General features: G+C 67.2%; 101 protein-coding genes (1 of these 101 running past the window's edge). 28 read left to right on the forward strand and 73 right to left on the reverse strand.

The features are described from left to right. Positions 1-55: 55 nt before the first annotated feature. On the forward strand, positions 56-1,672 hold the full coding sequence (locus tag ATO11_RS13945; protein ID WP_050531515.1) for a hypothetical protein: 1,617 nt from the start codon (positions 56-58) through the stop codon (positions 1,670-1,672). A gap of 6 nt (positions 1,673-1,678) precedes the next feature. On the opposite strand, the gene ATO11_RS13950 is transcribed toward ATO11_RS13945, so the two are convergent. Beyond that, positions 1,679-2,278, reverse strand: a complete 600-nt coding sequence (locus tag ATO11_RS13950; RefSeq protein ID WP_050531516.1) for a lytic transglycosylase domain-containing protein — start codon at positions 2,276-2,278, stop codon at positions 1,679-1,681. A 198-nt stretch (positions 2,279-2,476) separates the two neighbouring features. Between ATO11_RS13950 and ssb the strand changes: the two genes are divergently transcribed. Then, a complete protein-coding gene (gene ssb / locus ATO11_RS13955; protein ID WP_050531517.1) occupies positions 2,477-2,965 on the forward strand; it encodes a single-stranded DNA-binding protein in 489 nt (162 codons plus the stop codon). Positions 2,966-3,077: 112 nt separating this feature from the next. On the opposite strand, the gene aroB is transcribed toward ssb, so the two are convergent. Together aroB and ATO11_RS13965 are read right to left on the reverse strand one after the other, a co-directional pair. Then, positions 3,078-4,190 carry a 3-dehydroquinate synthase gene (gene aroB, locus ATO11_RS13960; RefSeq protein ID WP_050531518.1) on the reverse strand — a complete coding sequence of 371 codons (1,113 nt, stop codon included), beginning with the start codon at positions 4,188-4,190 and terminating at the stop codon, positions 3,078-3,080. Beyond that, positions 4,190-4,762, reverse strand: a complete 573-nt coding sequence (locus tag ATO11_RS13965) for a shikimate kinase (protein ID WP_050531519.1) — start codon at positions 4,760-4,762, stop codon at positions 4,190-4,192. Before ATO11_RS13965 ends, aroB begins: the two co-directional genes overlap by 1 nt. A 100-nt stretch (positions 4,763-4,862) precedes the next feature. Here ATO11_RS13965 and ATO11_RS22175 point away from each other — a divergent pair, with 100 nt between their 5' ends. Genes ATO11_RS22175 through ATO11_RS13975 form a run of 3 tightly spaced genes read left to right on the forward strand, consistent with a single transcriptional unit; the run spans position 4,863 to position 7,505 of the window. After that, a complete protein-coding gene (locus tag ATO11_RS22175; protein ID WP_165586979.1) occupies positions 4,863-5,012 on the forward strand; it encodes a hypothetical protein in 150 nt (49 codons plus the stop codon). After that, on the forward strand, positions 4,984-6,564 hold the full coding sequence (locus ATO11_RS13970; RefSeq protein WP_050531520.1) for a hypothetical protein: 1,581 nt from the start codon (positions 4,984-4,986) through the stop codon (positions 6,562-6,564). Before ATO11_RS22175 ends, ATO11_RS13970 begins: the two co-directional genes overlap by 29 nt. Beyond that, positions 6,564-7,505 (forward strand): site-specific tyrosine recombinase XerD, encoded by a 942-nt coding sequence (locus ATO11_RS13975; RefSeq protein WP_050531655.1) that lies wholly within the window; start codon positions 6,564-6,566, stop codon positions 7,503-7,505. Before ATO11_RS13970 ends, ATO11_RS13975 begins: the two co-directional genes overlap by 1 nt. 1 nt (position 7,506) lies before the next feature. On the opposite strand, the gene ATO11_RS13980 is transcribed toward ATO11_RS13975, so the two are convergent. After that, positions 7,507-8,325 (reverse strand): metallophosphoesterase family protein, encoded by an 819-nt coding sequence (locus tag ATO11_RS13980; protein WP_050531521.1) that lies wholly within the window; start codon positions 8,323-8,325, stop codon positions 7,507-7,509. Between the two features lie 77 nt (positions 8,326-8,402). Between ATO11_RS13980 and ATO11_RS13985 the strand changes: the two genes are divergently transcribed. Next, positions 8,403-9,710 carry an HlyC/CorC family transporter gene (locus ATO11_RS13985; protein WP_050531522.1) on the forward strand — a complete coding sequence of 436 codons (1,308 nt, stop codon included), beginning with the start codon at positions 8,403-8,405 and terminating at the stop codon, positions 9,708-9,710. Positions 9,711-9,868: 158 nt separating this feature from the next. Here the strand turns inward: ATO11_RS13985 and hflX are convergent, their stop codons facing one another. The 4 genes from hflX to trkA all read right to left on the reverse strand — a co-directional run bounded on the left by hflX (position 9,869) and on the right by trkA (position 14,425). Continuing rightward, positions 9,869-11,158 carry a GTPase HflX gene (gene hflX / locus ATO11_RS13990; protein WP_050531523.1) on the reverse strand — a complete coding sequence of 430 codons (1,290 nt, stop codon included), beginning with the start codon at positions 11,156-11,158 and terminating at the stop codon, positions 9,869-9,871. Next, complete coding sequence (gene hfq, locus ATO11_RS13995) at positions 11,155-11,394, reverse strand: RNA chaperone Hfq (RefSeq protein ID WP_050531524.1); 240 nt, start codon at positions 11,392-11,394, stop codon at positions 11,155-11,157. The genes hflX and hfq overlap by 4 nt, the downstream gene beginning before the upstream one ends. Positions 11,395-11,522: 128 nt before the next feature. Next, on the reverse strand, positions 11,523-13,049 hold the full coding sequence (locus tag ATO11_RS14000; RefSeq protein ID WP_050531525.1) for a TrkH family potassium uptake protein: 1,527 nt from the start codon (positions 13,047-13,049) through the stop codon (positions 11,523-11,525). Then, complete coding sequence (trkA, locus tag ATO11_RS14005; RefSeq protein WP_050531526.1) at positions 13,049-14,425, reverse strand: Trk system potassium transporter TrkA; 1,377 nt, start codon at positions 14,423-14,425, stop codon at positions 13,049-13,051. The genes ATO11_RS14000 and trkA overlap by 1 nt, the downstream gene beginning before the upstream one ends. Before the next feature lie 131 nt (positions 14,426-14,556). Between trkA and ATO11_RS14010 the strand changes: the two genes are divergently transcribed. Continuing rightward, positions 14,557-15,303: a hypothetical protein gene (locus ATO11_RS14010; protein WP_134643125.1), complete on the forward strand. Its 747-nt coding sequence runs from the start codon at positions 14,557-14,559 to the stop codon at positions 15,301-15,303. Then, entirely contained in the window at positions 15,300-16,403 is a 1,104-nt protein-coding gene (locus ATO11_RS14015) for a GSCFA domain-containing protein (RefSeq protein WP_050531528.1), read from the forward strand. Before ATO11_RS14010 ends, ATO11_RS14015 begins: the two co-directional genes overlap by 4 nt. A gap of 85 nt (positions 16,404-16,488) precedes the next feature. Here the strand turns inward: ATO11_RS14015 and ntrX are convergent, their stop codons facing one another. The 5 genes from ntrX to dusB all read right to left on the reverse strand — a co-directional run bounded on the left by ntrX (position 16,489) and on the right by dusB (position 23,785). Continuing rightward, the gene (gene ntrX / locus ATO11_RS14020) at positions 16,489-17,901 is read right to left on the reverse strand and encodes a nitrogen assimilation response regulator NtrX (protein WP_050531529.1); all 1,413 of its coding nucleotides are present in this window, start codon (positions 17,899-17,901) and stop codon (positions 16,489-16,491) included. Between the two features lie 10 nt (positions 17,902-17,911). Further along, positions 17,912-20,137, reverse strand: a complete 2,226-nt coding sequence (locus tag ATO11_RS14025) for a sensor histidine kinase NtrY-like (RefSeq protein WP_242601429.1) — start codon at positions 20,135-20,137, stop codon at positions 17,912-17,914. 220 nt (positions 20,138-20,357) lie between these two features. Next, positions 20,358-21,731 (reverse strand): sigma-54-dependent Fis family transcriptional regulator, encoded by a 1,374-nt coding sequence (locus ATO11_RS14030; protein WP_050531530.1) that lies wholly within the window; start codon positions 21,729-21,731, stop codon positions 20,358-20,360. Positions 21,732-21,734: 3 nt separating this feature from the next. Beyond that, positions 21,735-22,811, reverse strand: a complete 1,077-nt coding sequence (locus tag ATO11_RS14035) for a two-component system sensor histidine kinase NtrB (protein WP_050531531.1) — start codon at positions 22,809-22,811, stop codon at positions 21,735-21,737. Beyond that, the gene (gene dusB / locus ATO11_RS14040; protein ID WP_050531532.1) at positions 22,808-23,785 is read right to left on the reverse strand and encodes a tRNA dihydrouridine synthase DusB; all 978 of its coding nucleotides are present in this window, start codon (positions 23,783-23,785) and stop codon (positions 22,808-22,810) included. Before dusB ends, ATO11_RS14035 begins: the two co-directional genes overlap by 4 nt. A gap of 159 nt (positions 23,786-23,944) precedes the next feature. On the opposite strand from dusB, the gene ATO11_RS14045 reads away from it, so the two are divergent. The 3 genes from ATO11_RS14045 to ATO11_RS14055 are packed head-to-tail and all read left to right on the forward strand — an operon-like array spanning position 23,945 to position 26,051. After that, positions 23,945-25,087 carry a bifunctional 2-C-methyl-D-erythritol 4-phosphate cytidylyltransferase/2-C-methyl-D-erythritol 2,4-cyclodiphosphate synthase gene (locus ATO11_RS14045; protein ID WP_050531533.1) on the forward strand — a complete coding sequence of 381 codons (1,143 nt, stop codon included), beginning with the start codon at positions 23,945-23,947 and terminating at the stop codon, positions 25,085-25,087. Beyond that, positions 25,084-25,572 carry a phosphatidylglycerophosphatase A family protein gene (locus ATO11_RS14050; RefSeq protein ID WP_050531534.1) on the forward strand — a complete coding sequence of 163 codons (489 nt, stop codon included), beginning with the start codon at positions 25,084-25,086 and terminating at the stop codon, positions 25,570-25,572. The genes ATO11_RS14045 and ATO11_RS14050 overlap by 4 nt, the downstream gene beginning before the upstream one ends. After that, positions 25,569-26,051 (forward strand): CinA family protein, encoded by a 483-nt coding sequence (locus ATO11_RS14055; RefSeq protein ID WP_050531535.1) that lies wholly within the window; start codon positions 25,569-25,571, stop codon positions 26,049-26,051. The genes ATO11_RS14050 and ATO11_RS14055 overlap by 4 nt, the downstream gene beginning before the upstream one ends. Here the strand turns inward: ATO11_RS14055 and ATO11_RS14060 are convergent. Both ATO11_RS14060 and ATO11_RS14065 read right to left on the reverse strand, forming a co-directional pair. Then, positions 26,048-27,391 carry an MmgE/PrpD family protein gene (locus ATO11_RS14060; RefSeq protein ID WP_050531536.1) on the reverse strand — a complete coding sequence of 448 codons (1,344 nt, stop codon included), beginning with the start codon at positions 27,389-27,391 and terminating at the stop codon, positions 26,048-26,050. The genes ATO11_RS14055 and ATO11_RS14060 overlap by 4 nt on opposite strands. 101 nt (positions 27,392-27,492) lie before the next feature. After that, entirely contained in the window at positions 27,493-27,939 is a 447-nt protein-coding gene (locus ATO11_RS14065) for a type II toxin-antitoxin system RatA family toxin (RefSeq protein WP_050531537.1), read from the reverse strand. 73 nt (positions 27,940-28,012) lie between these two features. On the opposite strand from ATO11_RS14065, the gene hpt reads away from it, so the two are divergent. The 3 genes from hpt to ATO11_RS14080 all read left to right on the forward strand — a co-directional run bounded on the left by hpt (position 28,013) and on the right by ATO11_RS14080 (position 30,018). After that, the gene (hpt, locus tag ATO11_RS14070; protein ID WP_050531538.1) at positions 28,013-28,549 is read left to right on the forward strand and encodes a hypoxanthine phosphoribosyltransferase; all 537 of its coding nucleotides are present in this window, start codon (positions 28,013-28,015) and stop codon (positions 28,547-28,549) included. An 89-nt stretch (positions 28,550-28,638) separates the two neighbouring features. Then, positions 28,639-29,118: a c-type cytochrome gene (locus tag ATO11_RS14075; RefSeq protein WP_050531539.1), complete on the forward strand. Its 480-nt coding sequence runs from the start codon at positions 28,639-28,641 to the stop codon at positions 29,116-29,118. Positions 29,119-29,130: 12 nt separating this feature from the next. Then, entirely contained in the window at positions 29,131-30,018 is an 888-nt protein-coding gene (locus ATO11_RS14080; RefSeq protein ID WP_050531540.1) for a cytochrome c, read from the forward strand. Here ATO11_RS14080 and ATO11_RS14085 read toward each other — a convergent pair. The 3 genes from ATO11_RS14085 to ATO11_RS14095 all read right to left on the reverse strand — a co-directional run bounded on the left by ATO11_RS14085 (position 30,012) and on the right by ATO11_RS14095 (position 34,297). Then, on the reverse strand, positions 30,012-31,892 hold the full coding sequence (locus ATO11_RS14085; RefSeq protein ID WP_050531541.1) for an SEL1-like repeat protein: 1,881 nt from the start codon (positions 31,890-31,892) through the stop codon (positions 30,012-30,014). The genes ATO11_RS14080 and ATO11_RS14085 overlap by 7 nt on opposite strands. 83 nt (positions 31,893-31,975) lie before the next feature. Continuing rightward, on the reverse strand, positions 31,976-32,926 hold the full coding sequence (gene lipA, locus ATO11_RS14090) for a lipoyl synthase (protein WP_050531542.1): 951 nt from the start codon (positions 32,924-32,926) through the stop codon (positions 31,976-31,978). Positions 32,927-33,148: 222 nt separating this feature from the next. After that, positions 33,149-34,297 carry a DUF6456 domain-containing protein gene (locus ATO11_RS14095; protein ID WP_242601424.1) on the reverse strand — a complete coding sequence of 383 codons (1,149 nt, stop codon included), beginning with the start codon at positions 34,295-34,297 and terminating at the stop codon, positions 33,149-33,151. A gap of 230 nt (positions 34,298-34,527) precedes the next feature. Between ATO11_RS14095 and ATO11_RS14100 the strand changes: the two genes are divergently transcribed. Then, the gene (locus tag ATO11_RS14100) at positions 34,528-34,809 is read left to right on the forward strand and encodes a DUF6477 family protein (protein ID WP_050531543.1); all 282 of its coding nucleotides are present in this window, start codon (positions 34,528-34,530) and stop codon (positions 34,807-34,809) included. 5 nt (positions 34,810-34,814) lie between these two features. Here ATO11_RS14100 and ATO11_RS14105 read toward each other — a convergent pair whose 3' ends face one another. Continuing rightward, positions 34,815-37,235 carry a GcvT family protein gene (locus ATO11_RS14105; protein ID WP_050531544.1) on the reverse strand — a complete coding sequence of 807 codons (2,421 nt, stop codon included), beginning with the start codon at positions 37,233-37,235 and terminating at the stop codon, positions 34,815-34,817. A 120-nt stretch (positions 37,236-37,355) separates the two neighbouring features. On the opposite strand from ATO11_RS14105, the gene ATO11_RS14110 reads away from it, so the two are divergent. Then, a complete protein-coding gene (locus tag ATO11_RS14110) occupies positions 37,356-38,888 on the forward strand; it encodes a trimethylamine methyltransferase family protein (protein ID WP_050531545.1) in 1,533 nt (510 codons plus the stop codon). Here ATO11_RS14110 and ATO11_RS14115 read toward each other — a convergent pair. The 25 genes from ATO11_RS14115 to ATO11_RS14230 form a co-directional block, all read right to left on the reverse strand. Continuing rightward, positions 38,885-39,637: an SDR family oxidoreductase gene (locus ATO11_RS14115; protein ID WP_050531546.1), complete on the reverse strand. Its 753-nt coding sequence runs from the start codon at positions 39,635-39,637 to the stop codon at positions 38,885-38,887. The two genes, ATO11_RS14110 and ATO11_RS14115, sit on opposite strands and share 4 nt — an antisense overlap. Positions 39,638-39,641: 4 nt before the next feature. After that, positions 39,642-40,673, reverse strand: a complete 1,032-nt coding sequence (locus ATO11_RS14120; protein WP_050531547.1) for a (R,R)-butanediol dehydrogenase — start codon at positions 40,671-40,673, stop codon at positions 39,642-39,644. A gap of 3 nt (positions 40,674-40,676) precedes the next feature. Further along, the gene (locus ATO11_RS14125; protein WP_278044298.1) at positions 40,677-41,819 is read right to left on the reverse strand and encodes a mandelate racemase/muconate lactonizing enzyme family protein; all 1,143 of its coding nucleotides are present in this window, start codon (positions 41,817-41,819) and stop codon (positions 40,677-40,679) included. Between the two features lie 47 nt (positions 41,820-41,866). Further along, entirely contained in the window at positions 41,867-42,628 is a 762-nt protein-coding gene (locus ATO11_RS14130) for an ABC transporter permease (RefSeq protein ID WP_050531549.1), read from the reverse strand. After that, complete coding sequence (locus ATO11_RS14135; protein WP_050531550.1) at positions 42,625-43,416, reverse strand: ABC transporter ATP-binding protein; 792 nt, start codon at positions 43,414-43,416, stop codon at positions 42,625-42,627. Before ATO11_RS14135 ends, ATO11_RS14130 begins: the two co-directional genes overlap by 4 nt. A gap of 112 nt (positions 43,417-43,528) precedes the next feature. Further along, positions 43,529-44,536, reverse strand: coding sequence for an ABC transporter substrate-binding protein (locus tag ATO11_RS14140; RefSeq protein ID WP_050531551.1), 1,008 nt, complete (start codon positions 44,534-44,536; stop codon positions 43,529-43,531). A gap of 160 nt (positions 44,537-44,696) precedes the next feature. Further along, positions 44,697-45,707 carry a hypothetical protein gene (locus tag ATO11_RS14145; RefSeq protein ID WP_050531552.1) on the reverse strand — a complete coding sequence of 337 codons (1,011 nt, stop codon included), beginning with the start codon at positions 45,705-45,707 and terminating at the stop codon, positions 44,697-44,699. A 3-nt stretch (positions 45,708-45,710) separates the two neighbouring features. Then, entirely contained in the window at positions 45,711-46,259 is a 549-nt protein-coding gene (locus ATO11_RS14150) for a Pvc16 family protein (protein WP_050531553.1), read from the reverse strand. Beyond that, the gene (locus ATO11_RS14155) at positions 46,256-47,587 is read right to left on the reverse strand and encodes an ATP-binding protein (RefSeq protein WP_165586980.1); all 1,332 of its coding nucleotides are present in this window, start codon (positions 47,585-47,587) and stop codon (positions 46,256-46,258) included. Before ATO11_RS14155 ends, ATO11_RS14150 begins: the two co-directional genes overlap by 4 nt. After that, positions 47,584-49,854 carry a contractile injection system tape measure protein gene (locus ATO11_RS14160; RefSeq protein WP_050531555.1) on the reverse strand — a complete coding sequence of 757 codons (2,271 nt, stop codon included), beginning with the start codon at positions 49,852-49,854 and terminating at the stop codon, positions 47,584-47,586. Before ATO11_RS14160 ends, ATO11_RS14155 begins: the two co-directional genes overlap by 4 nt. After that, positions 49,851-52,358: a hypothetical protein gene (locus ATO11_RS14165; RefSeq protein ID WP_050531556.1), complete on the reverse strand. Its 2,508-nt coding sequence runs from the start codon at positions 52,356-52,358 to the stop codon at positions 49,851-49,853. Before ATO11_RS14165 ends, ATO11_RS14160 begins: the two co-directional genes overlap by 4 nt. A gap of 21 nt (positions 52,359-52,379) precedes the next feature. Next, positions 52,380-53,336: a hypothetical protein gene (locus tag ATO11_RS14170; protein WP_050531557.1), complete on the reverse strand. Its 957-nt coding sequence runs from the start codon at positions 53,334-53,336 to the stop codon at positions 52,380-52,382. Next, complete coding sequence (locus ATO11_RS14175; protein ID WP_050531558.1) at positions 53,333-57,016, reverse strand: baseplate J/gp47 family protein; 3,684 nt, start codon at positions 57,014-57,016, stop codon at positions 53,333-53,335. The genes ATO11_RS14170 and ATO11_RS14175 overlap by 4 nt, the downstream gene beginning before the upstream one ends. A 62-nt stretch (positions 57,017-57,078) precedes the next feature. After that, entirely contained in the window at positions 57,079-57,534 is a 456-nt protein-coding gene (locus ATO11_RS14180; protein WP_050531559.1) for a GPW/gp25 family protein, read from the reverse strand. A 2-nt stretch (positions 57,535-57,536) separates the two neighbouring features. Next, entirely contained in the window at positions 57,537-57,836 is a 300-nt protein-coding gene (locus tag ATO11_RS14185) for a PAAR domain-containing protein (RefSeq protein WP_050531560.1), read from the reverse strand. Positions 57,837-57,855: 19 nt separating this feature from the next. After that, positions 57,856-59,646: a type VI secretion system tip protein VgrG gene (gene vgrG, locus ATO11_RS14190; protein ID WP_050531561.1), complete on the reverse strand. Its 1,791-nt coding sequence runs from the start codon at positions 59,644-59,646 to the stop codon at positions 57,856-57,858. 1 nt (position 59,647) lies between these two features. Further along, on the reverse strand, positions 59,648-60,298 hold the full coding sequence (locus ATO11_RS14195) for a CIS tube protein (protein ID WP_050531562.1): 651 nt from the start codon (positions 60,296-60,298) through the stop codon (positions 59,648-59,650). A 9-nt stretch (positions 60,299-60,307) separates the two neighbouring features. After that, positions 60,308-60,472: a DUF5908 family protein gene (locus tag ATO11_RS22180; protein ID WP_165586981.1), complete on the reverse strand. Its 165-nt coding sequence runs from the start codon at positions 60,470-60,472 to the stop codon at positions 60,308-60,310. 16 nt (positions 60,473-60,488) lie between these two features. After that, positions 60,489-60,956 (reverse strand): phage tail protein, encoded by a 468-nt coding sequence (locus tag ATO11_RS14200; protein ID WP_242601425.1) that lies wholly within the window; start codon positions 60,954-60,956, stop codon positions 60,489-60,491. Positions 60,957-60,960: 4 nt separating this feature from the next. Beyond that, on the reverse strand, positions 60,961-61,416 hold the full coding sequence (locus ATO11_RS14205; protein ID WP_050531563.1) for a phage tail protein: 456 nt from the start codon (positions 61,414-61,416) through the stop codon (positions 60,961-60,963). Between the two features lie 24 nt (positions 61,417-61,440). Beyond that, the gene (locus ATO11_RS14210) at positions 61,441-62,925 is read right to left on the reverse strand and encodes a phage tail sheath family protein (RefSeq protein WP_050531564.1); all 1,485 of its coding nucleotides are present in this window, start codon (positions 62,923-62,925) and stop codon (positions 61,441-61,443) included. A 43-nt stretch (positions 62,926-62,968) separates the two neighbouring features. Next, complete coding sequence (locus ATO11_RS14215) at positions 62,969-63,679, reverse strand: hypothetical protein (RefSeq protein ID WP_134643126.1); 711 nt, start codon at positions 63,677-63,679, stop codon at positions 62,969-62,971. Between the two features lie 232 nt (positions 63,680-63,911). Further along, a complete protein-coding gene (locus ATO11_RS14220) occupies positions 63,912-64,694 on the reverse strand; it encodes an ATP-binding cassette domain-containing protein (RefSeq protein WP_050531566.1) in 783 nt (260 codons plus the stop codon). A gap of 223 nt (positions 64,695-64,917) precedes the next feature. Continuing rightward, positions 64,918-66,084, reverse strand: a complete 1,167-nt coding sequence (locus tag ATO11_RS14225; protein WP_050531567.1) for an ABC transporter permease — start codon at positions 66,082-66,084, stop codon at positions 64,918-64,920. 86 nt (positions 66,085-66,170) lie between these two features. After that, complete coding sequence (locus ATO11_RS14230) at positions 66,171-67,103, reverse strand: substrate-binding domain-containing protein (RefSeq protein WP_082176336.1); 933 nt, start codon at positions 67,101-67,103, stop codon at positions 66,171-66,173. Between the two features lie 306 nt (positions 67,104-67,409). Here ATO11_RS14230 and ATO11_RS14235 point away from each other — a divergent pair, with 306 nt between their 5' ends. Then, positions 67,410-68,162, forward strand: coding sequence for an SDR family NAD(P)-dependent oxidoreductase (locus ATO11_RS14235; RefSeq protein ID WP_050531568.1), 753 nt, complete (start codon positions 67,410-67,412; stop codon positions 68,160-68,162). Between the two features lies 1 nt (position 68,163). Here ATO11_RS14235 and ATO11_RS14240 read toward each other — a convergent pair whose 3' ends face one another. From ATO11_RS14240 to ATO11_RS14255, 4 genes are all read right to left on the reverse strand, one after another. Then, positions 68,164-69,066, reverse strand: coding sequence for a ribokinase (locus ATO11_RS14240; RefSeq protein WP_050531569.1), 903 nt, complete (start codon positions 69,064-69,066; stop codon positions 68,164-68,166). Between the two features lie 3 nt (positions 69,067-69,069). After that, positions 69,070-69,516, reverse strand: coding sequence for an RbsD/FucU family protein (locus ATO11_RS14245; RefSeq protein WP_050531570.1), 447 nt, complete (start codon positions 69,514-69,516; stop codon positions 69,070-69,072). A 66-nt stretch (positions 69,517-69,582) separates the two neighbouring features. After that, the gene (locus ATO11_RS14250; RefSeq protein WP_050531571.1) at positions 69,583-70,083 is read right to left on the reverse strand and encodes a P-loop nucleotide/nucleoside kinase family protein; all 501 of its coding nucleotides are present in this window, start codon (positions 70,081-70,083) and stop codon (positions 69,583-69,585) included. After that, entirely contained in the window at positions 70,073-71,143 is a 1,071-nt protein-coding gene (locus ATO11_RS14255) for a fatty acid desaturase (protein WP_050531572.1), read from the reverse strand. Before ATO11_RS14255 ends, ATO11_RS14250 begins: the two co-directional genes overlap by 11 nt. A 110-nt stretch (positions 71,144-71,253) precedes the next feature. Here ATO11_RS14255 and ATO11_RS14260 point away from each other — a divergent pair, with 110 nt between their 5' ends. From ATO11_RS14260 to ATO11_RS14280, 5 genes are all read left to right on the forward strand, one after another. Next, positions 71,254-72,282 carry an aldo/keto reductase gene (locus ATO11_RS14260; RefSeq protein WP_110553710.1) on the forward strand — a complete coding sequence of 343 codons (1,029 nt, stop codon included), beginning with the start codon at positions 71,254-71,256 and terminating at the stop codon, positions 72,280-72,282. 91 nt (positions 72,283-72,373) lie between these two features. Continuing rightward, a complete protein-coding gene (locus ATO11_RS14265) occupies positions 72,374-72,781 on the forward strand; it encodes a globin domain-containing protein (RefSeq protein WP_050531573.1) in 408 nt (135 codons plus the stop codon). A gap of 34 nt (positions 72,782-72,815) precedes the next feature. Beyond that, positions 72,816-74,069 carry an FIST signal transduction protein gene (locus ATO11_RS14270; RefSeq protein WP_082176337.1) on the forward strand — a complete coding sequence of 418 codons (1,254 nt, stop codon included), beginning with the start codon at positions 72,816-72,818 and terminating at the stop codon, positions 74,067-74,069. 19 nt (positions 74,070-74,088) lie between these two features. Beyond that, positions 74,089-76,869 carry a PAS domain-containing protein gene (locus tag ATO11_RS14275; protein ID WP_050531575.1) on the forward strand — a complete coding sequence of 927 codons (2,781 nt, stop codon included), beginning with the start codon at positions 74,089-74,091 and terminating at the stop codon, positions 76,867-76,869. Between the two features lie 19 nt (positions 76,870-76,888). Beyond that, complete coding sequence (locus ATO11_RS14280; RefSeq protein ID WP_050531576.1) at positions 76,889-77,503, forward strand: response regulator transcription factor; 615 nt, start codon at positions 76,889-76,891, stop codon at positions 77,501-77,503. Between the two features lie 27 nt (positions 77,504-77,530). Here the strand turns inward: ATO11_RS14280 and ATO11_RS14285 are convergent, their stop codons facing one another. The 8 genes from ATO11_RS14285 to ATO11_RS14320 form a co-directional block, all read right to left on the reverse strand. Continuing rightward, positions 77,531-79,990: a calcium-binding protein gene (locus tag ATO11_RS14285; RefSeq protein ID WP_082176338.1), complete on the reverse strand. Its 2,460-nt coding sequence runs from the start codon at positions 79,988-79,990 to the stop codon at positions 77,531-77,533. 45 nt (positions 79,991-80,035) lie between these two features. After that, on the reverse strand, positions 80,036-81,433 hold the full coding sequence (locus tag ATO11_RS14290; protein WP_242601426.1) for a nucleotide sugar dehydrogenase: 1,398 nt from the start codon (positions 81,431-81,433) through the stop codon (positions 80,036-80,038). A gap of 247 nt (positions 81,434-81,680) precedes the next feature. Next, positions 81,681-82,271: a (R)-1-hydroxy-2-trimethylaminoethylphosphonate oxygenase gene (gene tmpB / locus ATO11_RS14295; protein WP_050531578.1), complete on the reverse strand. Its 591-nt coding sequence runs from the start codon at positions 82,269-82,271 to the stop codon at positions 81,681-81,683. Beyond that, a complete protein-coding gene (tmpA, locus tag ATO11_RS14300; RefSeq protein ID WP_050531579.1) occupies positions 82,268-83,407 on the reverse strand; it encodes a 2-trimethylaminoethylphosphonate dioxygenase in 1,140 nt (379 codons plus the stop codon). The genes tmpB and tmpA overlap by 4 nt, the downstream gene beginning before the upstream one ends. A 245-nt stretch (positions 83,408-83,652) precedes the next feature. Beyond that, on the reverse strand, positions 83,653-85,077 hold the full coding sequence (locus ATO11_RS14305) for a mannose-1-phosphate guanylyltransferase/mannose-6-phosphate isomerase (RefSeq protein ID WP_050531580.1): 1,425 nt from the start codon (positions 85,075-85,077) through the stop codon (positions 83,653-83,655). A 679-nt stretch (positions 85,078-85,756) separates the two neighbouring features. After that, entirely contained in the window at positions 85,757-86,476 is a 720-nt protein-coding gene (locus ATO11_RS14310; RefSeq protein ID WP_134643127.1) for a hypothetical protein, read from the reverse strand. 122 nt (positions 86,477-86,598) lie between these two features. Further along, a complete protein-coding gene (locus ATO11_RS14315; protein ID WP_050531582.1) occupies positions 86,599-88,173 on the reverse strand; it encodes a glycosyltransferase in 1,575 nt (524 codons plus the stop codon). 1 nt (position 88,174) lies between these two features. Next, positions 88,175-89,566 (reverse strand): HlyD family secretion protein, encoded by a 1,392-nt coding sequence (locus ATO11_RS14320; protein ID WP_050531583.1) that lies wholly within the window; start codon positions 89,564-89,566, stop codon positions 88,175-88,177. Between the two features lie 222 nt (positions 89,567-89,788). On the opposite strand from ATO11_RS14320, the gene ATO11_RS14325 reads away from it, so the two are divergent. Further along, the gene (locus ATO11_RS14325; RefSeq protein WP_050531584.1) at positions 89,789-90,811 is read left to right on the forward strand and encodes a Fe(3+) ABC transporter substrate-binding protein; all 1,023 of its coding nucleotides are present in this window, start codon (positions 89,789-89,791) and stop codon (positions 90,809-90,811) included. A gap of 52 nt (positions 90,812-90,863) precedes the next feature. Here ATO11_RS14325 and ATO11_RS14330 read toward each other — a convergent pair whose 3' ends face one another. Continuing rightward, positions 90,864-92,492 carry an ABC transporter permease gene (locus ATO11_RS14330; RefSeq protein WP_050531585.1) on the reverse strand — a complete coding sequence of 543 codons (1,629 nt, stop codon included), beginning with the start codon at positions 92,490-92,492 and terminating at the stop codon, positions 90,864-90,866. A gap of 99 nt (positions 92,493-92,591) precedes the next feature. After that, positions 92,592-93,461: a LysR family transcriptional regulator gene (locus tag ATO11_RS14335; RefSeq protein ID WP_165586982.1), complete on the reverse strand. Its 870-nt coding sequence runs from the start codon at positions 93,459-93,461 to the stop codon at positions 92,592-92,594. 139 nt (positions 93,462-93,600) lie between these two features. On the opposite strand from ATO11_RS14335, the gene acdA reads away from it, so the two are divergent. After that, complete coding sequence (gene acdA, locus ATO11_RS14340) at positions 93,601-94,827, forward strand: 3-sulfinopropanoyl-CoA desulfinase (RefSeq protein WP_082176339.1); 1,227 nt, start codon at positions 93,601-93,603, stop codon at positions 94,825-94,827. 24 nt (positions 94,828-94,851) lie between these two features. Next, positions 94,852-96,252, forward strand: a complete 1,401-nt coding sequence (locus tag ATO11_RS14345; protein WP_207382976.1) for a tetratricopeptide repeat protein — start codon at positions 94,852-94,854, stop codon at positions 96,250-96,252. A 79-nt stretch (positions 96,253-96,331) separates the two neighbouring features. Here ATO11_RS14345 and ATO11_RS14350 read toward each other — a convergent pair whose 3' ends face one another. The 12 genes from ATO11_RS14350 to ATO11_RS14405 form a co-directional block, all read right to left on the reverse strand. Next, positions 96,332-97,648: an alginate O-acetyltransferase AlgX-related protein gene (locus ATO11_RS14350; RefSeq protein ID WP_050531587.1), complete on the reverse strand. Its 1,317-nt coding sequence runs from the start codon at positions 97,646-97,648 to the stop codon at positions 96,332-96,334. Further along, positions 97,645-98,673 carry an alginate O-acetyltransferase AlgX-related protein gene (locus tag ATO11_RS14355; RefSeq protein WP_050531588.1) on the reverse strand — a complete coding sequence of 343 codons (1,029 nt, stop codon included), beginning with the start codon at positions 98,671-98,673 and terminating at the stop codon, positions 97,645-97,647. Before ATO11_RS14355 ends, ATO11_RS14350 begins: the two co-directional genes overlap by 4 nt. A gap of 13 nt (positions 98,674-98,686) precedes the next feature. Further along, on the reverse strand, positions 98,687-100,105 hold the full coding sequence (locus ATO11_RS14360; RefSeq protein ID WP_050531589.1) for an MBOAT family O-acyltransferase: 1,419 nt from the start codon (positions 100,103-100,105) through the stop codon (positions 98,687-98,689). A gap of 11 nt (positions 100,106-100,116) precedes the next feature. Further along, a complete protein-coding gene (locus ATO11_RS14365) occupies positions 100,117-100,728 on the reverse strand; it encodes an alginate O-acetyltransferase AlgF (protein WP_050531590.1) in 612 nt (203 codons plus the stop codon). A 180-nt stretch (positions 100,729-100,908) separates the two neighbouring features. Continuing rightward, a complete protein-coding gene (locus ATO11_RS14370) occupies positions 100,909-101,970 on the reverse strand; it encodes an SEL1-like repeat protein (protein ID WP_050531591.1) in 1,062 nt (353 codons plus the stop codon). A 109-nt stretch (positions 101,971-102,079) separates the two neighbouring features. Then, positions 102,080-102,724 carry a DUF1989 domain-containing protein gene (locus ATO11_RS14375; RefSeq protein ID WP_050531592.1) on the reverse strand — a complete coding sequence of 215 codons (645 nt, stop codon included), beginning with the start codon at positions 102,722-102,724 and terminating at the stop codon, positions 102,080-102,082. Positions 102,725-102,728: 4 nt separating this feature from the next. After that, positions 102,729-103,178 carry a nucleoside deaminase gene (locus ATO11_RS14380; RefSeq protein WP_050531593.1) on the reverse strand — a complete coding sequence of 150 codons (450 nt, stop codon included), beginning with the start codon at positions 103,176-103,178 and terminating at the stop codon, positions 102,729-102,731. Positions 103,179-103,205: 27 nt separating this feature from the next. Further along, a complete protein-coding gene (locus ATO11_RS14385) occupies positions 103,206-104,075 on the reverse strand; it encodes a polysaccharide deacetylase family protein (protein ID WP_050531594.1) in 870 nt (289 codons plus the stop codon). Further along, positions 104,072-105,142, reverse strand: a complete 1,071-nt coding sequence (locus ATO11_RS14390; RefSeq protein WP_050531595.1) for an ABC transporter ATP-binding protein — start codon at positions 105,140-105,142, stop codon at positions 104,072-104,074. Before ATO11_RS14390 ends, ATO11_RS14385 begins: the two co-directional genes overlap by 4 nt. After that, positions 105,139-105,918, reverse strand: coding sequence for an ABC transporter permease (locus ATO11_RS14395; RefSeq protein ID WP_050531596.1), 780 nt, complete (start codon positions 105,916-105,918; stop codon positions 105,139-105,141). Before ATO11_RS14395 ends, ATO11_RS14390 begins: the two co-directional genes overlap by 4 nt. Next, complete coding sequence (locus tag ATO11_RS14400; protein WP_050531597.1) at positions 105,915-106,760, reverse strand: ABC transporter permease; 846 nt, start codon at positions 106,758-106,760, stop codon at positions 105,915-105,917. The genes ATO11_RS14395 and ATO11_RS14400 overlap by 4 nt, the downstream gene beginning before the upstream one ends. Before the next feature lie 34 nt (positions 106,761-106,794). Further along, complete coding sequence (locus tag ATO11_RS14405) at positions 106,795-107,922, reverse strand: ABC transporter substrate-binding protein (protein WP_423212712.1); 1,128 nt, start codon at positions 107,920-107,922, stop codon at positions 106,795-106,797. Between the two features lie 147 nt (positions 107,923-108,069). On the opposite strand from ATO11_RS14405, the gene ATO11_RS14410 reads away from it, so the two are divergent. After that, positions 108,070-108,807 carry a BtpA/SgcQ family protein gene (locus ATO11_RS14410; RefSeq protein ID WP_050531599.1) on the forward strand — a complete coding sequence of 246 codons (738 nt, stop codon included), beginning with the start codon at positions 108,070-108,072 and terminating at the stop codon, positions 108,805-108,807. Further along, positions 108,804-109,430 (forward strand): phosphoribosyltransferase family protein, encoded by a 627-nt coding sequence (locus ATO11_RS14415; RefSeq protein WP_050531600.1) that lies wholly within the window; start codon positions 108,804-108,806, stop codon positions 109,428-109,430. Before ATO11_RS14410 ends, ATO11_RS14415 begins: the two co-directional genes overlap by 4 nt. Before the next feature lie 5 nt (positions 109,431-109,435). Here the strand turns inward: ATO11_RS14415 and ATO11_RS14420 are convergent, their stop codons facing one another. Genes ATO11_RS14420 through ATO11_RS14430 form a run of 3 tightly spaced genes read right to left on the reverse strand, consistent with a single transcriptional unit; the run spans position 109,436 to position 112,917 of the window. After that, positions 109,436-110,308, reverse strand: a complete 873-nt coding sequence (locus tag ATO11_RS14420; RefSeq protein ID WP_050531601.1) for an ABC transporter permease — start codon at positions 110,306-110,308, stop codon at positions 109,436-109,438. Further along, entirely contained in the window at positions 110,305-111,285 is a 981-nt protein-coding gene (locus ATO11_RS14425) for an ABC transporter permease (RefSeq protein ID WP_050531602.1), read from the reverse strand. The genes ATO11_RS14420 and ATO11_RS14425 overlap by 4 nt, the downstream gene beginning before the upstream one ends. Positions 111,286-111,342: 57 nt before the next feature. Then, on the reverse strand, positions 111,343-112,917 hold the full coding sequence (locus tag ATO11_RS14430) for an ABC transporter substrate-binding protein (RefSeq protein WP_050531603.1): 1,575 nt from the start codon (positions 112,915-112,917) through the stop codon (positions 111,343-111,345). Positions 112,918-113,056: 139 nt separating this feature from the next. Here ATO11_RS14430 and ATO11_RS14435 point away from each other — a divergent pair, with 139 nt between their 5' ends. Then, a protein-coding gene (locus ATO11_RS14435) for an amidohydrolase (RefSeq protein ID WP_050531604.1) crosses the window boundary here: on the forward strand, positions 113,057-114,282 show its 5' portion. It continues 418 nt past the right edge of the window; 1,226 of the gene's 1,644 nt are visible here — the first part of the coding sequence; its start codon is at positions 113,057-113,059; its stop codon lies beyond the right edge, outside the window.

A 114,282-nucleotide genomic window follows, 5' to 3' on the forward strand; every position in this document is an offset into this window, starting at 1 on the left:
GCGTGACCGATTAGGTACTACCGTGATAGCCTCCTGAAAGGGAACGGGGGCGCGCATGGATTATTTTGACTTGGGCACGCATGGCCGGGCGGTTTCCGACGTCCCGGAGGCGCAGACATGGTTCGACCGGGGCCTCGTCTGGACTTACGGGTACAACCACGAGGAAGCGATCGCCTGTTTCGAACGCGCGCTTGCCGCCGATCCGGGCTGCGCCATGTCGTTGTGGGGCATCGCCTATGCGGTCGGGCCCAACTACAACAAGGTGTGGGAAGATTTCGGGCCTGCCGAACGGCCCGCCATGCTGCAAACGGCGAACGACGCGCTCGACCGGGCCGAGGCGATGCAGGCCGATGCGCCTACCGCGGCCCTGATCGCCGCGCTCCGCCAGCGCTATCCGCGCGACGTCCCGGAGGATTACGCGCCCTTCCACGCCGCCTATGCACGCGCGATGGCGGGGTGCCTTGACGCCTATCCCCACGACCTCGACATCATCTGCCTCTATGCCGAGGCGGAAATGAACCGCGCGCCCTGGGCCTTGTGGGACTGGCGCACCGGCGCCCCCAGCGACGTGGCCGATACTCGGCGGGTTCAGGCAACGCTCGAGTCGGCGTTCGAACGTCCCGAGGCATGGGACCATCCCGGCCTTCTGCACATGTACGTGCACCTGATGGAGCAATCCGCCACGCCGGAACGGGCGCTGCGGCATGGCGACCGGTTGGCGACGGTTGTGCCGGCTTCGGGGCACCTGATCCACATGGGCACGCATATCGACGTGCAATGCGGCGATTACCACACCACCGTCGCGCGCAACCTTGCCGCCATCGTTCAGGACGACCTTTACCGCGACTACGCGGGCAGCGAGGGTTTCTACATGCTCTACTGCCTGCACAACATGAGCTTCACGCTTTACGGCGCTATGTTTCTTGGACAAAAACGGATCGCGCTTGAGATGGGAGACCGCCTGATCGGCGCCATGTCACGCTCGTTTCTCGACACCTATGCCGACTGGTTCGAAGCCTTTGCCGCGAAGAAACAGCACGCGATGGTGCGGTTCGGCATGTGGGAGGAGATACTGGAACAGCCGTTCCCCGAGGATATCGCGCTTTATGCCCAGACCCATGCAGCGCAGCGATATGCCCGCGCGGTGGCGCTTGCCAATACCGGCGCGGCGGCAGCAGCGCGTAATGAAGCCGCCGCGTTCGAAGCGGCGCGCGATGCCGTGCCCGAGGCGCGGGTGCTTTTCAACAACAGCTGCGCCGATCTGAACACCATCGCGACCGAGGTGATGTGGGGAGAAATCCTGTACCACGAAGGCGCTTACGACGCGGCCTTCACGCGGTTGCGGCGCGCGGTCGAGCTTGATGACGCGCTTCATTACGACGAGCCGTGGGGCTGGATGATGCCCACGCGCCATCCCCTTGGCGCCCTGCTTGCCGAACAGGGACACTGGGCCGAGGCAGAGGCTGTCTTCCGCGCCGACCTGGGGTTGGACGGCACCCTGCCCCGCGCCTGTCAGCATCCCGGAAACATATGGGCGCTCAAGGGGTTGGACGAATGTCTTGAAGCGCGGGGTGAAGAGGTTGAACGCCGTCATATCCGCGCGCAGCTGGCACAGGCCACCGCGCGCGCCGATGCCGGGATTGCCGCCGCCTGTTTCTGCCGGTCGCGCTGAAGCGGTTCAGCTGCCGTAGATGATGCGAACGTAATTGCGGGTTTCGCGGAACGGCGGAATGCCGCCGTGTTTCTCAACCGCGCCGGGCCCGGCATTGTAGGCCGCCAGCGCCAGGCGCCACGATTTGAACTTGCGGTACTGCTCTTTCAAATAGCGCGCCCCGCCGTCGAGGTTCTGCGCCGGGACCTTCGGATCAACGCCAAGGTACCGCGCCGTGCCGGGCATCAGCTGGGCAAGACCATAGGCGCCCTTGTGCGATTTCGCCGTCGGGTTCCAGCCGGATTCCTGCTGGATCAGGCGCAGGAACAGATCCTCGGGGATGCCGTGACGGCGCGCGGCCGACCGCGCCATGGGCAGGTATATGCCCTTGTATTTGCCGCGATACTTCTTGTTGAAGCCGGGATCGGTGTCCCATTTCGTGGGGGTGACGACCTTGGGCGGCTGCAAGCGAACCGAGTTGTTGTATTGCTGCTGTGCCCGGTTATCGAGGAGCTTTGTCTGGGATTTGAAGAGCAGGATTCGCGATTTCGACGACAGTGTTTCCGCATCCGAAACCGATGCCACACTCGCCAGAACACACCCCGCACAGAACGCAAGAAACCGCATGCCGTCCCCATACCGCTTATTGTTTTCAGAACTGTATACGCGATCCGGTGTCAAAGAACACCCTGCCGGTTGAAATTGAGGCGCGGGCCTCGTTTCCGGCGCCTTCAACGGTGGTTCATGGCCTATTAACCATCCTCCCGCCAGTGTAGAACGACACGACCCGGATTCGACCGGGAGCCACACAGACGGGGGAAAGACATGGCGGGTTCGGTCAACAAGGTGATCCTGATCGGCAATCTGGGGCGCGACCCCGAGGTGCGGACGTTCCAGAACGGCGGCAAGGTCTGCAACCTGCGCATCGCCACATCCGAGACCTGGAAGGACCGCAACACCGGCGAGCGCCGCGAACGGACCGAGTGGCATTCGGTCGCCATCTTCTCGGAACCGCTGGCCCGCGTGGCCGAGCAATACCTGCGCAAGGGTTCCAAAGTGTATATCGAGGGCCAGCTGGAAACCCGCAAATGGCAGGACCAGTCCGGCCAGGACCGGTATTCGACCGAGGTGGTGCTGCGCCCCTACAAGTCTGAACTGACGATGCTGGACGGACGCGATGGCGGCAGCGGCGGTGGCGGCAGCTATGGCGGTGGCGGCGGCCAGGTCGGCAACGATCCCTACGGCGACATGGATCGCGGCGGCGCGCCCTCGCCCGCACCGTCCCGCGACATGGACGACGAGATCCCGTTCTGAGGCAGATCGACACGCGTCCGCTGACCCCGGCGGACGCCGAAAAGGTGCTCGGGTTCTACGAAAAGGTCGGGTTCAACCGCGAAGACAAAGGCGGGCTGGTGATCCGCCGCCCCTAGGCCCGTGCCGCCAGCGCGTCCTGCAACACCGCGCGCACCGCGTCTCGCGGCACGTCGGTCGCCACGAAGGCGTCGCCGATGTCGCGGGCAAGGATATACCGCATCTGCCCGTCCACCACCTTCTTGTCCTGCGCCATGAGGTCGAGCAGCGCGTCGGCGCCCGGCAAGTCGCCGGGGATGTCGGCCAGCGTCGCCGCCATCCCCATCGCCGACAGGTGCGCGCCTACCCGGCTGGGCGCTTCCTGCGGGCAAAGACCCATCCGCGCCGACAGATCGAAGGCCAGCCCGCACCCGATCGCCACGCCTTCGCCGTGCAGGAGCCGGTCGGAATATCCCGTCGCGGCCTCCAGCGCGTGGCAGAAGGTATGGCCGAGGTTCAGAAGCGCGCGGTCGCCCTGCTCGGTCTCGTCTCGCGTGACGATCTCGGCCTTCATCTCGCAGGACCGGCGCACCGCGTATCCGCGCGCCGCCACGTCGCCCGCGGCCATGGCCGGGCCGTTCTGTTCCAGCCACTCGAAGAAGGCCGCGTCCCCCAGCAGCCCGTATTTCACGACCTCGCCATAGCCTGCGAGGAAATCGCGGGGCGCAAGCGTGTCCAGAACCGACAGGTCCGCCAGCACGCGCACCGGCTGGTGAAAGGCCCCGATCAGGTTCTTGCCGAAGGACGAGTTGATCGCCGTCTTGCCCCCGACCGAACTGTCCACCTGCGCCAGCAGCGTCGTCGGTACCTGCAGGCAGGCCACGCCGCGCCGAAGGATGGCGCAGGCGAACCCCACGAGGTCTCCGATCACGCCACCACCAAGTGCCACGACCACGTCGTTACGCTCGATCTTCTGTTCCAGAAGCCATTCGACCGTGCGCGTCAGGTGAGGCCAGCTTTTCGTCGCCTCGCCCGCCGGAAGCGTCAGCGCGACGCTGTCGATCCCGCCGCCGCGCAGACCGTCCTGCAGCGGGCCAAGATGCAGGGGCGCGACCGTCTCGTCGGTCACGATCGCGACCCGCGCGCGGCGCAGGAGCGGCGCGACATGCGTGCCCGCCTGTTCGATCAGGCCGGGACCGATCAGGATGTCATAGGCGCGCGCGCCCAGTGGCACGTGAACGATGTCCATCACAGGGTCTCCAGTACGTCGGGGCGGGCCTTCAGCGCGTCGATGACCTGGTCGACCATGTCCTCGATCGCGTATTCGGGCCGCGAGGTGACCGAGATGTCGGCCAGCGCATAGACCGGCACCCGCGCCTCGTAGATTTGCTTGAGCGTCGCGTAGGGGTCCGGCGTACGCAGCAGGGGCCGCGTGTCGCGGTGCTTCACCCGGTTCCACAACAGGTCGAGATCGGCGTTGAGCCACAGCGACACGCCCTTGTCCGAGATCACATTGCGCGTGGCCTCGGCAAGGAACGCGCCGCCGCCGGTCGACAGGATGCCGCGTTCTTCCTCCAGCAGGCGCGCGATCACCTCGTATTCCCGCTCGCGGAAGAAGGGCTCGCCATCGCGGGCGAAGATCTCGGCGATGGACATGGCGGCGGCCTGTTCGATCTCGGAATCGGAATCGAGGAACGGCACGCCAAGGCGCGCGGCCAGCGCGCGGCCCACCGCCGTCTTGCCCGCACCCATCATGCCGACCAGCGCCACCGTCTTCTTCAGGCGCAGTTTTCCGTCCCGCGTTGCCCCGTCTTCGGCCATGCCTTGCCCAATTTTCCGTATCCCGCCCTGAATGACGTGAACTTCACCCAAAGGCCATATATAAAACTTGCAAAAGACGGGCAGTCCAAGGCGCATCACCATGGGTCGGATACTGAAGTGGTTGATATATCTCGCAGTGTTGGGATTCGTGGCGCTTGTGGCCTATGCCTATGTCGGGCCGTTCCTGGGGGCCGACTTTTCGGCGGAAAAACGTGAAATCCGTGTACCGCTGTCGCTGGCCGTCGATTGATCGCGCCATTGCCCTGCTGGGCATCGCGCTGATCCCGTCCTTCGCCGCGGCGCAGGAGGAGGACCCGCTGGCCGTGATCGACTGGCTGACGCGCCCGCCGCTCGACATTCCCGTCATCCCGCCCGACGCCACGCCCGTCGCCAAGCCACCGGTGGACGAACCGCCCGTGACGGATGACGCCACCCGGCCCCGCGTGCAGGTGCAGCCCCTTGGCGCGGTGACGCCGGATGCGGCGGGCCTCCTGGCACCGGGCGTGACCGGCTTTCCCCTGACCCTCTGGCGCGGGACGGGGTTCGACACGCTGACCCCGCTTCTGCAAGCGCTCGATACCGGCGCGAGCCCGGTCATGCAGCGCCTGATGCTGCGGCTCCTGCTGGCCGAGGCCAACCCGCCCCTCGGCGTCCCGACCGCCGGTGCGTTCCTCGCCGCCCGCGCCGACAAGCTGAAGGCGATGGGCGCGGTTGACCAGGCGCTCGCCCTTGTCGAACGTGCAGGCATCGACGGGCCGGACCTGTTCGACGTCTATTTCGACCTTGCCCTGCTGACCGACCAGACCGATGCCGCCTGCACGCGCCTTGCCGCGGCACCGCACCTTGCGCGGGACTACGCGGCGCGCGTCTTCTGCCTTGCACGGGACGGCGACTGGCAGGCGGCGGCAACCGTGCTAAACACCGCGGCGCTGCTGGGTGCGATTTCCGATGACCGCGCGCAGCTTCTGGCGCTGTTCCTCGACCCCGAACTCGCCGAAGAGGTGGACCCGCCCGCCATTCCACGCCGTCCCACGCCGCTTGACGTGCGCCTGTACGAGGCGCTCGGCCTGCCCATCGCGCCCACCGACCTGCCGCCCGGCCATTCCGTGCGCGACCTTGGCGGGGATGCCGGGTGGAAGGCGCAGATCGACGCCGCCGAACGGCTGACCGCCGTGGGTGCGCTGCCACCCTCGCGGCTTTTCGGGTTCTACCTAGCGCGGCGGCCGTCGGCCTCGGGCGGGGTGTGGGACCGGGTGGCGGCGGTGCAGCGCTTGCAGACCGCGCTGGACGAGGGCCGGGACGCCGCCGCCGGGGCCGCGCTGTTGCGGGCATGGCCGATGATGCGCGATGCCCGGCTGGACGGCGCCTTTGCCCAGCACATGGCGCCCGCGCTGCTGAACGCCAACCTGTCCGGCGCCGCGCGCGAGGTCGCGCTGGACGTGACCCTGCTGTCGGACATGTACGAAACCGCCGCCGCCGGCCTTGCCACCGGGGAACGCGCCTTTGCCGCCGCCTTAGCCACGGGCGATAGTCCCGGCATGGACAAGGCGGCAGCCACCGCGACCGAGAAGGCCGTGGCGCGGGGCTTCGGCACGCTTCCCCTGCCCCCGGCGCTGGCCTCGCTGCGCGAGGAGGGCAAGCTGGGCGAGTTGATCCTGCGCGCCATGGCGCTCTACCTCGCGGGACAGACCGGCGATCCGCGCGAGGCGGGTGATGCCATCGCGACCTTCCGCGCCGTGGGCCTCGAAGACGTGGCGCGGCAGGCGGGGTTCGAGCTTTTGCTGCTGGACCGGGGCGCATGATGGCGGCCCCCGCGCAGGACCGCCAGTGGATCGCCTCCTTTGTCGAGGCGCAGGCGGCCGAACTGGGCGCGGCCACCAACACCCAACTCGCCTATGCCCGCGACCTGAAGGATTTCGGCGACTGGCTGGATGGGCGCGCGTCCTCTTTTGCAACCGCCGAACGCAGGGATGTCGAGGATTACCTCGTGCATTGCGACGCGCAGGGCCTTGCCAAATCCACCCGCGCGCGGCGGCTGTCGGCGATCAAGCAACTCTACCGCTTCGCCTTCGACGAGGGCTGGCGCGAGGTGAACCCCGCAGTCCAGATCTCGGGCCCCGGCCGCGACAAGCGCCTGCCCAAGACGCTCAGCGTCGACGAGGTCGACGCGCTGATGCGCGCGGCGGGCAGCGTGGGCCGGTCCCATGCCGACCGGGTGCGCAACACCTGCCTGATGCAGGTGCTTTACGCCACGGGCATGCGGGTGACCGAGCTTGTGTCCCTGCCCGTCTCTGCCGCGCGCGGCAATCCGCAGCTTCTGCTCATCCTCGGCAAGGGCGGCAAGGAGCGCATGGTGCCCCTGTCCCCCGATGCGCGACTGGCCCTGTCGGACTGGCTGGTGCTGCGCGACACGGCAGAGGAGAGCGGGCGCAAGGCGGGCAAACCATCCTCGCCCTACCTCTTTCCATCACGCGGCAAGGCCGGTCACCTGACGCGGCACCGGTTCTACCTGCTGATCAAGGACCTCGCCGTGTTTGCCGGGATCGCCCCCGACAAGGTCACGCCCCACACGCTGCGCCACGCCTTTGCCACGCACCTTCTGGCGGGCGGGGCCGACCTTCGGTCGATCCAGACGCTGCTGGGTCATGCCGACGTGTCCACGACCGAGATCTATACCCACGTGCTGGAAGACCGGCTGAAGGACCTCGTGCTCGATCATCACCCGCTGGCGAAAGACGACTGACCTAGGCCCGCATGCGCGTTGCGCGGCGCAAGTCCGGCGGCAGGACGTCCTCTGACGGCCACCAGCCGGTGCGGAGCGTCTCGTCATAGCCCTGCGTCAGCCCCGCCGCGTGCATGTCGGCAATGGCGGACGCGATGTCGTAGGCCAGCGGATGGATTGCGGCGCCACCATCGTCGAGGATGGCAAACGAGGTCACGGGCCGCCCGTCATGGGCCGGCAGGCCGATCGCGCCCGCGTTGACCCACGTGATGCCGCCGATCCGGCGCAGGAACGGCAGCCCGCTATGCCCCGCAACGACCATGTCGACCGCGCCAACAGCGCGATGCAGCGCGGCGATCTCTTCACGGAACGCGTCCTCGGGCGAGGTTTCGAACAGGAAGCGCGCAATGTCGGTCACCCCGCCATGCAGGACCGCGACGCGGCTCTGCCCGTGCCGGAACGTGACCAGATCGGGCAAGCCGCGCATCCAGCCCCGGATGTCGTCCCCGCAGGCCTCGTCGGCATGGGCATACCATGCCCCGGACAGCGCATCGCAGGTCGTACCCGGCGCAAATCCGCAGCCGCACCCGTCTGCGCCGGCGGCGAGTTGCTTCTCGACATTGCCGGCGACGACCGTGCCACCGCGTTGCCGGACAAGTCCGACCGTGCGGCGCGGCGCACCGCCATAGGCGACGACATCGCCGGTGCAGATCCGGTGCTTCACCGGGATGCCGCGGTGATCGGCCTCGTCCAGAACCGCGCGCGTCGCCGCCGCGTTGGAATAAGGCCCGCCATACAACAGAACCGGGCCGTCCAGCACTCCCAGGTCGCGCGTGATCATCAAGCCTCCCGCCCGCGCACTTGATCAGGCGCGGGACCATACCCATAAGACGGGGAGCAGCATGAAAGGCAAGCCGCATGGACCCCGTGTCACCAACACTTGATAGCGCGTTCTGGATACAGGTGGCGGCGATCCTGCTGTTGCTGGTCTGCTCGGGCTTCTTCTCCGGCTCGGAAACCGCGCTGACGGCGGCGTCGCGCGGCAAGCTGCGCGCGCGCGCCGACAAGGGCGATGCCGGCGCCGCCCGCGCGCTTGCGATCACCGAGGACAGCGAACGGCTGATCGGGTCGGTTCTCTTGGGCAACAACCTCGTCAACATCCTTGCCACGTCGCTGGCCACCACGCTGATCGCCAGCGTGCTGGCCGATAGCGGCGTCGTGGTGGCGACGCTGGTGATGACCGCGCTGATCCTGATCTTCGCCGAGGTGCTGCCCAAGACCTATGCCATCACCAACGCCGAAAGCGCGGCCTCTGCCGTGTCGCGCCCCATCGCCTTCGTCGTGACCATCTTTGCCCCGATCGTGAGCGCCGTGCGCCTGCTGGTGCGCGGCGTGCTGCGCGTCTTCGGCGTGCGCACCGATCCCGACAGCCACATCCTCGCCGTGCGCGAGGAGATCGAGGGCGCGCTGAACCTCGGCCATTCCGAGGGCGTGGTGGAAAAGGAGGACCGCGACCGCATCCTCGGCGCGCTGGACCTCGCCGAGCGGACGGTGGAGGAAATCATGCTTCACCGCTCGAAGATCGAGATGATCGATGCCGACAACCCGCCGCTCGACATCCTGACCCAGTGCCTTGAATCCTCGCATACCCGCCTGCCCGTCTTCCGCGACGACCCCGAGAACATCATCGGCCTCGTGCACGCGAAGGACCTGCTGCGCGGCATGTACAAGCTGATCCAGGGCAGCGTCCCGACCGAGGCCGCGCTGAAAGGGTTCGACCTGAAAGACGTGATGATGGCGCCCTATTTCGTGCCGGAAACCACGACGCTCGACGACCAGATGCGCCAGTTCCTGCGCCGCCACACGCACTTTGCGCTGGTGGTGGACGAATACGGCGCGCTTCAGGGGCTGATCACTCTGGAAGACATCCTCGAAGAGATCGTGGGCGAGATCACCGACGAGTTCGATTCCGGCACCGAAGAGGAGGTGGGCCGCACCGATGACGGCCACTTCCTTGTCGACGGCGCCATGACCATCCGCGACCTGAACCGCGCCTGCGACTGGTCGCTCCCCGATGACGAGGCCAACACGGTGGCGGGCCTTGTCATCCACGAAGCCCAGGCCATCCCCCAGGCCGGCCAGGTCTTTTCCTTCCACGGGTTCCGGTTCGAGGTCCTGTCGAAACAGGCCAACCGCATCACCCGCCTGAAAATCCGCCCGCTCTGAGATCGGAACGAATGCCTGCGGCATGCTCTTCCCGCGTGGGGGCAGGCCCCCACACCCCCGGACGAGGGGCGCGGCCCCTCGCGCTCCCCGAGGTATTTTTAAACCGAAGAAGTGCGGGTGGGGTGTTGGTGACCCTCGGGGTGAGGTGCGCGGGTGGGTCAGAGGGTGGCGAACCGGGCGGCTTGCCGGGGGGTCCAGCGCACGGTCAGGTCGAAGCCGTCCTCGGTCTGTATTTCCGATTGCACGATGCCCTGGTCGAAGAGCCAGGCGCGGGCGCGGCCCTGGTCGAAGGTGAGGTGCAGCTGTTCCTCGGTCATGTCGGCGGCGAGCGCGGCGTCGATGGCGGCGATGAGCGGCGCGATGCCGTCGCCGGTCAGCGCGGAGACGAGGCGGACGTCCGGGTCGCGGTCGGCGCGGGCGATGGCGGCGGCGCGGGCTTCCGGATCGAGGCGGTCGAGCTTGTTCCAGATTTCCAGCCGCGGGCGGGTGTCGTCGACGCCGAGGCTGGCGAGGATCGCGTCGACATCGGCGGCCTGTTCCTCGGTCTCGGGGTGGGAGATGTCGCGCACGTGGCAGATGAGGTCGGCGGCGCGGACCTCTTCGAGGGTGGCGCGGAAGGCGGCGACCAGTTCGGTGGGCAGATCGGAGATGAAGCCAACAGTGTCGCTGAGGATGACTTCGGGCCCGCCGGGAAGCTGCACCGCCCGCATGGTGGGGTCGAGCGTGGCGAAGAGCATGTCTTTCGCCATGACCTCGGCCCCGGTGAGGCGGTTGAAGAGCGTGGACTTGCCGGCGTTGGTGTAGCCCACCAGCGCCACGATCGGGTACGGCACCTTGGCGCGGGCCTTGCGGTGCAGGTCGCGGGTTTTCACCACCTTGTCGAGCTGGCGGCGCAGGCGCACCAGCTGGTCGTCGATGGCGCGGCGGTCGGCCTCGATCTGGGTCTCGCCGGGGCCGCCGACGAAGCCGAGCCCGCCGCGTTGCCGTTCGAGGTGGGTCCAGGCGCGCACCAGCCGGGTGCGCTGGTAGCTGAGCGCCGCCATGTCGACCTGCAGCACGCCTTCGCGGGTGGCGGCGCGGTCGGAGAAAATCTCGAGGATCAGGCCGGTGCGGTCGAGCAGTTTGACGCCCCATGCCTTTTCGAGGTTGCGTTGCTGGACCGGCGTGACGGGGCCGTCGACCAGCACGAGGTCGACCTCGTGCGCCTCGAACAGCGCCTTGAGCTCGTCGATCTTGCCGGAGCCGAAGAGCATGCCGGGATGGGCGCGGGCGAGCCGCACGATGGTGTCACCCGCCACGTCGAGATCGGGGAGTGCCGCGGCCAGCGACACGGCCTCTTCCAAGGCCAACGCCGCCTCGCGCGGGCGGCGTTCGGACGTGATGTCGGGGTGCAAGACCCAGGCGCGCGTGGGCGCGCGGCCGGTGCCGTGCGGGGGCGTCGAGCTCAACTCTCGCCTTCACCTTCGTAGAGGTTGATCGGCTGCGAGGGCATGATCGTGGAGATCGCGTGCTTGTAGACGAGCTGCGACTGTCCGTCGCGGCGCAGGAGCACGCAGAAATTGTCGAACCACGTGATGACGCCCTGCAGCTTGACGCCGTTGATCAGGAAGACGGTGACGGGCACCTTGGTTTTGCGGACATGATTGAGAAACGCGTCCTGCAGGTTCTGACGGTCCGAAGCCATTGGTTCTGTAGCCTTTATTTTTGTTGCGGCCCGGATGGGCACCCTCGTATCCGGGGCGCAGTATGTCGGCACCCCGAAAAAAGTGCCACCCCCCAAAAGCATGAAATCGCGCGGGAAACCGCGCGGTGTCAGTTGCGCCACAATTCCGGCGTCAAAAGCGCGATGATTGCCAAAGTTTCGAGCCGTCCGAGGATCATCGCGGCGGCGAAGACCAGCTTGGCCACGGCGCCGAGTTGCGCCAGCACGATGGGCGCTTCGGGGGCGGCGGTGGCGAGCGGGCCGGTGGTGCTGAGTGCCGCGACGCTGAGCACGAGGGCGTCGTCGAAGGTGAGGCCCGAAGCGGTGAGCGCCAGCGCGGACACCGCCAGCGACAGCGCGAAGAGCATGAAGAAGACGAAGGCGATGAAGGCGCCCTGCCGCCGGATACGGCGGGACTGGCCCATGGCGGCCCCGACCATCGAGGGGTGCACCAGCCGGGCGACCTCGCGCCGGCCGTGGCGGAAGAGGACGAAGACGCGCAGGAGCTTGACCCCGCCGGCGGTGGTGGCCACGCCGCCGCCGACCAGCGCGAGGCCCATGAGCAAAAGCCCCGTCGTGGGCAGGCCGGACCAGTTCTGCGCGGCAAACCAGTCACGGCTTTCGAAGCCCGTCGTCGTCAGGAAAGACAGCACCGTGAACGTAGCACCCCAGAGCGCGGTCACAGCGCCGCCGATATCGGTGTCGGAGACCTCGATCGCGCCGATCCAGTGGCGCAGGAACAGAAACAGCGTGACGCTGCCGATCAGGCTCAGCCCCAGCCGGAATTCGGGGTCGCGGAAGAGCGCCTCGCGCGCACCCACGACCGTGTCGGAGGAGAAGGTCAGGCGCGACAGGGCGAACAGCAGGAACAGCGCGATCACCAGTTCACCGGCCACGCCCGAGGCGGCCTCGCTCACGCCGCCGATGGCCGAGATGCCCGAGGTCGAAAGCGTGGAAGTGGCATGCACGAAGGCGACCAGCGGCGTGTCGCCAAGCGCCACGAGGCTGGCCCAGAGGCCCAGTGTCAGCCCGGCATAGACCGGGGCGAGCCGCGTGGTGACCCGCATCAGGCGCGTGGCGGTGGTCGCCCGGCGCTGGTACCCGGTGCCGACCAGCCCCTGCCCCGGTTCCGCCGAGGTCGTGACCTCGAACCCGCCGAGGTGGCGGGGCGCGAGGATCGCCGCAGCGGCGATCCAGATCAAAAGCCCGCCCATCCACGCCACCAGCGCCCGCCAGAGGTGCAGCGTGGGGCTGAGGCGTTCGGGGTCGAACATCTCGGCCCCGGTGGTGGTGAAGCAGGACACCATCTCGACATAGGCGCTGAGGAAGCTGGTGGTGCGCAGGGTCTCGTAGAACGGCACGGCCATGATTGCGGGCAGCAGCACGAAAGCGCCGAGCAGCGACAAAAGCTGGTCGAGCCCGCGCCGGGACCGCGGCCGCGCGGCGGTGGCGATGCCGATGAGCAGAACGGTCGTGCTGCCGAGGATGCTGGCATAGAGGAAGGTGCGCGCGGCGTGGAAATCCTCCACCCAGCTGGCATGGATCGCGGGGACCAGCATGGCGAGGCAGGTGATGCCGCTCAGCACGACGATGAAGGGCGTGCCGGCAAGCCATGTCGTGTCGCGCGACCGGGCCATCAGAAGAAGTCGATGGAGACCTGGAAGAGGCGTTCCACCTCGGGCACGTCGGCGGCCATGGCGAAGATGACGATCACGTCGCCTTCCTCGATCCGGGTGCCGCCGAGGGGTTTGACGATCTCGGACCCCTTGCGGATCGCGCCCACCAGCACGCCTTCGGGGAAGTTCACGTCGCGGATCGCGCTGCCGGCAATGGGCGAGGTCGACAGCACCTCTGCCTCGATCACCTCGGCCTCGGCATCGCCCACCGAGTAAAGCGCGCGGACACGGCCGTGCCGGATATGGCGCAGGATCGAGCTGACGGTGGTGGCGCGCGGGTTGATATAGGCGTCGATGCCCAGGGGCTCCATCATCGGCCCGAGGGTCGGGTCGTTGACCAGCGCGATGGCCATCTTGCAGCCGAGCGATTTCGCCCGGACCGACGTCAGAAGGTTGGTTTTGTCGTCATCGGTCACCGCCAGCACCGCGTCGGCGCGGGATATGTTGGCCTCTTGCAGAAGCGAGATGTCGAGCCCGTCACCGTTGAGCACGATGGTGCGTTCGAGGATGTCGGCGGCGTGTTCGGCACAGGCGCGGTTCTTCTCGATCACCTTGGCGCGGATGCGGTCCGAGCGGCTTTCAAGCTCGGTCGCGACGGCGAGGCCCACGTTGCCGCCACCGATCAGCACGACGCGTTCCTGCTTGTGGTGCGGCTTGCCGAAGATTTCCAGCGTGCGGGGCACGTCGTCCACATGCGCGATGATGTAGGTGCTGTCGCCGGGAAACAGCTGGTCGCGCGGTTCGGGCGCGAACAGGCGTCCGTCGCGCCGCACGCCGACGACGATGGCGCGCAGCGTGGTGAAGAGGTCGTTCAGCTGCCGCAAGGGCGTGTTGGCGATGGGGCAGTCATCGTCGATGGTCAGGCCCAGTAACTGCACCTTCCCGTCGAGGAATTGTTCGGTGTCAAAGGCGGCGGGCACGCTCAACCGCCGCAGGGCCGCCGCCGCGACCTCCCGCTCGGGGCTGATGACGACGTCGATCGGCATGTGCTCGCGCCGGTAGAGATCGGAGTAGATCGCGGTGAGGTAGCTTTGCGCCCTGAGCCGGGCGATCTTGCGCGGGATCTCGAAAATCGAATGGGCCACCTGGCAGGTGACCATGTTGACCTCGTCGGAATGGGTGGCGGCGATGATCATGTCGGCATCGCGCGCGCCGGCGCGCTGCAGGATGTCGGGGTAGCTGGCGAACCCGGTGATGCCCTGCACGTCGAGCGTGTCGGTGGCGCGGTGGACGAGATCGGGATTGTTGTCGACGACGGTGACGTCGTTGCGCTCTCCCGACAGGTGGCGGGCGATCTGCCAGCCCACCTGCCCCGCGCCGCATATAATGACCTTCATCCGTTCACATCGCTCCGGTGTCCGAACATGCAGCATATTGATGCCGTGCGACGTTGGCTATCGGGAATTGGCTTTAACTGTAACCTCGCGTTTGATACTTTCGCACAATCAAAAACTTGCGATTGCTGATAATGGACAAGAAAATTCTCATCCTCGGGCGCAGCCACACCATTGCGCTTATGCAGGCTGTCACTGACTCGGAAAAGGGAATGGTCGAGGTTGTCCCGCTGATGGACAGCCTTGCCGAGACAAAGGCCGACGCCGCCCGCAAGATCGATACCAAGACCGGGCTGGTGATGCGGTCGGAACTGGACAATCCCGATCCCGACGTCCTCGTGTTGATGATCAACGGCAACGAGCACAACACCTTCGCGCTGTTCAACCATCCGCAACCGTTCTGGACGGTGAACCCCCGGACGGGGGCGATCCCGGACGATGTGGCGGGCAAGACCTTCCTGCCCTACCAGGTCATCCTGTCATCGCTGCGGCAGCGGCGCGAGAATTCGCAGCCCTTGATCCGGGGCGCGGTAGAGATGTTTCCCGACGCGCGTGTCGTGATGGCCGCGACGCCGCCCCCGATCGAGGACAAGGGGCAACTGGCCGGGCATGTCCGGAAGAACATGGCCAACCTCGTCAAGAACGGCGTCGGCGATCCCGGCTCGCGGCTCGCGGCCTATGTCGCGCTGGTCGAGCTGATGCATGACGAGGCACGCCAGTACGGGGCAAGCTTCGTGACGGCACCCGAGGCCGCGCTCACCGCCGACGGGTTCCTGAAGGAAGAGTTGAGCAATGACATCACCCATGGCACCCGCGAATACGGCCGCATGATGCTGGACAAGATCATCGCCGCCGCGACCAGCGAAACGGAGGCCGCATGAGCCGCAAACATCCCTATATCGGCCTGCCCGACCGCCAGTTCTGGAAAAAAGACCCCGGCATCGAACGCCCCCGGCAGTTCGATCCGGTGCCCGACGCGCCCTACCGGCTGAGCCGGGACGCCAAGGTGGTCACGGCGGGCAGCTGTTTCGCGCAGCACCTCGCGCGGGTGCTGAACGATTCGGGCTACAACCACTACATCGCCGAACCGGCGCATCCGATCGTGCAGAAACCGGTCGCGAAGGCCAACAATTACGGCCTGTTCTCGGCCCGGTACGGCAACCTCTACACCACGCGGCAGCTGAAACAGCTGATCCAGCGCGCTTATGGCGACTTCGAGCCGATCGATCAGGCCTGGCCCGGGCGTGACGGGGTATCTGTCGTCGATCCGTTCCGCCCGCAGATCCAGCCCGGCGGCTATGCCAGCGAGGCCGAGCTTGCCGCCGACCGCGTGCAGCACCTTGCCGCCGTGCGCGACGCGCTGGAAAGCGCCGATGTGTTCGTCTTCACCCTTGGGCTGACCGAATGCTGGGCCGACCGGCGCGACGGCGCGGTCTACCCGCTGGCGCCGGGCGTGGCGGGCGGCACATACGATCCCGAGATCTATGAATTCCGCAACTTCGACGAGACCGAAACCTATGCCGACCTGAAAGAGGCGCTCGACATGATCCGGGAGAAGAACCCGGACGTGAAGTTCATCCTGACGGTGTCACCGGTGCCGCTGAACGCGACGATGGAGGACCGGCACGTGTTCGTGTCGACCACGTGGTCGAAGGCGGTGCTGCGGATCGCGGCGGAAAAGGCGGCCCGGACGGTCGAGGATTGCCTCTATTTCCCGTCGTTCGAGATCATCACCAGCCCGCATACGCGCGGACGCTACTATGCCGAGGACCGGCGCGAGGTGACGGAACAGGGTGTGCGGCACGTGATGTCGATGTTCTTCCGGCACTTCACCAACGACACCGCCGGAATTCCCGGCCTCGCCCGGCAGCAGGCGGCCGACCGCCCTGCCCCGGCGCCGGCCAGGCAGGACGAGCATGCCCGCGCGATGGAGGACTACATGCAGGTCCTGTGCGACGAGGAAGCGATTTCGAACAGTTGAGGTGACGCGGGAAAAGAGGTCTCTCGACCTCTTTTTGCAGTCTCATCCAGAGCGCAAAAAAGTTCGTACGAACTTTTTGCGCGGCTCAGCCCGCCTGTCGTTCGTCGTCGTCGACGCGGGCGATGCGCGCGCCGGCCTTGGACGTGGTCACCACGCCCAGTGACTTCAGCTTGCGGTGCAGGGCCGATCGCTCCATCCCGACGAAATTGGCGGTGCGGCTGATATTGCCGCCGAAGCGGTTGATCTGGGTCAGCAGGTATTCGCGTTCGAACGCCTCGCGGGCCTCGCGCAGGGGCAGCGTTGCCAAGGCGCCTGCCAGCACCACGCGGCCATCGTCATCCCCGCCCTCGGCTTCCTGCGGCAATTCCCGCGCCTCGATCGGGCCGGTGCCGTCGCCGAGGATCAGCACCCGTTCGACAAGGTTCTTCAGCTGGCGCACGTTGCCCGGCCAGATCATCGTCTGCATCAGGGCCACCGCGTCCTCGGCGAGGTCGCGTTGCGGCAGGCCCTGGCTCTTGTGGCAATGGTCGATGAAATACTTGGCCAGAAGCGGGATATCCTCGCGCCGGTCCTCGAGGCTGGGCACGGTGATCGGCACCACGTTCAGGCGGTGGTACAACTCGCGCCGCAGCGTGCCGTCGGCGATGGCCTGCGCGAGGTCGCGGTTGGTGGACGAGATCACCCGCAGGTCGACGCGTACCTTGTCGGTGCCGCCCACCCGCGTGAATTGCTGGTCGACCAGCACGCGCAGGATCTTGGACTGGGTGCCCAGCGGCATGTCCGCGACCTCGTCGAAATAGATCACGCCGCCATGCGCCTGTTCCAGAAGGCCGGGTTCGATCCCGCGTTCGCCGCCCTCGCGCCCGAACAGGACCTCTTCCATCGTGTCGGGCTCGATCGAAGCGCAGTTGACGGTCACGAAGGGCGCGTCCTTGCGGCCGGAATTGGCATGGATGTAGCGCGCGGCGATTTCCTTGCCCGACCCGGCGGGACCCGACAGCATCACCCGCCCGTTCGACTTGGTCACCTTGTCGAGATGGCTGATCAGCATGCGGAAGGCCGCGCTTTCGCCGATCATCTCGCTTGCGGCCACGTCGCGGCGTTTGAGTTGCTGGTTCTCGCGGCGCAGGCGCGAGGTTTCCATCGCGCGGCGGATCACCACCAGAAGCTGGTCGATGTTGAACGGTTTCTCGATGAAGTCGTAGGCGCCCTGCTTGATCGCGGCGACCGCGATCTCGATATTGCCGTGGCCCGAGATGATGACGACTGGCACGCCGGGATTGTCGCGCTTGACGGTCTTGAGGATGTCGATCCCGTCCATGCGGCTGTCCTTGAGCCAGATGTCGAGGATCAGCAGCGCCGGGGGTTCGGCGTTGATCGCGTTCATGCACTCGTCGGAATTGCCTGCCAGACGGGTCGTGAACCCCTCGTCCTTGAGGATGTCCGATATCAATTCCCGGATGTCCCGCTCGTCGTCGACGATAAGAATGTCGCTCATGTCCTGGTCCTCACACCTTTTGTTGTTGTTGTTGTTGTGCCGTCTCCGCCAAAGGCAGGCGGATGATGGCTTTGGCCCCTTGATGGGCCGTTCCGTCGAATTGTTCCGCATCTTCGAGCGTGAGCGTGCCGCCATGCTCTTCGATGATCTTCTTCACGATGGGCAGGCCCAGCCCCGTGCCCTTGTCGCGCGTCGTCACGTACGGCTCGAACAGCCGCGCGCGGTCTTCGGGCAGACCGATGCCGTTGTCCGAGATGGTGATCGTCACGCCGGTCTCGTCCGCCTCGCAGGAGACGCGCACCTCGGGGACGTAGCCTTCCTCGCCGGTCTTTTCGGCATAGGTTTCCGTGGCTTCGCCGGCGTTCTTCATCAGGTTCGTGAAGGCCTGGCTGATCATGGTGTCGTCCACGTCGGCAAGGATCGGGCCGCGGGCGATGTCGGCGACAAAGCGCACATCGGGTTGGCCCGCATCCTGCAGCATCACCGCGCCGTTCAGAAGCTCGGCGATGTCGTGCACCTTCAGCACCGGTTCGGGCATGCGCGCGAATTTCGAGAATTCGTCGACGATGCGGCGCAGGTCGTTGGTTTGCCGCACGATCACGTCGGTCATCTGTTCAAGCTGGTCACTCTCTTCGCCGACGCGGGAGGAGAACTTGCGCTTGATCCGCTCGGCCGACAGCTGGATGGGCGTCAGCGGGTTCTTGATTTCATGCGCGATGCGGCGGGCGACGTCGCCCCATGCCGCCATGCGCTGGGCGCTGACAAGGTCGGTCACGTCGTCGAAGGCGACCACGTAGCCTTCGATCTGGCCTTCCGACCCGATCCGCCGGGCCATGCGCACCAGCAGGTTTTCCATCTTGCCCGCGCGGCTGACCTTGATCTCGTCCTGCACGAAGGCAACCTGCCCGTCGAGCAGCTGGTCGAACAGCGCACCGAATTCGGGCACCGCCAGTGCCAGCGCGACCGATTGCTGGTCATCCTTCCAGTCGAGCAGACGCTGGGCGGAGCGGTTGACGAAGGTGACGCGGCCTTCGGGGTCGAGCCCGACCACGCCCGACGTCACCGAACTGAGCACCGAATCGAACAGGCGCCGGCGGCGTTCGATCTGTTCGGTATTGGTCAGGAGCGTTTCACGCTGACCTTTAAGTTGGCGCGTCATCTGGTTGAAATAGCGTGACAAAAGCGCGATCTCGTCGTCGGCTTCCTCTTCAAACACGCGCACGTCCAGATTGCCCGCACCCACCTGCTGCGCCGCCCCCGTCAGCCGCCCGACCGGGCGCGACAGGCGTTCGGCGAACCACAGGCCCAGCCAGACCGAGGCGAGGATCAGAAGGACCGCGAACCCGAGGTAGAGCAGCGCGAAGTCGAACAGGACGCGGCCGCGTTCGGTCTCTTTCTGCTGGTAGAACTGGGCGGTCTTCTCGGTCTCGTCGAGCAGTTGCAGGAGCGTGCCGTCGACGAGGCGGGTGACATACAGGAAATGCCCGGAATAGCCCCGGATCGGGACCAGCGCGCGAAACTCGTTGTTGTCCCAGTCGCGGATCAGGACGATCCCGCCGTCGCGCGCTTCGGCGATCTCGTCATCCGTGGGGCGTTCGTAATCGAACAGGTAGGAGCGTTCGCCGCGGGCCACGATCTCGCCGTTGGCGTCGATCAGGAATGCCTCGCGCAGGCCGCGCTGGATCTGCGCCTGGCCCTGGCTGAGGATCTGGCGGGCGCGGTCGTCGAACGCCGGGGCGCCCAGCACGTTGCGCTGGACGGAGATGTAGCCCGCCAGCGCCGTGGCATCGGCCTGCAGGCCCACGCGCTGGTCGGCCTCGTAGGATTCGGCGGCGGCGCGGGAGGCGGCGACCACGTCGCGCACCCGGTCGGAAAACCACGCCTCGAGCCCCATGTTCACGCTCAGCATGGCAAAGACGGCGACGGTGATGGTGGGGATCAGCGCCATGACGGCGAAGACGCCGGTCAGCCGCAGGTGCAGCCGGGAGCCCGCCGATTGTGCCCGTCGCGCCGCGACAAGCCGCGCCACGCGCTGAGATACCAGCGCGGCAATGACGAGGATGTAGACGAGGTCGGCCAAGAGCACGATCCGCAGCCCCGAGGACGAGGCGTTCTGATCGAGCGGCCCAAGCACCACGAAGGTGGCGAAGGCGAGGATCGGGCCAAGGAAGACGAGGCCGAGGGTGTAGAGGGTTTGCAGGCGGCGTGCGCGGCGCATGCGCGACAGACCGGCCATCCAGCCGCCAGCCAAAAGGGGCAGACGCCGCGACGCGCGCATCACGGAGCCGTCAATCGCTCCTGCCTCGGTGCTGGTGTCGGTCGCCAAGATGCGCCCTCATATCCCGGACGGTGCACCAAGGCATGTGGATAACCCTGTGAACAACCGCCGCAAACCGCCATTTTCCGTGATCTTTCGCCGGGGTGTGTCCCCCGCGCGCCACGGTTCTGTTGCGTTATTACATCAATTTGCGGCGGCGTGTCACGGAAATATCGAGGTCGTTGATCTTTTTTCTGAGCGTATTGCGGTTGATTCCCAGCAATTCGGCGCATTTGATCTGGTTCCCGCCGGTGGCGTCGAGCGAGATTTCGATCAGGGGCGCTTCGACCTCGCGCAGGATTCGCGCGTAAAGGCCCGGCGGCGGCATCATCGCGCCGTGCAGGTCGAAATAGCGCCGCAAATGCCGCGCGATGGAGGCCGACAGCTTCTCGGTATCGATCGAGGTGCCGGTCAGGACGGGTTCGGTTTCGGGCTGGTGTCCCAGCACCGCCTCCACCTCGGCCCGCGTGATTTCTTCGGACCGGGCGGTGAGGCCAAGGCGGCGGATGGCGTTTTCAAGCTGGCGCACGTTGCCGGGCCATGAATACTGGCGAACCAGTTCGCCCGCATCCTCGGACAGCCAGCGGCGCGGCATGCCCTCGCGTTCGGCGCGTGACAGGAAGTGTTCGGCCAGAAGTCCGATATCGTCGATCCGTTCGCGCAGCGCGGGCACGTGCAGCACCGCGCCGGACAGGCGGTAATAGAGGTCCTGCCGCATGCCGCCTTCCTCGATGGCGTTGTTCAGGTCGGCCTGCGAGGTCGCCATGAAACGCGGCACCTGTTCATCCAGCCCGTCCATCATGCGCACGATGCGCGCCTGCAGGTCGTCGCCGATATCGCCGATCTCCTCGATCAGGATGGTGCCGCCGCGGGCCTTGGCCAGCACCCGCGCGGGGCCTTCCAGTTCCTGCAGGTCGGCGCCGGTGACGGTGACGAAGGGCAGCGTGCGGCGGTCGGAGAAGTCGTGGATCGCCCGCGCGATCAGGGACTTGCCGGTGCCGGACTCGCCGGTGATCAGCACGGACATGTCGGTGTTCATCACCCGCGCGACAAGGCGGTAGAGCGCCTGCATCGCGGGCGTCTTGCCCACCAGCGGCAATTCGTCCGGTTCGGCGGGCACGTCGTCCACCGGCGTGGAAGCGCGCGTGTGGCGGTTCTCCAGCGCCTTCGAGGTGCGCTTCATCAGGTCCGGCAGGTCGAAGGGCTTGGGCAGGTAGTCATAGGCCTCGGCCTCGGCCGCCTGGATCGCCGTCATGATCGTGTTCTGGGCCGAGATGACGATCACCGGCAGTTGCGGGCGGTCCTGCTTGATCTTGGGCAGCATCTCCAGCCCGTTGCCGTCGGGCATCATCACGTCCGAGATGACGACATCGCCCTTCCCCTCGCTCACCCAGCGCATCAGCGTCGTCAGCGACGACGTGGCGTGGACCTTGCACCCGGCGCGGGTCAGCGCCTGGGTCAGAACTGTTCGGATCGTGCGGTCGTCATCGGCGACAAGTACGGTGCCGTCCATGGCTTAGCGCTCCTTGGGGTTGGGGCCCTTGGCCCGTGGGAGAGAGATGCGGAACACGGTGCGTCCCGGCACCGAGTCGACGGAAATCCATCCGTCGTGGTCCTCGATGATCTTCGACACCAGCGCGAGGCCCAGCCCGGTGCCGTTTTCGCGGCCCGACACGAAAGGGTCGAAGATGTCGTCGCGGATCGCGGGCGGCAGGCCCGGCCCGTCATCGATGATTTCCACCTGCAGCGGCAGCGACCGGCCGCGCCCGTCGGACCGGCGCAGGCGGAAGGAATGTTCGAAATAGGTGTGCAGGCGGATCGTGCCCTTGCCGCCGGGTGCGGCCTCGGACGCGTTTTTCAGGAGGTTCAGGACGACCTGCAACAGCTGGTCGGGATCGCCAAGGGCGGGCGGCAGCGAGGGGTCGTAATCCTCGACGATCTTCATGTTCGCACCAAAACCCAGCAGCGCCGAGCGCCGCGCGCGGTCGAGCACGTCGTGGATGTTCACGTCCTGCCGGTCGGGGGGCGAGAGGTTGCCGAACTGCTCCACCTGTTCCAGCAGCTTCAGGATGCGGCGGGTTTCGGCCACGATCAGGTCGGTCAGTTCGAGATCGCCGTTAGACAGGTTCATTGACAGAAGTTGCGCCGCGCCGGTGATCCCGGCGAGCGGGTTCTTGATTTCATGCGCCAGCATCTCGGCCATGCCGATGGCCGATTTCGCGGCCCCGCGCACCGTGTGGTTCTGGGTCATGCGGCCCGCAAGTTCGCGGGGCGAGATGATCAGCAGGATATGGTCGGGCGCACCAAGGACCGGTGCGATCTGCAACGTGCAATAGACCGGCGGGCGGTCGCCCGTGCCGATTTCCACGTCGTTCACGAAAAGCGGCGTCTCGTTCAGCCGCACCCGCGTCAGCGCCTCGTCAAGCGCGGCATCGACGGCCAGCCGGTCCCAGACGGGCTGGCCCTGCAGCGCCTTGGCCGAGGCGTTCAGGAAATCCTCGGCCGCGGGGTTGAGATCGGCGATGTTCTCGTCCGGGTCGACGATCAGCGCGGGCACGGGCAGCGATTGCCAGATATCTCCCAGCCGACTCATGCGGCGTGCCTCTGGCCGGTGAGCGCCGCGTCGAGGTTGGCAATCACGGCGGAGGGCTCGCGGGAGGTCAGGACCTCGCGCCGCAACCCGGCGGGCGTCCCTGCCCGGTCCATGTACCAGCCAAGATGCTTGCGCGCGACGCGCAGGCCAAGGTCGCGCCCGTAGAAGTCGAGCATCGCCTCGTAATGGCCCGCCACCATGTCCACCAGCGCCGCACCTTCCGGGATCGCGGGCGCGGGCGTGCCATGCAGCGCGTGCGAGACCTCGGCCACCGTCCAGGGCGCGCCCTGCGCCCCCCGCCCGATCATCACGCCCGCCGCGCTCGAGGCGGCAAGCGCGGCGCGGGCGCTGGCGGTGTCGGTGATGTCGCCGTTGGCGATGACCGGGATCGACACGGCCTCCGTCACGGCAGAGATCGCGGCCCAGTCGGCGCGGCCCTTGTAGAACTGGCAGCGGGTGCGCCCGTGGATCACCAGCATGCGGATGCCCGCCGCCTCGGCCCGGCGGGCGATGTCGGGGGCATTGAGGCTGTCGTCGTCCCAACCCAGTCGCATCTTGAGCGTCACCGGCACGTCCACCGCGCCCACCACGGCCTCGATCAGCGTCAGCGCGTGGTCGGGATCGCGCATCAGGGCCGACCCGGAATAGCCGCCCACCACCTTCTTTGCGGGGCAGCCCATGTTGATGTCGATCACCGCCGCGCCCATGTCGGCGACCAGCCGCGCGGCCTCGGCCATCCAGTGGGCCTCGCGCCCGGCCAGCTGGACCGAGGTCAGGCCCGTGCCGCCCAGTTCTGCCCGTTCGCGGGTGCCGCGCCGGGCCTGAACCATCTCCTGGCTGGCCACCATCTCGGACACGGTCAGGCCCGCACCGAAGGACGCGACCAGTTGCCGGAACGGCAAGTCGGTGATCCCCGAAAGCGGTGCCAGAACAACCGGCGGGTCAACAAGATGTGGGCCGAGCGCCAGGCTCAAATGCTTATTCCTTGTGCAATTTGCCCCAGAGGTAGGGGTCATTTGACATAGTAGCAATGCAACGGGTGCGGAGCTTACGGGTTTATCGGGGGACTTGCTCAAAAATTGTGCAGCGCCCTTCGGATTGCGTGAATGATGGGAATATCCTACCAACGCGCCATGACCGACACGCCACGGACCGCCGCCCTGATCGTCGCCGCCGGGCGCGGGCGCCGCGCCGGTGGCCCCGTGCCGAAACAGTGGCAGGATATCGCGGGCGCGCGGGTGGCGGACTGGACGGTGGCGCGGTTCCGGGCGCATCCCCGGATCGGGCGCATCGTGCTGGTCATCCATCCCGACGACGAGGCCGAGGCCGCCGCGATCCCCGGCATCCTGACGGTGCATGGCGGGGAGACGCGGGACGCCTCGGTCCGCGCCGGGCTGGAGGCGTTGCGCGAAGGGCCGGAGACGCAGGTGCTGATCCACGACGTGGCGCGCTGCACGGTGCCGGACGCGGTGATCGACGCGGTGATCGACGCGCTGGACACCCATGTCGGTGCCGCCCCCGGCCTGCCGGTGAGCGACGCGCTGTGGGCGGTCGCCGACGGGCGGATCGAGGGCACGCGCGACCGCACGGGACTCTACCGCGCGCAGACGCCGCAAGGCTTTCACCTTGATGCGATCCTTGCCGCACATGCCGCGCATCCCGGCGGCGCGGCGGATGACGTCGAGGTCGCCCGCGCGGCAGGTCTGGACGTGGCGGCGGTTCCGGGCGATGAAGCGAACCTGAAGATCACGGCCCCCGGCGATTTCGCCCGCGCGGCAGAGATACTGGGAGACAGGATGGACATCCGGCTGGGCAACGGGTTCGACGTGCACCGCTTCGGTCCAGGGGATCGCGTGACGCTGTGCGGCGTGGACGTGCCGCATGATCGCGGGCTTCAGGGCCATTCCGACGCCGATGTGGGCCTGCACACGATCACCGACGCGATCTATGGCGCGCTGGCCGAAGGTGACATCGGGCGCCATTTCCCGCCCTCCGATCCGCAATGGAAGGGCGCCGACAGCACCGTTTTCCTGCGCCATGCCGGGGAGTTGGCGGCAAGCCGCGGCTATCGCATCGCCAATGTCGACCTGACGCTGATCTGCGAGCGACCCAAGATCGGGCCGCATGCCGGTGCGATGCAGGCGCGCGTAGCCGAGGTGCTGGGGATCGAGCCGGGCCGCGTGTCGGTCAAGGCCACCACCTCTGAACGGCTGGGATTTACCGGACGCGAGGAAGGCATCGCCGCCATGGGCACCGTCGCGCTGGTGGCGGCATGATCGCGCAGGTGATCTGCACCTTCGGCGGCGTCGGCCACCTGCGCCCCGCATCCGGCACGTGGGGATCGCTGGCCGCGCTGGCCGCGGCATGGGTGATCGCGACGCTGACGGGGTTCTGGGGGCTGGTCTTCTGGACCGTCGTGGTCGTCTTCGCGGGTCTGGGCGCGATCCTGTCCTATGCCGAACCGGGCGCGGACGTGGACCGCTCCGAGATCGTGATCGACGAGGTGGCGGGCCAGTGGATCGCGCTGTTGCCTGTGGTCTACGGGGCGAACGCGGCGGGCGCGCCGCTGCTGGCGCTCTGGCCCGGCTGGGTGGCGGCCTTCGTGCTGTTCAGGCTGTTCGACATCGTCAAGATCGGGCCGGTCGGCTGGGCGGACCGGCGCAAGGACGCCGTGGGCGTGATGCTCGACGACGTGATCGCGGGCCTCTTCGCGGCGATCGGCGTGCTGGCCCTCGCCGCGCTGGCGCACGGGCTGGCATGAGCACCCGCGCGCTGGCCTCCCGCATCCTCGACGCCGCGCGGGCGCAGGGCGTGACGGTGACCGCCGCCGAAAGCTGCACCGCGGGCATGGTGGCGGCGGCGCTGACCGATCCCGCGGGCGCCTCGGCCATGTTCGAGCGCGGGTTCGTCACCTACAGCAACGTCGCCAAGGTCGAGATGGTGGGCGTGTCGCCCGCCACGCTCGACGCGCATGGCGCGGTGTCCGAAGAGGTCGCGGCCGAGATGGCCCAAGGCGCGCGTGACCGCGCGGGCGCGGCATGGGCGGTCGCGATCAGCGGGATCGCCGGGCCCGGCGGGTCGGATTTCAAACCCGAGGGGCGCGTCTGTTTTGCGCTGGCGGGCGCAGGTGGCACATCGACACGCACCATCGATTACGGCGCGCTGGGCCGCGACGGCGTGCGCCGCGCGGCGACGGATCACGCGCTGCGCCTGCTTCTGGGCGCGCTCGAAGGGCGCTAGGCCGCCTTCCCGTCCCCATTCTCGCCCTTGGTCAGCAGGGTCGCGAACTGCGTCGGCGACACCGCCGCCACGACGCGGCGGCGCAGGGTGTTGGACTTGTCGGTCCCGATGAGGCTCGCGGATTTCGACTGGATGCGGCGGGTGCGCTGCGCCAGCGTCATCGGCTTTTCAAGGTCGCCGAACGCGGTCTCCTGCGTTCCGCCCTGCCGGGTCAGGATCACGCGGGCCTGCATCTCGGTCAGGGTGTCGTCGGCGGTGACGTGCACGCGGTCGTAGAACGCCATGACCCGCGGATCCTGCGCCATGGCGGTCGAGAACGTGTCCAGCCGCGCGGTGCCATGTCCCAGCAGCGCCAGCGCCGTGACGCCCGCGTAGCTGAATTTCAGCTCCAGCCCGGTGCGCGGCGCGGGCTTGGCGCACACGCTCAGCCAGCGGGGATGCACGGCGATGTCGATACGCGCGACCTCGGACGGGTCGGGGTTGGGCAGTTCGGCAAGCGCTTCGAGCGTGGCGTGCAGACCGTGGCAGCAGGCGTGGAACTTGTGCTGGACGCGCGGCAGGCGCCAGTCGGTGCCAAGCCCGTCGAACGCCGTCATGTCGGCCGCGCCGTGATGCGTTGCCCCGAACCCCAGCGGACCGTCGAGCCCGGCGGGATCGGGTTGCAGGCCGTGGGCGACCAGCAGCGCCGCCTCTACCCCGTTCGACGCCGCGTTCCCGGCATTCAGCGGTTTGCCCATGGTGCCGAACTGCGATTTCAGCCCCGAGGCGCGGGTGGCGACCAGCCCGAAACAGCAGGCCATCTGGTCGGCGTCGAACTTGAGGAGCCGTCCTGCCGCCGCCGCCGCGCCGAAGGCCCCGGCGGTGGCCGTCTGGTGAAAGCCAACCTGGTAATGCGCCCGCCCGAGCCACAGGCCGACCGCGATGGAGGCCTCCATCCCCACCAGCGCCGCTTCCTGGAAGGCGTGGCCCGACACCGCCGAGCGTTGCGCCATGGCAAGTGCCGCCGGGATCACCGCGACCGACGGGTGGCCGATGTGGTCGAAATGGGTGTCGTCGTAATCCAGCGCGTGGCTGATCGTGCCGTTGGCAAGGGCCGCGGCGCGCGCCGGAAGGCGCGGTCCATGGATCACCTGTGCCTGCGGTGCGCCGCCTTCCTCGACCACCATGGCGCGCACGCGGCGCGACACGGGTTCATCGGTCCCGGCCAGCGCCACGCTGACCCAATCCTGCAGCGACAGTTGAAAGACGGCACGCACGGCATGGGGTATGTCGCGCCCCGACTGGTTCGCGACGAAACGCGCCAAGAGCCGCGTGGCATCACCCGCGTCCCCGCCCGTCATGAGCTTCCTCCCTTGGTTCCCGCGCAGAACGTAGCGCATCCCGGCGCGGCAGGAAGGAAAAAGATCACGGATTGGTGAGGGGTTGCGACGCGATGCCGCAATCAGCTTCCGTAAAGCTCCGCCGCGCGCCGTTCGAAGGCCCGCACGATCCGCTGCATCGCGTCGTTGAAGACCACGCCGATGATGCCCTGCAGCACGGCGTTCTTGAATTCGAAATCCACGAAGAAGTCGACCTCGACCCCGCCGTCCACATCGCGGAAGGCCCAGGTCGATTCCATGTAGCGGAACGGCCCGTCGAGGTATTCGGTCTTGATCGTCGTGGTTTCCGGCATCAGGAGCACGCGGCTGCCAAAGCGTTCGCGGAACACCTTGAAGGAGATCACGAGGTCGGCCAGCACCTCTTCGCCCTCGGGCACGGGCTTGCGCGACCGGATGCGCGCGGCCGCGCACCACGGCAGGAACTCGGGGTAGCGCGCGACATCGGCGACAAGCTCGTACATCTGCCTTGCGGTATAGGGCAGCGTCCGCGTTTCGGAATGGGTCGGCATCGGCACCTGATTTCGCGTGACTGTGGGCGGCGATGTCGTATCTTGCGCCGGAAAAATCAAGGGAAATGGACCGATGGCCGCAGCCTACGAGATTGACCAGATGATTTCGGCCAAGGCGATCGCGGCCCGGATCGAGGCGCTGGCGCGCGAGATCGAGCGCGAGTTCGCGGGCACGACCAAGCTGGTGGTGGTGGGGCTGTTGCGCGGCTCCTTCGTCTTCATCGCGGACCTCGTGCGCGAACTCGACCTGCCGGTGGAGGTCGATTTCCTCGAGGCGTCGTCTTACGGCGACGGCATGGAATCGAGCCGCGAGGTGCGCATCCTGAAGGACCTGCGCGGCGCGATCGAGGGGCGCGACGTGCTGGTGGTGGAGGATATCGTCGACACCGGCTTCACGCTGCACCATGTCACGAACCTGCTGAAATCGCGCGGCCCCGCGCGGATGAAGACCATCGCGCTTCTCGACAAGCCGTCGCGGAGGGAGGTCGACATCCGCGCCGACTGGACCGGGTTCGAGATCCCGGATGAATTCGTCGTGGGCTACGGCATCGATTACGCCCAGCGAAACCGCAACCTGCCCTTCATCGGCAAGGTGCGGTTCACCGCCTGACCCCGATCACAATTCCGGCACCGCGATAGACCTGCGACAATCTGTCGTTACAGTGGCACGTATCTCAATTCTGCCGGGAGAGTGATTTCATGACGTTTCGCACCATTACGACCACCACCGCCGCGATCGGCATCGCCATCGCGACCGCCGCGTTTTCCGGAGGGCATGCCAGCCTCGAGGATCAGGCCATTGCCGCCCGCAACGCGGTGATGACGCTGTACGGTTTCAACGCGGGCATCCTCGGTGGCATGGCCAAGGGTGACGTGGCCTATGACGCGGCCTCCGCGACGGCTGCTGCGCAGAACCTCGCCGCCGCCGCGAACATGTCCCAGATGCATTTCTGGCCCGAGGGCACGGACAATTTCGAGATGGAAGGCAAGACCCGCGCCAAGCCCGAGATCTGGTCCAATGCCGATGATTTCGCCACCAAGGTGAGCATGCTGGCCGATGCCGCGACAGCGCTGGCCGCGACGGCGGGTGACGGTCAGGCGGCGCTGGGTGCCGGGATGCAGGAGGTCGGCGCGGCCTGCGGTGCCTGCCACAAGGCCTATCGCGGCCCGCGCCTGTAACGCGCGCCCGTCATGAAAGCGCTGTTTCGCTGGGCGGTGTTCCTGGCGCTTGTCGCCGTGGCGGTCGGGTTGTGGATCACCCGCCCGGCGGCCCGCGCCGAGACCGAGTTCGCAGGGCTCGAAGGCAATGCCGATGCGGGCGCGCTGACCTTTGCCGCCGCCGGCTGCGCCTCGTGCCACCACGCGCCGGGGGCCGAGGGCGAGGACAAGCTGGTGCTGGCGGGCGGGCAGCGGTTCCCGTCGGATTTCGGGACCTTCATCGCGCCCAACATCTCGCCCTCCGCGCAGGGGATCGGCGGCTGGACGCTGGCGGAGTTCGCCAACGCCGTGCAGCAGGGCGTGTCGCCCGAGGGCGCGCATTACTACCCCGCCTTCCCCTATCCCAGCTATGTCCGCGCCGCCGACCAGGACATTGCGGATATCTTCGCCTACATGCAGACGCTGCCCACGTCGGACGCTGCCTCGCTTGCGCACGAGGTGGGATTTCCCTTCAGCATCCGCCGCGCGGTGGGTGTGTGGAAATGGCTCTACCACGACGATGACTGGGTGATCGACCCGGTCGAGGGACCGGCACAGCGCGGGCGCTACCTGGCCGAGGCGCTGGGCCATTGCGGCGAGTGCCACACGCCGCGCGATGCGCTGGGCGGTCCGGATCGCGACCTGTGGCTGGCCGGTGCGCCGAACCCGTCGGGCAAGGGGCGCATACCGGGCATCACGCCGAAACAGCTGTTCTGGTCGACGGGTGACCTTGTCGAATACTTCACCAGCGGCTTCACGCCCGACTTCGACAGCGCGGGCGGGCACATGGCCGCGGTGATCGAGAACCTCGCGCAATTGCCGCGTGAGGACCGGGAGGCGCTGGCGGCTTACGTGACCGCCCTGCCGCCCGCCGGTCAGTAACCGCCCGCAAGATCGTCCGCGCGGGCGGTGTCATCGGCCGAAAGGCCAGTGGCGAGCGGCGCGCAATCGACCGCGAATTCGGACCTGCGCCGTTCGGCGTAAAGGCAGTAGGACAGCGCCTCCACCCGCGCCGCGCCGTCGGCGAAGGGGCCCTCGCCCGCGACCGCCATCTGCGCCAGCCGGGCGGCGGCGTCCGCGTCGCCCACCTCTTTCAGGGCCGTCAGGTAGGATTGATGGGCGCGGCCCATGTCCACCGGGCCAAGGGTGCCCGCGCGCCACGCGTCACCGAGATGCTGAAGCGCGTGGGCGTCGGCCTCGGCCGCCTTGTTGAAGAAGCCCCGCGCGCGCACGATGTCGAGCGGACCGGGATCGTCTGCGAGGATCATCTCTGCCGCGTCGACATAGCCGTGGGCGTACCCCTCCTCGCCGCTCCGCCGGAAGAGCCGCAGCGCGGTGTCGCGGTCCACCGGGCGTCCGACGCCGTCGCGGTGAAGCGCCGCGAGCGACGCCCATGCCTCGGACACGCCTTCATCGGCGGCGGTCTGGAACAGCGCCTCGGCGCGGGCGATGTCGGCATCCGACGGCGCCTCGGCGTCAAGCAGCATGATGCCGACGTTGCGCCTGGCCCAGGGGTCACCCATGTCGGCGGCCTGTTCGTAGAATGCCTGCGCGCGGGCCATGTCGACCGGCACGCCCTCGCCGTATTCATAGACGAGGCCCAACTCGTTCACGGCGGCGGCCTTGCCCGCTTCGGCGGCCTGTTCGAGGAAGGCGATCATGTCTGAGGGCTCGCCCTCCACATCGCCGCGCCGCATCATCGCGCCCAGTTCGAACGCCGCCTCGGCATTGCCGCGCTCGGCGGCGGCGCGGTACAACTCGGCCCCGCGCTGAATGTCCTGTTCGATGCCGTCACCGTTGGCATATTGCCAGCCAAGCGCGTAGGCGCTGTACGGGCGGCCCCGCGCCCATGCGGCGGCGTAGTATTCCGCCGCGAGCGCGCGATCCTCGTCCATCATCTCGCCGAAATAGGCGCGGTCGCCCATGAATTCATAGGCCTTGGCCTGCTGGCGGGTCAGGCCGCGGCGGGCAAGCTCCATCGCGCGGGGGCGGTCCTCGACCCCGGCCTCGCCGAACCACAGCATGAAGGCGGCGTCGGCCATGGCCTCGCTGTCGCCCGCATCCGCGCCGCGCAGGTAGTATTGCAACGCGCGTTCGTCGTCCTCCTCGACCCCCACGCCGTCGTCGTACATGTAGCCGAGGTTGCGGGCGGCCTTCGGGTGACCCTGCGCGTCGGCCTGTTCGAACAGGGCAAGGGCGCGGGCAAGGTCCTCGTCCACCAGCGTGCCGGTGGCGTAGTAGAAGCCAAGCTCGGCCACGGCGCGGCTTTTGCCCATCGCGGCGGCCTCTTCGACCAGGCGCAGCGCGCGGGCCGGGTCCCGCCATGGCGGTTCGGAGTTGCGCAGGAAGGCCGCGTATTCGATGGCGACCGCGCCGTCGAAATCGACCCGCAAGCCCGCTTCGAACATCTGCACGGCGCGCATCGGATCGGGGTCGAGCCCCAGTTCGCCGTCGGCAAAGATGTCGCCGAGGTTCGCATAGGCATGCGGCCAGCCCGCCGCAGCGCTGCGCTGGTACCAGTCCAGCGCGGCGGCGTTGTCCTGCGGCACGCCCACGCCGTGCTGGTGGGCATCGGCGAGAAGGTTCATGGCCTGCGAATGGCCCGCTTCCGCCGCGCGGCGGATCGTGTCCTCGACCGCCGAAGGGTCCCCGCGCAAGAGGCGCAGGCGCGCTTCGGCGACGGTTTCGGCAAGGAGGGGGGCGGCAAGCACGCAGGCGGCGAGCGCGCAGGACAGGCGGGAAACGAGGGACGGCATGAAAATCTCCGACGCAAAGGATCAATAAATCAGATGCGTTGAAGGCTAGGCCATGGTGGGCCTTTCTGGCAAGCGCGGGCCTGTCAGCGGGCGAGCTGGCGGTCCCGCGCCGCGCGCAGCCGCGCGAAATCGTCGCCCGCGTGGTAGGACGACCGGGTCAGCGGCGTCGCCGACACCATCAGGAAACCTTTGCCCCAAGCCGCCTTTTCATAGCTGGCAAATTCCTCGGGCGTGACGAAGCGGTCGACGCCGTGGTGCTTGGGCGTCGGTTGCAGGTACTGGCCAATGGTCAGGAAATCGATATCCGCCGCGCGCATGTCGTCCATCACCTGGTGCACGGCCTGCCGGTCTTCGCCAAGGCCGACCATGATGCCCGACTTGGTGAACATCGACGGGTCCAGTTCCTTGACCCGCTGCAACAGGCGCAGCGAATGGAAATACCGCGCGCCGGGCCGCACCTCGGGGTAGAGGCCCGGCACGGTTTCGAGGTTGTGGTTGAAAACGTCCGGCCGCGCCTCGACCACCACTTCCAGCACCGAAGGGTCGCAGCGCAGGAAATCGGGTGTCAGGATCTCGATCGTGGTGCCGGGCGACTGGCGGCGGATGGCGCGGATCGTCTGGGCGAAATGTTCGGCCCCGCCGTCCTCGACATCGTCACGGTCGACCGAGGTCACCACGACGTGGCTGAGGCCCAGCGTCTTGACCGCGTGAGCGACGCGGCCCGGTTCGAACGCGTCAAGCTCCTCGGGCGGCTTGCCGGTGGCGATGTTGCAGAAGGTGCAGGCGCGGGTGCAGACCTCGCCCATGATCATCATGGTGGCGTGGCCCTGGCTCCAGCATTCGCCGACGTTGGGGCAGCCCGCTTCCTCGCAGACGGTGACCAGCTTGTTCTCGCGCATGATGTCGCGGGTCTTCTTGTAGCCCGCGCTGGTGGGGGCCTTGACGCGGATCCAATCCGGCTTTTTCGGCTGGGCGTTATCGGGGCGATGCGCCTTTTCCGGATGACGCAGCCGTGGCGGCGTGATGTCTGCCATGCGTTTTTCCCCGCGACGTAACCTTCGGGATTATTTAACCCTATAAACGTGCAGGGGAAAGGTACCCGGCTGCATGTCCGCCATGCGGATCATGCAGCCATCGATCGAATGATCGCACCCTAGCGTAACGAGTGCCCCCTGTACTCCATGCGGGTCAATGATCAGGTTGTGTCAGTCGCGCGCGCAAGCGTGCGGGGAATGATGCCCTTTGGCGTCAAATGGTTACCCGATCAGCGGCCCGTGTGGGCCATGCCGCTCTTCGTAATGGCGGCGCAGACGTTGCAGCGCGATCCGCAGCACGATCTTGCCCGACCGCGCGGACCAGCCCATGCGCTTTTCCGCCGCTTCCAGCCCTTCGAGGTAACAGCAGCACCGCAGCGCCACGTCGCCGAGGCCGGGGCCGAGATCCTTGAGCGCGGCTGCGACACGTTCGCGCGCCGCGTCCGAGCCACCGCCCGTGCCCGACCCGCCAGAAAACCCGCCGCGATCGCCGCCGGTCAGGAACCTGTCCCAGTTCTGGGTGACGCGGGGGCCCATCTGGGCGAGTTCGAAATCCTCGCGCAGTCGTTCGCCCGCGATGACAAGATCGTCGGTCAAGAAGGGCTCGCCCGCCTTGTCGCGCCGGCGTGCCAGGGCCGTCAGGGGAGATTCCGCCACGTTGTACCGCACCCGGCGCGACTTGCCGCTTTTGTCGTCGTCGCTGACGTCGCGGCTGTCCCATGCGCGGTGCTGGTCGGCAAAGGTCGCCTGCGCCTCGGCGAAGCCGCGGGCGCGGTTCTCGTCCTCGGCCACCATGCGGTTGAAGGCGGCGCGACCCGCCGCGGTGATCGTATAGCGCGCGATGCGGCCTTGTGTCTTGCAGGCGATCCAGTCCTTCAGGGCCAGCGCCTGCGCGGTTTCGGCGGCGACCACGGCGGTGCGGGTCGGCGTGCCGGTGCCCGTGTCGCGCACGACAACCGCCTTGTCCATGTCCTGCGCCACGGCCAGCACGGCCCCGGTTTCGCACAGGCGGCGCAGTACCCGCCGCGCCTGCTTGCGGAATGCCACCTTCTGGGCCTCTTCGGGCGGCAGCGCCGCCGGTCCTTGTAATGTCATCGATTGTCCCTTTTCCTTGACGTCAGCGGGATCGCGTGGCCTGCCGGACCCGCGCAGCGCGGACAGCGCGGCATCCACCAGCGGGTCGTCGCGCCGCATCTCGATCCGTCGGATCTGGCGCAAGACCGTCGACGGATGCAGGCCGGTATCGCGCGCGATGGCGCGGATCGGCCGCCCGCCCTCGATATGATCGAGGTAGCGTTTCGCCGCATCCGGAACCCAACCCGGCACCGGCACTGCCTTGCCGTGCGACTGGTCGATCGTCCCTCGTTCCACTTGTGTGCCTTGCACGTGATCCAAGAATGTCCCCAGACTTACCCACAAGATAATACACAACCTAAGCGTGTATTTCTTACCTGTTCGTTAATGATGTCCGACAATTCCGATGATTGTTTCAAATAGATAAACAGTGATGAGCGTGGCGCGCGCAGGTTCGGGGCGACACGCAACACACGTCAGGCGTGTGGAATAGTGGCTGGGCAGAAAACCAGACCCGGAGCAGATCCATGCAAGACCTGACCACCATGCTGCGCAGCCTCAAACGTCCCCGTCTCCTGATCCGCGCGGCGCGGCTGGGCGTGGACAGCTACCGGCGCGGGCCGCATCTGCGGCGCATCCTGCGGACCGCCGCACCTCCGCGCGCCGGGGCCGCGCTGTTGGCACTGATCGAGATCGAGGCGGAACTGGAAACCCAGCGGACCGAGCAGATGGCGAGCTATTCCATCACGCGGCATGTCGACGTGCTGATCGCGCTCATGGGCGAGGCGCAACTGGCCCGCGCGCGCTGACAGGCCTAGCCGCGGATGCGTGCGAAACCGGGATCGAACGGCGCGGGCGCGATGACCCTTGCCGCGATCCGGTCACCAAGCAGGTCCAGCGTGACCTCCCTGCCCTCGACCGCGACGGCGGGTTCGACGAAGGCCAGCGCAAGGTTGCGGCCCGTGCGGTAGCCCCACGCGCCCGAGGTGACGGTCCCGATGACCCGATCGCCCTCCATGACGCTGGAACCGGGATGCGCGGGCCGGTCGTCGCAGGCAACATCCAGCGTCACCAGCTTGCGGTTCGGTCCCTGCTCCACCCGCTTCATAAGCGCGTCGCGCCCGATGAACTCCCCCTTGTCGAGCCGCACGAAGCGGTCGAGCCCGGTCTCGAACGGGTCGAATTCGGTCAGAAGGTCCGATTTCCAGTGCAGGAACCCTTTTTCAAGACGCATCGATTCAACCGCGCGGGCCCCGAAGAGGCGCAGGCCATGCGCGTCACCGGCGCGGCGCAGCGCCGCCCAAGCAGCGAGGAGGGATCCGTTCGGGACGTGGATTTCATAGGCCAGTTCGCCGGAATAGCTGACATTCATAACCGTTGCCGGGGCGAACCCGATCTCTGCCTCGCGGACGGACAGCCACGGGAAGGCCGCTGCAGACCAGTCGCCGCGCGCGGCCTCCGACAGGACTGCGCGGGATTTCGGGCCTGCCAGCAACAGGATCGTGTGGGTTTCGGTCAGGGCGCGAAGGTGCACATCCTCGCCCTTGCGGATGTGCTGCGACAGCCAGTCCCAGTCGTGCCGTTCAGCCGCCGCCGCCGCACCGTACCAAAGCCGATCACCGGGGAGGTTGGCGAGCGTCGCTTCGCATTTCACCATACCGTGCTCGTTCAGAAGGTAGGCCAGCCCCATGCGCCCGTCGCGTTTCGGCACGGCGCCGCAGGTCAGGCGGTCGAGGAAGGCGTGACGGTCGGCGCCGGTGATCTCGATCCGGGTGAAGCCGTTCACCTCGGTCAGGCCGACACCTTCATGTATTGCCTGAACTTCCTCTCCAATCACGTTGAAAGCGTTGGAGAAGTGGAAGGTATGGTCTTCCTCGAACTCCGGTGAGGGTTTGAAGAAATCTGCGCGTTCCCAGCCGTTCACGACGGTGAAGGACGCGCCTTCGGCCCGCAGCACTTCGGTCAGGGGCGTGGTGCGGGCGTTGCGGCCCGCCGGACGGTGTTCGTGCGGGAAGTGGAAGCGGAATTCGTTCTGGTAATCCTCGATCGCCTTCAGCGCGGTCAGCTCCACACCCGCATGCGGCCCGAACCGGCGCGGGTCGAGCGGCCATGTGTCGTAACACGCCTCGCCATGCACGATCTGCTGGGCGAGAAGCCAGCCATGCCCGCCGCCCTCGCCCACGCCCGCGCGCAGGCCGATGATGCAGAAGGCGTTGCGCTTGCCCGGCACGGGGCCGACCAGCGGCGTGCCGTCGATCGTGTAGGTGATGGGGCCGTTCACCACGTTCTTGATCCCCGCCTCCCGCAGCGCGGGCATCCGGGCGAACGCGCCTTCCAGCACGTCCATGATCCGGTCGAGGTCATCGGGGCAGAGCGCGTTGGCGAAATCGGGAGAAATCCCGTCGAGGCCCCATGTCCGGCACTCCTGCTCGTAGAACCCGATCAGCAGGCCGTCCTTTTCCTGACGGCAGTAATAATCGCTGATCGGGCAGCGGATCAGCGGCATGCGGTGACCGGCCTCGCGGATGGCGGGGATGGTTTCCGTGACGAAATACTGGTGTTCCATCGATGCGACCGGATGCACGACGCCCATCAGCGCGCCGACCTCGTTGCAGCGATAGCCGCCCGCGTTCACCACCACGTCGGCATGGATCACGCCCTTGCCGGTCGTCACCTCCCACGTGTCGTCCTGCAACTGGCGCAGGGCGATCACCGGCGTGTGTCGGTGCACCTCGGCCCCGGCGAGCCGGGCGCGGCGGGCGAGCGCCTGGCAGAGTTGCGCCGGGTCGATATCACCATCCTCCCCGTCCCAGAGCCCCCCCACGAGGTTGTCGGTGGAGATCAGAGGGTGCCGCCGCGCGCATTCGGCGGCATCGATCACCTCGTAGGTCACGCCCATCCCGCGCGCCATCGAGGCGAAGTGCCGGTAGCCGTCCATCTGTGCCTGCGTGTTCGCCAGCCGGATGCCGCCGTCGCCGTGGTGATAGCCGACGGGGTAATCAGGATCGTCGCGCAACTCCTTGTAAAGCTGAACGGAATGGGATTTGAGGCCGACCATCGTCTGGGTCATGCCGAAGTTCGTGACCTGCGCGGCAGAGTGCCAGGTGGTGCCGGATGTCAGCTCGTCCCGTTCCAGCAGCATGACATCGGTCCAGCCTTCCCGCGTCAGGTGGTACAGCGTGGAACACCCGGCGATGCCGCCACCGATCACCACCGCTTTCGTGCGTGTGCGCATATGCTCGTCTCCCCTGGTGGGGAGCCTCGCACGATCCGCGCGGGACGCAACCGCGTTGTTGCGACAGGCGGCGTCGCGATTGGACTTGCGCGGGGGCGTGGCGTGGTCTCCCTTGGCGGCATGGAAACGGGCACTTCACAGCGGCGGGCGGGCGGACGCAGGGCGCGGATCGCCATGCGCAAGGTCGGGCCGGACAGCCCCGCCCCGCCCGGCCAGCGCGGCGGACAGTACCGCCCGCTGACCGATCGGGAGTGCGCGCAGATCCACGACATGGCGCTGAAGTTGCTGGCCGATCTGGGCATGGGCGAGGTGCCGGAGCGGTTGCGGGACGACCTGGTTGCGGCCGGAGGCGCCGCGAAGGGCGACCGTGTGCACCTGCCCCGCGCGCTGGTCGAGGACGTCATCGCGCGCGCGCCTCAGACCTTCACCTTCCACGGGCGCGATCCGGACCGGTCGATCGAGGTGGGCGGAGATGCGGTGCATTTCGGGACGGGCGGTGCCGCCGTCCAGACGCTCGACCGCGAAACCGGGCTTTACCGCGCCTCCACGCTGGCCGATCTGCACGGATTCGCGCGGCTGCAGGACGGGTTGGAGAATATCAGCTGGTTCACCCGCTGCTGCATCGCGACCGATATCGAGGACATGCGCGCGCTCGACCTGTCGACCGCCTATGCCCTGCTGGCGAACACGACCAAACCCGTCGCCACCGCCTTCACCCTGCCCGAACACGTCCCGCCCATCGTGGCGATGTGCGACATCGCGGCAGGCGGTGACGGGGCATTTGCCGCGCGGCCCTTCCTTAAGGCGCATATCAGCCCCGTGATCTCTCCCATGCGGTTCGGGGAGGACGCGGTCGACGTGACCTATGCCTGCCTTGCCCACAACATCCCCGTCAGTTGCATCACGGCGGCACAGGCGGGTGCGACGGCCCCGGCGACGCTGGCAGGGTTCCTTGCGCAATCGCTGGCCGAGACGCTGGCGAGCCTCGTCATGGTGCAGGTCATCAGGCCCGGTCATCCGATGGTCTTTTCCAACTGGCCCTTCGTGATCGACCTGCGCACCGGGGCCTTCGCGGGCGGCGGTGGAGAGACGGTGCTGATGAACGCGGCCTCGGCGCAGTTGACGAACCGGCTGGGCCTGCCGTCGGGCGTGGCATGCTCGATGACCGATGCCAAGGCGATCGACGCGCAATACGGTGTCGAGAAAGGCATGACCGCGCTGGCGGCGGCCCTGGGCGGTGGCAACCTGATTTATGAAAGCGCGGGCATGACGGCATCTCTGCTGGGCGCGAGTTTCGAGGGGTTCGTGCTCGACAACGACATGCTGGGTGCGGTGCTGCGCACCCTGCGCGGGGTCGAGGTCACGGGCGAGACGCTGGATTTCGAAGCGATCCGCGCCTCGATCCTCGGGGACGGGCATTTCCTCGGCGCGGATGCGACGATGGAGGCGATGGAGCGGGATTACCACTACCCTGCCCTTGCCGACCGCGATCCGCCGCGCACATGGGCGGAGAACGGCGCGCAGGACGCGTGGGACCGTGCGCGGACCGAGGTGGACCGGCGCCTGTCAGCCCCCACACCGGACTACCTGAGCCGCGACCAGATCCGCGCCATGCGGGACTTTTGCGGCGAGGATTTGCGCCTGCCGGGCTAGCGGCCCATCCAGCCGCCATCGACGGTCAGGATCTCGCCATGCACGTAATCCGCCGCCGACGAGGCAAGGAACACCACGGGGCCCGCGAAGTCCTCGGGCCGGCCCCAGCGGCCCGCCGGGATGCGGGCGAGGATCGATGCGGCGCGGTCGGGATCGTTGCGCAAAGCCTCGGTATTGTCGGTCGCGATATATCCCGGCGCGATGGCGTTCACGTTCACGCCCTTCCCGGCCCATTCGTTGGCAAGCGCCTTGGTCAACTGCCCCACGCCACCCTTGGACGCGGCATAGCCCGGCACCGTGATCCCGCCCTGGAAGGTCAGAAGCGAGGCGGTGAAGATGATCTTGCCCGACCCGCGCGCGATCATCTTCGCGCCGATCTCGCGGCTGAGGACGAATTGCGCGTTCAGGTTCACCTCGATCACCTGGTCCCACATCTCGTCGGGGTGTTCGGCGGCGGGCGTGCGCGCGATCATGCCGCCGTTGTTGACGAGGATGTCGGGCACCGTGTCACCAAGCGCGTCGACAAGGCCGTAAAGCGCCTTGCGGTCGCTGAAATCGCAGGCATGGCCCTGAAACGAGCGGCCCATCGCGGTGACGGCCTGTTCGACCTCGCTGCCCGGCGCGAGCGTGGCGCTGACGCCGATGATGTCGGCCCCCGCCGCCGCCAGTGCCTCGGCCATGCCGCGCCCGATGCCGCGCTTGGCGCCGGTGACAAGCGCGGTCTTTCCCGAAAGATCGAACATGGTCATGGGCTTATCCTCCGACCTTGATGAGGCTTTTCAGCGCTGTCGGGGAGCGGTCGAGATCCTCGAACGCCTTCTGGATGTCGGCCAGCGGGGCGACATCTGTGATGACGGTATCGGCATCGACGCCACCCGCCGACACGATGGCGATGGCCTTTTCGTAATCCTCGGGTTCATAGACGCGCGCGCCGATCAGCTGCAATTCGCGCCAGAAGAACTGGAAGAGGTCGATCTGCGGCTTCTGGGCGTGGATAGCCACCATGACGATGCGCGCGCGCGTTGCGGCGACGGCGGTCATCGCGTCGACGCCGGGCTGCGTGCCGGACACTTCGAACACCACGTCCGCGCCCTTGTTTCCTGTGCGCGCGTCGATCTCGGCCTTGAGGTCGCAATCTGCCGGGTTGACCGTGTCGAAACCCAGCTTCTGCGCGATCGCTAGGCGGGTGCGGTTGACCTCGGACACGACGACCTTGCCGCCCGCGTCACGCGCGACCATGGCGACGAGGATGCCGATGGGGCCGCCGCCGATCACCACCACGTCCTCGCCCGCCTTCAGGCCCGACAGGCGCACGTCGTGGCAGGCCACCGCGACCGGTTCGATCAGCGCGGCGTGGTCGAGCTTCAGGTCGTCGGGCAGGACGTGGATCGTGTGCGCGGGCACGACCCAGACCTCCTGCATCGCGCCGTTGGTGTCGAGGCCGAGGAATTTCAGCTTGTGGCAGACATGCTGGTGCCCCGCCTTGCAGGCCGGGCAGTCGCCGCAATGGTCGAGCGGGCGCACGACCGCCTTCTGGCCGGGCGTGAAGCCGTCAACGCCTTCACCCACGGCGTCGATGGTGCCCGACATCTCGTGCCCGATCACCCGCTCGAAGCCCACGCGCGCATCCATGTTGCCGTGGAAGACATGCATGTCGGTGCCGCAGATGCCGCAATAGGCGATGCGCACCGCCACCTCGCCCGGTCCGGGCGTCGCCGCGGGCACCTCTTCGACCGTGAAGGTCTTTTTCCCGCGATAGATCGCGGCGGTTTGCGTGTCGCCCATGTGTCAGGCCTCCTCGTGATGTGCGCGCATCTTGTCCCAGTCGAACGTCACCCCGGTGCCGGGCTCCGGCGGGGCGACGGCCATGTGATCCTCGATCACCAGCGGGCGCGTCGTGTAGCGGTCGATCGGGAAGGAATGCACCTCCATCCATCCCGCGTGGGGTTGCGAGGCCATGAGGCTCACATGCAGTTCCTGCATCCCGTGACTGCAGACGGGAATCCCGTGTTCCTTCGCCAGCTTTGCGACCTGCAACCAGCCGGTGATGCCGCCGCAATTCGACGCATCGGGCTGGATGAAGGACAGCTTCGCATCGGCAAAGGCGTATTCGAATTCGTGGATCGTGTGCAGGTTTTCCCCCATGGCGAGCGGCATGCCCGTCGCCTCGGCAATCCGGCCATAGCCCTTGTAATCGTCGGGGATGGTCGGTTCCTCGAACCACAGAAGGTCGAAGGGTTCGAAAGCCTTGGCGGCGGTGATCGCCTGTTCGACGCTCATTCCGTAATTGGCGTCAACGGCAAAGGCGATGTCCGGCCCGATCAGCTCGCGCACCGCCCTGATGCGGGCGATGTCGTCGGCGAGGTCGGGCTGGCCGATCTTGATCTTCACGCCGTTATGGCCACGGGCGAGGTAGCCCCGGATCGAGTCCAGCAGTTTCGGCAGCGGGAAGTTCAGGTCGATCCCGCCGGCATAGGCGCGGCAGCGGTCCGCCGCCCCGCCCGCCACCTGCCACAGCGGCTGGCACGCCGCCTTGCAGCGCAGGTCCCACAGCGCGATGTCGAGGGCAGAGATGGCAAAGGACGCGATCCCGCCCCGCGCCACGTAATGCACGTGCCATTGCATCGCGTCGTACAGAGCCTCGACCTCCGTCGCGTCCTTGCCCAGAAGGAAGGGCGCAAGGTCATGGCGCAGCATGGCGAGGATCGCCTGCCCGCCCTTGCCGCCGGTATAGGTATATCCCGTGCCGGTGCTGCCATCTGCCAGCGTGACGGTGGCGGTCACGACCTCGAAATGGGTGTGGTCGCCGTGCTTGGCATCGGTCAGGACTTCATCCAGCGGCAGCCGGAACAGCGCGCAGTCGACATGCGCGATGGCCCGTGGGCCGGGATCGGATGGCGGCATGAACTCCTCCCCTGTCACGCTGGCCATGGTCGGGACTTGGAGACCACAGTCACCGGGGCCTGTCAAACCTCGTGTCAGGTGGGCGAGCGTTCGGCCCAGCCGGCAAAGATCTTCTCGAGCGCGACCACCACGTAGTAAAGCAGGATCCCCATCAGCGCGAGCGCGATCAGGACGGCGAACATCAGCGGGTAATCGGCGCTGATCTTGCCGCTGTCGAACAGGTGGCCAAGGCCGCGCCCGTGGGGTTCGACGATCTCCATCAGGTTGGTGCCGATGAAGGCGAGCGTGACCGCCACCTTCAGCGCGCCGAAGAACTCGGGCAGCGTCTTGGGCAGCGCGATCTTCCAGAAGATCGTGAGGTTCGACGCGCCGAGCGAACGCAGGATGTCGCGGTATTCCGGTTCCAGCGTCGACAACCCGATGGAGACCGACACGGCGATCGGGAAGAACGAGATCAGGAAGGCGATCAGGATCGTGTTCATGTCGTGCTGGCCCACGAACAGCAGCGCGATGATCGGCACCACGGTCGCCTTGGGGATCGCGTTGAACCCCACCAGCAGCGGGTAAAGCGCGTCGCGCATCAGGCGGCTGAAGCCCATGATCATGCCCAGCCCGACGCCAAAGATCACGGCGACCAGCAGGCCCACCACCGTCCGCCACAGCGTGTCCCACCCGTATTCGAGGAACAGCCAGCGGAATTTCCAGAAGGCGGGCCACAGGTCGGACGGCGAGGCCATCTTGTAATTCGGCCAGCCATTGGCCCAGACCAGAAGCTCCCACAAAAGCCCGAAGATGACGAGCGCCGCAAGCGGCACGAGGACGGCGCGCAGGGTCATGCCGCCACCTCTGGCGCGCGGCCCTGCGCGATCTGGATCTGGTGGCGCAGCGTGTTGAGCGCCTCGGCCGTCTCGGGCGTGTAGAGGTCGTCAAGCGTGCGTTCGGCGCCCAGATGCACGTCCATCACGTATTGCGTGCGGGCGGGCCGTCCCGACAGCACGACCACCTGGTCGGCAAGGAAGATCGACTCGCGCAGGTCATGGGTGATGAGCACCCCGGTGAAGGGCTCCCGTTCCTTCACTTTCAGCATGGTCTGCCACAGGTCCTCGCGGGTGAAGGCGTCCAGCGCGCCGAAGGGTTCGTCGAGGATCAGCACCTCGGGCTTGTGCACGATGGCGCGGCAAAGCGAGGCGCGCTGCCGCATGCCGCCCGACAGTTCCGACGGGCGCTTCTCCTCGAACCCCTCAAGGCCGACCAGCGCCAGCAATTCGCGCGCGCGGTCCTCCTTCTCGCGGGCCGACAGGCGGTTCGGCACGATCTCGAGCGGCAGCATCACGTTCTTCAGGATCGTGCGCCATTCCAGCAGCACGGGGTTCTGAAACGCCATGCCCACGGTCGATTTCGGCCCCTTCACGAGGTCGCCGTGCAGCCGCACCTCGCCCTCGTCGGGTTTCATCAGCCCCGCGATCAGGCGGGTCAGCGTGGACTTGCCGCAACCCGACGGGCCGACCACGGCGACGAAACCGCCTTCGGGCACGGACACGTCCAGACCGTCCAGCACCGGCAGAGGGCCGTCCTGTGTCTTGTAGGCGTGGCGCACGCCCTTGATCTCGATGAGGTTCGTCATGGCAGGTGTCGGATGCCTCCGGCGGACATATTTCGGAAGAGAAGAAGCATCGAACAGCGCCCTGCTTCTTCTCTTTTCAAATATGTCCGCCGGAGGCCTTGGACTTTCGCGCTTACTTCAGCATCCGCGCCGAGGCGTCGGGCAGGTAGGCATCGGTGAAGTAGAGGCTCGCATCCGGCGCGTTCTGGAACTCGTAGGTCTCGGCCAGTTGCGCGAGCGCCTTCTCCATGCGCGCGGCATCGACCCCGCCGAGGCCGTTCGCCATCACGGCGTCGGTGGCCACGTTGGCGTCGATCGCCAGTTGCAGGCGGCGGGTTTCCAGTGCGGCGTCGGCGGCGGGGTTGCGCTCCACCAGGCTTTCGATCGCCTTGGCCGGGTCGGCGATGGCGTCTTTCCAGCCCGCGGCGACAGCCGCCAGGAAGCCGGTCACCACCTCGGGATTGGCGGCGGCGAAGTCGGTGTTGACGATGATCGCATTGCCGTAAAGCTCCAGCCCGTAATCGGCCATCAGGATGGTCGAGATGTCGTCCTCCGGCACGCCGAGGCGCACGAGGTTCAGGAAGGACGAGAAGGAAAAGCCCGTGACCGCGGCCACGTTGCCTTCGGCCAGCATCGGTTCGCGGGTCGGAAAGCCCACCGGTTCGACGGTGATCTTGGACATGTCGAGCCCGTTGGCCGAGGCGAAGGCCGGGAACTGCGCCCATGCGCCGTCGGGCGGCGGTGCGCCCAGCACGCGGCCTTCGAGGTCCTTGGGTGCGGACACGCCGAGCGACTTGCGGCCCACCACGGCAAAGGGCGGCTTGTCGTAGATCATCATCACCGCCGTCACCGGCGCACCGGGGTTCTGGTCGAGGAACTTGATCAGCGAGTTGATGTCGGCAAAGCCGATCGGGAAGGCGCCGGTCGCGACCTTGGGGATCGCGTCGAGCGACCCGCGACCGGGCGAGATTTCCACGTCGAGGTCGGCGGCGGCGAAATGGCCGTTGTCGATGGCCGCGAAATAGGGCGCCGACGGGCCTTCGAATTTCCAGTCGAGCGCGAAGGGCACGCTGGTTTCGGCGGATGCGCCGCCTGCCAGTGTCGCGCAGGCGGCAAGCGCCGCCAGAGTTGTACGGATCATTTTGGTCTCCCCTGTCGAATGCCGGTGCATGCTGCCGCAGCCCAGGGCCAACCGGAACGGTGCCGGACGGGCCACGGTGCATTCCGTGCGTATTGCTGGCAGGCAGAGTGCAACCTGCACATCAATTAGGCAAGCATCATCGCACCGGACCCCCGGAAGGTCAGAGAGCGACCCGCATCACGCTTTCCCACCCGTCCGGGCCAAGGCGCGTGGCGGCGGGGGATGCGGCGGGTAGCGGCAGGGGATCGGTGATCCGCGCGCCGTCGGGAGGGACAACGAGCCGGAGGTCATTGCGGCCACGCGGATCGTCGGCAAGGTCGATCAGCGCGTCGGAGCGAAAGACGGCGGTGGGCGCACCGGGCGCGTCACCGGGCGGCAGGGAGGTGAACGCGACCGGTCCCGAACCACCGTCGATCCGCCAGCCATCCGTGGACCGGGGCCGGGTGCGGGTGAAGATCTCGTAGACCCAGCGGGTCGGGCGGGCATCGAAGGCGAGCGTCACCTCGGCCCCGCCTTCAGGCAGCGCGGCGGGAAAGACGTCGATGCAGCCGAAGGCGCCGACCGCTGGGTCGCGGGACAGGCAGAAGCGCGAGAGCGTGTCGCCCGCCCGTTCGATCCGGTAGATGCCCTCGCCCGCCTCTCCAAGGGCGATGTCGACCGGCGCGTTGTCGCGGGGCGCGGATTGGCGCCAGGCAACCCTGTCATCCCAGTCACGCAGGATCGCCAACGGCGCGTCGTCGGCACCTCGCGGCTCCGGCAGGCGGAAGGCGGGGCCATGTACCAGCAGCAGGCGGGCGGTGGAGGCAGAAATGCGCCCTGCCCCGTCCGCATCCCATGTCGCATCCGCAAGGCTGGCGCAGACCCATGACCGGGATGGCGGGGGCGCGTCCCCCGCGGGCACAGCCCATGTTTCGGCGGTGTAGGTGGCAAAGTGAGGGTCCACCGCGCGCAGCAGGAAGCGGTAGAGCCGGTCGGGCGGCACCGGGGCCGCCGCCCCTTCGGACGCTTGCGACAGGACCAGCCGGTCTCCCTTCAGCCACAGCCGGCACCCGTCGCGCGCCAGCGTGGCGCGCGTCTCGGCAGAGGGCGCAAGCGTCAGCGCCGGGCAGCCGCCGCGGGTGAAATAGCCATGCGACAGGCGCAGGGTCAGGACCGGATCGAAGACGTGCATCGTCTACAACTCCACGTCGACGCCGCGGATCGGGATGCCGTCGATCCCGGCCAGCGCATCGTCCACCGTCACGATCTGCGCCGCGAACACCGCCGAGGGGCGGTAGCCCCCGCCGAGCACGTTCCAGATGTTGTGCAGCGCCTGCAGGTCGAGGTCGCGCCAGTCGAGCGCCAGCCGGTCAAGTCCCTCGGGCAGGTCGGGCGCGGACTGGCGGGTGAAGACCGGGTTCGCCTGCGCGAAGCCCATCGTCGCGGACAGCATCCGCAAGGCGCCCCGGTAATCGTCGGCGAAATTCGCGGTGGCGAGGAAGACGAGGTCGAGATGCAGCGGAGGACGCGTGCGGACCGACCCGTCCTGCGCCGCCCGCGCGGGCATTGCGGCGTGGCGTTCGACGTTTATCAGGGTCAGCACCACGCGGTTCGTCAGCGCCTCGGCGGCGGTGGCGTCGGCCTGAGGCGGGGCACCAAGCGCGACGGGGGAGGCCCCCGGAAAGCGGGCTTGCAGGTGGCGCGTCAGGCGCGTGGCAAGAAAGGACAGCGTGGCTTCGATCATGGGCTTTCCGGTGCGGTCACACCGTCCTTCTGGAGTTCATCCGCCAGCGCGGCCTCGATATCGGCCCGGCGGATCGTTGTGCCCCCCCGTTGCGCGCGGCCCAGCAGGCACCGGCGCAGCACGTTGGCGATCAGCGCGCCGGTCACGGGATATTGCCGGGCGAGAAGCGCGAGGTCGACATCCTCGTGCAGGAGCGCGGGGTCGTGAAAGGCACGGTGCCAGAGCGCGGCGCGCTCGTCGGGGCCCGGAAGCTCGAACGGGACGGAGACCTGGAACCGGCGGCGAAAGGCGCGGTCGATGGTGGTGCCGAGATTGGTGGCGAGGATCACCAACCCCGACGATTGCTCGACCCGTTGCAGGATGTAGGAGACGTTCTGGTTGGCGTATCGGTCATTGGCGTGGACCGCCTGTGCCCGCCGCCCGAACAGCGCGTCCGCCTCGTCGAAGAACAGGATCCAGCCCTGCGCGTCCGCCGCGTCGAACAGCGTGGCGAGGTTCTTTTCCGTCTCCCCGATATATTTCGAGATCACCATCGACAGATCGACCCGGAATACCGGGCGTCCGGCGCGTTTGCCGATCAGCGCGGCGGTCAGCGATTTGCCGGTGCCGGGCGGGCCATGGAACAGCACGCGGCACCCGGCCGGGACCAGCCGCGCGAAGGCCGGGTCGCGGTGCAGCGCGGGTCCGTGATCGATCCACGCGAAGAGCGCGTCGAGCGCGGCGCGGCTGCGCGGTGTCAGGACAAGGTCGTCCCAGTCGAGAGCGGTGTCGAACCGTTGCGCGGCAAGGCCCGCGATCCGACCCTGGAAGACATGCGGCGCCGCGCCAAGCCGATCCAGCGCCGCCGCCCCGGCCTGAAGCGGCTGGCGTTGAGGCGTCTCGCCCGCAAGCGGGGCCAGCAGGTGCTGACGCATCAGCGGCGCGGAGGGCGTCAGGTGCACGGAGGCCGCAAGCGTGCCGTCGGGGGTGCCGCCGCCAAGCAGGAACAGCGCGGTCTGCACGCTGGGCTGCACGCCGGTATCGGCGCGGTCGATCATGCCGAATTCCGTGAACGGGCGGTCGATGCCGGAATTGCGGATCAGGAACGGGTCGAGCACTTGCGGCACGAGGTGCCCCGCCAGCGCGAGGGCGAGGATCAGCCGGTCACCGGGGTCAAGCCCCGCCTCCTGCGCCAGCGCCGCGTACCGGGACCCGGCGGGATCGGGCGCGGGGGGCGGAGGGAGCGCGGTGGGGGCCTCGTTGCGCAGGTAGGCCTGCAACCGCGCGGCAATCGCGGCGGCCAGCCAGTCCAGTTCGGCATCGAGGCCGGTGTCGCGGGTGCCGGTCATCTCCATGCGACGTGCAGCGCCTCCGCCATCCATGGATGCCGGATGACGCTGATGCTCCACGGCAGGCTGTCGAGCAGCATGTCATAGGGTCCGGCCTCTACCGACAGGCGCAGCGGGGCTTCGGGCGCGTCGCGCGACAGGATGCCGGGGCGGTCGAGGAAGGTCTCCTGCAGCGCCGCGACCGACGTGTTGGACAGCGCGGTCCAGTACCCGCGCAACGCATCGAGCAGACCGGAAAGCGCGTCGCGTTCGGCCTCGGTCGGGGTGATGGAGGGCGGGACGGGATGGGCCACGGGCACGCCGCACAGCAGCTTGTTGAGCGCAAGGTCGGGCTCCGGCGGGTCATACCGGTCACCGGTCAGGCCGCACAACAGGTGCACGGCGCGCAGTTGCGCGTCGGTCCGCGCCGCGCCGTTCGGGGCCATGGGCATCTCCAGCAGGTCGAACAGGTGCGGCAGGAACGGCGCGGCCAGCACGATCCCGGCATTGGGCACGATCAGGCGCTCGGGGTGCAGGGGGTCGTCCCCGCCCTGCCCGTCGGGATCCGGTTCAGGACGCTGCCCCGCGATTTCCTTTCGGCCCGCTGTGGCGGCGGCATCGCGATCCGAGGCCCCGGCGGACAGCGTGTTGAACATGTCCGTGGTCCGGTCGGTTGCATCGGTCCTTGCCGGAGTTTTCGGCGGGTCGGTCGGCGCCCCGGACAACAGGGTTTCCAGTTCTGCCAATGCGTCGGCGGAAAGGACATCGGCCAGCGCGGGAAGGTGCTGTCGGTCAAGGAGGCTGGCAAGACGCCACCGCGCGACTGGGTGCGCCAGTGCGGTTTGCAGCATGAAACCGGGCAGATCGTCGGAACCAGCGGACACGGGAAAAGCCATGTCGAGAAGCGCGGCGAGAAGTTGCGTGGCGGCCTGCGCCCCTTCGGTGGATGTCGCTGCTCCCGTTTCGGGATCGGCGGCGCGCGGGGGCCGGGCGTCCCTGCCGCGCGCGGGCGGTGTGCCCGTCTCGGGGGCAAGCTGGCGCAGCATGTCGCGCAAGGGCTCGAAACGGGAGGTGTTGTCACCCGTCTGCCGGTCGATCCAAGCCGTGATGCGCGGTATGTCGGCCCGCCCCGCCCGTGCCGCCACCGCGCGCAGGCGGGCCATGGCAGAGGCCACATCCGGGTGGCCGAGAAGATTGGCCAGTACGGCTTCAGACCAGCGCAGCAGCGCCACTGGACCAAGATGCGCCGCAGCCTCGATCAGCGCGGCAAGCGCGCCGCCAAGGCGCGGGTCGAGCGCGAGGATCACGGCATTCCGCGTATCGGGCGGCAGCACCAGCGCGAGGTTGCGCGCCGTCCGCGCCGGGCGCAGTTGCTTGCGAAGTTGCGCTGCGATGGCGGCGGGATCGGCGCGGGCGGCCTCGGCGATTTGCGCCATGGCCTCGTCCGTCGCCAGCCTCGATGCCTGCGCGGCCGATCCCGCGCCGCCAGCCAACATCCCGATATCGGCAGCAATGCCCGCTTGTGCCAAGTCAGTCGACGGGTCGTCTCGGGCCGGAGGAATGTGGTCCGCATTGGCGGCAAGACCCGCGTCCGCGTCTTCGCCCGACGCATCCGCGCGGCTCCGCCCGGTGGCGGCAGCGCTTGCACCTTCACCCGTCGCGTCAGCAACGAACCGACTGAAAACATCGGAACGCGCGTCTTCTCCTGCCGCCTTTTCAGGAACCGGCCCGGCTGCATCGGTCCCTGCATTTTCGCGCACCGCTTCAGCAAAGAACCGACCGGCAATATCAGCGCCCGCGTGCGAGACCAGCCGCGCGCGGGCCGGAGAGGTCGCGGGCAAGCGGGCCAGCCTTGCGGCAAGGGCGCGGCGCTCTTCGTCGTTCAAACCGCGCAGCGTGTCGCCGGGCGCGTCGGCCTCGCCACTGTCGCGCCAGTGCCGGGTGCCGGTGTGCAGGTAATGCGCCAGCGCCTCCACCCGCGCGGGCGCCGACGCCTCGGCCGATCCGTGTTCGGCACTCATCCACAATTTCCCGAAATGTAGCCTCAATGCGCGCGAAAGCCGTCTTTCGAGCGTCGCTTCGAAATCGGTCTGCGGCAGCGCACCAAGATCGATGTCGAGCCGGTCGATCACGACTTGGTGGTCGTCGAGCCGCGTGCTGGCAATCGCACTGTCGATGATGTCCGGAACGCGGTCTTCGAGGAACCGCGCCACCCGGTCCTCGAAACCGCGCAATCCGGGGATGGTGCCGGCGTTCAGGTGCCATTCGATGCGGCTGACACGGTTCATGCGGGCGTGCCCTCCCGCCGCAGATCGGCGCAGACGGCATCGTGGATGCGGCAGCGCAGGCGCGCGGCGGCCTCCAGCGCGGGATCGGGCGGTGCCCCTGCCCCGGCATCCATCCATCTGGCGAGCAAGGCGCGGTCGGCGCGGACGTCCTTCATCTGCGCTTCGGTGACCCAGATCGTGGAGACGGCGAGATGCGCGGGCACGTTGGCCGCGACATGGGTCGCGACATGCGCCGCGACGTCCGACAGGTGCGCGGATTCCGGATCGACCCGCGTGTCGATGGCAAAGACCGTCACGCCGTTGGCGGCGGACGTGCCGGAGAGAAGCGCGGGGATCAGCGCGCCGCTCTGCTGCGCGCTGCGCGGGTCGAGCGTAGTGCAGGCCGCCGCGAGGCGGGTTGCGAAGCGCCGCGCCCCGTGCGGGGATGAAACGACCTCGGCCATATGCGCACGCGCCCCGCCGGGCAGGTCAAGCGTGAGCGTCGCAGCACCGGCACCCAGCCGCCGCACGGACCATGCGTCGTTAGCCGCGCCCGATTGTGCGATGGCCATGGCAAGGGCACGCCAGCCCGTGGTCCATGGCGGGTCGAGGCACAGGTGGATCGCGCCCTGCCCCTCCAGCGACAGGCGCACCGCGTCGACCGGCGCGCCGCGGGTCACGCGGAAATCCTTGTCGATCTCGAGATCGCCGATGCCATGGGCGCGCGGTGCGCCGGTCAGCATCCGGTGCTCGACGAGGCACACCGACCCTTCAACCGCCGCGCCGTGTTCGATCAGCGTCTCGACCGCGCCGGGGTCCGCGCCCGTTGTCCCTGCAGGTGCGAGCGCGCGGTCGCGCGTCAGGCGCGGCAGGTCGCGCAGGACCGCGCGTTTGCGCTGGGCGAGTGCCGCCGCATAGGCCGGGTAATCGGGATCGAACGGCGCCTGCAGCGGCCAGAGCGTGGCGGTGTCGATCTGCATGTCGAACCGCGCCAGCAGGTGGTCGAGCGCCCGGTCGATACGCCCGATCACCGGGTCGCGTTCGCGGCGCAACTGGTCGATCGCCGCGCGATAGCCTGTGTCCCAACCGGGGGCCGCACCGGGGTGTTTGGCATCCTTGGATTTGCCGGCTCCGCCGAGAACATCGGCAATGCGCGCCGCCGCGCCCGGCTCTGAGGTGAGCGGCTGGACGTGGTAGCTGTGCTTTTGCGGCGCGAAGGACAGGAGCGTCGCGCTGTGCGCGAACTGCGCCAGCATGTCGGCCAGCATCTGTTCGAACACGAGGAGATAGGCCTTGAGCTGGCGGGTGCGCGCCTCGATCTGCGGCAGGGTCGCGCCGGGCATCGCGGCACGAGCGGTTTGCGTGTCGGGGCCTTCGGGACCAAGGCCATAGATCGCGGGCAGGAAGTCGCGGATCGTGCGGTAGCGGCCCAGCGGGCGGTCGCGCCGCACCTGAGGTCGCTGCGCCGCCTGCCATGCCGCGTGGCGGTCGAAGGCGTGCCTGACCTCCCACCGCCGCCGTTGTTCGAAATAGCCAAGGTGCGACAGCACACGGTCGCGGTCGGCCTGCACCCGCGCGCCGTTGCGGTAGAGCTTCAGCCCCGCCAGCGCCTCGGCGGAGCGGTCGAGGATGGGCGCGGCGGCGATGTCCGGCGGAATCCCCGCATCGCCCAGATCGACCGCGACCTCATCGACCGCCGCCACGCCCTTGGGCGAGACCAGCGCGTCGAGCACGAGGTCGACGGGCACGTCCTGCCGCAAATCCTGCAGCGATGCCGGGTCGATCAGGCCCAGCGACAGGGCCGGCCCATCATAGATCGTCTCGGGGCCGGGAAAGGCCGCCTCCCCGTCCGCGAGGCGCGGCGCGGGGTTGAGCCGGGTGTCGATGGCAAAGAGGATCTCGGCCAGCACGGCATCGGGATTGGCATCGGGGGCGATGTCGATATCGGCGGTCAGGCGGAACCAGCGGTCCTCGACCATGCGGATGCGGCCGAACGTGCTGGCGATGGCGCGGGCTCCGGCGACCTCGCGGGTGACGGCATCCACCAGTTCGCGGTTCTGGATGTCGCGCTGAGCGGCCTCTTCCACCGGGTTGTCGCATCCCGGCGGGCGGAAGGCCTGTATCCAGATGTCGCTGGTGCCCGGTTCCGCGCCCGCGACCACCCACGCGTTGCGCAGGCCCTTGATCCGGTCATACAGCAGCGCGCGGAAATCGCGCGCGGTGACGGGGGCGGATGGCAGGATCCGGTGCGCCGGGAAGAGCGGTTGGTCGGCCTCGGCCAGGCCCGACGCGGCGGCGGAGGACGCGATGATGTCGCCGATCGGGTGATCGATCCGGTAGCCGAGATCGGTGATGGCGAAGGCCAGCGCCTCGAGCAGGGTGACGCCGGGATCATGCGCGTTGTAATCCGTCCAGACCGCGCCCGACACCTCCTGCGCGCGGGTGACCAGCGCGCGTGTCAGCGCCTCGAAATCCTGGGCGGGATCGTCGGGCGGCCGGGCCGGGATATGATCGAGAGGCGGCATGGCGTCAGCGCGGCGCGGGGCCTAACCCCAAAGCTTGGTGACGTGATAGTGGATCTTGCCGGGCGCGCCCTCGCTTGGCTGCGGCCCGCGGATCGCCAGCGACCACGTGCGGTTGTTCGTCATCCGCCCTGTCCCCTCCGACTGGCGCCACGCCACCGCGACCGAGTTGCGGGTGAAGGTCCGCCAGCGCAGGAGGGAGCGGAAGAAAAGCAAAAGAACGAGGATAGTTGCGGCAGGAGCCGTTCCCACCCACAACCCATTGAGCCACGACATGGATTGGGACAGAGCCAAGCCTCCGAATACGATCGCATAGCGCCACGCCGCGGCGCGCGCCCGGTCGCCGGGCGTGACGATGGCCGCGCCGATATGGGGCGGGTCGTCGACCGCGCCGGTGCTGACGGCGGTGACATGGGTGAGCGTGTTGCCGACGCGGGGCAGCCCGACCACCCAGCGCAGGAACCGCACGATGCCCGACCGTGGCGCGGCGGCGGGGCGTTCGGTCGCGGCCATCACCTCGACCGCGCAGGGGCGGCGCGGCACGTTCAGGATGGTCTTCCACGTCCCGTCCATCTTGACCGACATAAGCCGCTCCCGGTCGAGTTCGGCATCGGGCGCGATGAAGGCATCGGGGTCACGCAGGTTGCCGAGCCGTCCTTCGGACCCGGCCCAGCCGCGGATCTGCACGTCCGCCGGGCTTTGCGGTTCGTCGCCGTCTTCGGCAGGCCCGCCGCGCGCGATGCGCAGCGTGCCGCCGGCATCGGGAAAGAGCGTCCATCGCGCGTTGGGGTCACCGGCGTTATCGGCGTCGCCGCTGCCGAATTTCAACTCCCGCATGTCGTGCAGCGAAGTCATCTCCTGCCGCAGCGCGTCCAGTTCGCTGGCATGGGTGAGCGAGGTGATGAGCGCCTCGAAATGGTCCTCGGTCGGGAGCTGGCCGTTCCGGAAATAGGTGAGCAGCTGGGAGCGGTCGGTGATCATGTCACGCCTGTCCTTTCCTCTGGGATGTAGATGCGCGCGCGGCGCGGGCCGGTTGCCTGCGATGGCGGCGGTGGCGGTGCGGTGTCGGCGGGGTCGGTGACGACGAAATCCTCGGCCACGGCGAGCAGCCCGATGCCCGCCCGCCTTGCGCGGACCGGGATCATGTCGCGCGGGGTGCCTTCCGCCGCGACGGCAAGATCCTCGCCCACGTGCAACGACCCGATGCCGCCCCGCGCCGGCAGGATGTCGAGCGCGTGGCGCGCAGCGGGCACGAAGACCGACCATGCCGTGGCGGGGGCCAGCACGCTGCGATGGCCCGCCCCGGTGGCGCGGGCGGTGTCGGTAAGGCCGAACGTATCCGCCGGACCGGGTCCGGCCTGCAGGCGGTAGCGGTGCCGCACGGCGAGGCCGAGCACGCGGTCGACGCCCGGCTCGGCCTCCACCAGCGCGGTCATGGCAGCGAGGTCGATGCGCCCTGACCCGATCGGCACCGGCAGGTCCGGATCGGCGAGCCACGGCGCGATGATCTCCCCCAGCCGGCGGTCGAGCCGGGACAGTACGCTGGGACCCGCCCCGCCCGCCAGTTCCACCTGCGCGGTCACGCGTACCGGGTCATAGCTGGGGTTGCGCACGATCACGTGCTCCACCCCCAGCCCGGCACGGGCCTTCAGCCAGCGGGAGATGCGCAGGCGCAGGTCGAGGGGGACCAGCCCGATCCGCCCCGCATCGCGGCGCGGGGCTACGATCACGTCGACCCGTCCGGGCACGGTGCGCAGGCACCGCGCGTCACCGATGGCGGGAAACTCGGCAAGGACCATCTGGGCATAATCGCGCGGCTGCACCGCGCGGGCCTTGTGCCGCAGGCGTTCGCTGACGCGGACGCGGAAGCCTTGCTCGGTCTCGGCCCGCGTGCCGCCACGCGCGGCGATGGGCTGGCGGACGGCCAGAACCTCGGCATCGGGCACCTCCAGCCGGGTGATGGGTTGCGCGGGTCTGTCGGCCGCGCCGCCGGTTGCGAGGTCGCGGGTGACCGGCACGCCGTTGGTCACGATCGCGCGCGCGCGGCCATAGCGGCGCACGTCACCCGTCGCCTCGATCCCGATCCAGACGAGCGGTGGGCCGTCCGGGCCGTCGGGCACAAGCGCGGCATCGCGCGGCACTTGCAGCGTGACGACGCCGGCGGTGCGCAACTGGCCGGTTTCGTCCTCGTGAAGCGCGGCGCGCGGCAGCGTCTGCCATTGGCCGTCGCAGAGATACGTCCAGCCGAGGCCGGGATAGGCAAACCCGTCCGTGGGTCGCCAGCGCGGCGCGACGATGTCGTCGATGTCGAACAGCAGCGACACGACCTGCCCCGGTTCCGCACCCGCAAACCCCAGCATCAGGATGCCGTCGCAATCGAACCCGCGCGGCGCGAGGCTGCGGGCGCGTCCCGGCGCGACCTCTCCGGCCAGCGTCAGCGGGTGCAGCGCGATCCCGTGTGCGGGATGCGCGAGGTCCTCGGTCACCTCGGCGCGGAAGGACAGGGTCAGCGCCTCGACCAGCGGCAGCAGCGGCGCGGGCGGAATGGCGACCTTGCGCTTGCCACGCACGAGGCGCGCGACCGGGCCACGGCTTGCCACGAGGGCGTTGTGCGCCGTCGCGTCGGACAGAAGGCGGGGATGGGTGGCGTGGCCGAACCCGTCCACGGGCGCGGCCAGTTCAAGCCGGACAGCACCCTCGGGCGCCTGCGGCGGGCCGGGTGGCGCACCAGGATCGGGCGGAACGGCGAAGCGCCAGTCGGCGCGGGTGCGGTCGCGGCCACGGGCGACCAGTTCGGTGAATAGCGGTACGTTGTCGTCGGCGGGGTCGCCCCCTGAGGGCGCAAGATCACGCCAGCCCGACGCGCCGCGCCGCTGGGCGCGCAGGCGGAAACTGTCGTTCCGCGTGTCCGCCCCGTAACTCGCGTAGTGGCTTTCAAGATCGGCGGGCGCTTGCGGCAACCCCCGCCACCGGACCGTCACGCCCAGCCGGTCGGGCCGAACGGCCCGCAGTTCCGGCGGATCGAGTGTCAGGGCGAGGCCCGGTTCGGGGAGCGGGCCGAAGGGGGCGAAGGGCTCTGCCGGGTCGACGGGTCCGGCATCGGTCACGACCGCGCCGGGCGGCATGTCCCGCACCTCCAGCGCGATCCGCACGGCGCGGACGCGCAAGTTGCCGAAATCCGACAGGCCGCCCGCTTCGGCCCGTGGATTGAAGCGCAGCTGGATATGGGGTGCGTCATCGCCCTGCCCCGCGATCGGCGGCGCGTCGGCGGGAAGCCGTGCCGTCAGTTGCAACCGGCCCTGCGCCAGCGCTTCGCGGTCGAACCGGGGCGGCGACATCGCCACCGGCCCCGCGGCAGTCGAGGCGTGCAGCGTGAACAGTCCGTCGAGTACAGACTGCGCCCCGGCCCGGTCGAGCCTGTCGACCCCTCGGCGCCGCGCGGCACGGGCGAGCAGGCGCGAGGCGGCGCGGGTCAATGCCTCGGCATCGGTCACGTCGAAGCCCAGCGTGATCGTGCGCTCCCCGCCGGACAGGGCGAGCATGGGGGCCGCCACGGCGCAACCGACCGATGCGGCCTGCATCCGGGCCGGAGACGGTCCGAACAGCGCCCAATCGGGAGCACCTGCCGCTATCTGTGCCTGCACGTCCGGCAGGTGGTGGACCGAGCGGATGACGGGCGCGCCGCCGTCCGCGTCCATCTCCCGCCGGACCTGCAACGCCGACAGCCGGGCGACGCGGGCCTGCGACAGCACGGTGTCGCGGTCGGTGGTGTAGATGTCGGGGTCCGGCACCGCGCCACCGGCGGCAAGCCGCATACCGCGCGGCAGGCGCTTGTCGCGCACCGTGGGCGAAAGGTCGATCACCGCCCATGTTCGGTCGGGCCGCGCGGGGCGCGGCGCAAGGCCAAGGATATCGCGGTAATGGTGGTCCAGATGCCGCTCGGTCAGCCCGTTGAGCGCGGTGCGCGCGGTGTCGAGGCCGGACAGGAACGCAAGGAACAGCCCGATCTGCGCGGGGTGATCGTCGCGGTCGCGCAGGGCGCGTTCGAACAGCGCCCGCGCCTCGGCAGAGACGGCACCGCTGACGCGGTTGACCTCGCTGAAAAGCGTGTGCGCATCGGCGCCCATGGGCGAGGCCGAGGCCGGGGCGATCCACGTATCCGGCAGGTCGGGCACCGCGCCCAGAAGCGACGGCCCCGGATTGGGCAGGGAGGCGCGCAACTCGTTGGCCTCCACCGCGTCGAGGAAGCGCGCAAGCTGCGCCTCGACGCTGCCGGGGCGGGCAAGCGCCGCGCAATCGCGGGCGCGGTCGATCCAGCCCGCAAGCCGCCGCGCGCTTTGCGCCGCGCCCTGCATCGGCGCGAAGCCCGGCAGCCTCGCGGCGCGGTATTCCTGGCGGGTGTCGACACAGGCCATCTCGGCCAGCAGCACGGTGGCATCGCTGTCGAAAAAGTCCTGCCACGGGCCCGGTCCCAGCGCGGTATCGGGCGGGTGCGCCCGGTTGTCGCCGTCGTAATAGGTGAGCAGGCCCGCGAAGGCGCGCGCGGCCTCGACCAGTTGCGCGGTGTCGCGTTCGTCCAGCCGGAAATGCGCGGGCGACAGCGCGGGTCGCCAGCGCCCGGCCTGCCAGACATGATCTGAGGTGGGGGGATCGCGGTGCATGATCGTCGCGCACGTGCCAAAGCCTGCTTGCGGGTGGGATCGCCGCCCCTGCGGCGCCCCCGTCAGGCCTCGTGCAGGTTGGTGCCCTCCCTGACATAGAACGGAAAGACCTTGTTGCTGCGCGAGTTGATGGCGGGCACCCAGTAGGTCAGGTGCAACGCCATCACGCCGTCGGCCGCGCGGGACGTGTCAATGTCGAGCGCTTCGAGCTTGATGCGCGGTTCGAAATGCAGGATCGCGTCCTCGATCACGTCCCTGATATGGCCAAGCGCGCCCGGATCGGCGGGATCGAAGACATGCGCCTGCAGCCCCGCGCCGAATTCGGGGCGCATGATCCGCTCTCCCGGTCGCGTCAGGAAGATCAGACGGAGGCTTTCCTCGATATCGGCATCGTCCGACACCAGCGCGACGCTGCCCGCTGCCCCCGGCGCCGCGCCCGCCCCTCCGCGTCCCGGCAAATCGAAGCGCGGCGGGAAGGCCCAGCCCTGTCCGAGGAAAGCGGGTTTGTCGCGCTCCATCCTCAGCCTCCGATCATCACGGTGGGCAGGCCCAGCACGATGGTGCCGCCATGCGCCGTCATGTCGCCCATCCGCGCGGCGGGCCTGCCGCCGATCATCACGGTGCCCGAACCCTTGGTGATGCTGTCTGGCGGGCCGACGCAGACGGCGACGTCACCCACCACCGCCGCCGGGAGGTTGCCGATCAGCACGTTCGGCACCCCCGGCCCGGTCACTGGCCCGCCCACATGCGGCACCGGCGGCACGCCGGGCGTGACCATAGGACAGGTATGCATGTCGGTGATCCGGGCGGCGGGTGGCATGGGATGCGGCTCCTTCGGTTCAGTTGATCTTGACCATGGTGGCCTTCAGCGTGGCCATCGCCCCGCCCTTCAGGTCGAGCTGTGCCGAGCCTTCGACACTCGCGCCCATGTCGCCCTTGATCCGGACGTTGCCGCCGGATGCGGCGAAGTCGCCCGAGGACGCCTTCACGTCGACGCCCGTCTTGCCGGTCAGTTTGATCTGCTGGTCGGCGACCAGTTCGATGTCCTTGGCCGATTTCAGCGTGATCCCGCTTTCAGACAGGCTGACGGTGTTGCCGTTCATGTCGGTCAGAACGAGGCTCTTGTCCTTGTCGCTGAGCGCTATGGACTGGCCGCCCGGCGTTTCGATCGTCAGCACCTTTTCGTCGTCGTCGAAGCCGATCTTCAGCTTCTCGCGCGTGGTGATGCCTTTCTGGGCGTTGGTCTCGGTCGGCTCGAAGGCGCGGGCCGCCTTGGGCGAATGCAGCGCGCCCAGCACGATGCCACCATCGGGGTCGCCGTCGAGGTAGCCCACGACCACCTCGTCCCCCACCTCGGGCAGGAAAGTCATGCCTATGCCCTTGCCGGCATAGGGTGCCGCGAGGCGCAGCCACTGGCCGCCCGATCCGCCCTCCTGCAACGGCAGGGCGACCTTGATGCGGGCGGCGTTGTCGGGGTCCTGGTGCACTTGCAGGACCGTGCCGATCTGGAGACCGCTGATGCCGGGCCTTATCCCCGCCGACAGCGCGTCGGACGCGTCGCGGTGCGTTTCGGTGAAAAAGCGCGCGTCGAGGCCCAGCGTCACCTCGGTCGTCCAGCGCCCTTCCATCACGTCGTGCCGCACGCGGCCCATGTAGCCGTCACCGTTGAACCGCGTGCCCATGCCCTTGAGGCCAAGCAGCCTGCCCGGTTTGATGTCGGGATTGCCGGGAAAGGAGAGCGTGCCGCGATAAAGCGACAGGCGGGATTTCGTCAGCCGCGCCTCGGCCCAGTCCTTCAGGGAGGCGGCATCCGGCGTGGCATAGCTGGCCTGCTGGCACTTGGTGCTTTTCAGCACGGCGGACAGCTTGCGCCCGTCGATGTTGCCCTGCTTGTTGACCTTTGGTTCGGAGGCGGCGGCCTCGACCGGTTTCTGCGTGGCGGCGTCCCAGCCGGTGGAGGTCACCCCGCCCAACTGGTCGGTCGCATCGAGAGAGAGGTCAGCGCTGTAGAGCGTATCGCCGAATGTCACCTCGAAATCGGGGCTGTCGAACCGGGGCGGCGCGACGGTGACCTTGCCGTCGCGGACGAGGGCGATCATGCCGTTCGCCTCGGCCCGCGACAGGATGAAATCCCAGTCGCTTGTCGCCGCCTGCACCTGCTGGGGACGGGTTGTCCCGGTCGCGCTGACGGATTGGGACAGGCCGGCATCGGCGAGGATCTTGCCGATCACGTCGCTGTCCTTTGCATCGAGATAAAGCGCGGATTTGCGCGTCAGCGTCGTGATCACCGCCGGGTCGGCGCAATCCACGATCATGTGGCTCACATCGCCGGGCAGCACGCGCAGGGTCTGGCCGAGGATCACGCCCTTGAAGACCGGCGTGTTCTTGGCGTGGTAGCCCAACGCGATCTCGACCCTTTTGCCGGGCACGAAGACGCTGCCGCTGCTGATCGCGAAATCCTCGTCGCTGGGAGAGCCATCGACCACGGTGATGCGCGCGCGCGGGATGCGGTTGACGGCGTGATCGACCTCGATCCGGGCGACCTGCACGGTATCGGGGATCGTGGCCCCGTCCGTCTTGACCTGGAAGGTGACCAGGTCGGCATCCGTCATCATCACGCTTTTCGGCATCTCAACTCTCTGCAGGCGGGAATTTCAGGACGGCGCCGGGCACGAGGTGCACGAGGTCGTCGAGGTCGTTGGCGCGCGCCACGTGCGGGTAAAGATCGGCGCGGTCATAGACGTCATGCGTCATGCCCGGCAGCGTCCGGGCCGAGGTCACGCGTTCGGCATGGGTCAGGTCGGCGGATTTCTTGTCGCCCCGCCGCGCGATTTCCTGCGGGGTCTGGTGCTGCTTGAACGCCGCCTTCAGGCGCGCGCGCAGGGCGCGGCCGCGGGGATCGAACATCTCGTAATCCACGTCGAGGCTCGACAGCATGCATTTGAAGGTCAGCCCGCCCCAGACCAGTTTCAGGTAATGCGGGCTGTGGATCTTGCCCTGGTAGGCATAGGCGAGGTCGCGGAAATCCTTGACCGCGTCCTGCACGTTGCGCACGCCGGGCACGACGCCGGTGCTGTCGATGACGAAGTCGAAGCTCATCGTCTGGGGCGTCTGGGTGTGGAATTTCAGGATCGTGCCCGCGGTGTCGCTGCCGATGGCGTCGCCGAATTCGGTGCTGAGGCCGTGGTGCAGGGTTTCGGGATTGATCTGCAGCGCGATCTCGCGGACGAAGCGCCGCATCTCCTTGTCGCGGAAGGCGAGGATCTTGAGCTTGCTCAGCATCCCCCGCCCCTAGCGCCGCGCGTCCCGCGCCTGGCTTTCGCGGATCATGCGCTCGCAGGCGCGCAGGATGTCGCGGCGCAGCTCTTCCCGCGCGTCGACGTTCGCTGCCTGCGCGTCGCCCGGCGCGTCCTCGACCTGCGACCTGATCACCATTTCCCGAATTTCCACCGGCATGGTCTGCCTCCGTCCTTCACACTCCGCTGGCCGCGTCGCGGGCCAGGTTTTCATAGGCGAATTCCATCGTCTCAATCGCCACCTCGCTCGCCTTGGCATCGAAGGTGGCGACGTCCCACTTCACCGGCCATGCGCGCGAGGCGGTCCAGACCATCAGCGGGCGGCCGCGTTCGTTCAGCAGCGACACCTGGATGTTGCGCGTGTCGATCCGCCGCGACAGGGGCGCGGACAGGATCGTGTCGCACCATTTGAACAGCGACGAGGACCGCGTCACCATCCCGCGCTTGAGCACGAGGTTTTCGTGTTTCACTCTTCCGGGCAGCTTGTGGACGAACCGGTTCTCGCCGCCCTCGGCGACCTCGGCCACCTCGCGTTCGACGCCAAGGCCCGACACCTCGGAAAACCCGCCATCCACGCGACCCGACGTCCCCGCGATGCGGACCGCGAAGGAAAAGGCGACCGGGGGATGTGGGTTCGTCAGCACCGGCCTAGCCGCCGTTCTCGATCACGATGCCTTCATGCGCGATTTCAAGCGTTTCCACGGCCACCTCGTTGCCATCGGCTTTCAGGTCGGTGCCCTGGATCTTGACCGGGAAGGCGTTCGACAGTTTCCACACCATCGTGGGCGAGGCTTCCTGGTCGAGCAGGCTGATCGTGACCGACTTGCGCGCGATCGTGTTCATCTTGATCTGCGAGAACCAGTCCCAGAACTTGTTGTCGTTGACGAAGATGCCCTTGCGCATCGTCACGTTCGACGACTGGATCATGCCCGGCATCTTGATCGTGCTGAACACCGGGCTGTTGCCCGCGCGGTATTCGATCACCTGCGTTTCCACGTCGAGGCCCGAGACCTCCTGGAACGAGACGCGCCCGATGTCGGAAATCTCGACACTGAAGAAGAACTTGGGCAGCGGCCATACGTTGTCTTGCTCTTCACCGGCCATGGGCGGTCTCCTTTATGCGCGGGGTCACGACGTCTGCATCTTTTGCTGGAAGGTGATGACGATGAATTCGGCGGGACGCGTCACGGCGACCCGCACCGTCACTCGCATGTACCCGTCGAGGATATCGTTGCCGGTCATGGTCGATCCGAGCCCGACGCTGACCGAATAGGCCTCTGCCGGGGTCGCGCCCGCCAGCGCGCCGGCCTTCCACTGGTTGTTGAGGAAGTTTTCGATCATCGTCTTCATCGCCATCCACGTACCGGCGTCGTTCGGCTGGAAGACATAGGCCTCGGCGGCGAGCTTGATCGACTGTTCGAGCATGATGAGCGTGCGGCGCACCGGCACGTAGCGCCAGTCCTGGCTGTTGCCGTCCAGCGTGCGCGCGCCCCAGACCAGCACGCCGCGCCCGATGAAGGTGCGGATCGCGTTGATCGCCTTGCCGTCGAGCGGCACGTTCAGGTCTTCCTGCTCCTCGTGCGAGATCGACACCGACGGGGACACGACCATCTGCACGCCGGTATTGGCGGGCGCCTTGAAGACGCCGAAATTCGTGTCAGTCCGGGCATAGACGCCGGCCATCGCGCCCGAGGGCGGCAAGAGGTTCACCGCCGACAAAACACTGGCCATCAGTTCCTTGTAGGCGGCGCTGACCGCCAGAAGCGCCTGGTGCAGGCGGCGGCGGTCGAGCGGGTCGGCGGGCGGGTTGGCCAGTTCGTCGATCTTGGTCACGACGCCCGCGAGCTTGGGATCGTCGATGTCGAGGCCAGTCTGCTTCGCCAGCTGGGTCTTGAGGAAGGAAATGACGTTGGCCATGTCGCCATCGGCGATCCACGAGTAATCGACGTCCGCCGCCTCGGTCACGGTGGTATTGACCCACGGGTAATAGGCCGCGCCATAGGACATGTCGTCATTCGTGACATTGGTGCGGAACGTCTCGATCACGTCGTTGCCCGCCGCGTCGCGCCGTTTCGCGCCGCCGTGGATGTCGAGGATCGCAACGCGTTTCATGCTGGTCGCGGCCTCGGCCAGCGCGGTGTTGCTGAGCGCGTAATGGTCGGCTTCGGACATGGTGACCGCGTCCGGCACCACGATCATCGTCGGTTCCTGTTCCTTGCGCAGGATCTGCCATGCCGCGTCGTAATTGCCGGGGCCGCGTCCGGTCGTGTCGTAGGACCCGACCGACATGATGTAACAGGCGCCGCCGCCATTGCCGAAGAACAGCCGCAGCGCATCGTACATCAGGAACCGCGACGCCGTGGCGGGCGTGGCGGTAATCTTGTCACCGTCGAAGGCGACGCCGACATCGGGCTGTTTCGGCCCGCCAAAAAGCAGCGTGTATTCCGCCAGCGAGGTGACGCGCGTCGGCTCGTTGGTCAGGTCGACCGACCCGCGCCGCGCGGTCTGGGTGAAGCCGAGGAAGACCGGCACCGCCGTCGCCACCTCGACCACCGAGTTGGGGAAGGCGTTGATCTCGTTGATGTAGACACCCGGTGTCTTTTCCTGCGCCATTACGCTCTCCAATCCTTGCGTGTCATGTCAGTGGCCCGCCGCGTCATGCGTCGTCGTCCCGCTTGGCGGCGGCGGCTTCGATATCGGCGTGTTCCGCCGCGACGGCGGCGGCGGCATCGGCGAAATCGGATTCGGCGGTGGCTTGCGCGAGCACCAATTGCGCCTCTGCCGCCGAGACAGAGGCGTCGCGTTCGACCTTTGCCTTCGCGAACCCCGTCTCGGCCGCAGCAAGCTTGTCCGACGCGCCGGCGATCGCGCCGGGATGGGCGGTAAGCGCCTTCGCTTGCGCGGCTTCGGCCTTGGCGGCGGCGGCGGCGCGGGCGCGGGCCTCGTCTGCGGCTTTGCGCGCGGCCTCCAGCGCCTCGACGGCCTTGTCTTCGGCCTTGCGGGCGGCGGCGAGGTCGGATCGCGCGGCTTTCAACGCCTCGGTATCGGCATCCTGCGCCTTCCGCGCGGCGGCGAGCGCCGACTTTGCGTCGTCGCGGTTCGCCTCTGCCGCGGTGACCATGTCGCCCTGCCGCGTGGTGGTGATGTCGAAGGCGCGTTGCGCGGCGGCCAGTGCGAGGTCACGCGCCGCCTGCGCCTGTGCCAGCCGCAGCGCCGCCTGCGCCAGTTGTTCGGCGGTTTCACGGTCGGCCGCTTCGCGTGTGGCCTTGCGGCTTGCGGCGCGCGCCTTGGCGACCGGATCATCCGTTGGGTCTGTCGTATCGGTGGCCGCGTCGCCAGACGCAGAGCCCGTGGGAGCCTTGCCCATATCAATGTCCTCTCGCATCCGGGCCATCCGACCCGGCGCACAAAATGAAAATCGCGCTGCACCAAAAACGTGCGCGTCACAAAGAATTACACGTCACGGTTTCACAGGAGTCGATTCCCGTAAAGGAAAATTTGCCTGTGACATGTTCCGACAGCGCAGGATTGAATGGCAGGAAATGAAAACGCGCGACGGTTGCTACCGCCGCGCGTTTCTCGTCGGATGTGCGCCTCGCTCAGGCTTCGGCGCGCACTTCGTCCAGTTCGGCGGCAAGGTCGCCAAGGTTGGCACCACCTGCCATCAGGCGGCGGATTTCGTCGCCTTCCAGCGTCTCCTTGGACCCGGCCCCGATCACCTTGCCAAGCGCGAGGAAGGTGAACCGGTCGGCCACCAGTTTCGAGTGGATCTCGTTGTGGGTGATGAAGATGATCGCGATGTCGCCGCGGTTGCGGACGCGCATCATCGTCTTCAGAACCCCCATCTGCTGTTTCTGGCCAAGCGCCGAGGTGGGCTCGTCGAGGATCAGGACCTTGGCGCCGAAATAGATCGCGCGCGCGATGGCGAGCGTCTGGCGCTGCCCGCCCGACATGGTGCCCACGGCCTGCGTCGGGTCGGAAAAGTCGATCCCGATCTTCTTCATCTCGTCATGGGCGATCTGGTTCATCTCGTCCATGCGCAGGCGGCCCAGCGACGATTTCAGTTCGCGCCCCATGAAGAAGTTGCGCGTGACCGACATCAGCTGGTTGAGCGCGAGGTCTTGGTACACCGTACCGATCCCGGCCGAGGACGCATCGCGAGGCGAGCGGAACTTGACCGGCTTGCCCTCGATGTAGATCTGGCCTTCGGTCGGCTGGTGCACGCCCGCGAGCGTCTTGATCAGCGTCGACTTGCCCGCGCCGTTGTCGCCCAGCAGCGCGTGCACCTCGCCGGGATAGACTTCGAGATCCACCCCGCCAAGCGCGGTGAACGGCCCGAACCTCTTCACGAGGTTTTCGACCTTGAGATATGGGGTGGCCATTATGCGATCCCTCCCGAACGGTTCAGATGACGAGCGGCATCAGACGTCCCGCGCAACCGGCGCGCATGCGCCAAGCCCGACCTCCCCCCCGGGAGGGCTTTCTGGCGAGAACGCGCGTGGCCGAGCGACATCGATGCTTTTGGGACGACCCGTGCAAGCGGCGGATTGGCCCACCCGAGGTCGGGCTTGGCGCATGCACGCCTTTGGCAAAGTGCCACCATCCTCAGATCCCCCCCGTGATGCGTTTGCGGATGCGTTCGTTGGCGAACACCGCCGCCAGCAGGATCGCGCCCAGAAACACGCGGAACCACGCGCCGTCGATTTCGGGGATGAAGAACACCGCGTTGGCCACGAGGCCCACGGTGATCGCGCCGAACACGACGCCCAGGATCGATCCGAACCCGCCCGTCATCAGCGTCCCGCCGACCACGGCGATGGCGATGGCGAACAGTTCCATCAGGTTGCCCTTGGCCGCGTCGGACGTATTGTTCTCGAACACCTGGCAGGCGGCGAATAGCGTCGCGCAGAAGGCGGTGAACATGAACAGGCCGATCTTGACCCGGTTGACCGGCACGCCGTTGGCGCGGGCCGCTTCCTTGTTGTCGCCGGTGGCGTAGATCCAGTTGCCCAGCTGCGTGCGGTTCATGATGAACATCGCCACCGCGGCGAGCAGGATGAACCAGAAGAAGCGCGCGTCGAACCCGTCGACCCACTGCTCGCCCCGACGGTTGAGGTTGCCGCCCAGCGTGAACCACTGGTCGGTACGCCCGTATCCCATGTCGACGAACCGTTGCCCGATCCAGAACCACGCGTCGTAGAACCAGCCAAAGACCTCGCCGCCGAAAATCCATGCGACCCAGCTGTCTTCCTTGAAATCCTCGAGGCCCGAGACCTGCGTCGACTGGTTGATCAGGCGGAACGCGACCTCGGTCACGCCGCGCAGGAAGAACAGGAAGGCCAGCGTCACGATGAAGGACGACAATCCCGACCTGACGACGATATTGCCGATGATCCAGCCGAAGGTGAGCGTCATGACCAGCGTCGCGAGGAAGGCCGCCAGCGGCGTCGCCTCGCCCAGGCCAAAGGGCAGACCCCATTTCAGCATCAGCGCCATGGACATGCCCGCGAACCCGATCATCGACCCGATCGACAGGTCGAACTCGCCCGCGATCATCAGTGCCGCGGCACCAATGGCGATGATGCCGTATTGCGCGATGATCTGGATGTTGTTCTTCAATCCAAGCGCGTTGAATGCCTTGCCGCTCGACGCCCATGTCAGCGCCACGATGATCACGATCATCACGATGAACGCGCCCATCTCGGGCCGGCGGATCGTGCGTTGAAGCCAGGTTTCCTGCTGTAGCCTGTCAGCTTCGCTACGGTCGCTCATGTCCCCTCCCCAGTGGTCCTGCTGTCTGCCTTAGACGAAACAGGCGGGACATTGCCCCGCCTGTCTCTTGTTCAGTTCGGCACCGCTTAGCGGTCGATGCCTGCCAGAGCCTTCACAGCGGCCGCGTTGGACTTGTCAACGAAGCCCGGACCCGACGCGATGTTGTTGCCCGGCAGCAGGCCTGCCGCGGTGTTGTAAAGGTGCAGGACGATGACCGGCATGTAGCCTTGCAGACGCTGCTGCTGGTCGATCGTGAACGACGCGCGGCCGTCTTCGATCATGTCCATCACGCCCGGCGACAGGTCGAAGCAGGCGAGGTGCACGTCGGCACCCACGGCTTCGATCGCCTTGGTGGCGGCTTCACAGACGTGCGGGCCAACGGCCAGGACACCGTCGATCGACTCGTCGGCTTCCAGCGCGGCAGCGGTCCGGGTTTCGATCTGCGCGGGGTCGTTCGACACGTCGATCATGTTCAGATCGCCGCCGAGGCCGGCGAAGTAGCCTTCGCAGCGGTCGACGAGCGCGGTGTTGAACGCTTCCTGGTTGAGGCAGAGACCCTTGGTCACGCCTTCGGCCTTGGCACGGCCACCGGCGGCTTCACCCGCCAGACGCTCGGGCTGGCCCACGTGCATCAGGGCGCCCAGCTCTTTCGACGATTCGAGGCCGGAGTTCATGGTCACGACCGGGATACCGTCGGCGACGGCGGCCTTGATCGCGGGGCCAAGCGCGTCGGCGTCGGGCAGCGACACGATGATCCCGTCGGGTTCGGACGCGGCGGCGGCTTCGATCAGCGCGGCCATGGCGGCCATGTCGCCCGAGACGTCGAAGTTGTATTCCAGCGTCGCGCCGATGGCGGCTGCGGCGTCACGGCCACCTTTTTCGACGACCGGCCAGAACGGGTCGGTGCCTTGCGTGTGCGTGATCATGACATAGCGTTCGCCATGCCCGTCTGCGGCTGCCATGCTGGCAACGGCCGACATCGCGACGGCCAGAGCCGCCTTTTTCAAGAAGTTGGTCATGTTTCCTCCCATAGACCAGTCAGGGGGTTATGCCCCTTGGCTGTCCCGGCCAAAGCCGGATAAGCGGGCGCGCCCTGTTAGCGCGAAACCCTGACCCCGATCATTGGGATTTGGCGGGACCTGTCAATGCCTCTTTTGCAACCGGTTGCAAAAACTTTGCATTGTCCTGTTTCGTGCTTGCGGCCGCCGCCGGGGCTGCCTTGGAATCGGGCGTCGGCGCGCATTTTTTCGGCAACGGGGCCGGCCCTTGATTCCCGGTGCAGGCTTCGACACTACTCGACCCCGAAACGCAGAAGGAGCACGCGCATGAGCTTTGCCATATACCCGTCCCTCAAGGATAAATCCGTGATCGTGACCGGCGGCGCGTCGGGCATCGGGGCCGAGATCGTGCAGGCATTCGCGGCGCAGGGCGCGCGCGTGGGGTTCCTCGATCTCGACGCCGAGGGCAGCGCGGCGCTTGTTGCGCGGACCGAAGGCGAGGTCACGTTCGAGACCTGCGACCTGCGCGATATCGACGCGCTGCGCACCGCGCTGACGGCCCTGCGCGACCGGATCGGCCCGGCGGACGTGCTGGTCAACAACGCCGCCCGCGACGACCGTCACGACTGGCGAGAGGTCACGCCCGAATACTGGGACGAGCGCATGGCGACGAACCTGCGCCACATGTTCTTCGCCATCCAGGCAACCGCCCCCGACATGATCGCGGCGGGCGGCGGGTCCATCGTGAACATCGGGTCGAACTCGTGGTGGGAGGCAGGCGGCGGTTTCCCGGCCTATACCACCGCCAAATCCGCGGTGCACGGCCTGACGCGGACCATGGCGCGCGACCTTGGCGATCACCGCATCCGGGTGAACACCGTCGTGCCGGGCTGGATCATGACCGAGCGGCAGAAAGAGCTGTGGGTCACGCCCGAGGCGATCGAGAAACAGCGCGCCCGGCAGGTCCTGCCCGACCTGATCGAGCCGGTCTACGTCGCGCGGATGGTGCTGTTTCTGGCGTCCGACGACGCGGCGATGTGCTCAGCCGGGAATTTCATGGTCGAGGCGGGCTCGATCTAGCCTACAGCAATGCGTCGACCTCGGCGCGGGTGGGCATCGACGGCGCGGTGCCCGGACGGGTGACCGAGATCCCCGCCGTGACGCAGCCGATCCGCGCGGCCATCTCGGCATCGTGCCCTTCGGCGATGGCGGCGGCGAAGGCCCCGTTGAAGGCATCGCCCGCGCCCGTCGTCTCCACCACCGCGCCCGCATCGACCGCCGGGATCATGCCGTGCCCGTCCAGGTAGACGCCCTGCGCGCCCATCGTGATGATGGGGCGCGTCACGCCCTGTTCCTTCAACGCCGCGCAGGCGCGTGCGGCACTTGTCGCGTCGGTCACCGCGATCCCGGTCAGCGCCTCGCATTCGGTCTCGTTCGGAGTGACGTAGTCGCATAAACCCAGCATGCCGTCGGGCAGGTCCGCCGCCGGGGCCGGGTTGAGCAGGGTCGTCACCCCTGCCCCGCGCGCGATTTCCAGGCCGCGCACCGCCGCCGCCATCGGCTGTTCCAGCTGCGTGACGAAGACATCCGCGCCCGCGATCAACCCGGCATGGGCGTCGAGCATCGCGGCATCGATCCGCTCCGCCGCACCCGGAGAGATGATGATCGCGTTGTCGCCGCTCGCCGCGTCGACAAAGATGAACGCCGCACCGGTGTAGCTGTCTGCCAGTTGCTCGGCATGGGCCACGACCCCGGCCTCTGACCACGTGTCGAGCGCGATCTTGGCGAAATCGTCCTGCCCGAGCCGGGTGATCATATGCGTCTCGGCCCCGATGCGCGCGCAGGCCACCGCCTGGTTCGATCCCTTCCCGCCCGGACCCAGCGCGAAGGAACGGCCAAGGATCGTCTCTCCCATCCGCGGCATGCGGTCGGCGCGGAAGGAGGTGTCGGCGACAAAGACGCCAAGGATCGCGACGCGGCCCATGGCTCAGCCCTCCTCGGGCGGGACAACGCCCTTGCGCAGCGCGAAGCAGCCGTAGAACCGCCGCTCCTGCGTCTGGATCACCGCGTAGGCCGATTTCGCACGGTCGTAGAAGGCGAACCGTTCCACGCCGACCAGCTTGGGGCCCCCGGCGGCAAAGACCTCGGCCTGCACCTCTTCCATCACGGGCAGGATGGTGTCCGGTTCACCCACCACTTCCATCCGCGCGGCGGCGTCATCGACGAAGGTGTCGATCGGGTAGACGCTGAGCACGGCGCGCACGACCTCTGCCGCGGGGCGGTCGATGCGCAGCACCTCGCCCAGCACCGTTTCGCGGGCGAGGCTGTCGGCGGGAAAATTGGTGTCCGAGATGATCAGGTCATCGCCGTGGCCCATCGCCCTGAGGGCGTAAAGCACATCGGCGTTCAGCAGCGGGTCGATCCCCTTGAGCATGCGCGTCTCCCGTTTCGTTGGCGCGACGTTACCCCGCCTGCGCTGCCGACCCAAGGCCTGCGTGGGTCAGCCGGTGATCGGATGCTCGACGACGGAGAAGCCCTCGTCGAGTGATGGCGGTTCGAAATGGCGCGCGAACAGGTGAAACTGTTCCTCCGTCGGCGCGAAGGGATGCGCACCGGACGCGTTCCGCGCGCGCAGACGCTGCAGCAGCACATCGTCGGGTCCGTGCAGGTAATGCAGACGGTGCGCCACGCCCGCGGCCTCGATCACATCGCGCATCCAGACGCGGTTCGCCCGCGTGTTCGCCGGAAAGTCCAGCACGACGGACATGCCCGCCCGCAAGAGGCGTTCCACATGCGGCCCCATCGCCGCCTGCAACCGCCCTGCCGCGCGGACGTAATCGCGGGGGATTTCGATCTCGTCGGGATAAAGCGCGCCCAGCCAGTCGTCTTCCGAGATCAGGACCGTGTTCGGCGCGCGCGCCAATTCCCCCGCCAGCGTCGATTTGCCGGACGCCATCTTGCCGCACAGCATGTGCAGCAAGGGCGCCGGATCAGACGGCATGGGGGCGCAACGCCTCGACCTCTTCGCGGTAGGGCGCGGCCCCGTCGGGCAGGTCCGGCACGATCACCGCGTCGCGGTAGCGCAATTGCTGCCACAGGACCGGCAGAAGCCGACGGTAGGCCGCCCAGATCGACGGCGCGGGCGGTGGCAGGTCGCCCCGGATCGCCGCATGCAGTGCCGGCAGGTGGTAGTACGGGACCATCGTGAACATGTGATGTTCGACGTGGTAGTTCATGTTGAGGTACACGAACCGGCTGAACGGGTTCATCAGCACGGTGCGGGTGTTCAGCCGGTGGTCCGTCACGTTCTCTGCCAGCCCAAGGTGCTGCAACACGCCGGTCATGATGTGATGCCACGCGCCGTAAAGGCGCGGCAGGCCGATCACCATCAGCGGCAGGATGGATCCCATGGCGATGGCCAAGAGGATCGTTGCGCCGTAGATCGCCAGCCAGATGCGCGCCACGCGGTAGACGCGCGGTCGGTCTTCTTCGCGGACATACATCTCTTCCTCGGGGTACAGCCGCCCGCTGGCATGCAGGAGCATCCGCGACATCAGCGCCCAGACATCGAGGATGCCGAAAAGGTTGAGCGCGAGGCGGCCCAGGTCGGGCGGGCGCATCGCGACGATCTCGGGGTCGCGGCCCACGACGATGGTGTCGGTGTGGTGGCGCACGTGGCTTGCCCGCCAGACGACCGGGTTGCGCATCATCATGAAACTGGCGATCTGGTAGACGACGTTGTTCATCCAAGGCGTGCGAAAGGCGGTGCGGTGGCCACATTCGTGCCAGCGTGAATCGCCCCCCGATCCATAAAGGACGCCATAGACCGCCCAGAACGGCGCCGACCACCAGCTGGGCCAGAGCGCGATGCCGATGCCCGCCGTGACGACCATCAGCCCCAGCCACAGCACCGTGTCGCGCAGCGCGCGGGCGTCGGACTTCTCCATCAGGGGGCGCAGGATCGCGGGATCGACGCGCGGGCGGAACCACGCGGGCGAGGCCAGCCCCGCCGCCTGTGCCGCGCGGTCCGCGTCTTCCGTCAATGCGTAATCCCGTGCCATGCGCGGACGCTAGCAAGCCCGCCCGAACCGGTCAATTTCGCCTGCGCCCTGCCCCTTCCCGCGCCCGCGTTCTTGGCTAGACTGAAGGCAACGCATGCATGGAGGGCGACATGGCACTGAAGACGCGGCACTGGGACCGGCTTGGCAATGGCGGGCTGACCTTTACCGAGATCGGGTTCGGCACGGCGCCGCTTGGCAACCTCTACCGCGCGATCACCGATGACGAGGCGCGCGCGACGCTGGATGCGGCATGGGAGGGCGGCGTGCGCTATTTCGACACCGCGCCGCTGTACGGGCTGGGGCTGAGCGAGACCAGGCTGAACCCGTTCCTGCGCGACAAGCCGCGCGACGACTACGTGCTGTCGACCAAGGTGGGCCGGCTGATGCAGCCTTGCGCCGCCGAATACCGGTCGGGCGTCGGCAAGTGGTTCGAGGTGCCGCAGCGGCGCGAGCAGTACGATTACACCTATGACGGCGTGATGCGGTCGTTCGAACATTCCTTCTCACGCCTTGGCGTCGACCGGGTCGATATCCTCTACGTGCACGACCTGTGCGTGTTCTCGCACGGCTCCAAGGCCGCATCCGACATGCGGATCGAGGAATTCTTCGGCGGGCGCGGCTATGACGCGATGGTCTCCCTGCGCGACCAGGGGCTGGTGACGGCCATCGGCGGCGGTATCAACGAGTGGGAGGTCTGCCAGACGCTGGCCGAGCGCGGCGATTTCGACCTGTTCCTGCTGGCGGGGCGCTACACGCTGCTGGAACAGGGGGCGCTGGATACCTTCCTGCCGCTCTGCGAGGCGCGGGGCATCGGGATCGTGACCGGCGGGCCCTACAATTCCGGCATCCTCGCCACCGGCGCACGGCCCGGAGCGTATTACAACTACGACCCCGCCCCGCAGGCAATCCTCGACAAGGTGGACGCGATCGAAACGGTCTGCCGCGACCACGGCGTGCGGCTGGTCGATGCCGCCTTCCAGTTCCCGCTGCTGCATCCCGCGCATGTCACGGTCATTCCCGGCGGCCAGGGCGTGGCCGAGATGGAGGCCAACCTGCAGGCCGCAACGGCCACCATCCCACCGGCGCTGTGGGCCGATTTGAAGGCGAAGGGCCTGATGCGCGAGGACGCCCCGACCTGAGCCGTCAATCGGGGATTAACCCACGTCGTGCATTGACAAACCGCGCGCGGAGCAAAATGAAAGGGCCGGACTACTGAAAGACGACACCGCCATGACCGATCCCATCGCCACGATACGCAGGACGTGGGCGCTCGCGGCGGCGGCGCCGGAAGATACCGCGCGCGTCTTCTATTCCACGCTGTTCCGGGTCAATCCCGAAAGCCAGGCCCTGTTCCGCAACGACCTTGACGCGCAGGGCGACAAGCTGATGGAAACGCTGGGGTTCATCGTGGACAACCTCGAAAACGAGGAGGCGTTGATGGTCGCCGCGCGCGACCTGGCGATCCGCCACGTCGCCTATGGCGTGAAGGCCGAGGATTACGACAGTGTCGGTTTCGCGCTGATCGCAACGCTCGAAACCCTGCTGGGATCGGAGTTCGATGCCGAGGCGCGCGCCACCTGGATCGAGGTCTATGGCACCCTGTCGAAAGCCATGATCGAAGCCGCCTACCCGGCCTGACCTATACCTTGGTATATTCGCCTATCCCCATGCCATGGCGATTTCGCGCCGCCCGCGCCGTATGGTGCGCCTGAGTGGAGCAAACTGGGCGAATGACACCGTGCATATCGAGACATTTCTGATTCCGGCGACGGATGCCGGCACCGACACGCAGCTTTCGGACATGATCGACCGGATGGGCGGGGCACCGAGCCTCATCGCCTGTCACCACGATGCCACGATGCCACGCGACGCGATCGCGTCGGCGCTGGGCAACAGCGGCGCCCCGCTTCACCGTGCCACCTCCTGCAAGGGGAGCGTGACCGAGGATGCAGAGACCACTCCCGCGGCAATGACCGCGTTCTGCATCTGGGATTCAGACGGCGATTACGGCACCGCCGCCGCCGGTTTCGACGGCACCACGCCGCGCGACGCCGCCGAAGCCGCGACGCGCCGGGCACTGCAGATCGCCGACCGCGCGGGCGAGAAGCCCGACCTCGTCTTCATCTCGGCCACTCCCGGCGATGAAGAGGCGATCCTCGCAGGCATCATGGCGGTTGTCGGGTCGGACGTGCCGATCTTCGGCGGCACCGCCGCGGACAACGACGTGTCCGGCCAGTGGGAAGTGTCGGACGGCGAGACGACGACCGGCGCGGGGCTGGTGGTGAGCGTGCTGTTCCCGTCGACACCCGTGCATTTCGCCTATCACAACGGTTATGCGCCCAGTGGCCAGACCGGCACGATCACCCGCGCCGAGGGCCGCACGCTGCACGAAATCGACGGGCGTCCCGCCGCCGATATCTACCGCGACTGGACGGGCAGCGACGTGCTGCCCGCCGACAACGGTGACGGGCAGAACATCCTCGCTGCCGCGACGATGGCGCCGCTGGGGCGCTATATCGGGTCGCAGGACGGGGTCGACAATTACCTGCTGGTGCACCCCGCGCATCTGAACGCCGACGGGTCGCTGCAGCTTTTCGCCGAGGTCGAAGAGGGCGAGGTCCTGACGCAGATGACCGGCACGCGCGACGCGCTGTCAGATCGCGCGGGCCGCGTGGCCGCGCAGGCCGTGGCCGTGGGCCGGCTGGATCCCAAGGACGTCGCGGGCGCCTACATGATCTATTGCGGGGGATGCCTGCTGGCGGTCGAGGACCGGGTCGGAACGATCCTCGACGGCGTCAAGTCCGCCCTGCCCGGCATCCCGTTCCAGACCGCGTTCACCTTTGGCGAACAGGGCTGCGTGATGGGCGGTGAAAACCGGCATGGCAACCTGATGATATCCTGCGTAGTGTTCACCAAGACCAACTGACACCACTCACGAAGGCCCCATGTCCGCCGACGAGCGCCTGCGCGAAATCCTGATCGAGGTGCAAAGCTTGCGCGCGCGCGAGGCGCAGTCGCTCAAGGAAACAACGGCACTTCTGGACATGCTCGAAGCGGTTGCGACCGCGGTGGACCCGCAGGCGGCGATCCGCGCCTTCCTTGGAGAGGTGGCGCGGTCGCTGCATGCCGACGTGGTCGCGGTCCTGCGGATCGAGGACGGGGAACACCGGCCCGTCGCGCTTTGGCCCGAGGAGGCGCAGGTCGACGCGTTCACCCCGCCCGCCGCGCTGGGCAGCAAGTTCCGCACGTATTTCGATCTTGGCGCGGTCCCGGAATGGGAGAGCTGTTTCACAGGCCGGCTGAGCGGCACCAAAAGCCTTCTGTCGGCGCCCGTGGCCCATCCCGACGGGGTGGCGGGCGCGGTGGCCTGTTTCCATCCCGATCCGAACCATTTCTCGAAGGAAGATGCACAGCTTCTGCGGCGGCTGAGCCGGTTCGCGGGCCAGATCCTCAGCGCGCTGCAACTGAGCGCGCAGAACGCGCTTCTCGCCGCCGTGATCGACGGGTCGTCGTCCGGTTTTGCCATCGCCGACGCCGCGGTCGACGACATGCCGCTTGTCTTCGTCAACAAGGCCTTCGAATCCATGACGGGATACGCGGCGAGCGAGGTGCTGGGGCAGAACTGCCGCTTCCTCTCTGCCGACAGCCCCGATAGCCCCGAACGCACCCGCCTGCGGCAGGCTGTAATGGACCGCGCGCAAGGCTCGTTCCTGCTGCGCAACCGGAAAAAATCGGGCGACGAGTTCTGGAACGACCTGACGCTGTTCCCGGTCCGCGACGGCAGCGGCACGGCCACGCACATGGTCGCCACGCAGGCCGATGCCAGCGACCGCGTCGCGCTGGAAGAGGAACGCCGCGACGCGCAGGCGCGTCTTGCCGCGACGCTGGCCCACACCAACGACGCCTTCCTGCTGGTGATTGGCGAGGACACCGTCGGCTTCGGCAACCCCGCGCTCAGGCGGCTGTTCCCGGCGCCGGGCCTCGACTGGGCGGACGGCACGTCGTTCGCCGCGAACTGGCGCGCCTACGTGGAATCGATCCCCATCGCGCAGCGCCCCACGGACGCGGCCTTCACCACGCCCGACCTTGATGCCTTCACCGCGCAGACCGAGGGGCAGCGGCTGCGGCTGCCGGACGGCAAACAGGTCCTGGTCCGCGCCGACCGGACGGAAGACGGCGACATCGTGATCTCGGCCACCGACATCACCTCTTTACGCAACACCGAACGGCTGTTGCGACAGCGCGCGGTCGCGGTCGAAAACGCATCCGACGGGATCGCGATCGCCGATGCCAAGGGGCGGATCATCTATGCCAATCCCAGCCTCGCCAAGCTGCTCGGCGCGCGGGACGAGTTGGGGCTGGTGGGGCGCAAGTGGCGCGCCTTTTATCGCGACGACCCCGACGGCACACCGGCGGCGGCGTTCATGGGCGATGACGACGGGACGCTCCAGACGCTGAAGATCGCGACCGAGGGGAACCGCTACCACGAAACCTCCCCCACCTATGTCGACAAGGTCGGCGAGGTGGTGGTGATCCGCAACGTAACCGCGCGGATCAACATGCTGGAACGGCAGACGGAACTGAACGCGCAGCTTGAACGCTCCCGCCGGCGCGAGGCGATCTCGCAACTGGCCGCCGGGCTGGCGCATGATTTCAACAACCTGCTTTCGGCGATCAACGGCTCGGCCCTGCTGATCGGGCTGGAGGATGACGCGACGAAATCGGTGCGCGACCATGCCAGCCGCATCGGGCGCGCGGGCAACCAGGCCGCAAGGCTGGTCAACCGCCTGCTCGACCTTGGCACCGTGGGCGAGAATGACAGCGTGTTCGACCTGCGCTCGGTCCTGACCGAGGCGCGCGACCTCGTCAGCACCAGCCTCGACCCGGCGGTGACACTGTCGGTCACCCTGCCCGACGCGCCAGTCCTGATAGGCGGGCAGACGGGTGACGCCAGCCAGGTCCTCGTCAACCTGATCCTGAACGCCAGCGACGCCTATGACGGTGCGGGCGGCGAGGTCGGGGTGACGCTTGATACCGGGCCCGCCCCGTCCGAACCGGGGACAGACCTGCGCGTGGGCGCGCTGCAACCGACACGGGCTTATGCCCGCATCGCGGTGCGCGACGCCGGGATGGGCATGACGGCCGCCACCAAGGACAAGGTGTTCGAGCCCTATTTCTCGACCAAGGGCAGCGCGGGCACGGGCGTTGGCCTGCCGATGGTGGCAACCATCGTCGAACGCGCGGGCGGCGCGATCCTGCTCGCCTCGACCGAGGGCGAAGGCACGACCTTCACAATCTACTGGCCGCTGGCCGATGGCCGCGCCGATGCCGATGCCGCCGACGGAGAAGAGATCGACCTGTCGGGCCTGACGCTTCTGCTGCTCGACGACGAGGAACAGGTGACGGACGTGCTTCTGGCCTATCTCGAGGAACACGGGGCCGAGGCGGTGTCGATCAACGATCCCACCCTTGCCGTCGAAACGCTGTTGGAGGACGGCGACGCGTGGTCGGCGCTGATCACCGACTACGACATGCCGGTTATGACGGGCGGCGACGTGGTGCACAAGCTGCGCGAGGCGGGCTGCGCCGTGCCGGTCTATGTCGTGACCGCATTGGCACGCCGCCTGAAAGATCCCCGCATCAACCCCCGCACGGTGAACGGGATATTTGCAAAACCGCTGGATTTGAGACAGCTTGCCCACACGCTCGCCGAAGAGCTTTCGTGACACGCCAAGGATACGCCCCATGAGATTGCTGATCGCCGACGACCACGACCTTGTCCGCGAAACGCTTGCGGCCTTCCTGTCGCGCGAGGCGGATATCGAGGTGACGGTGGCTGCCGACCTTGAAGAGGCCTGCGCCATCATCGACAAGGACCGCCCGTTCGACCTTGTTCTGCTGGACTATTCCATGCCGGGCATGGACGGGTTGAAGGGGCTGGAGCGGGTCATCAACACCGGCGCCACGCGGCCCGTCGCGATCATGTCGGGCACCGCGCCCAAGGCGGTCGCGCAAGAGGCGCTCGATGCCGGGGCGATCGGGTTCCTGCCCAAGACGATGGCGGCGGCGTCGATGGTGAACGCGGTGCGCTTCATGGCCGCCGGGGAAACCTTCGTGCCCGTCAAGTTCATGACCGAGGAGGCGGAGGAAGAAACCAACCCGCTTGCCAAGGGTCTCAGCCCGCGGGAGCTGGAAGTGCTGGGCGGGCTGTGTCGTGGTCTCGCCAACAAGGAAATCGCGCGCGAGCTGGATTTGCAGGAAGTGACGATCAAGCTGCACGTCAAGACGCTGTGCCGCAAGCTCGAAGCCAAGAACCGCACCCACGCGGCGATGATCGCGAAAGAGGCCGGCCTGTTCTGACCGGCCCCTCGCGGTTTCAGACCCCGATCAGAAGACCAGCGCCGAGGTGACCTCCTCGAAGAAGGCCGCGCCGAGGTTCTGGTGGTCGATCAGGTCGATCGTCAGGCCGTCGATCGAGATCGACAGGACGTCCGGCGCGCTCCACACGACGTGATCGGCGATCCACGCCTCGGCGGTGGTGCCACCGGCCAGCAGGTCCAGCCCCTTCAGGTGCACGCGGTCCCCGGCGAAGTCGGTGATCACGTCGGTGCCGCCATCCAGCGCATCGCTGCGGAAGATGAACACGTCGCGGCCTTCTCCACCGGTCAGGGTGTCGTTGCCCGCCCCGCCATAGATCAGGTCGCGCGCCGCGCCGCCGTCGACGACATCGTCGCCGCCATGGGCGTTGATGTAGTCGCGGTCATCGCCACCGGTCACCGTGTCGTCGCCAAGGCCCGCGCGGATCCGGTCCGCCCCTGCCCCGCCCGCGATGGCGTCGGATCCCGGACCACCGGCGATGACGTCGTCGCCATCCTCGCCCATGATCGAGTCGTTGCCGGTGCCGCCGACGACCACGTCGTTGCCGAACCCGCCCGCGATGGCGTCGTCGCCCGCGCCGCCGATCAGGCGGTCGGTGCCCGCGCCGCCGATCAGCTGGTCGTTCTCGCCACCGCCGCGCAGGTCGTCATCGCCGTCACCGGCAGTGAGGATGTCGTGACCCGACCCGCCGATCAGCGTGTCGTTGCCGGTGCCGCCGTCAAGCGTATCGTGACCGGCGGACCCGAAGATGTAGTCGTTGCCCGCCCCGCCGATCAGCATGTCGTCGTCTTCGGGCAGCAGGTTGCCGAACGCGTCATACCGCAGGCCGCTGGCGTCGTAGTAGGATTTCATCCCGCCCAGGTAGTCGGGGCCTGCCCCGCCATGGATCACGTCGTCCTCGACCCCGCCATCCAGCGTATCGCCGTTCGACGACCCGATCAGCAGGTCCGATCCGAACCCTCCGAACACCGAATCTGACCCGGCATTGCCGTTGATGCTGTCGTTGAACGAGGTGCCGGGCACCGCCGTCTGCACCAGCGTGGGGGATTCGATCAGGACCACCGCGCCCGCATCCACCGGCACGAAGGGGTCGATGGCGCGCGGGTCGAAGGCCCCGTCGTTGGAATAGGACTTGGGCGCGTCCGCGACCAGCACGAGGGTGACCGCGCCGGTATCGGGATCGGTGTCGACGCGGTAGATGCCGCCCGACGTGGCGGTGGCGTCGTTCATGTCGTGATCGCCGCCATTGCCGCCGACATACAGCGTGCCCTCGCGGTCCACCACGGCCGCGCCGAAGGTGATGCGCGGGGCGCCTTCGTGGAAGACGCCGTCGATGATCGTGCCGGCGATGTCCACGGTGGTGAATTGCGGCTCACCGCCCGAGGCCACGTCCGAGATGTCGACCGTCATCAACTGGGCCGTGCCGCCCTCGACCGAGGCGCTGACCACGCCCTGGAAGGCCTGCAGGTCGGCGTTGTAGGCGAGGTCCCAAAGCTTGTCGGTGACGAGGTCCTTGTCGAACTTGAACACGGTCGTGACCGGGTTGCCGTTGGCGTCGAACTGGTCGACATCCACCATCATGATCCGGTCCATCGACGAATGGAACGACCACAGGTTGCCCGCGTCGTCGAAATCGCCCGTCCACGACCGGTACGGGGCATCGCCCACGCGGTAGGAATTGCCCTGCGCGTCGAGCATCACGATGTCCGACGACGTGACCGCGTTGCCGAGGCTGTCGACACCGTCGCGCACCGCGACGCCGTAGAACAGGTCGTCTTCCATGTTGAAGCCGATGCTGTTGACGACCACGGTCGCGTCGGCACCCAGCTGCGTGTAGGTTTCCGTCGCGGGATCAAAGGCATACATGGTGCCGTTGATGACCTGGTAGATATAGGGCTGGCCGCCCGCGACCGCGCGCACGTCCATCTCGGTCCCGCCGATGGTGACCGTGCGGTCATAGGACAGGATCGCGCCGTCGTCGTGGATGACCGGCCCGCCGGTCCCCGCCCCTTCCGAGGCGCGGAAGGTCAGCTCTCCGGCACCGCCATTGCCCGCCAGCGTCAGCGAGTGCGGCTGGAATTCGCCCGAGGTGGTGTCGAAACTGTCGATCACGACGCCGTTCCACAGGACCTCGATCAGGCCGTACATGGTGCCGCCCGCGACGTTCGAGGCCGCCTCGAAGCTGAGCGTGTAGTTGCTGCCCGCCTGGGTCTGCACCGACTGGGTCATTTCCTGCGCGCCGGACGCCGTGGTCGTCGCCGCCCAGGCGCCGCTCTCGCCGTATTGCGCGAAGGTGAGCGCGTTGTTGACGTCGGTGACGAGGTTGCCGTCGGGGCCGTCCCCGATCAGGACGTCGTTGCCGGAATTGCCGGTGATGGTGTCATCACCGCCCATTCCGGTGATGGTATCGGTCTGGCCCGACCCTGACAGCACGTCGTGCTGGTCGGACCCCAATGTCAGTAAGGACATGGAACTCTCCAAGTTTTCGAAGGGAGGAAGGAAAGGGAGCGGCTGTTACCAGCCGATCCCGTCATAGCCGTCACGCGACACGCGCTCGGGCGTCAGGCGTACCAGGTCGATGACCGGGCACTCCGCGTTCAGCGCCGCAAAGCGATAATCCGCGGATTTCTGCGTGACGATCAGTGCCTCGGCACCGGTCGTCACGTCGGTCACATCGGCCCGCAGCATGCCCTTCAGTTCGGGTGCCAGCGCCTGCAGCCCTTTCGAGCCGTGTTTCACATAGGCCAGCTGCCCTTCGAGCGGCGTGTCGGGCGTGATCGCGGGGTCGTGGATGGTGACCTCCACGCCCTCGGCCCTCAGCGCCGCGATCACTTCCAGGATCGGGCTTTCGCGCAGGTCGTCGGTGCCCGGCTTGAATGCCAGCCCGAGGATGCCGACCCGCTTGGCACCGGTCTTGCGCACCATCTCGGTCGCCTCGGCGATATGGGCGTCGTTCGACGTGCAGAGGTTCTGGATCAGCGGCAGGTCAAGTCCCAGCCCGTCGGCGATATGCGCCACCGCGCGGACTTCCTTGGGCAGGCAGGACCCGCCATAGGCAAAGCCCGGCTTCAGGTAATAGGGCGACAGGTTCAGCTTGGTGTCCTGCACGAAGACGTCCATCACCTCGTGGCTGTCCACGCCCAGCGGCTTGCACAGGCGGCCCACCTCGTTGGCGAAGGTCACCTTGGCGGCGTGCCAGACGTTGTCGACGTATTTCACCATCTCGGCGGTTTCGATCGAGGTGATGATCGGACGGTCATCGACCGGCGCGTAAATCCGTTTCAGAACGCCCGCCGACCGCGCGCAGGTCGCGCCGATCACCGTCTTAGGCGGTTCGTGGAAATCGGCCACGGCCACGCCTTCGCGCAGGAATTCGGGGTTGAAGGCCACGCCGAAATCCGTGCCCAGAACCTTGCCCGAGATCTTCTCGATGATCGGGGTCATAACCTTCATCGTGGTGCCCGGCGGGATCGAACAGCGCATGACGACGGTGTGGAACGTCTTCTTCTGCGCGATCCCCACCCCGATCGAGCGCGCGGCGGATTCGATATAGCTGTAATCGCAGCCGCCATCGGCGGCGGTCGGCGTGCCGACGCTGACAAAGGTCACGTCGGTCGTGCGCACGGCATGGATCAGGTCATCGGTGGTCGAGATCAGGCCCTCGGCGACCCCGTGAGAGAGCAGGTCGCCAAGGCCGTCTTCGTGGATCGGGGAGAGACCGGCCCCGATCTGGTCGATCTTCACCTGGTCGAGGTCGACACCAACAACGCGGTGGCCAAGGCTCGACAGGCAGGCGGTGGACACCGCGCCGACATATCCCAGACCCACCACGGACACGGCGGGTTTTTCTTCATGCACACGCAGCTCCACGCGGGCCGCGTTCAAGGTCGTCACAGGGGTCATATCCATCATCGTCCTGGCTCCGTTAGGGACGTTTAATCTAAACTTTGAATGTTCTAACCTGTTGATTTCCTGTTTTGTTTTGGAAGAATGGGTAGCCCGGACAGCAAAGGTCGGGTCACGCTATCCTTTCGGATGTCGCGGTTGCACAAATGGCAAGGTCAGCGGGATTTCGAGCGCCGCGCGGTATCACCGCCGCCTGTCATGGATGCCGTAGTGGCGCGGCTGCCAATGTCGGGCCGTTCAGATGCGGACGCCCCTACGCGGTGGGCGATCCGCAATGCTGATCCACCAGCCGTTGAACGCGCGGGGCGAAATGCGCGAAGTCGGGCGTTTCCATCCCCGCGCGCTTCCCGGCCTCGTCCAGGTACCGCACGGCGATGATCTGTTGCAGGTTCGGGTTCTTTTCGAACTGCACCACTTCGTCGGGGCTCATCGGACCGCCCTGCAGATTGAGCGAGTGGATCGAGGCCTCTGACAGCCGGTTGAAGTATTCGGGCCGGGTCGCGCACAGGTATCGCTTGGCAGCGACGTGATACCGGCAGCAATCGGTCACGACCGAGGGGAAGAAGCGTTCCAGCACCTCGGCGCCCGCGTCTTCGTGGTGGCGGTCTTCGGTGTCGTCCATCGTGAACATCCCGAACTCGGACGTGAAATGGCCGATGTCGTGCAACAACGCGCCGACGATGATCTCGTCCGACTGGCCCTGCTGTTCGGCAATCGTGGCGCCCTGCAGCATGTGTTCGCCCATGGTCACGGGCTCGCCCAGGTATTCCTCGGACCCGCGCCGTTCGAATATCGAGGCGAGGAAGGCAACGATGGTGTCGGGGGACAGGTCTGGACTGGTCATTCCGCGGCCTCCTGCGATTGCCGCCGCATCGCATCGCGCAAGGATCGCAACCCGTCCTTGTCGGCATAGCACCCCTGCAACCACCGCGTCCCCGTCCCGGAATAGGCCTTGCGGGCATGCAGCACGCGGGTGTTGTCGACGATGAACGCCTCGCCCGGTTCCAGCCGGAAGGTCACTTCCATCGCCGGGTCGTCGATGATCTCTCCCAGCCGACGATAAGCGGCGTACCACGTCTCCATCCGGTCGAAGGGCACGTCCGTGACGGCGGCGAGCGAGCGGTTGTTGAACCGGACCCCGATCAGCTCCCCGTCCGGGGCCAACTCGATCAGCGGGCGGCGGGAGGTCAGGCACACGCCGTCTTCACCCGCATATTCGAACCGCGCGCAATGGTTGGCGAGCACGTCGAAAAAGTCCGGGGTCTCGTCCTTCAGACGCAGGGCCGCGGCGAACCCGTCCACCACCATGTTCTCACCTCCGGCGGCCGAGCTTTCGAGGCAATAGAGCACCTGGATGGTCGGCACCGGATCGCGGTACGGGTTGTCGGTATGGGCCTGCAGCCCAAGCCCGGTGAAGGCAAGGTTGGTCGGGTTGACCTCGGTCCGGACTTCGAAGAGCCGCCCGTAATTCGTCTCCCGCACATATCCGAACAGATCGACGACACGGAACAGGGCGCCTTCGGCAACAGGCCCGCCCGAGATCTTGCCAAACCCGTATGCGGCGACCTGTTCGATCCAGTCCTTCAGGGCGGGGCCGCGCGTTTCAAGTTCGTCCAGTGGTGCCACGGGCACGTCATCCTGCAACCCCGCGTCCCAGCAGGTCAGGTCATCCGCGATCCAGCCGCGCGGGCGGCCTGCGCCTGACCCATAGGCGTGGCGGGAGAGCCAGCCCGGATCGAACAGCACGTCCTTCCCTTCCGGGGCAAAGGTGACAGTCACGCCGCGGCCATCGACGCTCACATCCGTGATCCGCGTGTCGGCAGGGATGTCGCGCAGGGAGATCAGCCGCTGCCCGTTGCCGGGTGCTCGCGTCTCGTCATCCTGCGCATTGTCGCGCAGCCAGATGGCGTGAAACCGGTGGGTCGCGTCGCCGGTCGTCAACGTCAGGACCCTGCCATCATCGTCAATCCGGGCGTCCATGGGCGTATCCTTTGCCTGTCATCGCGTGTCGCATCCGGTGTCGCGTCGGCACCTGCGTCGATTACGGTGACGGAAGGGGCATCTGTCAATCATGTCGAATGGCGGCGGCATCGCGGACATGCATCGCACGCCCACGCTATATGAAATGGCCCCCGGCCATTCGCATGACCGGGGGCTCAGGTTGGGCCGTTCCAATTGTGTGTGAGTGGAGCCTTGGACCGGCCCGCATGCACGGGTCCGGGGGGTTAGGCCGCTTTGGCCTCCGCCCGCGCATAGATGTCTTCGTAGCGGACGATGTCGTCCTCTCCGAGGTAACAACCCGATTGCACCTCGATCAGCGTCAGGGGCAGCTTGCCGGGGTTCGACAGGCGGTGCACCGCGCCAAGCGGGATGTAGGTGCTTTCGTTCTCGGTCTTCAGCATGTCCTCGCCGTCGACATGCACGATGGCCGAGCCTTCGACGACGGTCCAATGCTCAGACCGGTGGTGGTGGCTTTGCAGCGACAGCTGCGCGCCCGGCTTGACCACGATGCGCTTCACCTGGAAGCGGGGGCCAAGCGCGAGGGTCTCGTAATGCCCCCACGGGCGGTGGCACTTGGAAAACTCGGTCGCCTGCTTGGCCTCCTTCGCCTTCAGGGTGGCCAGCACCTCCTTCACCTTCTGGCTGTCGTCGGTCCTGGCGACGAGGATCGCGTCGCCCGTGGCAATCGCGGTGATGCCCTCAAGCCCGAGGCCCACCAGTTCGACACCGTCGTTGTCCGAGCGCAGAAGCGTGTCGGTGCAGTCCATCGCGGTGGCGTTGCCCTGCATGACGTTGCCGTCCGCGTCCTGCGGGCTTTCGCGCCAGACGCTGTCCCACGACCCCATGTCGGACCAGCCGCAATCCATCGGCACGACGACCAGGTCGTCGTGCTTTTCCATGATCGCGTAATCGACCGAGATGTCTTCGAGCTTTGCCCACGGACCTGCCGCGAGGCGGGTGAAGTCGAGGTCGGTCTGCGCACCGGCCAGCGCGGCGCGGCAGGGCAGCATCAGGTGCGGCGCGTGGGTGTCGAAGGCTTCGATCAGCGTGTCGACGCGGGCCATGAACATGCCGCCATTCCACAGGTACTTGCCGGTCGCGATCATGTCGGCGGCGCGGTCGGCATCCGGTTTCTCGACGAAGGAGATCAGCGGCAGCGCGGCCTTGCACGCACCCGCGGGGGCCACGAGTTCGAGGTAGCCATAGCCCGTCTCGGGGCGCGTCGGCACGCTGCCGAAGGTCACGATGCGGCTTTCCTCGGCGGCGATGCGGCCCTCTTCCAGCGCGGCGCGGAAGCCATCCTCGTCGGCAACAATGTGGTCCGACGGCATGATGAGAAGGATCGCGTCGGGCGTGTCTTCATGCATCAGCGCTGCGGTCAGGATCGCCGGCGCGGTGTTGCGCCCCTCGGGTTCGATCATGATCGAGGACAGGTCCTGCTCCGCCTCGGCGGCCTGCTCGGCCGCGATGAAGCGGTAATCGGTGCCGGTGATGACCACCGGCGCGTCCAGGTGCGACAGACGCTTCAGCGTGTCTTGGTACAGCGTCTGGTCGCCCGCGAGGCTGGTGAATTGCTTGGGATACGCCTTGCGGCTCACGGGCCAGAGACGGGTGCCGGATCCTCCGGCAAGGATGATGGGGGTGATCATTGGGGCAGCTCCACTCTGCAACGTTTCGATGAGGCAGGTGTAGCTGGCGGGTCTGGCGAATTCTTCTGAGCGGAGGGATGGTTTCAGGGGCGAAGGGAGGGGGGGCGTCTCGAAAGGATAGTGGTGACGGTCGCAACGCAGGACATTTTTTACCGTTGAATCGGCTGGGTGCATGGCAGCGCATTGCCGACGCGTGCGGGGGCGATCCGACGCCGAGACTGCGCGCTTTATCCTTGCCAAGTCCGAATATGATTGGAGCTTTGCGCAAACGGCAGCCATATCGCCGCCGCGTGGGGGCGCGTCGGCGATGCGCGGCGGCCTTCGGCCTTGATTCCGCGCAGGAGCGATGAGTTCGGCGGGCACTCAGGGCTCAAAGCCGCGCAGCGCCGGGCCGCGGTGCGGCGATCCGAGGGACGTTCTGAGCACCTTTATGGCGGCCAAGTCCGGACGCCGCTTCAGCGTTGCACCAAGAGCAGCCACATCGCCGTGCCGGGGGGCGGCTCGGCCCCTCTCGGCAGTTTTGACAAGCATAACCGCCTGCCGGGCAGTGGATGCGCGGCGGCTTCGGCTTGATTCCGCGCCGGGAGTTCAGAACGTCAGGTCCGCCACGCATAAATTTAGAGCGAGGCCGTAGACGAAGCCGGTGGCCGTCGTTACCAGCTTGAAATTGGGAGGGACTTTAGTCGAGGAAGTCCGGATAATCCGGCTCGACCGCGCCGGTAGCGGCATCCGCCCTGAATGGATCATCCAAGCGAAATTCCCAAGACCCGTCCCCTTGATGTTCAAAGGGACGCAGCCAGACCTCGCGGAACAGGACGGAGATCGCCATGGCCGCTTTCTCCCCCGCCAACCACAAGGGGCTTCGGAAGGCATGTCCAAAGGAGATGTCCGTGCGAAAGACACCGTCCTCCGCAATCAGTTCAGCGTTCCCGAAGCGATACAGATTGCCTTTGAAGGTCTGGCAATAGCAAAGACCGCAGTCAGGACACGGGTTTCCATCACCGCTCCCGTACTGGGAGCTGTATTCAACGACCTCGTCGGGGTTCTCGACTGTCAAAACACGCCTCGGCTCGGCTTCCCAGGCATTCTCGAATATCTGTCGGAAGTCCATCTGGTCCGGCCAGTGGGCCATGAAATACGCGCGCGCCCGTTCCGACAGAATAACCTTACCGTCGTAGGTGTCGTTGAAATCATAGGGAAGTTTCTTGCGTCGCGCCTGTTCCGGGCGGTCCCAGGTCCGTGACCTCACCCCACAAGTCGGGCAAGACGCGGCCGCTCGCCCGGAAGCGGTGAAATAGCTCCACTCCATGTCGAAGCCGTCGAAGTGACAAAGCTTCGCAGTGCGACCGCAGCGCTGAGCGGGTTCCGAAGTGTCGCCCGGCATCTTGTCCTCGCTCATTCCTTGAACGAGGCACAGTATAGACACTCTTTTGGACAGGAAGATGGCGCGTTCAATTGGCGGAAAAAGCATGTTGGAGGGTCGAAGCGCGGCGGCCTGCGGACTTGAATCCGCGCCGGCCTTCAGAACGGCAGGTCCGCCACGCCGGAATAGAGGGCGAGGCCGTAGACGAACCCCGTCACCGTCGTGACCAGCTGGAACTTGGCGACGTAGCCTTGCAGGCGCTGGCCGTCTCCGGCGGACTGGTTGCCCCGGTTTGACCATTTCTGTTTCGACAGGTGGAAGATCATGAAGATCTTCACCGACGCGTTGATCACCTGGTTGAGGTACAGGATCACCGGCCACGACAGGTCGATCCGCAAAGAATAGCGGAACAGGAACAGGCACAACAGGACGCGTGAAAAGAGGATCCAGATCAGGCAGTTCCAGATATAGACGGGCTCAGCCAGCGACACGAGCACCGCCATCACCGGCGACACCATCATCGTCCACATCGCGATGCGCTGATCTACGAGGCACCACCAGATGAACGGGTTCACCTTGCGCGGACCCAGCGCAATCGCGCGCTGGCCGTTGCGCAGCATGTTGCCCGACCAGCGGCGGAAGTTCTGGACCATGCGGCCCAGCCCGTTCTCCTTGATGACCTCGATCGTGTAGACGGTCGCGTCGGGCACATAGGTCATCTTCGCGTCGCGGGTCAGCATGTGGTACCAGGTCGACTTGTCGTCACCCGACAGGAACCGGAACCGGCCCCACAGCCAGTGGTCCAGATGGTCCGCCTCGATCGTGCGGATGAACTTTTCCGACAGCATGTGTTCCGCCCGGAAGACCGACATGCGCCCCGTCAGCGTCAGCACCTTGCCGGCCAGCGCGTGGCTCTGCATGGCAAGCCGCCGCTGCGCGAACCGCATGTCGAGCCATGACGCGATCCATTGCGGGCCATAGCAGATCACCTCTTCATCGGTGGTCAGCGCCTGCAACTCGGGATCGGCGCCGAACATCGACAGGGTCTTTTCCAGCACGTCCTCGCCATAAAGCGCGTCACCGTCCATGAAGATGACAAGGTCGTCGGGATCGACGCCGTGGCGGTTGATCGCGCGCAGGATCATCCCGATGGCCATGCGCTTGCCCGGCTGGTTCTGGCGCAGGAACACCAGCTTGGCGAGGTCGTCGGGAATATCGGCGGCGTGGGTGCGCACGAAGTCGGTGATGATCTCTTCGTCGTAGTAGGACCCGGTGCCGATGTAGAGCGTGGTGGGAATACGCTCGCGCCGGATCTGGCCGAGGATCGAACCGATCACGCGCTTGGTGATTGCCGGTTCCTCGTAATAGGTGGTCATCTGGATGTGCAGGCGGCGCGGACGCCAGCCTTCGGCCCACAAAGCCGAGGCGCGGGCGCGCATGCCGGGCCAGACGCGTCGGGCATAGATCTCGGCCCGGACGGCATGGGTGAACCACCAGCCGAACCGCCAGAAGCCGAGCGTGCCGAGCGTGAGGGTGACGTGCATCGTGGTGGGCGTGAAATAGCGGTTGGGCATGGTGACCAGCAGCCATCCCAGCGCGATCACGAGCGCCGCCATGACGCAGACTTGGCGCATGGACCAGCGGGCGCGGCGCTGCCCCTTCAGGTCCGTCAGGGTGCGCAGGCGCTGCGTCAGGTCCTTGTCGAACGCGTATTCCGTTGCCGGTTCCGACATCTCAGAACCGCGCCCAGTCCGGCACCCAGCCGCGCCAGAGCCGCATCGCCACCGGCAGGCCGGGGGTGAGCGCCGGATCGCCCTCGACCGCGATGGTCACGATCAGGCCAAAGCCACGGCGCGCGGCGCTTTCGTCGATCCCGGCCACCACGTCGGACACCCGGCCCGTGGCCGCGACCGTGCCCCCCTCGCCTCCCGGCAGGCGCAGGCGCGCAACCTGGCCGGGCATGACGCCGGTCAGGTGCGTCTCGTCCACCCATGCGCGGATGACGCGGGGCGCGTGTTCCTCGACGCTGACAAGCGCCGTCCCGCGCGCCACGTGCACGTCTTCCAGCGCGGTGATGAGGTTCACCGTCCCGTCCACCGTCGCCTTCACGTCCAGCATGCGGGCATCCGCCTTGGCGATGCCCACCGTCCGCTTGGCCTGCCGCAGGTCTTCGTCGGCGGCATCGCGCATCAGTTTCAGGTCGCGGCGGATGTCGTGGTAGTCGCCCTCGACAAGGCTCCGGCCTTCTTCGTGCGCGACCAGCGCCGCCATGGCCGCCTGCACCCATGCGTCGGTGCGCGGCGTCGGTTCGGCATCGTTGGCCGCGATCGCATCGTCGAGCCGCTTTTCAAGGTCGCGTTGCACCGCGTCGAACCGCGACAGGTGCTTGCGCAACACGTTGCGCGCCTCGGTCAGCGCGTCCTTCTTCTCGCGCACGTCGCGGCGCCGGTCGTCCAGCCGCCCGTCGCGGCGCGGGTCGGACATGCGGATCAGCGTGTCGCCTGCATTAACCATGTCACCTTCGGCCACGAGAATACGGTCCACGTAGGCCGGCGCGGTCGCGCGGTGATCGACCAGCGGCGCCACCACCCGCGCCTGCACGGTGGGGATGGTCAGAAGGCGCGTGGCCAGCGTCTGGCCCAGCAGACCGAAGATTATCAGCGCCGCCGCGCTGTAGGTCGCCAGCGCCTTGACGACCCGCCACAGGCGCGACGGGGCCCGCGCCGTTGCCGCCGCCTTTTCGTCCTCGGTCTCGGACATGGGGACAAGGTCCACCGGCGTGTCGAGCGCGGTGATCATCTCGTCGGTCGACGACATCTTTCCCGACAGGAGGTTGGAGTGGAACAGCGCCAGCGTCTCGCGCTGGCGCACCGTCAGGTCCTCGAAGGCGTGGAACCTGTCGGAGGTTTCGTCGGTGAATTTCACCGGGAAACGCAGGTCGACACCCTGGAAGGGGATCTGCAGGATGCCGCGCTTGGGAAAGATCTCCATGCCATCCGGCGCGCGCACCCCTGCGACACACCACTCGCGCAGCTCCACATCCTGACCGTCACTGACGATCAGGCGCAAAGGCGCACGGGCCATGAAGGCCAGGTCCTTATGCGGTGCTTCATGCACGATCTGCATGCATTTTCCTTCCACGGGCTCCCTCACACGCGATCTGTCTACGGGATTCACCAAAAAATCGCGGGGCACTTAGGGATACGCGGAGTCGCCTCGGCATAGGCGGCTATGCTTCGGGATAGGGTCGGCAATTTCCTGACCATTTTTATCAGAATGACTTGCAGCGCCCGGCCAAACCTGTAATTGAGCAAAACAGTCAGAAATATGTTGTCACAGGAGTTTCCCATGACACCGCAGATCCCCGTTCTTGCCGTCCTGTGTACCGCGCTCGCCGGCGCTGCGCTGGCCGATGGTCACGCGGGCGAGTTGAACCTCTATTCCTCGCGCCACTACGACACCGACGAACGGCTCTATTCCGATTTCACCGACGCCACGGGCATCCGGATCAACCGGATCGAGGGCAAGGCGGACGAGTTGATCGCGCGCATGGCGGCCGAGGGTGCGAATTCGCCCGCCGACGTGTTCCTGACGGTGGACACGGTGCGGATGACGCGGGCCAAGGACATGGGGCTGTTGCAACCCATCGACAGCGCCGTGCTGGAGGCGCGCATCCCCGCCCACCTGCAGGACGCCGACAACCAGTGGTTTGCCTTCTCGCAGCGCGCGCGCATCCTGTTCTACGACAAGGAGGACGTCACCAACCCGCCGCTCACCTACGCCGCCCTTGCCGATCCGGCTTACGAGGGCATGGTCTGCATCCGGTCGTCGTCGAACGTCTACACCCAGAACATCGTCGCCGCGCTGACCGCGCATTGGGGCGAAGAGGCGACCGAGGACTGGGCCGAGGGCGTCGTGGACAATTTCGCGCGCACCCCGCAGGGCGGTGACACCGACCAGCTGCGCGGCATCGTGTCGGGCGAATGCGACATCGCCATGTCGAACACCTATTACTTCGCCCGCGCGCTGCGCCGCGACGTGAGCGGTGTCAGCGACAGCATCGACCGGATCGGCTGGATCTTCCCCGACCAGGACGGCATGGGCGCGCACATGAACATTTCGGGCGGGGGCGTGGCAGCACATGCGCCGAACCGCGACAACGCCATCGCCTTCCTCGAATACCTCGCCTCGGACCAGGCGCAGCAGTATTTCTCGGCCGGGAACGACGAGTACCCGGCAGTGGAAGGCGTGCCGCTCGCCCCGTCGGTCGCGGCGCTGGGTGAGTTCAAGGCCGATCCGATCCCGCTGTCCGACATCGCCGCGAATATCGGCGCGGCGCAGAACATCCTCGCCCGCTCCGGCTGGCGCTAGGGCTACCTTTCGCGTGTCTCGGAAAGGGCGTGCCCGCGCGGCACGCCCTTTTTCATGTCCGGGGCGCGCGGGTCGATCCGATCTGGATGCAAAGCAGCAGCACCGGGACCAGCCCGATGCCCGCGATCAGAAGGCTCGGCACCGCCGCCCCCGCCAGACGTTCATCCGAGGCCAGGCGGAACGCCTGCACCGCCAGCGTGTCATAGTTGAATGGCCGCAGGATCAGCGTAGCGGGCAACTCCTTGATCGTGTCGACGAACACGATCAGCAGCGCGGTCAGGATGCTCGACCGCAGGACCGGCAGGTGGATGCTGCGCACCGTGCCCCACGCGGTGCGGCCCAGCACGCGCGAGGCCGCATCGACATTGCTGGTGACCGCCGCAAGCCCGCTGTCATAGGCGCCGATGGCGGCGGCGAGGAAGCGGATCATGTAGGCCGCGATCAACAGCCAGATCGAGCCGCTGATGAGAAGGCCCGTCGAGATGTCGAACCAAGCCTCCATCCGCGCGTCGAGCCAGTTGTCGAACCGCGCGAAGGGCACCAGAAGCCCCACCGCGATCACGCCCCCCGGCACCGCATATCCCAGCCGCCCGATGAACAGCGCCGCGAGCGCGGGGCGGCTTTGCGCCATGCGGCGGTAGGTGCCCAGCAGCACCGCCGCCGCGACGGTCACGGCGGCAGCAATGGCCGCAAGCGTCAGCGAGTTGCGGATGAAGCCCATGTAGCGCGGGCTGAAGACGTCCTGTTCCGACCCCGCCGCCATCAGCGCCAGCGTGACCGCCGGGATGACCGCGCCCAGCAGAACCGGCAGGGCACAGGCCGCGATGGCCGCGACCGCCCTGCCCCGGCGCAAGGCGATGCGCGCGAACGGGTCGGACCGGCTTTTGGCGGCATAACGCGCGCCGCCCCGGTTGAGGTATTCCAGCGCCGCCACCAGCAGCGCGAAGGCCAGAAGCCCCAGCGCCAGTTGCGCCGCCGCCGCGCGGTCGGCCAGCCCAAACCAGCTGGTATAGATGCCGGTGGCGAAGGTCTGGACGCTGAAATGCGCGACGGTGCCGAAATCGGCGATCGTCTCCATCACCACCAGCAACGCGCCCGCCGCGATTGCCGGGCGGGCCATGGGCAAAGACACCCGCAGGAATGCACCCATGGGCGACGATCCCAGCGACCGGGCCGCATAGAACGGCGTCGCCGCCTGCATCCGGAACGCCGCCCGGCTGAGAAGGTAGACATAGGGGTACAGCACCAGCGTCAGCATCAGCGCCGCCCCGCCCAGCGAACGGATTTCCGGGAACCAGTAGTCGCGCGGCCCCCACCCCGTCAGGCTGCGCAGCGTCGTTTGCACGATGCCGGGATGGTCCAGCACGTCGGTATAGGCGTAGGCCAGCACGTAGGCCGGGAAGGCCAGCGGCACCACGAGCGCGATCTCCAGCAGCCGGCGGCCCGGAAACTCGGTCGCGACGACCAGCCACGCGGTCACCGTGCCGACGACGATGCTGCCACCGCCCACCAGTACGACCAGCGCCAGCGTGTTGCCGATGTATCGCCACAGCACCGTCTGGGCGAGCTGCGTCAGGGTTTCCATCGTGCCGAGTGCGGCGGCAACGGCCACGCCGACAAGGGGCAGCAGGCAGATGCCCGCCACCAGAAGCGCCAATCCCGGAATGAGATATCGGTCCATGACCCCTGCCGCGTTCTGCCCCGCAGGCCTCTTATCGCGGATCGCGGGGGGCGTGTAGTCCTGATTGTTTTCGTCGGATACATCGCGCGGCGGCGGCGCTCAGGCCCCGGCCACCAAATCCCGCAAAATTTGCTCAAGCGACTGGATCAGTCCGGCGCGCGGGGAATTGCGGCGGCTCGCCAGCACGATGGGCCGCGTCAGCCGCTCGTTCGGCAAGGGGATCACCCGGATGCCCTCCAGCGCGGGGGCGAGCGCGCGGCGCGGCAGAATCGAGATGCCAAGGTCGTTGCGCACCAGCGCCTCCACACCCTCGAAACTGTCCACCTCCATCGTCGACCGCGCGGCCCAGCCGTGGCGCAGCAGATAGGCCTCGATCTCGAAGGACAGGCGCGTGCGGCGGTCGAACCAGATGAAGGGCCGCGTGGCGAGCAGCCTGTCGAACGGCAGCGCCCCGGCGCGCGTCGACACGATCATCTGGTAGGGTTCGTCACAGATCGGCGCGAGGCTCAGCGCCGGGTCGGGGTCGCGCGGCGCGGTCACGAGGGCCGCGTGCACCGCGCCGTCGCGCACCCGGTCGAGAAGGCTTGCCGAGGAGGCCGACAACATCTCGATTTCAAGCGCGGGGTGATCGGCGACCAGCCGCGCCAGCGACGGCGCCATCAGGCTTTGCACGGTCGACGGCGCCGCCCCCAGCGTCGCGCGCCCCGACAGCCGGTGCCCCTTTGCCAGCGCGCGGATGTCGCTCGCCACGTCCTCAATCCGGCGGGCATGATCCACCAGCGCCAGCCCCGCGCCGGTCATCACCGGGGGGCGGCGGGAGCGGTCGAGGATCGCGAATTGCAACTCCTCCTCCAGCGCCTTGATCTGCAGGCTGACGGCGGAATGGCTGAGCCCGAGGCTCTGCGCCGCCGCGTTCAGCGAGCCATGCTTCGACACCGCGACCACCGTGCGCAGGAACCGCAGGTTCATGGGGTGCACCATATCGTGAGAATTTCCAACATATATGTTCACAATTTATCGCTACCTTCGATATTCCTCAATATCGTATCATCGGAAAACGCCGGAAAAACCGGCCAAGCGCCCGAACGTGCGGCGACGAGGGACCGACATGACACGACAGGACCGCATCACCGCGCGACCCGGCCGGGACAGCCCGTGGCTCGACCGCATCCGCGCGCTGACACCGGCCTTCGCGGAGCGCGCCGCGCACTGGGACCGGACCCGAAGCTATTGCTGGCAGAACGTGGCCGACCTGACCGCCGCCGGGCTGATGGGCATGGCGATCCCGCGCGCCCTTGGCGGCGGCGGTGCCAGCACGTTCGATGTGGTGCAGATCGTCGAGGAAGCCGCGCGCGCCTGCACCCTGACCGCCCGCATCCTGGTGGAGGCGAACATGGGCGGCGTCGGCGCGGTCATGGCCTACGGGACGGACGCGCAAAAGCGGCTTGCGGCGGACCTCGTTCTGGCGGGCGACAAGCCCGCGATCTGCATTTCCGAACCACACGCGGGCAGCGCCGCGACCGACATGGCAACGCGCGCCGACCGGCGCGGCGACCGCTGGGTGCTGAACGGCACCAAGCACTGGATCACCGGCGGGGGCGTGTCCAAGTTGCACCTCGTCTTCGCCCGCGCGTTTGACGAGCGCGGCGCGGAACTGGGGATCGGCGGCTTCCTCGTGCATGTCGACCCCGCTGGCGGCATCGCGCCCGCCGGGTTCGAGGTGGTCCGCCACGAACGCACGATGGGCCTGTGCGGGATGCCCGAAGCGGAGTTGCGCTTCACCGACCTCGAGGTGCCGGACGACATGCTGTTGCGCACGCCCTCGGGCATGGCGCACGGCTTTGCCGACCTGATGACCGCCTATAACGGCCAGCGCGTCGGCGCGGGCACCATCGCGATGGGCGTGGCGGCGGGCGCGCTGGACCATGCCAGGCGCTACCTGCGGCAGCGCGAACAGTTCGGCCGCCCCATCGCCGAGTTCCAGGGCCTGCAATGGATGCTCGCCGACATGGACGCGCTGGTGCATGCCTCCCGCCTGATGCTGCACGAGGCCGCGCGATCGGCGGACCGGGAGGGCCACCGCTTCCCCGACATGCTGCTGGCCGCGCGGGCCAAGGCTTTTGCGTCGGAAAGCGCGATAAAGGTTGTCAACGACGCGCTTCAGATGTTCGGTGCGCGGGGGTACGGTGGCGAGGAGCCGCTGGAACGCATGTACCGCGACGTCCGGATGTTCACCATCGGCGGCGGCACCGCGCAGATCCTGAAGACGCAGGTCGCCGGTGCGATACTGGGAATGAAGACACCGCAGACGCGCGACGGTTCCGCGCCGCGGTGACACGCGACAAGGAGCACGATGCCCATGGCGATGACCACCCATCACGACGCCCACGGGCTGGCCTTCACCGCCAGCTCCGCCGACAGCGCGCAGCGGTTCCACGATTTCACCACCTGCTACATGGGGTTCCGGCCCGATACCGGGCTGGTCCTGAAAGAGATCGCAACCGCCGACCCCGACATGCCCATGGCGCGGATCGGCAAGGGCTATTTGGCCAAGCTGATGGGCAGCGCCAGCCATTCCGCCCGCGCCGACAAGGTGTCGGCGGGCATGGGCGCGCATCTTGAACAGGTGGGCGCGAATGACCGCGAACGCCGCCACGCGGCGGCGCTGGCGGCGTGGTGCGCCGGTGACCTCGACCGCACGACGCGCATCTGGGAGGACATCCTCCTCGATCACCCGATGGACGGGCTGGCGCTGCGGCTGGCGCATTTCACGCATTTCTACTCGGGCGACGGGCGCCGCATGCGCGACTCGCTGGCCCGCGTCCTGCCGCTCTGGTCCGAGGATCACCCGAATTACGGCTACCTGCAGGGCATGTACGCTTTCGGGCTGGAAGAAGCGGGCGAATACGACAAGGCCGAGCGGTATGGCCGCGCGGCGGTCGCGCGCAACCGGCAGGACGCGTGGTCGGTCCACGCGGTCGCCCACGTGCTGGAGATGACCGAGCGCCACGAGGACGGCATCGCCTGGGTCGCGGAGCTTGAAGACGGCTGGTCCACGACCAACAACTTCCGCTTCCACCTTTACTGGCACAAATGCCTCTACCACCTTGAACGGGGCGAGTTCGACGAGGTGCTGCGCATCTACGACGCGCAGGTCGCGTCCGATATCACGTCGGATTTCTACCTCGACATCTGCAATTGCTCGTCGCTCTTGTGGCGGCTTGAGATGTTCGGCGTGGACGTGGGCGACCGCTGGACGGCGCTGGCCGAGGTCGCCCGCACCCACCTTGCCGACCGGGACCTGATATTCGTCTCGCTGCACTACCTGATGGCGCTGATCGCCAATGGCGACATGGTGGCGGCAGAGCAGATGATGGACAGCCTGCGCACGTGGTCGACGCTGGACGACACGCAGGCGCGGATCTGCGCCGACGTCGGTCTGGCCATCGCCGACGGGTTGAAACTCGCACGCGGCGGACGCCATGCCGAGGCGGTCACGGTGATGGAACCGGTGCGTTACGCGCTGGCCCGGATCGGCGGCAGCAAGGCGCAGCGGGACGTCTTCATGATGATCCTGCTGGACGCCGCCAAGGCCAGCAACGACGCGCTCGTCGCGCGGGCGCTGTTTGCCGAACGGCTGGGCGACAAGGTCCATTCAAGCTGGACCTGGAAGAATTACGGCGCGGTGCTGGAGGCGAACGGCCAGACGGACGAGGCGATGCGGGCCGAGGAGGAAGCACGCCGCATCCTCGCCGCGTGAGCCTCTTGTCAGGAGAAACCCCGGCTCGTGAAACTGGCCGGTGGCGAAGTGCTGGAGAACTCCGCCACCGGGTGATGCCTCAGTAAAGGTGCACGGTCGAACCGGCACCCACCGCAGCGGCATCGTAACGCAGGGTGGCAGAGGTCAGTTCGCGGCCCTGCAGCGCGTCGAGGCTCACTGCCCACCACGGCGATTGCAGGTGCGCGGGCACCTGGTTGCGGCGCGCAAGGCTCAGCGTTTCCTTGCTGCCATCGGCAAAGCGCAGGTCGACCTTCACCTTCTGGATCGGGCTGTCGGGCAGGTTCAGCGCCAGAACCGACGGCGCGGCGTCCTTCAGCTTGACCTTGGTCTTGCCCGACGCGTCGAGGTCCGCCGCGACCTCGCCACCCGCATCGGCGTCAAAGCGCAGCGCGCCCAGCAATTGCCGCAGCACGCCCAGCGATTTGAGGTTCGCGGTATAGGGAAGCTCCCACACGACGAGGTCGAACTCCGTCCCGTCGGTCAGAAGGCCCGCGTTGATTACGCCTTCCAGCGCCCCGATCGCGCCACCGCCAGACACCGAGTGGTTGACGACCTCGGCCTGAAGCGACCCGGCGATGGCATCGCCAAAGCGGTAGGCGTCCTTCTTGTAGCGGTTGCTGAAGCTCGACCCGGCCAGCAGCACTTTCGGGCGTGCGCTGGTGTCGTCGAGAAGGCCCAGACCGGCATCCGCGAAGGCCGGGATCGTGTGTTCGACGGGCGCGATCTGCGCATCGCAGACGGCCTTGGCCATCTTGGCGAGCGACCCGCGTTCGGCAAAGGCTTCAGTCCCGGCCTCGGGGCGCGCGACCTGCGATCCCGCAAAGGCGGGCAGCCCGGCGGCGATCACCTCTTCGGCCAGCGCAACCGCGCTTTCCGCTGCCCCTTGCGGGGTCCAGTGAGTGTCGTGGCGGTAGTAATAGGCGTCCCGCATCTCGTCCGATCCGGTGGCTATCTCAAGCAGGTTGGGCGCGATGGCCCCAGCCTGACGCATGACGTCGACCATCTCGTTGAACGAGGCTGTTGCGGCCTCCGCGTCGTAATCGACCGCACCGCCCGCCAGCGCCTCGAGCATGGCCTGACCGGCGACCAGCGGGCGCGGCGGGGCCATGACGATGGCCAGCCGCGTGCCGCGCGCCTCGAACTCACCCACGATCTCGGCCAGAAGCTCCGCCGCCTCGGCACCGGGCGTGTAATCCGTGCGCATCTGGTCGGCGGTGATGATCCAGTCGGTCGCACCGCCCGAGATGACGGGCGCCAGCTTGCGGTACTTCTTCGGCATGTCATCGGCCGACAGGAAGGCGTCGCACAAGGGGGCGGACTGGGCGGCACCGGCACCGATCAGGGCGGCGGCGCAAAGGGTTGCGAGATGTTTCATTGGTCTTGGCTCCATGTATCAAGATACCGCTCGGGGATTTCCCAAAGCACGATTTGCGGGGTGAGGTCGGACAGGGCATCCCCGTCCAGAAAGCGATCCATCGGGATGAACGGGCCACGGCCCTCCATCGCGAAGGAGATCACGTCGGCGTTCAGCGCGGATTTCAGGAACCCCGTGAAGTGGAAATCCGTGCGCGCGGAATAGCTGGTGCCGACCAGCGCCACCGGCGTCTCCGCGTCGCCGAAGAGGTCCATGCCGGCATCCCCGGCCTGGGTGGTTTCATAGGTGGCGATCACTTCCGGCGCGGGCCCGACCAGCGGACGCCAGACACCTGTGTCGACGAAGGCAAGCAGGTCGCCGTCAAAGGCGCGGGTGCCGATTTGCGCGGTCTCGAAGGTGGCCGTCGCCGCGATCTCCCCTTCCAGCAGCGCGCCGATCCGGTCGGCGACGGCGGCGGCCCCTTCCGGGCTCCAATGCGTGTCGGTCGCCATGAAGGCCTGTGGACCCGTCAGCGCGGGGCGCAGATCCACGCTGCGCAGGCCCGCCTCGGCAATGATGGTCAGCAGGTGGTCATAGCGCGCATTGAACCGCGCCGAACGTGCGCGCGGCAGCACATCGCCCCGCATCCGGGCCTTGTCGGGCACGATCACCGGGATCAATTCGGCCCCGGCCTTCCGCACGCGCGACGTCACGGCCCGCAACTCGGACGCGAAATCGCGGCTGTCGGCAGGGGCGGCAAACTCCTCGGCGGTGAAGAGGACGCCGTCGCGGCCCGCAACCGCGCCCTCGGCCAATTCGCCCAAGGCGCCGTATTTCACGGCGGCCCAGGATTGGCGCAGCGTGTCGCGCATCGGGAAGCTGGCATCGAAGCGCTCTTCATACAGGCGCTGCGCCTTGCCCGAGATCACGTCCGCCGTCAGTTCATCAAGCGGCACGTTGGCGATGGTCCATGCGCCGGGCGTCAGGGTCAGGCCGATGAAGCTGGCGGCAAAGACGTGCGCGTTCAGGGTGGGAAGGATGGGCATTGTCTGGTCTCCTTCAGAACTGGAAGTAGAGGAAAGGCGCTTCGCCGCGCGCCTGGATGATGACGGCGCAAAGCGCGAACAGCGCGACCATGCGCAGGCCGGCGGACGCGGCCCACAGCGTTTCCATGCGCGGCGCGCGCAGGCGGCCCAGCCATACCGGGTGCAGCGACAGCGCGATGCCCAGCGTCAGGGCGATTACCTCGGTCGGGCGGGTCAGCAGCGCCATCTCGGCGGTGAGGGCGACCCCGTTCAGCCCGGCCATCCCGGCATATATGGCAAAGGCGTGGCCCACGGTTTCGGCACGGAAAACGACCCAGCCGATCAGCACGAAGACCATGGTCAAGGGCCATGCGATGGCGCGCGGCCAGACATGGGCGCGGTGCTTGGACCCCAGCGCACGCTCGACCGCCATCAGGCCGCCATGCCAGATGCCCCACAGGATGAAGGTCCAGTTGGCACCGTGCCACAGCCCGCCCAGCACCATCGTCAGCAGGAGGTTGCGGTAGGTCCTGACCGCGCCGCCCCGGTTGCCGCCAAGCGGCACGTAGAGGTAGTCGCGCAGCCAGGTCGACAGGCTGATATGCCAGCGCCGCCAGAACTCGGTCACCGACTGGCTGACATAGGGCGCGTTGAAGTTCTCCATGAACCGGAAGCCCAGCATCAGACCCAGCCCGATCGCCATGGCCGAGTAGCCCGCGAAGTCGAAGAACAGCTGAATCGCGTAGGCCCCTGCCCCCAGCCAGCCTTCGGCCATGGTTGGCGCGTCCAGCGCGAACAGGCGGTCGGCCAGCGGTGCGACGCTGTCGGCGATCAGGATCTTCATCGCCAGCCCTATGACGAAGCGACGCACGCCCGCGGTGAACAGCGCAAGGCTGTGGGTGCGGTGCCGGAACTGGTGCGCCAGGTCCTTGTACCGCAGGATCGGCCCCGCGATGAGCTGCGGGAAAAGCGACGAGAAGGCGAGGAAATCGACCAGCCGCGCGGCGGGCGGCGCATCGCCCCGCGCCACGTCGAGGATATAGCTGATCGACTGGAAGACGAGGAAGGACAGCCCGATGGGCAGCACGATCTCGGGCAGGCTCAACCCGCCGCCAGAGCCGAGGTCAAGCCGGGCGATGGCGTCGCTGTAGGAACCCGCGATGAAGTAGGCGTATTTGAACCAGCCAAGGATCGCGAGGTTGCCGACGATCCCCAGACGCACGGCCCAGGTCCGGGTCTTTTCCGTCCGCGCGCCTACCGCGACCACGCCCGCCACGTAGCTGAGCGTCGCGATGCCGAGGACCAGCAGCAGGTACCCCACCTTCCACCAGCCATAGAACAGGCAGCTGGCGATCAGCAGCGTCATCGTGCGATGGCGCGCAGGCGTCAGGTAATAGGTCACCAGGAACAGCGGCAGGAAACCGAACAGGAAGATGGGGGTGGAAAAGACCATGGGTCAGCGCCTCAGTTCAGCGACAGCACGGGGCCGAAGCTGTTGGGGACAAGGCGCGCGGCGTCGTCGCCCGCGACGAAGGTCACGTTCTGGCCGCGCGCAAGGTTCACGTCGAACGTGCCGAGGATGGCGTTGTCGGTCACCCGCTCGACGGCGAGCGTGGCGCTGACGGGGTTGACCGCGCGGCTGGCCGAGGCGCCGGGGGCCTGCGCGGCCACGACTTCCATCCCGCGGCCCGGCACGATCAGGCGCACCGGCGCGTCGCCCGCATTCACGAGGATCAGGTGCACCTTGGCCGCGGTTTCGCGCTGCGGCTCTTCGATCACCTGCCCGGCATCGGCGAGGCTGTAATAGGACCCGGCAACCGCCCCTTCGAGGGCCCCCGCGCTGATCGCCACGTAAACGTCGCGCTGGTCTTCGCCCAGTTGCAGGGGCGCGCCCATGAAGGCGGCGTCCGAGGCCGGGGCGTCGAACTCTTCCAGCACCCGCACGAACACCGCGTCCTCGGGGGCCGGCGCGTCGTAAAGGGCCGCGTCGTCCGCGAACACGGGCGCGGCGGGAAAGGTCGTCACGGCCATCAGGGCGATGCCCGACAGGATGGTAAGGGTCTGGGATCTGGTCATTGGTCTGGCTCCTTGTCTCACACCCCGGTTGTTACCGCAGACCGCTCCCGCGCCGAGATGCGGGTCGGGATAGCGGGCGGTCCAAAAGGATAGGCGCGCGTTTCGAAAGGGAGTGGCCGCGACGAAAAAGGGCCCGCGCGAAACGCGCGAGCCCCTTGCCCGAGTGGTGGCAGGCTGTGTTCAGGTGGGTGTGCGGGTCTCGGCCAGCTTGGCGGCGAGCGCCTTCACGGTGGTCGATTTCAGCGGCCCGAACTGGCAGGCGGCGTCCATGCCCGTATCGGTGCAGAACTTGGCTATCGCGCGGATGAGCGGCGCTTTCAGATAGGGGCTCGGCTCGCCCACGTCGTACCCTTGGGCGCGCAACTCTTTCTGCACGATCCGGACATAGGCGTTCTTGTTGATCCGCGCGGTCACGCTCAACGCGCGGGCAAAGACGTCGCGCGGCGCGTCCTTCACGAGGTCTTCGGACAGCGTCCAGAACGCCTCGGGCCGCTGCGCGAGGGCGAGGTACAGCCCTTCCTCGATCCGGATCTTGTCGCGCAGGCCCTCGGTCTGCATCAGCGCGACCCGCGTCCTGATGCTGCCGCGCGGATGGCGCTGCGCGCGGTAGTAGCGCAGGAGCGCCTCTGCCGCGCGTGCATTGCCGTCGCCATGGCGCGCATGCAGCCGGTCGAGAACGGACGACAGGTTGCCGGGACGGCGGTTGTTCCGCGCGGCGGCGTCCAGAAGGTACATCTGCGCGGCCAGCACGTCCTCGTCCGCCAGCTTTTCGAGATCGGAAAACCCCCTCGCCTTGTTCGACAGATCGCCAAGACGACCCGTGGCATGGGCCCATGCGAGGACCGGGGCGGCCTTCGCATGGCCTTCCCTGACGGCGGCTTCCAGCGCGGTGATAGCGTCCTGATGATCGCCGTCCGACATCAGGATCTTGCCCAGCGACACGAGGGACGAGGTTCGCCCGGCATCAACCGCCGCGCGAAACAGCACCTTGGACCGGGCAATGTCCTGCGCAGTGCCGATCCCCTTGTAGGTCATGTAGGCAAGCCGGTCCGTCGCGCGGGCATATCCCTCGTCCGACAGGGCCTGCAATTGCGCGACCATCCGTTCCGGCGCGCTGGCGCGCTGCGCCATCGCCGCGGCAAAGCGCTGTTTCTGGCTGGGCGCGTCCCCCGCCGCCCAAAGCGGCGCGCAGGACAGGCCGACGACAACCGCCAGCGCGGCAATGCGGGTTTTCTTCAACATGGTACCGACCTCCACTTATCGATGGCCGGAACATGCGGGCAGCGCCCCTTTCGCGGGAGCCTCTCTTTCGTACAGGTCGGGGCAATTCCGCGCAGAGGCGCGGGCCGGATCAGGCCGGTTCGAACACGATGGCGCGGATCGGCGTGGGGCCGCCACCGGCGGCGGGGTTCAATTCCTGCGGACAGTTCGACAGGACGGCGATCACGTCCATCTCGGCCCGCAGGTCGACGAAATCACCGGGTTTCGAGGTGCTGTCCACGATCTCTGCATGGCCATCGGCGCCCACCGGCACGTTCATGAAGAAGTTGGCATTGGCGACGACGTGTTCCGGCCCAAGGTCATGGCGCGCAAGCTCGCGTTCGAAATTGCGCTGGCAGCATTCGGAATTCTGCTTGCCGTATCGCTGCTGATCGACGGCGAAGGAACAGCAGCCAAAGATCGTGTCATGCCCGCCGCAGGTATCGGCGGTGATCGTCATCATCGGGCGCGCGAACTGCGAATAAAGGACCGATCCCTCCCCCAGCAGGATGTTCTTGGGGATCTTGATCGTGTTCGGCATGTGGTAGCGCTCCACCTGCCCTTCGAAGGGCGCGGTGCCGAAACAGAGGAAGTCGATGGCCTGCTGTCCCTCGATATCGATCAGCCGCAGGGACTGGCCCGCCGACAGGCGCGCGCTCCACGGGGCGCGGGCGGCGACGATCGTGTCCTCGATGATCCGCCCTTCGGGGCGTTCGGGCATGCCGTTCGACAGCATCGGCTTACTCCTCGGCGATATCCTCGTTCCACAATTCGGGCTTTTCCTCGATGAAGCGGGTCATCAGCGCGATGCAATCGGGATCGTCGGCGATCAGCACCTCTACCCCCCGCTCGCGCAGCAGGTCCTCGTTGCCACCGAAGGTCGTGTTCTCGCCGATCACCACGCGCGGGATGCCGAACTGGATGATGGTGCCGGTGCACATCATGCAGGGGCTGAGCGAGGTATAAAGCGTCGTATCGCGATAGCTTTTCTGCCGTCCCGCCTTGCGCAGCGCGTCCATCTCGCCATGCGCGATGGGATCGCCCTTCTGCACGCGCTGGTTCCGGCCCTGGCTGACAAGCGTGTCGCCACGGGCCAGGACCGACCCGATGGGGCAGCCGCCTTCGTCATAGCCCGCCTTGGCCTCGTCATAGGCGATGCGCAGGAACCGGGCGTCGGTGTCGTTCAGCATGTCTGTCCTCCTTTGGATGCGCGTGGCTCAGCTTTGCGGCCCGTCGTAATAAGGCAAGTGATCGGTGCGCAGGTCCGCCACGGTGTCGAGGTGATCGGCAATCGCCTCAAGCGGGGCGAACCACACGTCGCGCTCGGCCAGAGTCAGTTCCAGCCACTGTTCCACCAGCCGCCAGCGCGCCAGCCGACCGGTCAGGAACGGGTGCACGATCAGCATGAAAAAGCCCCCGGCCTCGTACTGCGCCTCGAACTCCTCCCAGAACGCGCCAAGGCCCGCGGACGGCCCGCGCACCGGCATCATGTAGCCGATCTCGTCGTAATGGGCGAAGGGCGGCCAGTCGTCGGTGCCCCAGTGCACCGGCATCTCGTACAGGCTGCCCTGCGCGGTCTGCAGGCGGTAGGGCACGTCGTCGCCCATCATCGAACTGTCATAGCGGAAGTCGTGTTTCACAAGCAGGTCAACGACTTGCAGGGTGATGTTGTAGACCGGCGCGCGGTAGCCGCGGGGCGTCTTGCCCGTCATGCGCTTGTGCACCTCCAGTGCCTTTTCAAACGCCTCTTCCTGCGCCGCGCCACGGGTGACGATCGGGTCTTCGTGGATCCAGCCGTGATGGCCGATCTCGTGCCCGTCCTCCAGCATCATCTCCACCGCGCGGGGATAGGTCTGCATGCACCAGCCGGGGATGAAGAAGGACTGCTTGATGCCGAGGCGGCGATACGTGGCAAGGATGCGCGGGATCGCGACCTCTGGCCCGTAGCGGCCCATTGAGATCGGGTAGAGCCGGTCAGACGAATCCTCGGGCCGCGCCACGTGGATCAGGCTGTCGGCATCCATGTCGAAGGTGATCGCGCAGGCGCAGCGCGCGCCGTTGGGCCATGGGATCGGGTTCCGGATCATGGCGTTTCGTCCACCAGCAGGTGCCCGTCGGCGGTGTTCCAGCCCAGCGAGACCTCGCGCCCCGTCTCAAGCCCCAGATCGGCCAGCGCCCGTTCCTGCACCTGCACCTTCAACTCGGTCCCGTCCGACGCCTCAAGGAAAGCCGTGACCATGGAACCCACGAATTCCTCGGAAATGACAGTAGCGGTCAGCCGGTTCTCCCCGCCGCCCACCTGCATCATGTCCGCCGCGACGACGATGGAGGCCGAGGTTCCCGGCGCGGCATCGCCCTGCACGTTGAATGTGCCAAGCGGGGTTTGAACGCTCACCATTCCTTGATGCGATGCCACAACTTCACCCGGCAAGATGTTGTTACGCCCCACGAATTCCGCCACGAATCTCGACCGTGGCGCGCGATAGACCTCGCGCGGGGTGCCCACCTGCGCGATCTCGCCCTGCGACATGATCACGACCCGGTCGGCCATCGCGAAGGCTTCGGACTGCGAATGCGTGACGTAGACAAAGGTGATCCCCAACTCGCGCTGCAACCGCGACAGGACCGATTGCATCCGGATCACCAGGTGCGCGTCGAGCGCCGAGAGCGGCTCGTCCAGCAGCAGCAGCTTGGGTTCTGTCACCAGCGCGCGGGCCAGCGCCACGCGCTGGCGCTGCCCGCCCGACAGGGTTTCCACGTTGCGTTCGGCGAACTCGGCAATCTCCATCCGGTCAAGCCACGTCATGGCGCGCTGGCGGCGTTCCGACACCCCCACACCACGCATTTTCAGCCCAAACTCCACGTTCTCGCGCGCATTCAGGAACGGGAACAGGGCAAGGCTCTGCCACACCATCGGCGTGTCCCGTTCATGCGCGGGCACGTCGTTCATCACCTGCCCCGCGATGCGGATCGTGCCGCTTGTGGGCGCGTCGAGCCCCGCGAGCATCCGCAGGGTCGTCGTCTTGCCGCAGCCCGACGGGCCCATGATCGCCACGAACTCTCCCGCCCCGATATCAAGGGTCGCGCCCTTGACGGCGACGAAGTCGTCGAACCGCTTTTCCACCCGTTCGAACGTGACGAGGGGCTCTGTCATGCCGCTTCCCTTTGCAGTCGGAAGAAGATCAGAAGCTGGCTGATGACGACCAGCGTGATGGAGATGCCGAAGACCAGCGTGCCGATGGCGTTCACCTGCGGATCGATCGTGCCCTGCACGATTTCCAGCACATGCACCGGCAGCGTCTTGTTCAGGCCCGATACGAACCACGCCACGGTGAACTCGTCGAACGAGACCGCCGCCGTCAGGAACAGCGATGACAGGATCGCGGGCCTTGTGAAGGGCAGGATCACCTCGCGCATCGCGCGCCATTCGCTTGCGCCAAGGTTCCATGCCGCCGCTTCGAGGCTTTCGTCGATCTGGTTCAGGCGCAGCCGGATGATCGCCATGGCGAAGGGCGCGGTCAGCACCGTGTGCGCCGCGATGATCGACCACACCTGCCCCGACATGCCCACCGGCGCGAACCATGCCAGCATGGCCAGCGCGATGATGATCAGCGGGATCGTGGGCGGCAGCAGGATGATCGCGAGAAACAGGCTCTTGCCGCGAAAGGTGTAGCGGTAATCGGTATAGGCGGTGCAGAAGCCGAGGAAGGTCGCGATGACCGCCGTGCAGCTCGACACGATCAGGCTGTTGCGCGCCGCGCGCCAGAAATCGGGATCGGCGAATATGGTTTCGTACCAGATCGTCGTGAAGCCCGACATCGGCAGCGTCGGGAACCTGTCGGAGTTGAACGAGAAGAGCAGGCTCACCACGATCGGCAGGAAAACGAAGCCGAAGAGCGCCAGCAGGTAAATCCGCAGGAACGTCGTCATCGGCTCGCCCTCTTGCGGTAGGAATAGACGATGGCGGCAAAGGCGATGGAGAACAGCGTCAGCATCATCATCACCGCGACCACCGCCGCTCGCGGCCATTGCTGGCCCGCTTTGGTCGTGTCGATGATGAGGATCGGCATCGTCGGCGGGTTCGATCCGCCCAGGTAGAAGGGCGCGACGAAATCACCGAAGGACAGGATGAAGGCAAAGAGTGCCGCGATCACGAACCCGGTCTTGCCCGCGGGCAGGATGACCGACCAGATCGTGCGCGCGGGCGTGCAGCCGAGGTTGCGCGCGGCCTGTACCAGCCGGGTATCGATATTGGCCATTGTGACCGTCTGAAGGATCATCACCAGCGGCAGAACCAGCGTCAGGTAGCCCACCAGCGTCCCGAAGGGCGTGTTGAGCATCTTGAACGGTCCAAGCCCGAACAGCGCGAAGCCGCCGTTCAGCACGCCTGCCTCGGCAAGGATCGTGTACCAGCTGAACGTGCGCACGAGGTAGCTGGTGAAGAACGGCACGATCAGCAGCAACAGCGCCACCTGCCGCGCCCGCGCCGAACAGCGGAACGCCAGGAACCACGCCGCCGGAAAGGCGAGGATCGAGGCAATCGCTGCCGCGCTTCCCGCCATCACCAGCGTGTAGCGATAGGCCGACCAGACGTAATCGCGGGAGATCATCTTGGCCCAGCTTGTCAGCTCGAACGTCTCGACCATGCGGTAGTTCTTCACCACGAAGAACGACATGGCGACGACGAAGATCAGCGGGCCGATGAAGAACAGCGCCTGCCAGATGATGATCGGCAGCCGGAAGGTCAGGGCATATGCGTTGAGGCGGCGCATCAGCTGCGCCGCCTTTCGTCAGGTTTCACGGAAGTCAGGCGTTCTTGTATTCCGACCAGAAGTCATTCCAGTCCTCCAGCGTCTGCTGCACGGGGATGTCGCGGTACTTGATCCGGCCCTCGTTGATCAGCGTGATCGGATCCTGCGGATCGCCATCCACCTGGTGCGACCGCGCGGCCTCTGCCGGGTCGACCTCGTTCAGAAGCGCCCTGCCCGCCTTGGTCACCGCGTGGCCGGGATAGCCCAGCATCTGGGCCGTCTTGACCTGCCCCTCGGGCGACATGGTGTAGTCGAGGTATTTCAGCGCAAGGTCCGCCTTGTTCGACGTCTTGGCGATGGAATAGCTTTCGGTCCACTGGATGCCGCCTTCCTTGGGCACGACCGAACTGACCGGCGCGCCGTCGCGTTCGAGGATGCCGGTCACCCAGTCGCCGATCCCGACCATCGCCAGCATCTCGCCGTTCTTCAGGCCCGAGAAGGTGCCGCCGAAATCGAAATACCCGCCGACCTGCGGTTTCAGCGACAGCGTCTTGTCCTGCACCGCCTGCCACGCGGCGGCGTCGATGTCGAAGGGCGAGGCATTGCCCATCAGCAGGCTCATCTGGCCCAGCGACGGCAGGTGCCAGTCGAAATGACCCACCTTCCCGGTCAGGCGCTCGTCCCAGAAAATGTCATAGGTCGCGGCCTCCTCGGCGGTGAGGGTCTCCTTGTTGTAGGACACGCCAAGATGCCCGAAGCGCGTGATCAGCGAATAGAGGTTGCCCGACGCGTCCCAGTGGCCGGCAAACTTCTTGAAATCGTCGTGCAACAGGTCGTCGAAGGCGTAATCCTCGGGGTCGAGTTGCAGGACGAGGTCGTTGGCGACCAGCAGCTTGGCATATTCGGCATCGGTGTGGATGATGTCGAAGGTGCCCGGCGGGTTCTGCGCCAGCGCCGCCAGCATGTTGTCGCCACCGGCATAGTATTTCGGGATGAACTTGACGTTGTTGGCCTCTTCGAAGGCACCGACCATGTCGGGCTCTGCCGTGCCGTACCAGCCCAGCATCGTCAGCTCGGTCGTCTGGGCCCAGGCCCGGTTGACGAACGGCGCCGACACCGCGACCGAGGCAAGACCGGTTTTCAGAAATGAGCGTTTGGTAAGCGTGAACTTCGTGTTCGACATCATAATCTCCCTGGCTGTTGTCCGTATTGTTACCGCATGACTATGCTGCGTTGCGCGCATTCCGCGCAGTCGATTCTCGGACGACACTGCCAGCTTGCGCCAAAAAACCGTGCATTGCACAAAAATTGCTCGACGTGGGGGTGACAAATGAACAGAGCGGCGTTCCGCAGCGCGTTCGGCACACAAGGCCCGGTTGTGTTGCCCGTCATCCATGTTCTTGAAACGAAACGTACTCTTGCCAATATCGACGTGCTTGTGGGCGAAGGCGCGCCCGGTTGCTTCCTGATCAACCACGATTTCGGCGTGGAGCCGTTCCTGCCGATCATCCGCGAAGTGCGCGCAGCGCGGCCCGACCTGTGGATTGGCCTGAATTTCCTCGCGGTAACGGGGCTGGAGGCCTTTCCGCAGCTTGCAAGCCTGTCCCGCGAGGGTTGCCGCATCGATGCCTACTGGGCCGATGACGCCCGGATCGACGAACGGACCGAGGCCCAGCCCGAGGCCGCGGCCATCGCCGCCGCCCGCGACGGGTGGGACGGGCTTTATTTCGGGGGCACCGCCTTCAAGAAGCAGCGCCCGGTCGATCCGGGCGATTACGGGCGTGCAGCCACCATTGCCCGCGACTGGATGGACGTGGTCTGCACCTCGGGCGCGGCCACGGGGATCGAGGCAGAGGACACCAAGATCGCCACCTTCCGCGCCGCCTGCGGGGACACGCCCCTTGCGCTTGCCTCGGGCATCACGCCCGACAACGCGCATCGCTATGCCGGGGTCGACGCCTTCATGGTGGCGACCGGCATCAATTTCGACGACAATTTCTACGACATCGACCCGGCCCGCCTGCGCCGCCTGCTGGACGTGGCCGAAACCCTGGGGGAGCCCGCATGACGACCGACGACACCGGCCCGCGCGACGATCGCTGGTATTTCCACCTCATGGCGCCCAACACCAAGGGCGACACGTTCGCATGGCTCGACCCGACTTCGATCTACATCAACCAGCGCGCCTTTCGCGACCTGTTGACCGACCTGCTGGCCGATCTGGACGGGACCGAGTTCGACGTGGTCGGCGGGCTGGACGCGATGGGGTTCGTGCTGGGCGCGGCCATCGCGGCGCGGCGCGACGTGGGCTTCTTGCCGATCCGCAAGGCGGGCAAGCTGTGCGTCGACACCGACCGCGTGAGTTTCACCAATTATTCCGGCCGCACGCAGGACATGGAGATGCGCCTGCCCGCCTTCGCCCCCGGCACCCGCGTCCTGCTGGTCGACCAGTGGATCGAAACCGGCGGCACGATGGAAGGCGCGATCGAACTGGTCGAACGCCAGCAGGGCACCGTCACGGGCCTCGTCGCCATCGCGGCCGAGGACACGCCGCGCGCCAGCGCCCTGCGCGCACGCTTCCCGGTCGTCACGGCGATCCAGCCCGGCACGCCGTGGCAGGACGAATGCAACGCCCAGCGTTTGTCGAGTTTCGACGAGTACGAGCCGACGCGGGCCTTCCCCGTCGCCTGACCCCGTCAGCGCTGGCGGATCTTGGGGTTGAGCGCGTCGTTCAGCCCGTCCCCGATCAGCGAGATGCTGAGCACCGTGATGAAGATCGCCAGCCCCGGCAGCGTCACGGTATAGCTCGCATCAAGGATATACAGCCGGTTCGACCCGATGATCTGCCCCCAGCTGACGACATTGGGATCGGTGAGGCCAAGGAAGGATAGCCCCGCCTCGAACAGGATGGCGGACCCGACCATCAGCGCCGATTGCACGATGATGGGCGGCGCGGCATTGGGCAGGATCACCCGGAAGATCAGGCGGAACTTGGTCGAGCCCACCGCGCGGGAGGCGAGCACGAATTCCAGCTCTTTCAGGCGCAGGAACTCGGCCCGCGTGATCCGCGCCACCGCCGTCCAGCTGACCACCCCGATGGCCAGCGTGATCATCGGCAGGGAGGCTCCGAACAGCGCCACGATCACCATGGAAAACAGAAGCGTTGGCAGGACCTGGAAGAACTCGGTGAACCGCATCAGCACTTCCTCGACCAGCCCGCCGAAAAAGCCCGCGACCGCCCCGATGGTGATGCCGATCACGATGGACACGAGCGCCGCCGCACCACCGATCATCAGCGACACCCGCGCGCCGTTCAGCATCATCGCCATCAGGTCGCGGCCAAGGTAATCGGTGCCCAGCAGGAACCCCTGCGCACCGGGCGGGGAGAACGGTGCCCAGACCATGTCGAACGGATCGGTGGGGTACAGGACCGGGCCAAGGATCGCGGCCAGCACGATCAGCGACAAGACGACCAGCCCGAACAGCGCCGCCCAGTTGCGGCGGAAGTTGACCCATGCCTCCACCATCGGGTGGCGCGATACAGGCCGTGGCGTGTCGGGCGTGTTCATGCGCTGCGCCCCCGGATGCGCGGATCCATCATGCGCAGGACCTGGTCGGTCAGAAGGTTGCCCACGATCACCACGAGGGCCGAGAAGAACAAGATGCCGAGGATCGTGGGCGTGTCCCGCGCGATGATCGACTGGAAGGCCAGCGTGCCAAGCCCCGGCCAGCTGAACACCGCCTCGACCAGCACCGCGCCCGAGATCACGGCCGAGAATTGCAGGCCCGCCAGCGTCACCACCGGCGACATCGCGTTCGACAGCGCGTGGCGATAGACGACGTGGCGCATCGGCAGGCCCTTGGCATGGGCGGTGCGCACGAAATCAGATTGCAGCACCTCCATCATCGTGGCGCGCGCCAGCCGCGAATAGAGCGCGATGAAGATCGAGGCGAGCGTGATCATCGGCAGCACGAGGTGCCGCGCGATATCCAGCGCCTGCACCCAGAACCCGCCTTCGACGGTGACATCGCGCATCCCCGCCACCGGGAACCAGTGCAGGTTCAGCGAGAACGCGATCAAGAGCAGGATGCCCGTCCAGAAGACCGGCGCGGAATAGCCGAAGAGCGAGATGAAGGTGACAAGGTGGCTCAGCCAGCCCTGCGGCTTCTGCGCCGACATCGCGCCAAGGAACACGCCGAGGACCAGCGCGAAGATCTGCGCGGTGAAGACCAGCAGCAGCGTCGCCGGCAACCGTTCGAGGATCAGGTCGGTCACGGGCCGGTTGTAGAAATACGAGTACCCGAGGTCGAATTGCAGCACCCCGCCGATATAGCGGCCAAGCTGCACGAGGAACGGCTGGTCGAGCCCGTATTCGGCCCGGATCTGCGCCAGCATCTCGGGGTCCGCCCCGCCCGCCGATTGCGCGATGGTGTCGGCCACGTCGCCGGGCGCGAGGTGCATGAGCGAGAAGTTGAGGATCAGGACCGCGAGCAACAGCACGGCCGCGTAGAAGCTGCGGATCAGAAGGTTTTGCAGAAGGGCCAAGGGATGTCCGGGGTGGTTGTGGGCTGCGGCGGGCAACGACCCGCCGCAGCCAGTGGCTTATTCTTTGAGATAGGTCATGTCGATCGGCGTCGACGTGCCCCAGATGCCCAGCGGCGGGTTGCCCACCTTGTCGGAATAGACCGTGTGATAGGGCAGCGTGTTGGTGTGATAGACCGGCAGCTCGTCGGCGATGATCAACTGGAACTCCTTGTAAAGCTCCTTGCGCTTGGCCGGGTCGGTCTCCACCGCCGCCATCGCAAGCAACTCGTCGACGCGGGCGTTGGAATAGCCCTGGGTGTTCGACCAGACGCCCTTGCCGATATTGCTGGACACGTATGTCCGGTGCACGCCGATCACCGGGTCACCCCAGTTGAACACCGTGTCCCAGCTCATGTCGAAATCCATCTCTCCCATGCGCTTGGCCCAGGTCGGGAAATCGGCCGAGGCGCGCACCTCGACATCGATGCCGACCTTCTTCAGCGCGGCCTTGACGTATTCCACCTGCGGTTTCACGCCCGGCCAGCCGAAATCGATGGTGAGCGAGAACCGGCTGTCGCCGTTCATCGGGAACCCGGCCTCGTCCAGCAGCGCCTTCGCCTTGTCGAGATCGAGATCATAGGTCGGCACATCGGGGTAATAGAACGGGCTGTCGGGGTGGATACCCGTGCGGCTGTCCGCCGCCGTGCCCTGCATCAGCGCGTTCTGGATGAATTTCTTGTCGACGGCATAGGCGATGGCCTGCCGCACGCGTTTGTCCTTCAGGGGGCCGCGTTGGGTGTTCATCGCCAGCCAGTCGAGCGGGCCGATGGCGCCGTAGCCTTCGGGCGTCACCGTGATGCCGTCCACGCCCTTCAGGCGATTGACCATCTGCGGCACGGATTCAAACGCGCCCATGTGCAACTCGCCGTTCTCATACGCGATGGTGCGCGCCGACACGTCGGTGATGATGCGCAGCACGACGCGGTCGAGGTACGGACGCCCCTCGATGAAGAAGTCGTCGAAGCGTTCGAGGATCACGTGCTCCCCGCTCTTGAACTCCACCAGCTTGAAGGGGCCCGAACCCACGACGTTTTCATTGTTGCGCGGGTGGGACTTGACCTCTTCCACCGGCACGTCGCCATAGATGTGCTTGGGCAGGATCGACATCAGCTGCCCCGAAATCGCCAGCATCAGCGCCGGGTGCGGGCGCGACAGTTTCAGGATGGCGGTGTGCGCATCCGGCGTCTCTACGCTTTCGACCGGGGCGAACATCGTCTTGAACGGGTGGTTCGCCTTGATCACGTCGATCGAGAACGCGATGTCCTCGGACGTGATCGGCTGGCCGTCGTGGAACACGGCATCCTTGACGAGGTTGAGCGTGAAGCTCAGCCCGTCCTCGCTGATCTCCCAGCTTTCGGCGAGGTAGGGCTGCGGCGTCCAGTCCTCGTCATAGCGCAGCGGCGAGGCGAATAGCTGCGCCGCCGGATACCCCGTCACGATCCCCGATTGCACCGCGCCGTTCAGCGTGCGCGGGTTCGAGCCCATCACCGATACAAGCGTGCCGCCACGCACCGGCTCTTCGGCCTGCGTGGCGCTTGCCACGAGCCCCGCCACCGCGGCGGAAGTCAGCAAGGTCCTCATGAAATGCTTCATCTGTCTTCTCCCTAATGTCGTTTTTTGGAGGGAGGCTAGACGACATCCGCGCGATTACAAAAGTGATTTTCGCGACCGATTGACAACCGGCACCCGGATTGCCTTCACTTCCCGCTGCAAACCGCGCCGCGAGGACCCCATGCCAGATATCACGATCTATGCTGCCCGGAAGATCATCACGATGAACCCCGCGCAGCCCGTGGCGACGCATGTCGCGGTGCGCGACGGGCGCATCCTCGGCGCCGGATCGCTGGATGACCTGACCGGCTGGGGCGACCATACGGTTGACGACCGCTTCGCCGAAAAGGTGCTGATGCCCGGTTTCGTCGAAGGCCACGCCCACGCGATGGAAGGCACGCTGTGGCGGAAGGTCTATTGCGGGTATTTCGACCGCACCGATCCCGCGGGGCGCACGTGGCCGGGCCTCACATCCGTCGACGCGGTTCTTGAACGGCTGGCCGAGGCCGAGGCGGCGCTGGACGATCCCAACGCGCCCTTGGGCGGGTTCCAGTTCGACCCGATTTACATGGACAACGCCACCGTCGACCGCACGCAGCTTGACGCGCTGTCCACGACCCGGCCCATCGGCATCCTGCATGCCTCGGGACATATCATGATCGTCAACTCCAGGGCGCTGGAGCTTGCGGGCCTCATGCGGACGGGCATCAACCACCCCGGCATACCGCTTGGCCCCGACGGGATGCCGACGGGCGTGCTGAAAGGCCCCGAGGTCTACATGCCCGTGGCACCGCATGTGGGGTTCAACCGTTCGGCCACCGATGCCGACGAACAGGGCCTGCGCGATTTCGCCCGGCTTTGCGTGCGCACCGGCACGACCACGATCACCGACCTCGCCTCCCGCCTCGAACCCGACGCGGTGGAGATGATGCTGCGCGTCACCGGGGAGGCGCGCTTCCCCGCCCGCCTCGTCCCGCTCAAGTTCTTCATGGGCCACACGCCGCAGGACCTTGTCGACTACACCGTCAGCCTGCGCGACCGGTCGACCGACAAGCTACGGCTGGGCCGGATCAAGGTGATCGCCGACGGCTCGATCCAGGGGTTCACCGCCCGGCTGCGCGCGCCCGGATACTACAACGGCGCACCGAACGGGCTGTGGTACATCGCGCCCGAGCAGCTGGCCGACATCTATCGCCTCGCGCTGGAGCACGGCGTGCCGGTGCACACCCACACCAACGGGGACGAGGCGACCGACCTCGTTCTCGACACGCTGGGACCCGCGCTGATGCAGCACCCCTCCCGCGACCACCGGTTCACGCTGCAGCACTGCCAGTTGGCCGATGCCGCGCAGTTCCGCCGGATCAAGGCGCTGGGGATGTGCGTGAACCTGTTTGCCAACCACCATTT

Source organism: Pseudaestuariivita atlantica (genome assembly GCF_001205715.1).
Lineage (GTDB): Bacteria > Pseudomonadota > Alphaproteobacteria > Rhodobacterales > Rhodobacteraceae > Pseudaestuariivita > Pseudaestuariivita atlantica.

Bases quoted from the DNA above. Each gene is read 5' to 3' on its own strand.
- ATO11_RS13945 (WP_050531515.1), top strand. From the start codon at position 56: ATGGATTATTTTGACTTGGGCACGCATGGCCGGGCGGTTTCCGACGTC.
- ATO11_RS13950 (WP_050531516.1), bottom strand. From the start codon at position 2,278: ATGCGGTTTCTTGCGTTCTGTGCGGGGTGTGTTCTGGCGAGTGTGGCA.
- ssb (WP_050531517.1), top strand. From the start codon at position 2,477: ATGGCGGGTTCGGTCAACAAGGTGATCCTGATCGGCAATCTGGGGCGC.
- aroB (WP_050531518.1), bottom strand. From the start codon at position 4,190: ATGGACATCGTTCACGTGCCACTGGGCGCGCGCGCCTATGACATCCTG.
- ATO11_RS13965 (WP_050531519.1), bottom strand. From the start codon at position 4,762: ATGGCCGAAGACGGGGCAACGCGGGACGGAAAACTGCGCCTGAAGAAG.
- ATO11_RS22175 (WP_165586979.1), top strand. From the start codon at position 4,863: ATGGGTCGGATACTGAAGTGGTTGATATATCTCGCAGTGTTGGGATTC.
- ATO11_RS13975 (WP_050531655.1), top strand. From the start codon at position 6,564: ATGGCGGCCCCCGCGCAGGACCGCCAGTGGATCGCCTCCTTTGTCGAG.
- ATO11_RS13980 (WP_050531521.1), bottom strand. From the start codon at position 8,325: ATGATCACGCGCGACCTGGGAGTGCTGGACGGCCCGGTTCTGTTGTAT.
- ATO11_RS13985 (WP_050531522.1), top strand. From the start codon at position 8,403: ATGGACCCCGTGTCACCAACACTTGATAGCGCGTTCTGGATACAGGTG.
- hfq (WP_050531524.1), bottom strand. From the start codon at position 11,394: ATGGCTTCGGACCGTCAGAACCTGCAGGACGCGTTTCTCAATCATGTC.
- ATO11_RS14000 (WP_050531525.1), bottom strand. From the start codon at position 13,049: ATGGCCCGGTCGCGCGACACGACATGGCTTGCCGGCACGCCCTTCATC.
- trkA (WP_050531526.1), bottom strand. From the start codon at position 14,425: ATGAAGGTCATTATATGCGGCGCGGGGCAGGTGGGCTGGCAGATCGCC.
- ATO11_RS14010 (WP_134643125.1), top strand. From the start codon at position 14,557: ATGGACAAGAAAATTCTCATCCTCGGGCGCAGCCACACCATTGCGCTT.
- ATO11_RS14015 (WP_050531528.1), top strand. From the start codon at position 15,300: ATGAGCCGCAAACATCCCTATATCGGCCTGCCCGACCGCCAGTTCTGG.
- ntrX (WP_050531529.1), bottom strand. From the start codon at position 17,901: ATGAGCGACATTCTTATCGTCGACGACGAGCGGGACATCCGGGAATTG.
- ATO11_RS14025 (WP_242601429.1), bottom strand. From the start codon at position 20,137: ATGGCCGGTCTGTCGCGCATGCGCCGCGCACGCCGCCTGCAAACCCTC.
- ATO11_RS14030 (WP_050531530.1), bottom strand. From the start codon at position 21,731: ATGGACGGCACCGTACTTGTCGCCGATGACGACCGCACGATCCGAACA.
- ATO11_RS14035 (WP_050531531.1), bottom strand. From the start codon at position 22,811: ATGAGTCGGCTGGGAGATATCTGGCAATCGCTGCCCGTGCCCGCGCTG.
- ATO11_RS14045 (WP_050531533.1), top strand. From the start codon at position 23,945: ATGACCGACACGCCACGGACCGCCGCCCTGATCGTCGCCGCCGGGCGC.
- ATO11_RS14050 (WP_050531534.1), top strand. From the start codon at position 25,084: ATGATCGCGCAGGTGATCTGCACCTTCGGCGGCGTCGGCCACCTGCGC.
- ATO11_RS14055 (WP_050531535.1), top strand. From the start codon at position 25,569: ATGAGCACCCGCGCGCTGGCCTCCCGCATCCTCGACGCCGCGCGGGCG.
- ATO11_RS14060 (WP_050531536.1), bottom strand. From the start codon at position 27,391: ATGACGGGCGGGGACGCGGGTGATGCCACGCGGCTCTTGGCGCGTTTC.
- ATO11_RS14065 (WP_050531537.1), bottom strand. From the start codon at position 27,939: ATGCCGACCCATTCCGAAACGCGGACGCTGCCCTATACCGCAAGGCAG.
- hpt (WP_050531538.1), top strand. From the start codon at position 28,013: ATGGCCGCAGCCTACGAGATTGACCAGATGATTTCGGCCAAGGCGATC.
- ATO11_RS14075 (WP_050531539.1), top strand. From the start codon at position 28,639: ATGACGTTTCGCACCATTACGACCACCACCGCCGCGATCGGCATCGCC.
- ATO11_RS14080 (WP_050531540.1), top strand. From the start codon at position 29,131: ATGAAAGCGCTGTTTCGCTGGGCGGTGTTCCTGGCGCTTGTCGCCGTG.
- ATO11_RS14085 (WP_050531541.1), bottom strand. From the start codon at position 31,892: ATGCCGTCCCTCGTTTCCCGCCTGTCCTGCGCGCTCGCCGCCTGCGTG.
- lipA (WP_050531542.1), bottom strand. From the start codon at position 32,926: ATGGCAGACATCACGCCGCCACGGCTGCGTCATCCGGAAAAGGCGCAT.
- ATO11_RS14100 (WP_050531543.1), top strand. From the start codon at position 34,528: ATGCAAGACCTGACCACCATGCTGCGCAGCCTCAAACGTCCCCGTCTC.
- ATO11_RS14105 (WP_050531544.1), bottom strand. From the start codon at position 37,235: ATGCGCACACGCACGAAAGCGGTGGTGATCGGTGGCGGCATCGCCGGG.
- ATO11_RS14110 (WP_050531545.1), top strand. From the start codon at position 37,356: ATGGAAACGGGCACTTCACAGCGGCGGGCGGGCGGACGCAGGGCGCGG.
- ATO11_RS14115 (WP_050531546.1), bottom strand. From the start codon at position 39,637: ATGACCATGTTCGATCTTTCGGGAAAGACCGCGCTTGTCACCGGCGCC.
- ATO11_RS14120 (WP_050531547.1), bottom strand. From the start codon at position 40,673: ATGGGCGACACGCAAACCGCCGCGATCTATCGCGGGAAAAAGACCTTC.
- ATO11_RS14125 (WP_278044298.1), bottom strand. From the start codon at position 41,819: ATGGCCAGCGTGACAGGGGAGGAGTTCATGCCGCCATCCGATCCCGGC.
- ATO11_RS14130 (WP_050531549.1), bottom strand. From the start codon at position 42,628: ATGACCCTGCGCGCCGTCCTCGTGCCGCTTGCGGCGCTCGTCATCTTC.
- ATO11_RS14135 (WP_050531550.1), bottom strand. From the start codon at position 43,416: ATGACGAACCTCATCGAGATCAAGGGCGTGCGCCACGCCTACAAGACA.
- ATO11_RS14140 (WP_050531551.1), bottom strand. From the start codon at position 44,536: ATGATCCGTACAACTCTGGCGGCGCTTGCCGCCTGCGCGACACTGGCA.
- ATO11_RS14145 (WP_050531552.1), bottom strand. From the start codon at position 45,707: ATGCACGTCTTCGATCCGGTCCTGACCCTGCGCCTGTCGCATGGCTAT.
- ATO11_RS14150 (WP_050531553.1), bottom strand. From the start codon at position 46,259: ATGATCGAAGCCACGCTGTCCTTTCTTGCCACGCGCCTGACGCGCCAC.
- ATO11_RS14155 (WP_165586980.1), bottom strand. From the start codon at position 47,587: ATGACCGGCACCCGCGACACCGGCCTCGATGCCGAACTGGACTGGCTG.
- ATO11_RS14160 (WP_050531555.1), bottom strand. From the start codon at position 49,854: ATGAACCGTGTCAGCCGCATCGAATGGCACCTGAACGCCGGCACCATC.
- ATO11_RS14165 (WP_050531556.1), bottom strand. From the start codon at position 52,358: ATGCCGCCTCTCGATCATATCCCGGCCCGGCCGCCCGACGATCCCGCC.
- ATO11_RS14170 (WP_050531557.1), bottom strand. From the start codon at position 53,336: ATGATCACCGACCGCTCCCAGCTGCTCACCTATTTCCGGAACGGCCAG.
- ATO11_RS14175 (WP_050531558.1), bottom strand. From the start codon at position 57,016: ATGCACCGCGATCCCCCCACCTCAGATCATGTCTGGCAGGCCGGGCGC.
- ATO11_RS14180 (WP_050531559.1), bottom strand. From the start codon at position 57,534: ATGGAGCGCGACAAACCCGCTTTCCTCGGACAGGGCTGGGCCTTCCCG.
- ATO11_RS14185 (WP_050531560.1), bottom strand. From the start codon at position 57,836: ATGCCACCCGCCGCCCGGATCACCGACATGCATACCTGTCCTATGGTC.
- vgrG (WP_050531561.1), bottom strand. From the start codon at position 59,646: ATGCCGAAAAGCGTGATGATGACGGATGCCGACCTGGTCACCTTCCAG.
- ATO11_RS14195 (WP_050531562.1), bottom strand. From the start codon at position 60,298: ATGCTGAGCAAGCTCAAGATCCTCGCCTTCCGCGACAAGGAGATGCGG.
- ATO11_RS22180 (WP_165586981.1), bottom strand. From the start codon at position 60,472: ATGCCGGTGGAAATTCGGGAAATGGTGATCAGGTCGCAGGTCGAGGAC.
- ATO11_RS14205 (WP_050531563.1), bottom strand. From the start codon at position 61,416: ATGGCCGGTGAAGAGCAAGACAACGTATGGCCGCTGCCCAAGTTCTTC.
- ATO11_RS14210 (WP_050531564.1), bottom strand. From the start codon at position 62,925: ATGGCGCAGGAAAAGACACCGGGTGTCTACATCAACGAGATCAACGCC.
- ATO11_RS14215 (WP_134643126.1), bottom strand. From the start codon at position 63,679: ATGGGCAAGGCTCCCACGGGCTCTGCGTCTGGCGACGCGGCCACCGAT.
- ATO11_RS14220 (WP_050531566.1), bottom strand. From the start codon at position 64,694: ATGGCCACCCCATATCTCAAGGTCGAAAACCTCGTGAAGAGGTTCGGG.
- ATO11_RS14225 (WP_050531567.1), bottom strand. From the start codon at position 66,084: ATGAGCGACCGTAGCGAAGCTGACAGGCTACAGCAGGAAACCTGGCTT.
- ATO11_RS14230 (WP_082176336.1), bottom strand. From the start codon at position 67,103: ATGACCAACTTCTTGAAAAAGGCGGCTCTGGCCGTCGCGATGTCGGCC.
- ATO11_RS14235 (WP_050531568.1), top strand. From the start codon at position 67,410: ATGAGCTTTGCCATATACCCGTCCCTCAAGGATAAATCCGTGATCGTG.
- ATO11_RS14240 (WP_050531569.1), bottom strand. From the start codon at position 69,066: ATGGGCCGCGTCGCGATCCTTGGCGTCTTTGTCGCCGACACCTCCTTC.
- ATO11_RS14245 (WP_050531570.1), bottom strand. From the start codon at position 69,516: ATGCTCAAGGGGATCGACCCGCTGCTGAACGCCGATGTGCTTTACGCC.
- ATO11_RS14250 (WP_050531571.1), bottom strand. From the start codon at position 70,083: ATGCCGTCTGATCCGGCGCCCTTGCTGCACATGCTGTGCGGCAAGATG.
- ATO11_RS14255 (WP_050531572.1), bottom strand. From the start codon at position 71,143: ATGGCACGGGATTACGCATTGACGGAAGACGCGGACCGCGCGGCACAG.
- ATO11_RS14260 (WP_110553710.1), top strand. From the start codon at position 71,254: ATGGCACTGAAGACGCGGCACTGGGACCGGCTTGGCAATGGCGGGCTG.
- ATO11_RS14265 (WP_050531573.1), top strand. From the start codon at position 72,374: ATGACCGATCCCATCGCCACGATACGCAGGACGTGGGCGCTCGCGGCG.
- ATO11_RS14270 (WP_082176337.1), top strand. From the start codon at position 72,816: ATGGCGATTTCGCGCCGCCCGCGCCGTATGGTGCGCCTGAGTGGAGCA.
- ATO11_RS14275 (WP_050531575.1), top strand. From the start codon at position 74,089: ATGTCCGCCGACGAGCGCCTGCGCGAAATCCTGATCGAGGTGCAAAGC.
- ATO11_RS14280 (WP_050531576.1), top strand. From the start codon at position 76,889: ATGAGATTGCTGATCGCCGACGACCACGACCTTGTCCGCGAAACGCTT.
- ATO11_RS14285 (WP_082176338.1), bottom strand. From the start codon at position 79,990: ATGTCCTTACTGACATTGGGGTCCGACCAGCACGACGTGCTGTCAGGG.
- ATO11_RS14290 (WP_242601426.1), bottom strand. From the start codon at position 81,433: ATGATGGATATGACCCCTGTGACGACCTTGAACGCGGCCCGCGTGGAG.
- tmpB (WP_050531578.1), bottom strand. From the start codon at position 82,271: ATGACCAGTCCAGACCTGTCCCCCGACACCATCGTTGCCTTCCTCGCC.
- tmpA (WP_050531579.1), bottom strand. From the start codon at position 83,407: ATGGACGCCCGGATTGACGATGATGGCAGGGTCCTGACGTTGACGACC.
- ATO11_RS14305 (WP_050531580.1), bottom strand. From the start codon at position 85,077: ATGATCACCCCCATCATCCTTGCCGGAGGATCCGGCACCCGTCTCTGG.
- ATO11_RS14310 (WP_134643127.1), bottom strand. From the start codon at position 86,476: ATGAGCGAGGACAAGATGCCGGGCGACACTTCGGAACCCGCTCAGCGC.
- ATO11_RS14315 (WP_050531582.1), bottom strand. From the start codon at position 88,173: ATGTCGGAACCGGCAACGGAATACGCGTTCGACAAGGACCTGACGCAG.
- ATO11_RS14320 (WP_050531583.1), bottom strand. From the start codon at position 89,566: ATGCAGATCGTGCATGAAGCACCGCATAAGGACCTGGCCTTCATGGCC.
- ATO11_RS14325 (WP_050531584.1), top strand. From the start codon at position 89,789: ATGACACCGCAGATCCCCGTTCTTGCCGTCCTGTGTACCGCGCTCGCC.
- ATO11_RS14330 (WP_050531585.1), bottom strand. From the start codon at position 92,492: ATGGACCGATATCTCATTCCGGGATTGGCGCTTCTGGTGGCGGGCATC.
- ATO11_RS14335 (WP_165586982.1), bottom strand. From the start codon at position 93,461: ATGAACCTGCGGTTCCTGCGCACGGTGGTCGCGGTGTCGAAGCATGGC.
- acdA (WP_082176339.1), top strand. From the start codon at position 93,601: ATGACACGACAGGACCGCATCACCGCGCGACCCGGCCGGGACAGCCCG.
- ATO11_RS14345 (WP_207382976.1), top strand. From the start codon at position 94,852: ATGGCGATGACCACCCATCACGACGCCCACGGGCTGGCCTTCACCGCC.
- ATO11_RS14350 (WP_050531587.1), bottom strand. From the start codon at position 97,648: ATGAAACATCTCGCAACCCTTTGCGCCGCCGCCCTGATCGGTGCCGGT.
- ATO11_RS14355 (WP_050531588.1), bottom strand. From the start codon at position 98,673: ATGCCCATCCTTCCCACCCTGAACGCGCACGTCTTTGCCGCCAGCTTC.
- ATO11_RS14360 (WP_050531589.1), bottom strand. From the start codon at position 100,105: ATGGTCTTTTCCACCCCCATCTTCCTGTTCGGTTTCCTGCCGCTGTTC.
- ATO11_RS14365 (WP_050531590.1), bottom strand. From the start codon at position 100,728: ATGACCAGATCCCAGACCCTTACCATCCTGTCGGGCATCGCCCTGATG.
- ATO11_RS14370 (WP_050531591.1), bottom strand. From the start codon at position 101,970: ATGTTGAAGAAAACCCGCATTGCCGCGCTGGCGGTTGTCGTCGGCCTG.
- ATO11_RS14375 (WP_050531592.1), bottom strand. From the start codon at position 102,724: ATGCTGTCGAACGGCATGCCCGAACGCCCCGAAGGGCGGATCATCGAG.
- ATO11_RS14380 (WP_050531593.1), bottom strand. From the start codon at position 103,178: ATGCTGAACGACACCGACGCCCGGTTCCTGCGCATCGCCTATGACGAG.
- ATO11_RS14385 (WP_050531594.1), bottom strand. From the start codon at position 104,075: ATGATCCGGAACCCGATCCCATGGCCCAACGGCGCGCGCTGCGCCTGC.
- ATO11_RS14390 (WP_050531595.1), bottom strand. From the start codon at position 105,142: ATGACAGAGCCCCTCGTCACGTTCGAACGGGTGGAAAAGCGGTTCGAC.
- ATO11_RS14395 (WP_050531596.1), bottom strand. From the start codon at position 105,918: ATGACGACGTTCCTGCGGATTTACCTGCTGGCGCTCTTCGGCTTCGTT.
- ATO11_RS14400 (WP_050531597.1), bottom strand. From the start codon at position 106,760: ATGCGCCGCCTCAACGCATATGCCCTGACCTTCCGGCTGCCGATCATC.
- ATO11_RS14405 (WP_423212712.1), bottom strand. From the start codon at position 107,922: ATGTCGAACACGAAGTTCACGCTTACCAAACGCTCATTTCTGAAAACC.
- ATO11_RS14410 (WP_050531599.1), top strand. From the start codon at position 108,070: ATGAACAGAGCGGCGTTCCGCAGCGCGTTCGGCACACAAGGCCCGGTT.
- ATO11_RS14415 (WP_050531600.1), top strand. From the start codon at position 108,804: ATGACGACCGACGACACCGGCCCGCGCGACGATCGCTGGTATTTCCAC.
- ATO11_RS14420 (WP_050531601.1), bottom strand. From the start codon at position 110,308: ATGAACACGCCCGACACGCCACGGCCTGTATCGCGCCACCCGATGGTG.
- ATO11_RS14430 (WP_050531603.1), bottom strand. From the start codon at position 112,917: ATGAAGCATTTCATGAGGACCTTGCTGACTTCCGCCGCGGTGGCGGGG.